At 72.6% G+C, this 107,678-nt stretch carries 116 protein-coding genes, 1 tRNA gene, 2 pseudogenes and 1 riboswitch (2 of these 120 running past the window's edge); of the genes and pseudogenes, 54 read left to right on the forward strand and 65 right to left on the reverse strand.

From position 1 onward, the window contains the following. Positions 1-204, reverse strand: the 5' portion of a protein-coding gene (locus ACP7TJ_RS14115) for a sacsin N-terminal ATP-binding-like domain-containing protein (protein ID WP_427763380.1). 2,952 nt of this gene lie to the left of the window's left edge; only the first 204 of its 3,156 coding nucleotides appear in the window; the start codon lies at positions 202-204; its stop codon lies beyond the left edge, outside the window. Positions 205-302: 98 nt separating this feature from the next. On the opposite strand from ACP7TJ_RS14115, the gene ACP7TJ_RS14120 reads away from it, so the two are divergent. After that, complete coding sequence (locus ACP7TJ_RS14120; protein WP_427763382.1) at positions 303-1,565, forward strand: SLC13 family permease; 1,263 nt, start codon at positions 303-305, stop codon at positions 1,563-1,565. A gap of 349 nt (positions 1,566-1,914) precedes the next feature. Next, on the forward strand, positions 1,915-2,589 hold the full coding sequence (locus ACP7TJ_RS14125; RefSeq protein ID WP_167743437.1) for a M23 family metallopeptidase: 675 nt from the start codon (positions 1,915-1,917) through the stop codon (positions 2,587-2,589). Positions 2,590-2,663: 74 nt separating this feature from the next. Here ACP7TJ_RS14125 and ACP7TJ_RS14130 read toward each other — a convergent pair whose 3' ends face one another. The 3 genes from ACP7TJ_RS14130 to ACP7TJ_RS14140 all read right to left on the reverse strand — a co-directional run bounded on the left by ACP7TJ_RS14130 (position 2,664) and on the right by ACP7TJ_RS14140 (position 4,210). After that, positions 2,664-2,849, reverse strand: coding sequence for a DUF397 domain-containing protein (locus tag ACP7TJ_RS14130; protein ID WP_093768704.1), 186 nt, complete (start codon positions 2,847-2,849; stop codon positions 2,664-2,666). Continuing rightward, positions 2,846-3,724 (reverse strand): helix-turn-helix domain-containing protein, encoded by an 879-nt coding sequence (locus tag ACP7TJ_RS14135; protein ID WP_093768703.1) that lies wholly within the window; start codon positions 3,722-3,724, stop codon positions 2,846-2,848. The genes ACP7TJ_RS14130 and ACP7TJ_RS14135 overlap by 4 nt, the downstream gene beginning before the upstream one ends. Positions 3,725-3,844: 120 nt before the next feature. After that, the gene (locus tag ACP7TJ_RS14140; protein WP_189911023.1) at positions 3,845-4,210 is read right to left on the reverse strand and encodes a VOC family protein; all 366 of its coding nucleotides are present in this window, start codon (positions 4,208-4,210) and stop codon (positions 3,845-3,847) included. Positions 4,211-4,305: 95 nt separating this feature from the next. On the opposite strand from ACP7TJ_RS14140, the gene ACP7TJ_RS14145 reads away from it, so the two are divergent. Together ACP7TJ_RS14145 and ACP7TJ_RS14150 are read left to right on the forward strand one after the other, a co-directional pair. Then, positions 4,306-5,304, forward strand: a complete 999-nt coding sequence (locus ACP7TJ_RS14145; RefSeq protein ID WP_427763385.1) for a helix-turn-helix transcriptional regulator — start codon at positions 4,306-4,308, stop codon at positions 5,302-5,304. A 105-nt stretch (positions 5,305-5,409) separates the two neighbouring features. Next, positions 5,410-5,766: a hypothetical protein gene (locus ACP7TJ_RS14150; RefSeq protein WP_427767360.1), complete on the forward strand. Its 357-nt coding sequence runs from the start codon at positions 5,410-5,412 to the stop codon at positions 5,764-5,766. Between the two features lie 80 nt (positions 5,767-5,846). Here ACP7TJ_RS14150 and ACP7TJ_RS14155 read toward each other — a convergent pair whose 3' ends face one another. Further along, a complete protein-coding gene (locus tag ACP7TJ_RS14155; RefSeq protein ID WP_367559746.1) occupies positions 5,847-6,773 on the reverse strand; it encodes a DUF3027 domain-containing protein in 927 nt (308 codons plus the stop codon). Between the two features lie 355 nt (positions 6,774-7,128). Between ACP7TJ_RS14155 and ACP7TJ_RS14160 the strand changes: the two genes are divergently transcribed. The 4 genes from ACP7TJ_RS14160 to ACP7TJ_RS14175 all read left to right on the forward strand — a co-directional run bounded on the left by ACP7TJ_RS14160 (position 7,129) and on the right by ACP7TJ_RS14175 (position 10,691). Continuing rightward, a complete protein-coding gene (locus ACP7TJ_RS14160) occupies positions 7,129-8,559 on the forward strand; it encodes an MFS transporter (protein WP_266398254.1) in 1,431 nt (476 codons plus the stop codon). Positions 8,560-8,620: 61 nt separating this feature from the next. Continuing rightward, entirely contained in the window at positions 8,621-9,124 is a 504-nt protein-coding gene (locus tag ACP7TJ_RS14165) for a DUF2771 domain-containing protein (RefSeq protein WP_208840525.1), read from the forward strand. 23 nt (positions 9,125-9,147) lie between these two features. Further along, entirely contained in the window at positions 9,148-9,837 is a 690-nt protein-coding gene (locus tag ACP7TJ_RS14170) for a futalosine hydrolase (protein WP_427763388.1), read from the forward strand. Then, on the forward strand, positions 9,834-10,691 hold the full coding sequence (locus tag ACP7TJ_RS14175) for a 1,4-dihydroxy-6-naphthoate synthase (RefSeq protein WP_093768698.1): 858 nt from the start codon (positions 9,834-9,836) through the stop codon (positions 10,689-10,691). Before ACP7TJ_RS14170 ends, ACP7TJ_RS14175 begins: the two co-directional genes overlap by 4 nt. A gap of 22 nt (positions 10,692-10,713) precedes the next feature. Here ACP7TJ_RS14175 and ACP7TJ_RS14180 read toward each other — a convergent pair whose 3' ends face one another. Next, positions 10,714-11,097: a cold-shock protein gene (locus ACP7TJ_RS14180; protein WP_033276148.1), complete on the reverse strand. Its 384-nt coding sequence runs from the start codon at positions 11,095-11,097 to the stop codon at positions 10,714-10,716. Positions 11,098-11,261: 164 nt separating this feature from the next. On the opposite strand from ACP7TJ_RS14180, the gene ACP7TJ_RS14185 reads away from it, so the two are divergent. Continuing rightward, on the forward strand, positions 11,262-11,537 hold the full coding sequence (locus ACP7TJ_RS14185; RefSeq protein ID WP_193460420.1) for a hypothetical protein: 276 nt from the start codon (positions 11,262-11,264) through the stop codon (positions 11,535-11,537). Here the strand turns inward: ACP7TJ_RS14185 and ACP7TJ_RS14190 are convergent. Together ACP7TJ_RS14190 and ACP7TJ_RS14195 are read right to left on the reverse strand one after the other, a co-directional pair. Then, positions 11,519-12,178, reverse strand: coding sequence for an HAD family hydrolase (locus ACP7TJ_RS14190; RefSeq protein ID WP_167743445.1), 660 nt, complete (start codon positions 12,176-12,178; stop codon positions 11,519-11,521). The two genes, ACP7TJ_RS14185 and ACP7TJ_RS14190, sit on opposite strands and share 19 nt — an antisense overlap. 357 nt (positions 12,179-12,535) lie before the next feature. Further along, on the reverse strand, positions 12,536-13,540 hold the full coding sequence (locus tag ACP7TJ_RS14195) for a hypothetical protein (protein WP_427763391.1): 1,005 nt from the start codon (positions 13,538-13,540) through the stop codon (positions 12,536-12,538). A gap of 117 nt (positions 13,541-13,657) precedes the next feature. Between ACP7TJ_RS14195 and ACP7TJ_RS14200 the strand changes: the two genes are divergently transcribed. Both ACP7TJ_RS14200 and ACP7TJ_RS14205 read left to right on the forward strand, forming a co-directional pair. Beyond that, positions 13,658-16,366, forward strand: a complete 2,709-nt coding sequence (locus tag ACP7TJ_RS14200) for a helicase-associated domain-containing protein (protein ID WP_376725736.1) — start codon at positions 13,658-13,660, stop codon at positions 16,364-16,366. Between the two features lie 108 nt (positions 16,367-16,474). Further along, positions 16,475-18,118: a DNA repair helicase XPB gene (locus ACP7TJ_RS14205; protein WP_401542238.1), complete on the forward strand. Its 1,644-nt coding sequence runs from the start codon at positions 16,475-16,477 to the stop codon at positions 18,116-18,118. Between the two features lie 19 nt (positions 18,119-18,137). Here the strand turns inward: ACP7TJ_RS14205 and ACP7TJ_RS14210 are convergent, their stop codons facing one another. From ACP7TJ_RS14210 to ACP7TJ_RS14225, 4 genes are all read right to left on the reverse strand, one after another. Next, positions 18,138-18,497, reverse strand: coding sequence for a hypothetical protein (locus tag ACP7TJ_RS14210; protein WP_167743448.1), 360 nt, complete (start codon positions 18,495-18,497; stop codon positions 18,138-18,140). A 72-nt stretch (positions 18,498-18,569) separates the two neighbouring features. Next, entirely contained in the window at positions 18,570-19,364 is a 795-nt protein-coding gene (locus ACP7TJ_RS14215; RefSeq protein ID WP_427763394.1) for an ABC transporter permease, read from the reverse strand. After that, positions 19,361-20,329: an ATP-binding cassette domain-containing protein gene (locus ACP7TJ_RS14220; protein ID WP_367423134.1), complete on the reverse strand. Its 969-nt coding sequence runs from the start codon at positions 20,327-20,329 to the stop codon at positions 19,361-19,363. The genes ACP7TJ_RS14215 and ACP7TJ_RS14220 overlap by 4 nt, the downstream gene beginning before the upstream one ends. A 28-nt stretch (positions 20,330-20,357) precedes the next feature. Beyond that, a complete protein-coding gene (locus tag ACP7TJ_RS14225) occupies positions 20,358-21,026 on the reverse strand; it encodes a DUF4097 family beta strand repeat-containing protein (protein ID WP_427763396.1) in 669 nt (222 codons plus the stop codon). 224 nt (positions 21,027-21,250) lie between these two features. On the opposite strand from ACP7TJ_RS14225, the gene ACP7TJ_RS14230 reads away from it, so the two are divergent. Further along, complete coding sequence (locus ACP7TJ_RS14230) at positions 21,251-21,982, forward strand: helix-turn-helix domain-containing protein (protein WP_093768689.1); 732 nt, start codon at positions 21,251-21,253, stop codon at positions 21,980-21,982. Here ACP7TJ_RS14230 and ACP7TJ_RS14235 read toward each other — a convergent pair. From ACP7TJ_RS14235 to ACP7TJ_RS14245, 3 genes and pseudogenes are all read right to left on the reverse strand, one after another. Beyond that, positions 21,979-22,131, reverse strand: coding sequence for a hypothetical protein (locus ACP7TJ_RS14235; RefSeq protein WP_093768688.1), 153 nt, complete (start codon positions 22,129-22,131; stop codon positions 21,979-21,981). The genes ACP7TJ_RS14230 and ACP7TJ_RS14235 overlap by 4 nt on opposite strands. A gap of 152 nt (positions 22,132-22,283) precedes the next feature. Continuing rightward, a complete protein-coding gene (locus ACP7TJ_RS14240) occupies positions 22,284-23,261 on the reverse strand; it encodes an alpha/beta hydrolase family protein (RefSeq protein ID WP_367471459.1) in 978 nt (325 codons plus the stop codon). Between the two features lie 32 nt (positions 23,262-23,293). Next, a pseudogene (locus ACP7TJ_RS14245) lies at positions 23,294-23,392 on the reverse strand (short-chain dehydrogenase); the annotation flags it as partial. Positions 23,393-23,536: 144 nt separating this feature from the next. Here ACP7TJ_RS14245 and ACP7TJ_RS14250 point away from each other — a divergent pair. Next, positions 23,537-24,433, forward strand: coding sequence for a helix-turn-helix transcriptional regulator (locus tag ACP7TJ_RS14250; RefSeq protein WP_427763398.1), 897 nt, complete (start codon positions 23,537-23,539; stop codon positions 24,431-24,433). Here ACP7TJ_RS14250 and ACP7TJ_RS14255 read toward each other — a convergent pair. Beyond that, on the reverse strand, positions 24,430-25,332 hold the full coding sequence (locus ACP7TJ_RS14255) for an aldo/keto reductase family oxidoreductase (protein ID WP_193460344.1): 903 nt from the start codon (positions 25,330-25,332) through the stop codon (positions 24,430-24,432). The two genes, ACP7TJ_RS14250 and ACP7TJ_RS14255, sit on opposite strands and share 4 nt — an antisense overlap. A gap of 102 nt (positions 25,333-25,434) precedes the next feature. On the opposite strand from ACP7TJ_RS14255, the gene ACP7TJ_RS14260 reads away from it, so the two are divergent. Together ACP7TJ_RS14260 and ACP7TJ_RS14265 are read left to right on the forward strand one after the other, a co-directional pair. Further along, the gene (locus ACP7TJ_RS14260; RefSeq protein WP_427763401.1) at positions 25,435-26,355 is read left to right on the forward strand and encodes a helix-turn-helix domain-containing protein; all 921 of its coding nucleotides are present in this window, start codon (positions 25,435-25,437) and stop codon (positions 26,353-26,355) included. A 110-nt stretch (positions 26,356-26,465) separates the two neighbouring features. Next, a complete protein-coding gene (locus tag ACP7TJ_RS14265) occupies positions 26,466-28,556 on the forward strand; it encodes a HelD family protein (protein WP_387792680.1) in 2,091 nt (696 codons plus the stop codon). A gap of 117 nt (positions 28,557-28,673) precedes the next feature. Here the strand turns inward: ACP7TJ_RS14265 and ACP7TJ_RS14270 are convergent, their stop codons facing one another. The 3 genes from ACP7TJ_RS14270 to ACP7TJ_RS14280 all read right to left on the reverse strand — a co-directional run bounded on the left by ACP7TJ_RS14270 (position 28,674) and on the right by ACP7TJ_RS14280 (position 31,111). After that, on the reverse strand, positions 28,674-29,363 hold the full coding sequence (locus ACP7TJ_RS14270; RefSeq protein WP_189911456.1) for a copper homeostasis protein CutC: 690 nt from the start codon (positions 29,361-29,363) through the stop codon (positions 28,674-28,676). A gap of 106 nt (positions 29,364-29,469) precedes the next feature. Beyond that, positions 29,470-30,147, reverse strand: a complete 678-nt coding sequence (locus ACP7TJ_RS14275) for a maleylpyruvate isomerase family mycothiol-dependent enzyme (RefSeq protein ID WP_093768683.1) — start codon at positions 30,145-30,147, stop codon at positions 29,470-29,472. Between the two features lie 82 nt (positions 30,148-30,229). Continuing rightward, complete coding sequence (locus ACP7TJ_RS14280; protein WP_370163777.1) at positions 30,230-31,111, reverse strand: alpha/beta hydrolase; 882 nt, start codon at positions 31,109-31,111, stop codon at positions 30,230-30,232. A 258-nt stretch (positions 31,112-31,369) separates the two neighbouring features. Between ACP7TJ_RS14280 and ACP7TJ_RS14285 the strand changes: the two genes are divergently transcribed. Further along, complete coding sequence (locus ACP7TJ_RS14285; protein ID WP_387792676.1) at positions 31,370-32,272, forward strand: virginiamycin B lyase family protein; 903 nt, start codon at positions 31,370-31,372, stop codon at positions 32,270-32,272. A gap of 70 nt (positions 32,273-32,342) precedes the next feature. Here the strand turns inward: ACP7TJ_RS14285 and ACP7TJ_RS14290 are convergent, their stop codons facing one another. Next, entirely contained in the window at positions 32,343-32,546 is a 204-nt protein-coding gene (locus ACP7TJ_RS14290) for a DUF397 domain-containing protein (RefSeq protein ID WP_370163779.1), read from the reverse strand. Further along, positions 32,543-33,388: a helix-turn-helix domain-containing protein gene (locus tag ACP7TJ_RS14295; RefSeq protein ID WP_193460349.1), complete on the reverse strand. Its 846-nt coding sequence runs from the start codon at positions 33,386-33,388 to the stop codon at positions 32,543-32,545. The genes ACP7TJ_RS14290 and ACP7TJ_RS14295 overlap by 4 nt, the downstream gene beginning before the upstream one ends. A gap of 108 nt (positions 33,389-33,496) precedes the next feature. Between ACP7TJ_RS14295 and ACP7TJ_RS14300 the strand changes: the two genes are divergently transcribed. Genes ACP7TJ_RS14300 through ACP7TJ_RS14310 form a run of 3 tightly spaced genes read left to right on the forward strand, consistent with a single transcriptional unit; the run spans position 33,497 to position 35,735 of the window. Then, entirely contained in the window at positions 33,497-33,964 is a 468-nt protein-coding gene (locus tag ACP7TJ_RS14300; RefSeq protein ID WP_427763405.1) for an ATP-binding protein, read from the forward strand. A gap of 31 nt (positions 33,965-33,995) precedes the next feature. Beyond that, positions 33,996-34,658: an HD domain-containing protein gene (locus ACP7TJ_RS14305; protein WP_367487467.1), complete on the forward strand. Its 663-nt coding sequence runs from the start codon at positions 33,996-33,998 to the stop codon at positions 34,656-34,658. Positions 34,659-34,691: 33 nt separating this feature from the next. Further along, on the forward strand, positions 34,692-35,735 hold the full coding sequence (locus tag ACP7TJ_RS14310) for a GNAT family N-acetyltransferase (RefSeq protein ID WP_367487607.1): 1,044 nt from the start codon (positions 34,692-34,694) through the stop codon (positions 35,733-35,735). Position 35,736: 1 nt separating this feature from the next. Here the strand turns inward: ACP7TJ_RS14310 and ACP7TJ_RS14315 are convergent, their stop codons facing one another. Together ACP7TJ_RS14315 and ACP7TJ_RS14320 are read right to left on the reverse strand one after the other, a co-directional pair. Beyond that, positions 35,737-36,018 carry a DUF4031 domain-containing protein gene (locus ACP7TJ_RS14315; RefSeq protein WP_093768675.1) on the reverse strand — a complete coding sequence of 94 codons (282 nt, stop codon included), beginning with the start codon at positions 36,016-36,018 and terminating at the stop codon, positions 35,737-35,739. Then, on the reverse strand, positions 36,015-36,407 hold the full coding sequence (locus tag ACP7TJ_RS14320) for a hypothetical protein (RefSeq protein WP_367487469.1): 393 nt from the start codon (positions 36,405-36,407) through the stop codon (positions 36,015-36,017). The genes ACP7TJ_RS14315 and ACP7TJ_RS14320 overlap by 4 nt, the downstream gene beginning before the upstream one ends. A 56-nt stretch (positions 36,408-36,463) precedes the next feature. Here ACP7TJ_RS14320 and ACP7TJ_RS14325 point away from each other — a divergent pair, with 56 nt between their 5' ends. The 3 genes from ACP7TJ_RS14325 (at position 36,464) to ACP7TJ_RS14335 (ending at position 39,038) form a co-directional block, all read left to right on the forward strand. After that, a complete protein-coding gene (locus tag ACP7TJ_RS14325) occupies positions 36,464-37,399 on the forward strand; it encodes a MurR/RpiR family transcriptional regulator (RefSeq protein ID WP_093768673.1) in 936 nt (311 codons plus the stop codon). Positions 37,400-37,484: 85 nt separating this feature from the next. Continuing rightward, positions 37,485-38,420, forward strand: coding sequence for an N-acetylmuramic acid 6-phosphate etherase (murQ, locus tag ACP7TJ_RS14330; RefSeq protein WP_367487471.1), 936 nt, complete (start codon positions 37,485-37,487; stop codon positions 38,418-38,420). A gap of 48 nt (positions 38,421-38,468) precedes the next feature. Then, on the forward strand, positions 38,469-39,038 hold the full coding sequence (locus ACP7TJ_RS14335; protein WP_093768671.1) for a hypothetical protein: 570 nt from the start codon (positions 38,469-38,471) through the stop codon (positions 39,036-39,038). A 78-nt stretch (positions 39,039-39,116) separates the two neighbouring features. Here the strand turns inward: ACP7TJ_RS14335 and ACP7TJ_RS14340 are convergent, their stop codons facing one another. The 5 genes from ACP7TJ_RS14340 to thrC form a co-directional block, all read right to left on the reverse strand. Next, complete coding sequence (locus ACP7TJ_RS14340; RefSeq protein ID WP_167743463.1) at positions 39,117-40,244, reverse strand: NADH:flavin oxidoreductase; 1,128 nt, start codon at positions 40,242-40,244, stop codon at positions 39,117-39,119. Between the two features lie 220 nt (positions 40,245-40,464). Next, entirely contained in the window at positions 40,465-42,087 is a 1,623-nt protein-coding gene (gene groL, locus ACP7TJ_RS14345; protein ID WP_093768669.1) for a chaperonin GroEL, read from the reverse strand. Positions 42,088-42,533: 446 nt separating this feature from the next. Next, positions 42,534-42,737, reverse strand: a complete 204-nt coding sequence (locus ACP7TJ_RS14350) for a cold-shock protein (RefSeq protein WP_004986573.1) — start codon at positions 42,735-42,737, stop codon at positions 42,534-42,536. A 430-nt stretch (positions 42,738-43,167) separates the two neighbouring features. Further along, positions 43,168-43,443, reverse strand: coding sequence for a ubiquitin-like small modifier protein 1 (locus tag ACP7TJ_RS14355; protein WP_093768668.1), 276 nt, complete (start codon positions 43,441-43,443; stop codon positions 43,168-43,170). A 64-nt stretch (positions 43,444-43,507) separates the two neighbouring features. After that, entirely contained in the window at positions 43,508-44,797 is a 1,290-nt protein-coding gene (gene thrC, locus ACP7TJ_RS14360; protein WP_093768667.1) for a threonine synthase, read from the reverse strand. Positions 44,798-44,814: 17 nt separating this feature from the next. Further along, a riboswitch (SAM riboswitch) is annotated at positions 44,815-44,962 on the reverse strand. Positions 44,963-45,098: 136 nt separating this feature from the next. Between thrC and ACP7TJ_RS14365 the strand changes: the two genes are divergently transcribed. The 3 genes from ACP7TJ_RS14365 (at position 45,099) to otsB (ending at position 48,389) form a co-directional block, all read left to right on the forward strand. Next, positions 45,099-46,067, forward strand: coding sequence for a glucosyl-3-phosphoglycerate synthase (locus ACP7TJ_RS14365; RefSeq protein ID WP_427763410.1), 969 nt, complete (start codon positions 45,099-45,101; stop codon positions 46,065-46,067). Between the two features lie 62 nt (positions 46,068-46,129). Next, complete coding sequence (locus ACP7TJ_RS14370; RefSeq protein WP_367487474.1) at positions 46,130-47,518, forward strand: alpha,alpha-trehalose-phosphate synthase (UDP-forming); 1,389 nt, start codon at positions 46,130-46,132, stop codon at positions 47,516-47,518. A gap of 10 nt (positions 47,519-47,528) precedes the next feature. Next, positions 47,529-48,389 (forward strand): trehalose-phosphatase, encoded by an 861-nt coding sequence (gene otsB, locus ACP7TJ_RS14375; protein WP_189911448.1) that lies wholly within the window; start codon positions 47,529-47,531, stop codon positions 48,387-48,389. Positions 48,390-48,500: 111 nt separating this feature from the next. Here otsB and ACP7TJ_RS14380 read toward each other — a convergent pair whose 3' ends face one another. Together ACP7TJ_RS14380 and ACP7TJ_RS14385 are read right to left on the reverse strand one after the other, a co-directional pair. Then, entirely contained in the window at positions 48,501-48,737 is a 237-nt protein-coding gene (locus ACP7TJ_RS14380; protein WP_093768663.1) for a DUF3263 domain-containing protein, read from the reverse strand. A 9-nt stretch (positions 48,738-48,746) separates the two neighbouring features. After that, positions 48,747-50,015, reverse strand: coding sequence for an extracellular solute-binding protein (locus tag ACP7TJ_RS14385; RefSeq protein WP_167743467.1), 1,269 nt, complete (start codon positions 50,013-50,015; stop codon positions 48,747-48,749). A gap of 115 nt (positions 50,016-50,130) precedes the next feature. Between ACP7TJ_RS14385 and ACP7TJ_RS14390 the strand changes: the two genes are divergently transcribed. The 3 genes from ACP7TJ_RS14390 to ACP7TJ_RS14400 all read left to right on the forward strand — a co-directional run bounded on the left by ACP7TJ_RS14390 (position 50,131) and on the right by ACP7TJ_RS14400 (position 53,312). Then, positions 50,131-51,096 carry an ROK family protein gene (locus tag ACP7TJ_RS14390; protein ID WP_376725719.1) on the forward strand — a complete coding sequence of 322 codons (966 nt, stop codon included), beginning with the start codon at positions 50,131-50,133 and terminating at the stop codon, positions 51,094-51,096. Continuing rightward, a complete protein-coding gene (gene nagA / locus ACP7TJ_RS14395) occupies positions 51,096-52,265 on the forward strand; it encodes an N-acetylglucosamine-6-phosphate deacetylase (RefSeq protein ID WP_380873505.1) in 1,170 nt (389 codons plus the stop codon). Before ACP7TJ_RS14390 ends, nagA begins: the two co-directional genes overlap by 1 nt. A 117-nt stretch (positions 52,266-52,382) precedes the next feature. After that, complete coding sequence (locus ACP7TJ_RS14400; RefSeq protein WP_367495888.1) at positions 52,383-53,312, forward strand: 1-phosphofructokinase family hexose kinase; 930 nt, start codon at positions 52,383-52,385, stop codon at positions 53,310-53,312. Between the two features lie 12 nt (positions 53,313-53,324). Here ACP7TJ_RS14400 and ACP7TJ_RS14405 read toward each other — a convergent pair whose 3' ends face one another. Beyond that, positions 53,325-54,245 (reverse strand): carbohydrate-binding protein, encoded by a 921-nt coding sequence (locus ACP7TJ_RS14405; RefSeq protein WP_093768658.1) that lies wholly within the window; start codon positions 54,243-54,245, stop codon positions 53,325-53,327. Positions 54,246-54,359: 114 nt separating this feature from the next. Continuing rightward, positions 54,360-56,048: a diguanylate cyclase CdgB gene (cdgB, locus tag ACP7TJ_RS14410; protein WP_093768657.1), complete on the reverse strand. Its 1,689-nt coding sequence runs from the start codon at positions 56,046-56,048 to the stop codon at positions 54,360-54,362. A 316-nt stretch (positions 56,049-56,364) separates the two neighbouring features. On the opposite strand from cdgB, the gene ACP7TJ_RS14415 reads away from it, so the two are divergent. Both ACP7TJ_RS14415 and ACP7TJ_RS14420 read left to right on the forward strand, forming a co-directional pair. Beyond that, complete coding sequence (locus tag ACP7TJ_RS14415) at positions 56,365-56,949, forward strand: flavin reductase family protein (protein WP_093768656.1); 585 nt, start codon at positions 56,365-56,367, stop codon at positions 56,947-56,949. Between the two features lie 54 nt (positions 56,950-57,003). After that, positions 57,004-57,471 carry a GNAT family N-acetyltransferase gene (locus tag ACP7TJ_RS14420; protein WP_189911443.1) on the forward strand — a complete coding sequence of 156 codons (468 nt, stop codon included), beginning with the start codon at positions 57,004-57,006 and terminating at the stop codon, positions 57,469-57,471. Between the two features lie 82 nt (positions 57,472-57,553). Here the strand turns inward: ACP7TJ_RS14420 and arfB are convergent, their stop codons facing one another. Continuing rightward, positions 57,554-57,979, reverse strand: a complete 426-nt coding sequence (arfB, locus tag ACP7TJ_RS14425; RefSeq protein WP_370163782.1) for an alternative ribosome rescue aminoacyl-tRNA hydrolase ArfB — start codon at positions 57,977-57,979, stop codon at positions 57,554-57,556. Positions 57,980-58,139: 160 nt separating this feature from the next. Between arfB and ACP7TJ_RS14430 the strand changes: the two genes are divergently transcribed. Together ACP7TJ_RS14430 and ACP7TJ_RS14435 are read left to right on the forward strand one after the other, a co-directional pair. Further along, positions 58,140-58,715: a TerD family protein gene (locus ACP7TJ_RS14430; protein WP_048459028.1), complete on the forward strand. Its 576-nt coding sequence runs from the start codon at positions 58,140-58,142 to the stop codon at positions 58,713-58,715. A gap of 97 nt (positions 58,716-58,812) precedes the next feature. Then, positions 58,813-59,343 carry a GNAT family N-acetyltransferase gene (locus ACP7TJ_RS14435; RefSeq protein ID WP_167743473.1) on the forward strand — a complete coding sequence of 177 codons (531 nt, stop codon included), beginning with the start codon at positions 58,813-58,815 and terminating at the stop codon, positions 59,341-59,343. Here the strand turns inward: ACP7TJ_RS14435 and ACP7TJ_RS14440 are convergent. Next, entirely contained in the window at positions 59,340-60,752 is a 1,413-nt protein-coding gene (locus tag ACP7TJ_RS14440; protein WP_427763416.1) for a M1 family metallopeptidase, read from the reverse strand. The two genes, ACP7TJ_RS14435 and ACP7TJ_RS14440, sit on opposite strands and share 4 nt — an antisense overlap. A gap of 50 nt (positions 60,753-60,802) precedes the next feature. Here ACP7TJ_RS14440 and ACP7TJ_RS14445 point away from each other — a divergent pair, with 50 nt between their 5' ends. Further along, complete coding sequence (locus tag ACP7TJ_RS14445; RefSeq protein ID WP_093768710.1) at positions 60,803-61,303, forward strand: hypothetical protein; 501 nt, start codon at positions 60,803-60,805, stop codon at positions 61,301-61,303. A 38-nt stretch (positions 61,304-61,341) separates the two neighbouring features. Here the strand turns inward: ACP7TJ_RS14445 and ACP7TJ_RS14450 are convergent, their stop codons facing one another. Together ACP7TJ_RS14450 and ACP7TJ_RS14455 are read right to left on the reverse strand one after the other, a co-directional pair. After that, entirely contained in the window at positions 61,342-62,166 is an 825-nt protein-coding gene (locus tag ACP7TJ_RS14450) for a tetratricopeptide repeat protein (protein WP_427763418.1), read from the reverse strand. A 68-nt stretch (positions 62,167-62,234) separates the two neighbouring features. Further along, positions 62,235-62,912, reverse strand: coding sequence for a pentapeptide repeat-containing protein (locus tag ACP7TJ_RS14455; protein WP_266398318.1), 678 nt, complete (start codon positions 62,910-62,912; stop codon positions 62,235-62,237). 152 nt (positions 62,913-63,064) lie between these two features. On the opposite strand from ACP7TJ_RS14455, the gene ACP7TJ_RS14460 reads away from it, so the two are divergent. The 3 genes from ACP7TJ_RS14460 to ACP7TJ_RS14470 are packed head-to-tail and all read left to right on the forward strand — an operon-like array spanning position 63,065 to position 66,211. Continuing rightward, entirely contained in the window at positions 63,065-64,222 is a 1,158-nt protein-coding gene (locus tag ACP7TJ_RS14460) for an FAD-dependent oxidoreductase (protein ID WP_193460365.1), read from the forward strand. 59 nt (positions 64,223-64,281) lie between these two features. Beyond that, positions 64,282-65,256: a zinc-binding dehydrogenase gene (locus tag ACP7TJ_RS14465; protein ID WP_427763420.1), complete on the forward strand. Its 975-nt coding sequence runs from the start codon at positions 64,282-64,284 to the stop codon at positions 65,254-65,256. A gap of 58 nt (positions 65,257-65,314) precedes the next feature. Further along, the gene (locus ACP7TJ_RS14470; RefSeq protein WP_370163784.1) at positions 65,315-66,211 is read left to right on the forward strand and encodes an aminoglycoside phosphotransferase family protein; all 897 of its coding nucleotides are present in this window, start codon (positions 65,315-65,317) and stop codon (positions 66,209-66,211) included. 52 nt (positions 66,212-66,263) lie between these two features. On the opposite strand, the gene ACP7TJ_RS14475 is transcribed toward ACP7TJ_RS14470, so the two are convergent. Beyond that, a tRNA-Thr gene (locus ACP7TJ_RS14475) sits at positions 66,264-66,337 on the reverse strand. A 70-nt stretch (positions 66,338-66,407) separates the two neighbouring features. Further along, the gene (locus ACP7TJ_RS14480) at positions 66,408-66,824 is read right to left on the reverse strand and encodes a DUF3224 domain-containing protein (protein WP_266398324.1); all 417 of its coding nucleotides are present in this window, start codon (positions 66,822-66,824) and stop codon (positions 66,408-66,410) included. A 102-nt stretch (positions 66,825-66,926) separates the two neighbouring features. Between ACP7TJ_RS14480 and ACP7TJ_RS14485 the strand changes: the two genes are divergently transcribed. From ACP7TJ_RS14485 to ACP7TJ_RS14500, 4 genes are all read left to right on the forward strand, one after another. Next, positions 66,927-67,931, forward strand: coding sequence for a helix-turn-helix transcriptional regulator (locus ACP7TJ_RS14485; RefSeq protein WP_176710900.1), 1,005 nt, complete (start codon positions 66,927-66,929; stop codon positions 67,929-67,931). A gap of 136 nt (positions 67,932-68,067) precedes the next feature. Next, on the forward strand, positions 68,068-69,156 hold the full coding sequence (locus tag ACP7TJ_RS14490; RefSeq protein WP_093768646.1) for an ABC transporter ATP-binding protein: 1,089 nt from the start codon (positions 68,068-68,070) through the stop codon (positions 69,154-69,156). A gap of 183 nt (positions 69,157-69,339) precedes the next feature. Beyond that, positions 69,340-69,795, forward strand: a complete 456-nt coding sequence (locus tag ACP7TJ_RS14495) for a hypothetical protein (RefSeq protein WP_093768645.1) — start codon at positions 69,340-69,342, stop codon at positions 69,793-69,795. Positions 69,796-70,445: 650 nt separating this feature from the next. Next, positions 70,446-71,177 (forward strand): nucleotidyltransferase family protein, encoded by a 732-nt coding sequence (locus tag ACP7TJ_RS14500; RefSeq protein WP_093768644.1) that lies wholly within the window; start codon positions 70,446-70,448, stop codon positions 71,175-71,177. A 76-nt stretch (positions 71,178-71,253) separates the two neighbouring features. On the opposite strand, the gene ACP7TJ_RS14505 is transcribed toward ACP7TJ_RS14500, so the two are convergent. The 6 genes from ACP7TJ_RS14505 to ACP7TJ_RS14530 form a co-directional block, all read right to left on the reverse strand. Beyond that, complete coding sequence (locus tag ACP7TJ_RS14505; RefSeq protein WP_427763423.1) at positions 71,254-72,915, reverse strand: DoxX family membrane protein; 1,662 nt, start codon at positions 72,913-72,915, stop codon at positions 71,254-71,256. 118 nt (positions 72,916-73,033) lie between these two features. Further along, positions 73,034-73,972 (reverse strand): 23S rRNA (guanosine(2251)-2'-O)-methyltransferase RlmB, encoded by a 939-nt coding sequence (gene rlmB / locus ACP7TJ_RS14510; RefSeq protein ID WP_093768642.1) that lies wholly within the window; start codon positions 73,970-73,972, stop codon positions 73,034-73,036. Between the two features lie 176 nt (positions 73,973-74,148). Beyond that, positions 74,149-75,549 carry a cysteine--tRNA ligase gene (gene cysS, locus ACP7TJ_RS14515; RefSeq protein ID WP_427763425.1) on the reverse strand — a complete coding sequence of 467 codons (1,401 nt, stop codon included), beginning with the start codon at positions 75,547-75,549 and terminating at the stop codon, positions 74,149-74,151. Between the two features lie 97 nt (positions 75,550-75,646). Beyond that, the gene (ispF, locus tag ACP7TJ_RS14520) at positions 75,647-76,141 is read right to left on the reverse strand and encodes a 2-C-methyl-D-erythritol 2,4-cyclodiphosphate synthase (protein WP_189911432.1); all 495 of its coding nucleotides are present in this window, start codon (positions 76,139-76,141) and stop codon (positions 75,647-75,649) included. Then, entirely contained in the window at positions 76,131-76,919 is a 789-nt protein-coding gene (gene ispD, locus ACP7TJ_RS14525; protein ID WP_093768639.1) for a 2-C-methyl-D-erythritol 4-phosphate cytidylyltransferase, read from the reverse strand. Before ispD ends, ispF begins: the two co-directional genes overlap by 11 nt. 352 nt (positions 76,920-77,271) lie before the next feature. Continuing rightward, positions 77,272-77,754 (reverse strand): CarD family transcriptional regulator, encoded by a 483-nt coding sequence (locus ACP7TJ_RS14530; RefSeq protein ID WP_003953493.1) that lies wholly within the window; start codon positions 77,752-77,754, stop codon positions 77,272-77,274. A gap of 677 nt (positions 77,755-78,431) precedes the next feature. Between ACP7TJ_RS14530 and ACP7TJ_RS14535 the strand changes: the two genes are divergently transcribed. Continuing rightward, a complete protein-coding gene (locus ACP7TJ_RS14535; RefSeq protein ID WP_167743486.1) occupies positions 78,432-79,127 on the forward strand; it encodes a copper chaperone PCu(A)C in 696 nt (231 codons plus the stop codon). Between the two features lie 75 nt (positions 79,128-79,202). Here ACP7TJ_RS14535 and ACP7TJ_RS14540 read toward each other — a convergent pair whose 3' ends face one another. Beyond that, positions 79,203-79,883, reverse strand: a complete 681-nt coding sequence (locus ACP7TJ_RS14540) for a response regulator transcription factor (RefSeq protein WP_093768637.1) — start codon at positions 79,881-79,883, stop codon at positions 79,203-79,205. Next, positions 79,880-81,166, reverse strand: a complete 1,287-nt coding sequence (locus ACP7TJ_RS14545) for a sensor histidine kinase (RefSeq protein WP_167743487.1) — start codon at positions 81,164-81,166, stop codon at positions 79,880-79,882. Before ACP7TJ_RS14545 ends, ACP7TJ_RS14540 begins: the two co-directional genes overlap by 4 nt. A gap of 218 nt (positions 81,167-81,384) precedes the next feature. Here ACP7TJ_RS14545 and phoU point away from each other — a divergent pair, with 218 nt between their 5' ends. After that, positions 81,385-82,086 carry a phosphate signaling complex protein PhoU gene (gene phoU / locus ACP7TJ_RS14550; protein WP_019523962.1) on the forward strand — a complete coding sequence of 234 codons (702 nt, stop codon included), beginning with the start codon at positions 81,385-81,387 and terminating at the stop codon, positions 82,084-82,086. Between the two features lie 175 nt (positions 82,087-82,261). After that, positions 82,262-82,417, forward strand: a complete 156-nt coding sequence (locus tag ACP7TJ_RS14555) for a hypothetical protein (RefSeq protein ID WP_167743488.1) — start codon at positions 82,262-82,264, stop codon at positions 82,415-82,417. 68 nt (positions 82,418-82,485) lie between these two features. Here the strand turns inward: ACP7TJ_RS14555 and ACP7TJ_RS14560 are convergent, their stop codons facing one another. Next, a complete protein-coding gene (locus ACP7TJ_RS14560; RefSeq protein WP_367471425.1) occupies positions 82,486-83,769 on the reverse strand; it encodes an MDR family MFS transporter in 1,284 nt (427 codons plus the stop codon). 176 nt (positions 83,770-83,945) lie between these two features. On the opposite strand from ACP7TJ_RS14560, the gene ACP7TJ_RS14565 reads away from it, so the two are divergent. Continuing rightward, positions 83,946-84,707 (forward strand): phosphoglyceromutase, encoded by a 762-nt coding sequence (locus tag ACP7TJ_RS14565; protein ID WP_427763430.1) that lies wholly within the window; start codon positions 83,946-83,948, stop codon positions 84,705-84,707. 192 nt (positions 84,708-84,899) lie between these two features. Here the strand turns inward: ACP7TJ_RS14565 and ACP7TJ_RS14570 are convergent. Together ACP7TJ_RS14570 and ACP7TJ_RS14575 are read right to left on the reverse strand one after the other, a co-directional pair. Continuing rightward, positions 84,900-85,208, reverse strand: a pseudogene (locus ACP7TJ_RS14570) (transposase); the annotation flags it as partial. Between the two features lie 12 nt (positions 85,209-85,220). After that, entirely contained in the window at positions 85,221-85,688 is a 468-nt protein-coding gene (locus ACP7TJ_RS14575; protein WP_266398360.1) for a hypothetical protein, read from the reverse strand. 135 nt (positions 85,689-85,823) lie between these two features. On the opposite strand from ACP7TJ_RS14575, the gene ACP7TJ_RS14580 reads away from it, so the two are divergent. The 3 genes from ACP7TJ_RS14580 (at position 85,824) to ACP7TJ_RS14590 (ending at position 87,659) form a co-directional block, all read left to right on the forward strand. Continuing rightward, positions 85,824-86,111, forward strand: coding sequence for an SCO4402 family protein (locus ACP7TJ_RS14580; protein WP_266398363.1), 288 nt, complete (start codon positions 85,824-85,826; stop codon positions 86,109-86,111). 286 nt (positions 86,112-86,397) lie between these two features. After that, complete coding sequence (locus tag ACP7TJ_RS14585; RefSeq protein ID WP_266398366.1) at positions 86,398-86,877, forward strand: hypothetical protein; 480 nt, start codon at positions 86,398-86,400, stop codon at positions 86,875-86,877. Between the two features lie 119 nt (positions 86,878-86,996). Continuing rightward, positions 86,997-87,659, forward strand: coding sequence for a hypothetical protein (locus tag ACP7TJ_RS14590; protein WP_266398368.1), 663 nt, complete (start codon positions 86,997-86,999; stop codon positions 87,657-87,659). A 203-nt stretch (positions 87,660-87,862) separates the two neighbouring features. On the opposite strand, the gene ACP7TJ_RS14595 is transcribed toward ACP7TJ_RS14590, so the two are convergent. From ACP7TJ_RS14595 to ACP7TJ_RS14620, 6 genes are all read right to left on the reverse strand, one after another. Next, the gene (locus tag ACP7TJ_RS14595) at positions 87,863-88,042 is read right to left on the reverse strand and encodes a hypothetical protein (RefSeq protein ID WP_167743492.1); all 180 of its coding nucleotides are present in this window, start codon (positions 88,040-88,042) and stop codon (positions 87,863-87,865) included. A gap of 66 nt (positions 88,043-88,108) precedes the next feature. Next, positions 88,109-89,581 carry a dihydrolipoyl dehydrogenase family protein gene (locus tag ACP7TJ_RS14600; protein WP_427763435.1) on the reverse strand — a complete coding sequence of 491 codons (1,473 nt, stop codon included), beginning with the start codon at positions 89,579-89,581 and terminating at the stop codon, positions 88,109-88,111. 89 nt (positions 89,582-89,670) lie between these two features. Further along, positions 89,671-90,144, reverse strand: coding sequence for a VOC family protein (locus ACP7TJ_RS14605; protein ID WP_427763437.1), 474 nt, complete (start codon positions 90,142-90,144; stop codon positions 89,671-89,673). A gap of 152 nt (positions 90,145-90,296) precedes the next feature. Beyond that, on the reverse strand, positions 90,297-91,226 hold the full coding sequence (locus ACP7TJ_RS14610) for an NAD(P)H-binding protein (protein ID WP_376725709.1): 930 nt from the start codon (positions 91,224-91,226) through the stop codon (positions 90,297-90,299). Positions 91,227-91,473: 247 nt separating this feature from the next. Next, the gene (locus ACP7TJ_RS14615) at positions 91,474-92,055 is read right to left on the reverse strand and encodes a CGNR zinc finger domain-containing protein (RefSeq protein ID WP_427763439.1); all 582 of its coding nucleotides are present in this window, start codon (positions 92,053-92,055) and stop codon (positions 91,474-91,476) included. A gap of 118 nt (positions 92,056-92,173) precedes the next feature. Beyond that, positions 92,174-93,226, reverse strand: a complete 1,053-nt coding sequence (locus ACP7TJ_RS14620) for an alpha/beta fold hydrolase (RefSeq protein WP_425823068.1) — start codon at positions 93,224-93,226, stop codon at positions 92,174-92,176. 404 nt (positions 93,227-93,630) lie between these two features. Between ACP7TJ_RS14620 and ACP7TJ_RS14625 the strand changes: the two genes are divergently transcribed. Then, positions 93,631-94,293 (forward strand): Type 1 glutamine amidotransferase-like domain-containing protein, encoded by a 663-nt coding sequence (locus ACP7TJ_RS14625; protein WP_427763441.1) that lies wholly within the window; start codon positions 93,631-93,633, stop codon positions 94,291-94,293. Positions 94,294-94,314: 21 nt separating this feature from the next. Here the strand turns inward: ACP7TJ_RS14625 and ACP7TJ_RS14630 are convergent, their stop codons facing one another. The 5 genes from ACP7TJ_RS14630 to ACP7TJ_RS14650 form a co-directional block, all read right to left on the reverse strand. Next, positions 94,315-94,821 (reverse strand): DUF5959 family protein, encoded by a 507-nt coding sequence (locus ACP7TJ_RS14630; protein ID WP_427763443.1) that lies wholly within the window; start codon positions 94,819-94,821, stop codon positions 94,315-94,317. Positions 94,822-94,900: 79 nt separating this feature from the next. Next, the gene (locus tag ACP7TJ_RS14635) at positions 94,901-95,353 is read right to left on the reverse strand and encodes a DUF4234 domain-containing protein (protein ID WP_228917715.1); all 453 of its coding nucleotides are present in this window, start codon (positions 95,351-95,353) and stop codon (positions 94,901-94,903) included. Positions 95,354-95,500: 147 nt separating this feature from the next. After that, on the reverse strand, positions 95,501-95,707 hold the full coding sequence (locus ACP7TJ_RS14640) for a hypothetical protein (RefSeq protein ID WP_093768625.1): 207 nt from the start codon (positions 95,705-95,707) through the stop codon (positions 95,501-95,503). A 191-nt stretch (positions 95,708-95,898) separates the two neighbouring features. Beyond that, positions 95,899-96,897 (reverse strand): type I glyceraldehyde-3-phosphate dehydrogenase, encoded by a 999-nt coding sequence (gene gap, locus ACP7TJ_RS14645; RefSeq protein WP_193460300.1) that lies wholly within the window; start codon positions 96,895-96,897, stop codon positions 95,899-95,901. Between the two features lie 98 nt (positions 96,898-96,995). Further along, entirely contained in the window at positions 96,996-97,952 is a 957-nt protein-coding gene (locus tag ACP7TJ_RS14650) for a GlxA family transcriptional regulator (RefSeq protein WP_376725705.1), read from the reverse strand. Between the two features lie 286 nt (positions 97,953-98,238). Here ACP7TJ_RS14650 and ACP7TJ_RS14655 point away from each other — a divergent pair, with 286 nt between their 5' ends. Beyond that, entirely contained in the window at positions 98,239-98,769 is a 531-nt protein-coding gene (locus ACP7TJ_RS14655; protein ID WP_225627097.1) for a hypothetical protein, read from the forward strand. Between the two features lie 42 nt (positions 98,770-98,811). After that, positions 98,812-99,270 (forward strand): DUF1653 domain-containing protein, encoded by a 459-nt coding sequence (locus ACP7TJ_RS14660; RefSeq protein ID WP_427763446.1) that lies wholly within the window; start codon positions 98,812-98,814, stop codon positions 99,268-99,270. Between the two features lie 131 nt (positions 99,271-99,401). On the opposite strand, the gene ACP7TJ_RS14665 is transcribed toward ACP7TJ_RS14660, so the two are convergent. Next, positions 99,402-99,824: a DUF2000 domain-containing protein gene (locus ACP7TJ_RS14665; RefSeq protein ID WP_093768618.1), complete on the reverse strand. Its 423-nt coding sequence runs from the start codon at positions 99,822-99,824 to the stop codon at positions 99,402-99,404. Positions 99,825-99,873: 49 nt separating this feature from the next. Here ACP7TJ_RS14665 and ACP7TJ_RS14670 point away from each other — a divergent pair, with 49 nt between their 5' ends. Further along, entirely contained in the window at positions 99,874-100,695 is an 822-nt protein-coding gene (locus ACP7TJ_RS14670; protein ID WP_093768617.1) for a helix-turn-helix transcriptional regulator, read from the forward strand. Here ACP7TJ_RS14670 and ACP7TJ_RS14675 read toward each other — a convergent pair. Both ACP7TJ_RS14675 and mshA read right to left on the reverse strand, forming a co-directional pair. Then, positions 100,652-101,173 (reverse strand): YbjN domain-containing protein, encoded by a 522-nt coding sequence (locus tag ACP7TJ_RS14675; RefSeq protein ID WP_093768616.1) that lies wholly within the window; start codon positions 101,171-101,173, stop codon positions 100,652-100,654. The two genes, ACP7TJ_RS14670 and ACP7TJ_RS14675, sit on opposite strands and share 44 nt — an antisense overlap. Next, on the reverse strand, positions 101,166-102,503 hold the full coding sequence (gene mshA / locus ACP7TJ_RS14680; protein WP_093768615.1) for a D-inositol-3-phosphate glycosyltransferase: 1,338 nt from the start codon (positions 102,501-102,503) through the stop codon (positions 101,166-101,168). Before mshA ends, ACP7TJ_RS14675 begins: the two co-directional genes overlap by 8 nt. 223 nt (positions 102,504-102,726) lie before the next feature. On the opposite strand from mshA, the gene ACP7TJ_RS14685 reads away from it, so the two are divergent. The 3 genes from ACP7TJ_RS14685 (at position 102,727) to ACP7TJ_RS14695 (ending at position 106,520) form a co-directional block, all read left to right on the forward strand. Beyond that, positions 102,727-103,548 carry a class I SAM-dependent methyltransferase gene (locus ACP7TJ_RS14685; RefSeq protein ID WP_427763449.1) on the forward strand — a complete coding sequence of 274 codons (822 nt, stop codon included), beginning with the start codon at positions 102,727-102,729 and terminating at the stop codon, positions 103,546-103,548. A 204-nt stretch (positions 103,549-103,752) separates the two neighbouring features. Next, positions 103,753-104,844, forward strand: a complete 1,092-nt coding sequence (locus tag ACP7TJ_RS14690; RefSeq protein WP_403432809.1) for a C40 family peptidase — start codon at positions 103,753-103,755, stop codon at positions 104,842-104,844. A gap of 332 nt (positions 104,845-105,176) precedes the next feature. After that, positions 105,177-106,520, forward strand: coding sequence for a PP2C family protein-serine/threonine phosphatase (locus ACP7TJ_RS14695; RefSeq protein ID WP_266547205.1), 1,344 nt, complete (start codon positions 105,177-105,179; stop codon positions 106,518-106,520). Between the two features lie 83 nt (positions 106,521-106,603). On the opposite strand, the gene ACP7TJ_RS14700 is transcribed toward ACP7TJ_RS14695, so the two are convergent. Further along, entirely contained in the window at positions 106,604-106,936 is a 333-nt protein-coding gene (locus ACP7TJ_RS14700; protein ID WP_176710897.1) for a DUF2516 family protein, read from the reverse strand. Positions 106,937-107,141: 205 nt separating this feature from the next. Then, positions 107,142-107,678: the 3' portion of a hypothetical protein gene (locus tag ACP7TJ_RS14705; RefSeq protein WP_093768611.1), read on the reverse strand. Its footprint extends 63 nt past the window's final position; only the last 537 of its 600 coding nucleotides appear in the window; its start codon lies off the right edge, out of view; the stop codon is at positions 107,142-107,144.

A 107,678-nucleotide genomic window follows, 5' to 3' on the forward strand; every position in this document is an offset into this window, starting at 1 on the left:
CCGGGCGGCGGCGTCGGCGGCGTTCTGCGCGAGCTCGACGACGAGCCGGTCCCGGTAGCCGCCGAGGACGAGGTCCTCCTCGGCGTTGGCGTCCTCGCGGAACCGGGCGGGGCTGGTGGCCCAGGCGTCCAGGACCCCACGCCGCAGACGCGCCGTACCGAACGGGTCGGCACCCTCGGCGGCGGGCCGCACGAACTTGCTCACGTTGACTCTCCTCATCGGGCCCTGATCGGCGTGAGGTCGAAGGTACCGCCCCGCGACACCACGGGGACGCGGTGTCCGGGACGCCGCCCACCACGTGGATGATCAGCACTGTGCTGCTCGAATCGCTGTCCGTCGCCGCGCTGGCCGTGGTGCTGGTGTGTGCCGTCGTCCGTCCCTTCCGCTGGCCGGAGGCGGCGTTCGCGGTGCCCGCCGCCGGGCTGGTGGTCGCGACGGGCGCGATCACCACGGAGGCCGTGCGGGAGGAGGCGGAGCGGCTCGGCCCGGTGATCGGTTTCCTCGCCGCCGTCCTGGTGCTCGCCAAGCTGTGCGACGAGGAGGGCCTCTTCCACGCGTGCGGCACCTGGATGGCCCGCTGGTCGCGCCACCGCCCGCGCAGGCTGCTGGGCGCGGTGTTCGCGCTCGCCTCGCTGATCACGGCCGTCCTCAGCCTGGACGCGACGGTGGTGCTGCTGACGCCGGTCGTGTTCGCGACCGCGACGCGCATGGGCGCACGCCCCGCCCCGCACGTGTACGCGGGCGCGCACCTGTCGAACACGGCGTCCCTGCTGCTGCCGGTGTCGAACCTGACCAACCTGCTCGCGTTCACCGCCACCGGCCTGACCTTCACCCGCTTCGCGCTGCTGATGCTGCTGCCGTGGCTGGCGGCGATCGCCGTGGAGTACGTGGTCTTCCGCCGCTTCTTCGCCGCCGACCTGTCGGCCGGACCGACCGCGCCGGACACGGCGGACGAGCCGGTGGAGATGCCGCTGTTCGCGCTGGTCACGGTGGCGGCCACGCTCGCCGGGTTCGCGGTGGCGTCCGCCGTCGGCGTCGACCCCGCGTGGGCGGCGGCGGCCGGGGCGGGAGTGATGGCGGTACGGGCCCTGACCCGCCGCCGCACCGGCGTCGTACGGCTGCTGCGCGCGGTGGACCTGCCGTTCCTGGCGTTCGTGCTGGCGCTGGGCGTGGTCGTCCGGGCGGTGCTGGACCAGGGCCTCGGCGACGCCCTGGACGCGGTCCTGCCCGACGGCTCCGGGCCGCTGTCCCTGCTGGCGGTCGCCGCGCTGGCGGCCCTGCTGGCCAACCTGATCAACAACCTGCCCGCCGTGCTGGCCCTGGTCCCGCTGGCCGCGCCGTCCGGCCCCGGCGCGGTCCTCGCGGTCCTGCTCGGCGTGAACATCGGCCCGAACCTCACGTACGCGGGCTCCCTCGCCACCCTGCTGTGGCGCCGCATCGTCCACCACCACGCGCACGAGGTGAGCCTGGTGCGCTTCACCCTCCTCGGGCTGGCCACGGTCCCGGCCGCGCTCCTGGCGTCCACGGCCGCCCTCTGGCTGTCGCTGGAACTGTTCGGCGCCTGAGCCCGGCCCCGCGGCCCCGATTGCGGAGACCCACGCCACATTCGCACAGGGCCCTCGGTGACATGCTCCACAGGGCCCGTCGGGTGTACTACCCGGAATAGTGAAGAAATGCCCGATTTGAAATCGGACATAAAGGGCGCAAGGCCGATCGATCGGCTTGAAATGGGGGTTTTGCCCCCTACGGAGGGCTCCGTCAAGAGACGTGCATCTCATGCCCTATGTACGACGTTTCGTCGTAGGTCACACCTTTGCGGCATTTGGCCGGGGGCGGTTACCAAGGAACAGCCATCACGGCACGGACCCCGTTCCGCCGATGGCATCCCCCCGCCCCCTCCCCCATGAGGTTTCGATGTTCGAGCGCGTCACGTCCCGTTTCCCCCGTATGACCGTCACCCGCACCCGCGCCGCCGTCCTGGCAGCCGGTCTGGGCTCCACGGCCGTCCTGGGAGCCGGGGTCGCGGTCGCCGCGTCCGGCACCTCCGCCGCGTCCGGCACCGCCACGGCGGTCCAGGCGCAGGCCGCCGCGCAGGCCGAGGCCGCGAAGACGCAGGCCGTGAAGGCCTCCGCGGTGAAGAAGGCGACCGAGGCCGCCAAGAAGTCCACCGCGTCCTGGGTCTCCCCGGTGAAGTCCTACAAGCTGTCGGCGAGCTTCGCGCAGAACGGCGGCATGTGGGCCTCCAAGCACTCCGGCCAGGACTACGCCGTCCCGACCGGCACCCCGGTCGTCGCCGCCCACGGCGGCACGGTCGTGAAGGCCGGCGGCAACGGCGCCGGCGACGGCCCGGCGTACGGCAACGCCGTCGTGATCAAGCACGGCAACAAGACGTACTCCCAGTACGCCCACCTGTCGTCCGTCAACGTGAAGGTCGGCCAGGTCGTCAAGACCGGCCAGAAGATCGCCCTGTCCGGCAACACCGGCAACTCCAGCGGTCCCCACCTGCACTTCGAGATCCGCACGACCCCGAACTACGGCTCCGCCGTCAACCCGGCGACCTTCCTGCGCGCCCACGGCGTCTCTCTCTGACGCCTGACCCCGCAACACACCCCGCACGCGCCCCCGAGGCCGGCTCCAGGCCGCCTCGGGGGTTCGTCGTGCGTTCAGCCCTGCTGCACGTAGGGAAGGAAACGCGCCCACGCGGCCGGGGCGAAGGCCAGCCGGGGGCCGGCGGTGTCCTTCGAGTCGCGGACGTGGACGGTACGGGGGGTGAGGGCGAGTTCGACGCAGGAGTTGCCGTCGTTGCCGCTGCTGTAGCTGCTCTTGAACCAGTTGAGCTCGCTGCTCATGTTTCTCCCAGCAGTTGTCCGATGAAGGTCAGCGTTTCGCGCGGAGACAGCGCTTGGGCTCGGATGGTTGCATACCGCAGTTCGAGAACACGCAGGTGTTTCAGCTCAGTTGTCGGCCGACCACAGAACGCGCCGTCGGAGCGGCCGACCGCTGTCCCGTCCGCGAACTTCAGCAGCTCGATCCTGCCGTCCATGCCGGAGTGCGACTCGCAGTCCAACGGCATGACTTGAAGCATCACGCTGTGCAGGCGCGCCACCTCCAACAGCCGCTCCAACTGCCGTCGTTGCACCATTCTGCCGCCGATGGGTCGCCTCAGCGCCGCCTCTTCGAGGACGAAGCTCAGCGCGGGCGCGGGCGAGCGGTCGAAGACCGACGCCCGGGCGACGCGCGCCGCGACCATGCGTTCGACCTCGTCCGGTGAGTACGGTGGCTGCATGGCCTCGAACAGGGCTTTCGCATGCTCGGGCGTCTGCAACAAGCCGTGGATGCTGTGGCTCTCGTAAATGCCGATCTCCACCGCCTGCGCCTCGAGCTTCGCCAGCGCGCGCACCTTCTTCGGATACCGGACCTTCTTCACGTCCTCCCACGCGGCCGACAGGAGGCCCCCTGCCTCCAGCACCTCGTCCGCCCGGTCCAGGAACTCCTGGCGCGGAATCCGCTTGCCGCTCTCGATCTTGTAGATCATGTCCTCGCCGTAGCCGACGGCCCGCCCGAAGTCGGGCACCCGCAGGCCGGCCGCCTCACGGCGCAGCTTGATCTGGCGGCCCACGGTCGTGATGACCGCGACGCCCCACTCGTCATCGGGATCGACCTCCCAGCCCGGCTCGTCCGCCTCGCCCTCGACCCGGCCCGACTCCGCCTCCACCGCCGTCATCCCGCACCTCTCCCTCGGAACCGTCCGTGACGCACACCGGCGTCCTACCGGCACCAACGGCGGATACGGCCCCGACGGCTACGGACGATCCCCGGACAGTGACCGGACACACGCGGTCCGTCAGCGGGAGAAGAAGTTGACGAGGTTGCCGTCGGGGTCGCGGAACAGCAGGGAGCGGTTGCCCCACGGCATGGTGGCGGGGCCGTTGACGACGTCGGTGAGGACGTCGGCCAGTGACTTGTGGACGCGGTCCACGTCGTCGACGAGGAACTCGACGATCGCGCTGTGGTTGTCCGCCGGGCGGGCGGAGCCGGGGGCGAACATCGGGACGGTGGCGGTGCCGGCGATCGCGAGGGTGGCGCCGTCGGTCCTCAGCTCGGCGAAATGCTCCGTGGCCCAGGTCGCGGACACGCCCAGGACGCGTTCGTAGAAGGCGACGAGGCGGGCCACGTCGGCGGTGATGACACGGACGGATGCGAACTGCATGGGGAGACTCCTCGGCCGTACGGATGGCGTGCTCGGCCGACCGTAGGAGCAATAGCGGACAGAACCCGCCCTGTATCCGCATTAGCTTGGTGCCCGTGCCCCGACCCGCCGCCCGTGTGCTGACCCTGCTGGAGCTGTTGCAGTCGGGCGGCACCCGCACGGTGGCCGAACTGGCCGACCGACTGGGTGTGGACGGACGCACCGTGCGGCGGTACGTGGGCCAGTTGACCGACCTGGACGTACCGGTGGAGTCGGTACGCGGACGCTACGGCGGGTACCGGCTGGGACCGGGCTACCGGGTGCCGCCGCTGATGTTCGGCGACGAGGAGGCGCTGGCGGTGCTGCTCGGCCTGGTCGCCGGGCGCGGGGCGGGGCTGACGGCGGCGCAGCGCACGGCGAACGAGACGGCGGCGGCGAAGATCCGGCGGGTGCTGCCCCGGCACCTGACCCGGCGACTGGATGCCCTGCTGGAGTCCCTGTCCTTCACGGAGGGGCCCGGGGAGTCCGCGAGCCCGGACGCGGGAGTGCTGCTCACCCTGGCCGACGCGGTGCACCACCACCGGCCGGTCTCGGTCCGCTACACCGACCGCGAGGGGCGGCACGGCGACCGCACCGTGCACCCGTACGGGATCGTGGTGCACGGGGACCGGTGGTACGTCACCGGCAGGGACGCGGACCGCGACGAGGACCGTACGTTCCGGCTCGACAGGATCGCCGGCGCGCGCTCCCTGCCCGGCTCGTTCGAGGCGCCTGAGGGTCCGGACCCGGCGGACCGCGTGGTGACGGGCTTCGCGACGGCCGCGTACCGGTACGAGGTGGCCCTGCGCGTGCAGGCGACGCCCGAGCATCTCCGCGCCCACCTGCCCGCGACGGTCGCCACCCTGGAGGACACCGAGCCGGGGTGGCTGCGGGTGGAGGTGCGCGCGGAACGCCTGGACTGGCTGCCGCCCGTCCTGGCCGCCCTGGACCGCCCGTTCGTCATCGACCACCCGGCCGAACTCCGCGCCCTGATGCGCGACTTCGCCGCCCGCCTCACGGCGTACGCCCATCGGACCGGCCCGACCACCGCTGAGCCACCGGAACCCGGGACTTGATGCTCCGGTGCCGTCGGCGCCCTACCAAGCAAGAACTTGGGGGAAATCACCCCACCAAGCCCCACCCCTCCCGCCCGAGGCCCGTGATCACTCGGGCGGGTGAACATCCGCCGCTCAACTGGATTTTCGAAACCCGACACCTCACCGGTTCCCCGCCCTGAACAGACCCCCGACGCCCTGCGGGCCGCCCTCGCCGTCGTCGACCCGAAGCGCCTGCCTGAGATGCGGCGGACGAAGGACGAGGCCTTCGCCAAGGCCGTGGAGTGGCAGTCCCTCAGCCCGGTACGGAGCTGGGTACTGGCCTGGGCACGGGACATCGAGATCGCCCGCCGTCCCGACCTCGCCGCCCGTCACGCCCGCGCCAGGAGCAACCTGGAACACGAGGACGCGGCGACCGCCAGGGAAGCTCTGCGGGAGCTGAGCGCCGTCCTCGACGAGGCGATGAAGGCAGTTCGCGCTTGAGCTGAAGCCCTGATCGCGGACGGGTGACCGGCGGAGCCGCCTCGGCGGCGCCCCCCGATCAGTGCCGCCCCCGGGCGGCGCTACGAGTGCCCCAGGTCCGCCGACGACGCGTCCTCCGAGGCCGGGACCGAGCCGGAGTCGGGGGACGGGCGGAGGGGGAAGGGGTCGACGCGGGTCTCGTCGATGACCGGCGGGGCCGGCTGCGGGGGCTTCGGCATGACCGCGGCCTCCGAGTGGCCGCCGCAGCCGTAGGCGAGGGAGACGACCCGGCCGTCGGCCGGGGAGAACTCGTTGGCGCACACGCCGAACGCCTGGCCCAGCGAGCCGCCGATCGGGGCGAGGAAGCCGCAGGACATGCAGGAGGCGGGGGCCGCCTGGGCCATCGGGGTCTTCGGGCCGAACGCCTCCTCCCAGCGGTCGGCGGCGGCGTGCAGGCCGTAGCGGGACAGGACGCGGGCGCGGCGCATGCCCAGTTCCTCGGCGACCGCGGCGATCGAGCCGCGGGACGGGGTGACGGTCTGCTCGGCCGGGCTGCTGCCGGTGACCGCGGCGTCCTCGTCCTCCGCGCGGTCCGCCAGGTCCTCGGTGAGCGCCGAGTTCGGCGGCGGCTCCTCCGCGCCGGTGTAGCCGGGCTCCAGGCGCAGGTCGTCGGCCTCGGTGGGCAGCAGGTCGCCGGGGCCGAGGTCGCCGGGGCGCAGCCGCTCGCTCCACGGCACCCACTCGGGTGCGAGGACGGCGTCGGGGCCGGGCAGCAGGACGACCTCGTCCACCGTGACGATCTTGGCGCGGGAGGCGCGGGCGACGGTGACGGCCCACCGCCAGCCGCGGTAGCCGAGCTCGCGGCACCCGAAGAAGTGCGTGACGACGCGGTCGCCCTCGGAGACCAGCCCCTCGTGCTCGCCCAGGACCCCGGGCGCGGCGGCCTCCTCGGCTGCGGCGCGGGCGAGGTCGACGGCCTCGGCGCACAGACGGTCGGGGGTGCGGCTTCGCGTTGTCGCTGCGCTCACAGGTATCGCTTCTCTCCTACGCCGTCTCACGAGTGCGCCACTCCCAGCGCGGGGGGCGGACGGAGCGGACCGGGGGACCGCGTCGACGTCCGCGCCGCAACGTGCTCGGGCGCGCCCACCATCCATTCTGCGGGATGGCTGAGATACGCACGCTACCTGCTCGCGTGCGCTGGGCCTACACCGACGGTTGTTACGGAACGGCGCGCGCCGGTTTGTCGGGCGGCGCGGGCGGTGGCCGGCGGGCGGCGGCGGGCGTCCGGCCGCGCCCCGGCGCGTTCGGCCGTACAGCGGCACCGAAGACCCCGTCCCCGGTGTTACGGCACTACGCACCGCCATCTCGGGGCACTATGACGTCGTGGCTACCGCGAGGACACCCCAGGGCGCCACCGGTACCGGTGGGCCCGCGGGGGGCAAGGGACGCGGCCGGCGCCTCGGCTCGGTCCGGGCGGGCGGCCGTCTTCGTGCGTTCGGCCGGGCGCTGCACTTCCCGGTGACCAGAACCGCTCGCGGCATCCGCAAGGTGACCCACGCCCACGGCGCGGGCGAGTCCGGCCTCGGCAAGCTGATCGAACTGCACGGGGTGAACGGCGCGGGCGACGTGATGATCACGGTCGCGCTGGCCTCCACCGTGTTCTTCTCCGTCCCCACCGACGAGGCGCGCGGGCGCGTCGCCCTGTACCTGGCCATCACGATGGCGCCGTTCACGCTGCTCGCCCCGGTCGTCGGCCCGCTCCTCGACAAGCTGCCGCACGGCCGCAGGGCTGCCATGGCGGGCGCGATGCTCGCGCGTGCGCTGCTCGCGCTGGTGCTGTCCGGCGCGGTGGTCAGCGGCGGCCTGGAGCTGTATCCGGCGGCGCTGGGCGTCCTGGTGGCGTCCAAGGCGTACGGGGTGGTCAGAAGCGCCGTCGTGCCGCGGCTGCTGCCGCCCGCCTTCTCCCTGGTGAAGGCGAACTCACGGGTGACCCTCGGCGGGCTGCTCGCCACCGGCATCGCCGCGCCGATCGGCGCGGGGCTCCAGCAGATCGGGCCGCGCTGGCCGCTGTACGGGGCGTTCGTGCTGTTCGTGACGGGGATGCTGCTGTCGTTCCGGCTGCCGCCGAAGGTGGACTCCGCCAAGGGCGAGGCCGTGGCGCTGCTCGCCGCCGACGAGCAGCATCTGCACGGCCCGCACCGCAAGGCGGAGAAGCCGGGGCTGCGCACGGTCGGCCCGGCGGTCACCCACGCGCTGGCCGCCAACGCCTCCATCCGCTGCCTCACCGGCTTCCTCATCTTCTTCCTGGCGTTCCTGCTGCGCGAGCACCCGATGACCGGTCAGAGCGCGGCGGTGTCGCTGGGCATCGTCGGGGTGGCGGCGGGCGCGGGCAACGCGCTGGGCACGGCGGTCGGCGCGGGGCTGCGGTCCCGTGCGCCGGAGATCATCATCGTGACGGTGGTGGCGGTGGTGCTGGGGGCCGCGATCACGGCGGCGGTGTTCTTCGGCGCGGTGCTGGTGGCGTGTCTCGCGGCGGTCGCCGGGTTCGCGCAGGCGCTGGCCAAGCTGTCGCTGGACGCGCTGATCCAGCGGGACGTGCCGGAACGGGTGCGGACGTCCGCGTTCGCCCGGTCGGAGACGCTGCTCCAGATGGCGTGGGTGCTGGGCGGCGCGATCGGCATCGCGATGCCGCTGATCGGCTCGCTGGGGCTCGCGGTGGGCGCGGCGATCGTCGGCGCGGGCTGGCTGACGACCGTCCGCGGGCTGCTCCGTTCGGCCCGTCAGGGGCACGCGGGACGCCCGCGAGTGGCGTAACGCGGGGCCACGCCGTACCCCACGTGGCAGGCGGGGCACACGTGCCCGATAGCCTTCGCCCATGACCACGTTGCCCCGCGGCGCAGCCGCCACGACACACCGCGCTGTGCGACGCCGCCGTGCCGTCGCCGCCGCCGGCGCCGTATCCGCAGGACTGCTCGTCCTGTCCGCCTGCGACAAGCCCACGGCGATCTCCACCATCACGGTGGGCGGCGACTCGGTGAGCTCCGAGGCCACCTGCGGGGGCGAGGGCAAGGCCCTGACCACCGAGGCCCTCAACAAGTGCCTCCAGGACAAGGGCATCGACGAGATCAAGGTCGACCCCACGGAGAGCGTGCGCTTCGGCGTCGACCCGGAGATCGCCGACAACAGCTGGACGATCCTGCTGAACGGCCAGCCGCTCGTCGACCCCATCAAGAAGACCTACCGGTCCATCCCGGGCGAGGTGTTCTTCAACACCCAGTACGGCGCCCAGGGCGACTCGACCCTGGTGTCGATCAAGGAGGGCGGCGAGAACGAGGCCACCGGTCTGTGGTCCTTCCGGCTGAAGAAGGACGAGGACTGATCACGTCCCTCGCACGCGTTCTCGTGGCCACCGCGGTCCCCGCCGAGCGGGACGCGGTGGCCGAGGCGTTCCCGGGGCCGGTGCGGGAGCGGGAGCTGCCCGGCGCGGTCGTGCACCGTGTCGCCGGCGGGCCCGACCTGCTCGCCGCCGGCGTCGGCCCGGCGCTCGCCGCCGCGTCCACGGCCGCCGCGCTGACCGCCGCCGCCCTGGACGGCCGCCCCTACGGGCTCGTCGTCTGTGCGGGGATCGGCGGCGGCTTCGCGCCGGACGCGCCCCTCGGATCCCTCGTCGTCGCCGACGCGATCACCGCGGCCGATCTGGGCGCCGAGACGGCCGAGGGGTTCCTGCCGGTCACCGAGCTCGGCTTCGGCACCGTCACCCACCGCCCGCCCGCGTCCCTGGCCGAGGCGGCCGCCGCCGCGTCCGGGGCGCGCACCGGCACCGTCCTCACCGTGTCCACGGTGACCGGCACCGCCGCCCGCGCGGACGCCCTGCGCGCCCGCCATCCCCGTGCCCTCGCCGAGGGCATGGAGGGCTTCGGCGTCGCCGAGGCAGCCGCCGCGCACGGCGTTCCCGTGCTGGAGGTGCGGGCGGTGTCGAACCCCGTCGGCCCGCGCGACCGCGCCGCCTGGCGCATCGGCGACGCCCTGGCCGCCCTCACCAAGGGCTTCGGGAAGCTCGCACCCGTACTGGAGAGTTGGAACACGGCATGACCACTGTGGAGCAGCAGCGGCTGCGCATCGCCTACTCACCCTGCCCGAACGACACCTTCGTCTTCGACGCCCTCGCCCACGGCCGCGTGCCGGGCGCGCCCGCCCTGGACGTCACCTTCGCCGACATCGACCTCACGAACGGCATGGCCGAGCGCGGCGAGCTGGACGTGCTGAAGGTGTCGTACGCGGTGCTGCCGTACGTCCTGGACGAGTACGCGCTGCTGCCCTGCGGGGGCGCGCTGGGGCGGGGCTGCGGGCCGCTGGTGCTGACCCGGGAGGCGGGCGTGGACCTCACGGGGCGCACGGTCGCGGTGCCGAGCGAGAAGTCGACCGCGTATCTGCTGTTCCGGCTGTGGGCGGCGGACGTCGTCCCCGGCGGAGTGGGCGAGATCGTGGTGATGCCGTTCCACGAGATCATGCCCGCCGTGCGGGACGGGAAGGTCGACGCCGGTCTCGTCATCCACGAGGCGCGCTTCACGTACCGGAACTACGGGCTGCACAAGCTCGCCGACATGGGCGAGCACTGGGAGGACACCACCGGGCTGCCGATCCCGCTGGGCGCGATCCTCGCCCGGCGCGCGCTCGGCGAGGAGACGCTGACCCGGCTCGCGGACGCGATCCGCGCGTCCGTGCGGGCGGCCTGGGACGACCCGGAGGCCTCCCGCCCGTACGTGATGGAGCACGCCCAGGAGATGGACCCGGCCGTCGCCGACCAGCACATCGGGCTGTACGTCAACGAGTTCACCGCCGACCTCGGCGAGAGCGGCTACGCGGCCGTCCGCGGGCTGCTCACGCGCGCGGCGGCCGAGGGGCTGGTGCCGCCCCTCGGCCCGGACGCGCTGCGGTTCCCGTGACGGGCGGCCGGCCGCCGTCGGACTAGACGTCGAGCTGGTCGGCGACCGCGCGGAGCAGTCCGGCGATCTTCTTGCCGGCCGCGCGGTCGGGGTAGCGGCCCCGCTCCAGCGACGGCGTGATGTTCTCCAGCAGCGTCGTGAGGTCCTGGACGATCGAGGCCAGCTCGTCGGGCTTCTTGCGCTGGGCGGCCGCGACCGACGGGGCCGGATCCAGGATGGTCAGGGACAGGGCCTGGTCGCCGCGCTGCCCGGCGACCACGCCGAACTCCACGCGCTGGCCCGGCTTCAGGGCCTCGACTCCGGCGGGGAGGACCGAGGAATGCACGAAGACGTCGCCGCCGTCGTCACGGGAGAGAAAGCCGAAGCCCTTCTCACTGTTGAACCACTTGACCTTGCCGGTGGGCACCGTCTGTCCTCGTCCTCGTACTCGTCGGGAAAACTGCTTCTGAAAACGGCTCTGGATAGCACTCGGGCGGGCCGATGACCCGCCGGTACCAAGGCTAATGGTCTTCGAGCCGGTGACAAGACGTCACCGCGTCGTTCCCTCGCGCAGGGAACTACCCTGGTCCGGTGCGTGACAAAACCCAAGCGAATTCCGCCGCGCCCGGTGACGGCCTGGTCCGTGCCGGCGCCCTCGTCTTCTTCGTCGGCGCTGTGGCCACTCTGGTCACGGTCGCCCCGCTGTTCCTGGGCACGACGCCCTTTCCGACGTACATGTTCGGATTGAGCATGCTCATGGGCGTCGGATTCGCCGTCGCGGCTGCGGGCGTACTGCGTTCCGCCGCCGCGGGACGGCGGCGGGCCCGGGCCTCTCGTGCGGTTTCCGGTCAGTTGTCCGAGCAGTAGTCCGAAAACCAGCGGGGGAATTCCGTCAGATCGGTGAGGACGGCGTCCGCGCCGGCCTCCCGGAGTTCCGCCGCGTCGCACGGTCCGGTGGCGACGGCGACCGACATCGCGCCCGCGGTGCGCGCGCCGCGCACGTCGCCGGTGTGGTCGCCGACGTACACGGACGCCGCGTGCTCGCGCAGCGCCAGCGCCTTCTGCTCGGCCCACAGGTCGCCGATCACCGCGTCCGGCTCGATGCCGAGGTGCGCCAGGTGCAGTTTGGCGTTGGGCTCGTACTTCGCGGTGACCACGATCGCCCTCCCGCCCCGCTCCCGCACGGCGGCGATCGCGTCCCGCGCGCCGGGCAGGGCGAGCGTCGACGTGATCGCGTACTCGGGGTACATCGCCCGGTACAGCTCCGCCATCTCCTCCACGCGCTCCGCCGGGAACCAGTTCACCAGCTCCTCCACGAGCGGCGGCCCCAGCCGGCTGACGGCCAGATCGGCATCGACGTAGGTCCCGGTCCGCTCGGCCAGCGCCAGATAGCAGGCCCGGATCCCCGGCCGGGAGTCGATGAGCGTCATGTCGAGGTCGAACCCGACGGTGGGCGGAACGGTCCTGCCGGACGGGGCGGGCTGAGCGGGCGGGGTCACGTTGGCCATGCGCGCCATTGTGCGCCACGCCTCTCCGGGCCCGGCCCGCCGACCGGCATCGCGACCGGCGCGCGGCGGCACCCCCGCAGTGCCGGGTGCGGGCGGTCCGTGGCTGGTCGCGCAGTTCCCCGCGCCCCTGAAAGGTGCCTCCGCCACGGCCGCCGAAAACACCCCACCTCACCGCGCAGCGGCACCCCTACAGCGCCGGGTGCAGGCGGTCCGTGGCTGGTCGCGCAGTTCCCCGCGCCCCTGAAGGGTGCTTCCGCCACGGCCGCCGAAAGCACCCCTGGGGCGGCACGGGTGGGCGCGGGCGGCGCCCTGTCAGTGCCAGGTGCGCGGACGCCCCCCGGGGTCCGGTGACACCGCTCATCGCTTGCGCTGGGAGCGCCAGACCAGGAACAGCGCCGACGTGACCGCCGCCGCGCGGATCACCCACGGCCATGTCTCCGTGAGCGCCGCGTTCATCTGCGCCTCGGCGACGGGCTCGCCCCAGCGCCCCGCCGCACGGCCCCAGAGCCAGACGATGCCGCCGAGGACGGACAGGCCCGGGAGGACCATCACCGCCGCCTTGACCTCCGCCGGGGTGAGCCGACGCGAGGCGTACGCGATGAGCCACCCGAGGATCAGCGCGAACCAGTTCCCCAGCACCGCCCCCGCGACCAGCGACGCCGCGGCGACCAGCAGCAGCGGGTTGCTCCAGCGCCGGGACGGCAGCCGCGGCAGGCGGCGGCGGGCGGGGGCCGCGGCCTCCTCCGTCACCTCGGCCGCCTCGGCCGCCTCCGCCGCCTCAGGCGCCTGCTCTTCCTTCGTCACCGGCCGCTTGAGCAGTTCGGGAATCTCCACCCCGCCCACGAACCCCGGCACCTCGTCCCCCACGCCGAACGGACCGCTGTCCACCCGCCACCAGTCAGGCCGGCTCCCGCCGTCGCCGAGTTCGTCGAGCCCGGCCCGGTGCGGCGGCGACGGCACGTCGGCCGGGGCGGCAGGCGGGGACGCGGGCGTGGAGGGGCGCGGGCGGGGGACGACCTTCCGCAGCATGCCGCCCACGGAGCCGGCCGGCTTCGCGCCCCGCTCCGGCTCCCGTTGGACAGGGACCGCCGTCGCCTGCTCCGGCCTCGACGCGCCCGGCGCGGAGCCGGACGTCGGGTCCTCCGCCCCGGCGACCACCTCGGTCGGCGTCCCGATACGGGCGATGATGCGGCGGACGGCCGCGGGCGAGTCCACCACGGCCTTGGCACGACGCCGGTCGATCTCGTCGCGCAACTCCGCGACCAGCCGCATCCGCGCCGCCGACGGCAACTGCCGTTGCTGCGCCACGTCGCCGACGCGGCTCAGATACTCGTAGACGACCTGGTCGCTCTCGATACCCACGAAGTCCCCTCCGGGACGGATGCGTCGGGACACCGTCGCCCGACGGTACCGCGAGTGCGGCGACCCGACCCAACTCCCGGCACGCCACGGACGTACCCAGCCGCTAACGTGAGGCGGATGAGCACCGAGGAGAACCCCGCGGCGGCCCCCCGATCCCTCGCCGAGGCGCTCCGGGGGCGGGACGACGCGTCCCTGGCCGCGCTCCTGCGCAGCCGGCCGGATCTCATCACGCCCGTGCCCACGGACCTGACCCAGCTCGCCACCCGCGCGGGCACCCGCGCCTCGGTGGTGCGCGCGCTGGACCGGCTCGACCGGTTCACGCTGCAGACCGCGCAGGCGCTGGCGGTGGCGCCGGACCCGGCGACGTACCAGGAGCTGCTCGGGCTGATGGCGGGCGACGACGGCGACCCGGTGGTGTCCGCCGCGCTGCCGCACGCCCTCGGCACGCTCCGCGAACAGGCCCTGGTGTGGGGCGGCGACGACCGGCTGCGCCTGGTCCGCACCGCCCGCGAGCTGCTGGCGCCGTCGCCGCAGCACCCGTCGCCGACCGGTCTCGGCCCGACCGTGCGGGAGGCGGCCGCGGGGATGTCGCCGGGTCGTATCCAGGAGATCGTGGCGACGGCCGGGCTGCCGTCGACGCACGACTCCGTCTCGGCGCTGGCCGCGCTGACCGGCCTCTTCGACGACGCGGAGCGGATGTCCGCGCTGCTCGACCAGGCGCCGAGCGAGTCCCTGGAGGTGCTGGAGCGGCTGGTGTGGGGTCCGCCGTACGGGCAGGTCACCGCCGATCCGGCGCCCCGGCTGCGCTGGCTGCTCGACCGGGGGCTGCTGCTGCCGACGGCGCCCGGCACGGTCGTCCTGCCCCGCGAGGTGGCGCTGCGGCTGCGCGCCGGGCGGGCGCACCGGACGACGGAGCCGGTGCCGCCGCCCGTGGAGGCGACCGCCGTGCACCGGCCGCAGATGGTGGACGCGACGGCGGCCGGGCAGGCGTACACGGCGCTGGCGACCGTCGAGGAGCTGCTGAAGGACTGGCACGAGGGCGGGCCCGCGGTGCTGCGGGCCGGCGGGCTGAGCGTGCGGGACCTCAAACGGACCGCCGTGGCGCTGGACGTGCCCGAGCCGGTGGCCGCGTTCTGGGTCGAACTGGCCTACGCGGCCGGGCTGCTGGCGTCCGACGGGGGTGCGGGTGCCTCCCACGCCCTCACGTCGGCGGGGGACGACGAGCGGTACGCGGCGACCCCGGCGTACGACGAGTGGCTGGAGCGGCCCCCCGGCGAGCGGTGGGCGCGGCTGGCCACGGCGTGGCTGGCGGCGACCCGGACGCCGGGGCTGGTCGGGGAGCGGGACGCGAAGGACCGCACGCTGTCCGCGCTCGGCGCGGGCCTGGACCGCTCGGCCGCCCCGGAGGTACGGCACCGGGTGCTGGCCCTGCTGGCGGGGCTCCCGGAGGGCGCCGCGCCGGACACCGGGTCGCTGCTGGCGCGCCTGCGCTGGGAGCGGCCCCCGCGCGCGGACCGCACCGGGGCCGGCGCGCCTTCCCCGTACGCCCGCCGGACGCCGGCGCGGCCCGCCGAGGGGGCGCGGGGCGCCGCGGCCCGCGCGGGGGCGGGCGGGTCCGGGGCGCCGGCGTACCCGGCCGGCGGCGGGAGCGGGGACGAGGACCTGCGGTCGCGGCTGGCCCGCTGGACGCTGGCGGAGGCCGAGATGCTCGGCGTCACCGGACGCGGCGCGCTCTCCTCGCACGGGCGGGCGCTGATCGGCGCGCCGCCCGCGCCCCGCCACACGGCCGCGGACACCGAGCCGACGGGGCCGGGCGACAAGCTGCCCGTGCACCACCGGCAGGTGCCGCCGCCGCCTGCCCTCTCCCCCGCCGAGCAGGCGACCGCCGCCGCGGCCGCCGCCCGGCTGCTCGAACCCCTGCTGCCCGAGCCGCTGGACCATGTGCTGCTCCAGGCCGACCTGACGGCGGTCGCGCCCGGCCCGCTGGAGCGGCCGCTCGCCGACATGCTGGGCGTGCTGGCGGACGTGGAGTCGAAGGGCGGGGCGACCGTCTACCGGTTCACGCCCGGCTCGGTACGGCGCGCCCTGGACGCCGGGCAGTCCGCCGCCGACCTGCACGCCTTCCTCGCCGCGCACTCCCGTACGCCGGTGCCGCAGCCGCTGACGTACCTGATCGACGACGTGGCCCGCCGGCACGGGCATCTTCGGGTGGGCGCCGCGTCGTCCTACGTGCGCTGCGACGACGACGCGGTGCTGAACGAGATCCTCGCCGACAAGCGCGCCGCCGGGCTGGGCCTGCGCCGGCTCGCCCCGACGGTGCTGGCCGCGCGGACCGACCCGACGTCCCTGCTGGAGGGGCTGCGCGCGATGGGGTTCGCGCCGGCCGCCGAGTCCGCGGAGGGCGACGTGCTGATCGCCCGCGCGGACGCGTACCGCACGCCCCCGCGCACGCCCCCCGAGCCGGTGCCGGACGGGCCGCCCGTCCCGGACGACACGCTGCTCGCGGCCGCGATCCGCGCCGTCCGCGCGGGCGACCTCGCCTCCACCGCACCCCGCAAGCCGGTCGGCGGCGAGGCGGCGGGCACGGCGCCGGGCGAACTGCCCCGCACCACCGCCGCCGACACCCTGGCCGCCCTCCAGGCCGCCGTCCTCACCAACGACACCCTGTGGATCGGCTACGTCAACGCCGAGGGCGCCGCCAGCCAGCGCGTCATCGACCCGATCCGGGTCGAGGGCGGGTTTGTGACGGCCTACGATCACACTGCCGACGAGGTGCGGACGTATCCGCTGCATCGGATCACGGGGGTGGCGGAACTGGCGGACTGATCCGCCGGGTGCGTACGTGCGGGGAGACGGCGTGGAATGCGATCAGGCAAACTGGACGTTTGGCCGTGCAGTGCCCGTGCCGAGCCCGTCGCAGAAAGGCAGCCGCGCGTGAATGGTCCGCTCATCGTCCAGTCCGACAAGACCCTGCTCCTCGAGGTCGACCACGAGCAGGCCGACGACTGCCGTCGCGTCATCGCGCCGTTCGCCGAACTGGAGCGGGCCCCCGAGCACATCCACACCTACCGGGTGACCCCGCTCGGCCTGTGGAACGCCCGGGCGGCGGGCCACGACGCCGAGCAGGTCGTCGACGCGCTGGTGCAGTACAGCCGCTACCCGGTGCCGCACGCGCTGCTCGTCGACATCGCCGAGACCATGGACCGCTACGGCCGGCTCAGCCTGGTCAAGCACCCGGCGCACGGCCTCGTCCTCACCACCACCGACCGCCCGGTCCTGGAGGAGGTGCTGCGCTCCAAGCGCGTCGCCCCCCTCGTCGGCACCCGCATCGACCCGGACACGGTCCAGGTCCACCCCTCCGAGCGCGGCCAGATCAAGCAGACCCTGCTGAAGCTGGGCTGGCCCGCCGAGGACCTCGCCGGGTACGTCGACGGCGAGGCGCACCCGATCGAGCTGGACGAGGACGGCTGGGCGCTGCGCCCGTACCAGAAGCAGGCCGTGGAGAACTTCTGGCACGGCGGCTCCGGCGTGGTCGTCCTCCCCTGCGGCGCCGGCAAGACGCTGGTCGGCGCGGGCGCGATGGCGCAGGCGAAGTCGACGACCCTGATCCTCGTCACCAACACCGTCTCGGCCCGCCAGTGGAAGCACGAACTGGTGCGGCGGACGTCGCTCACCGAGGACGAGATCGGCGAGTACAGCGGCACGAAGAAGGAGATCCGCCCCGTCACCATCGCCACCTACCAGGTGCTGACGACGAAGCGGAAGGGCATCTACCCCCACCTGGAGCTGTTCGACTCCCGCGACTGGGGCCTGATCCTCTACGACGAGGTGCATCTGCTGCCCGCGCCCGTCTTCAAGTTCACCGCCGACCTCCAGGCCCGCCGCCGGCTCGGCCTGACGGCGACCCTGGTACGCGAGGACGGCCGTGAGTCGGACGTCTTCTCGCTCATCGGCCCGAAGCGGTTCGACGCCCCGTGGAAGGAGATCGAGGCGCAGGGCTACATCGCGCCCGCCGACTGCGTCGAGGTCCGCGTCAACCTCACCGACTCCGAGCGGCTGGCGTACGCGACGGCCGAGCAGGAGGAGAAGTACCGCTTCTGCTCGACGACCGCCACCAAGCAGCGGGTCACGGAGGCGATCGTCCGCCGCTTCGCGGGCCAGCAGATCCTCGTCATCGGCCAGTACATCGACCAGCTCGACGAGCTCGGCGAGCACCTGGACGCCCCGGTCATCAAGGGCGAGACGTCCAACGCCCAGCGGGAGAAGCTGTTCGAGGCGTTCCGGCAGGGCGAGCTGAGCGTGCTGGTGGTGTCGAAGGTCGCGAACTTCTCCATCGACCTGCCGGAGGCGACGGTCGCCATCCAGGTGTCCGGCACCTTCGGCTCCCGCCAGGAGGAGGCGCAGCGTCTGGGCCGTGTGCTGCGGCCGAAGGCGGACGGCCACCAGGCGCACTTCTACTCCGTGGTCGCCCGCGACACCATCGACCAGGACTTCGCGGCGCACCGCCAGCGGTTCCTGGCCGAGCAGGGTTACGCCTACCGGATCGTCGACGCGGACGAGCTGCTCGCGGGGAGCTGAGGGCCTTCCTGCGCGGTCGTCACCCTTCGGGCAGGTTGAACACCAGCGCGATCACGGTCAGCCAGGGCAGCAGTGACAGCCCCGCCAGCCAGACCCGCGGCACCGCCCAGCGACGGGTCCGGGGCAGCAGCCACGCGGCGGCACAGGCGGCCACCCCGAGCAGCCCGCCGAGGAACAGGGTGCCGTGGATGACGTCCAGGGCGGTCGTCAGCGCCGGCGAGCAGTCGTCGGGGCCGCAGCTGTCCGTCGCCATGACGGACAACGCCCCGAACAGCAGCGCGAGCGGGGCGAGCATCACGCCGAGCACGGTGGCGATCGCCGGCGCCACGTACGCGCGGGGGTCCCGCCCGGTCCGGGGCGGCGAGCTGTTCCGGTTCATACGGCCAGTGAAGCGGCCCCGGTGCGACGGGCGCACCGGGGCCGCTACTCACCTGGGCGGGTGTACGGGTACTCACTTCGGGTCGCGGGCGAACGAGGCCGTCGACCAGACGTAGCCGAGTACCACGAGCGCCACGCACCAGGCCACGGCCAGCCACCCGTTGTGCCCGATCTCGCTGCCGAGCAGCAGCCCGCGCAGGGTCTCGATGGCCGGCGTGAAGGGCTGGTACTCGGCGACGGGCCGGAACCACCCCGGCATCCCGTCCACCGGGACGAACGCGCTGGACAGCAGGGGCAGCAGGATCAGCGGGGTCGCGTTGTTGCTGGCGGCCTCCGCGTTGGGGGCGCCGAGCCCCATGCCGACCGCGATCCAGGTGAGCGCCGTGGCGAACAGCACCAGCAGGCCGAAGGCGGCCAGCCACTCCAGTGCCGTGGCGTCCGTCGAGCGGAAGCCGATCGCCACGGCGACCGCGCCCACGACGACCACGCTGAGGACGGCCTTCAGCACGCTGCCGACCACGTGTCCGACGAGCACCGAGCCGCGGGGGATGGCCATCGTGCGGAAGCGGGCCACGATCCCCTCGGTCATGTCCATCGACACGGACACGGCGGTGCCGATGGCGGTGGAGCCGACGGTCATCAGCAGCAGCCCGGGCACCAGGTAGGCGACGTAGGCGGACCGGCCGCCGCCGCCCAGCCCCGCGCTCATCACGTCGCCGAAGACGTACACGAAGAGCAGGAGCAGCATGACCGGCGTGAGCAGCAGGTTGAGGGTGAGGGACGGGTAGCGCCGGGCGTGCAGCAGGTTGCGGCGCACCATGGTGGACGAGTCGCGCAGAGCGAGGGAGAAGGTCTGCGGGGCGCTCATCGGACGGTCTCCTTCGAGGGGGCGGTCGACGGGGCGGGGATGCCGGCGCCTTCGGTCAGGGCGAAGAAGACGTCGTCGAGGTCGGGGGTGTGCACGGTCAGCTCGTCCGCCTCCACACCGGCGGAGTCGAGCCGGTCCAGCACGGCGCGCAGTTCGCGCTGGCTGCCGCCGCTGGGGATGGACAGGGTCAGCGCCGCGTCGTCCGGGGCGGCCCCGGACAGGACGGCGGCGGCCGACCGGTAGCCGGCCGGGTCGGTGAAGCGGAGCCGTACATGCCCGCCGGGGACGATCCGCTTCAGCTCCTCCGCGGTGCCTTCGGCGGCGATCCGGCCGTCGTGCAGCACGGCGATGCGGTGCGCGAGCTGGTCGGCCTCCTCCAGGTACTGGGTGGTGAGGAAGACGGTCACCCCACCGTCGACCAGCTCGCGGATGATGCCCCACATGGTGTGACGGGAGCGGGGGTCGAGCCCGGTGGTCGGCTCGTCCAGGAAGATGATCCGCGGACCTCCGACCAGGGTCATGGCGATGTCGAGCCGGCGCTTCATGCCGCCCGAGTACGTGGACGCGGGCTTCTTCGCCGCGTCCGCGAGGTCGAACCGCTCCAGCAGCTCGGCGGCGACCCGCCGGCCCTCCTGGCGGGACAGGTGGTGCAGATCCGCCATCAGCAGCATGTTCTCCTCGCCGGTGATCAGGCCGTCGACGGCGGAGAACTGGCCGGTGACGCCGATCGCGGCCCGCACGGCCTGCGGGTCGGCGGCGAGGTCGTGCCCGCCGACCCGCAGGTCGCCCGCGTCCGCGCCGACGAGCGTGGAGAGGATCTTGACGACCGTGGTCTTGCCCGCGCCGTTCGGCCCGAGCAGGGAGAAGATCGTGCCGTCCTCGACGGCGAGGTCGACGCCGTCGAGGACGGTCTTGTCGCCGTACGCCTTGCGCAGCCCGTTCGCCGCGATGGCCAAGCCGGTCATGGGTGTCTCCTTCTGAGGCGGTGGGCGGTCACAGGCTGCGGGCGGTGATGTCGCCGTAGGCGGTGGTCGCGTGGACGGTGAGGCCGGCGGCGGCGCCGTCGGTGTTCATGAGCGTGTTGTGGACCCGGCCGTATCCGGTGCCGGCGTCCAGGGAGGCGGAGACCCCGCGGGCGGCGCCGACGGCGATGTCGCCGTGCTCGGTGCGCAGGGTGACCCTGCCGCGCAGGGCTTCGGTGACGAGGATGTCGCCCTTCTGGGTGCTGATCTCGGCGGGGCCGCCCAGGCGGCCGACCGAGACGTCGCCGGCGAGGACGGTGAGGCGGGCGCTCGCGGCCTCGTCGAGCTCGACCGTGCCCTGCGCGCCCTCGATGACGACGTCGCCGAGCCGGCCTTCGCCCCGCAGCTCCGCGCCGGCGGCCTTCGCCTCGACGCGGGAGCCGGCGGGCAGCCGGACGGTGATGTCGACGGATCCGGACGGGCCGAGAAGCTGGTTCTTCGCCTGCGGGCCGTCGATCCTGAGGACTCCACCGTCGTACGCGACCCGGGTCTGCTCCGCCGCCTTCGTGTCGCGGCTCTTCGCGGTGTCGGCGGGGAGGACTTCGACCACGGTGTCGGTCCGGTCCGCGGCGACGAACCGGATGCGGCCGGCGGCGACGTCGAGGGCGACGGAGATGGGGGCGGGGGTGTCGAAATGCATCGTGCGCTCCTTCGGGGCCGTTGTTTCTGACACCGGAAACGCTACGTTGCATTCACACCGCTGGCAACATACTTGTTGCATATAAGCGGTATCGGCACAGCTCACAGCACTTAAATCGTTGCAACGTTCTGCGATTTAACGCAACAGAGAGGTCTTCATTCGTTGCAACTAAAGGAAGGTGAACGCTATGCTCGCCCCACCACGGACCACGAAGGAGACCCCCGTTGCCAGGAGGCAGGCTCACCCAGCAGGAGCGCCAGCAGATCGCGTCGGGGCTGGCCGACGGGCTGGCGTACGCGGAGATCGCGCGGCGTCTGGACCGTCCCACCTCGACGGTCACGCGGGAGGTCATGCGCAACGGCGGCCCCACCGCCTACCGTCCTGAGCTGGCCCAGCGCGCGACCGAGCAGCGCGCCCACCGGCGCAGGCGAAGCGCGCGGCGGGCGAAGGCGGCGCCGGACGCGTACGGGCGTGACCCGGAGGCGGTACGGGAGTACGAGGAGACGCTCACGACGGTCTTCATCGCCTCGGGCACGCCCCGGATGATGGCCAGGGTCATGGCCTGTCTCACCCTCAGCGACTCCGGCAGCCTCACCGCCGCCGAACTGGCGGAGCGGCTCGAGGTCAGCCCGGCGTCGGTGTCGAAGGCGATCGCGTTCCTGGAGAGCCAGGACCTGGTGCGCCGGTTCCGCGAGGAGGGGGGCCGCCGGGAGCGCTACGGCTTCGACGAGGACATCTGGTACCAGTCGATGATGGCCAGCGCCCGGTCCACCGCGCAGGTCGCGGCGACCTCACGGGAGGGCGTGGACGTCATGGGGCCCGGCACGCCGGTCGCCACGCGGCTGGAGAACGCGGCGCGGTTCCTCGACTTCGTCTCCGAGACCATGATCCGGGCGGCGGAGGAGGCACGGGACGTGCTGTTCGCGAAACCCGAGGAGAGCAAGGACGAGGGTTAGCGGCGGCGGACGCCGGCCTCCGGGCCGTACTCGCCGAGGAGGATCACGTCGAAGGCCGCGCCGAGGAACACCTTCACGGCGCGCAGGGCGTCCCCGACGCGATGCGGCCGGGCCGGCGGACTGGTGGGGTGGACGGTGGCTGCGCTCATGCGTCCATGGTGGTCCCGCGGCCCCGCTACGGGCATCGGCCCACAGGACCGAACCGCGGGGCCGCCGCGTACACCTGCGGAACGAGCCGTCCCTCTCAGGCAGGACGGGGTCACCCCTAGGGGTCATGGCGGGCGGCCGTCCGAGCTCGTCCCTACTTCATGTACCTGTCGAACCAGTCCAGCATCTGCGTCGGGTTCTGCTGGAAGTAGGTGTAGCCGTCCCAGCGTCGCGTCGTTCCCTCGATCCAGAACAGCTTCTTCTCGGCGACCGGGATGTTGTCGTACATGGCCTGGATGTCGTCGGGCCATGTGTACAGATCGTCGCGCACCTGGTACAGGAACGTCGGCACATTCACGTTCTTCGCCCACGGCACCGGTGACAGTTCCGCCAGCCTGAAGCTGATGTGCAGCCTGATGAGCTCGTCCAGGTCGTCGATGTGGCGGGCGGGAATTCCGAGTCGCTCCAGCGCCCGTGACAGTGCGACGCCGGGGGACAGCGGCTGCGGAGAGACCATGCAGCGGACCCCTTCGAACACCTCGGGACGCCTCGTCATGGCGAACATGGTGGAGTTGCCCCCTACGCACCGGCTGAACAGACCGATCGTCATGTCCTTGGTGTCGGGGCGGCTGCGGACGTAGTTCAGTGAGCCGACGACGTCCCGCGACTCGAACCGCCCGACGGTGAAGACGCCACCGTTGGCCGCGCCGCTGTGACCGAAGTTGCGCAGATCGTAGGCGAGCACGTGGTAACCGGCATCGTGCAGGATCTTGTAGTCCGGCACGAAGTTCACCTCGAAGTCGTTGCCGGTCGCGGCACCGAGCGACTTCCACGGCTCCAGGTGCGACGGAAGCCCGGCACGGCTGAACCAGCGCGGATGGTTCGCGATGATGATCCTGTCGGAGCCGGGGGCCGGAATGAACCAGCCTTCCAGCGGCACCCCGTCCTCGGACGGGAAGCTCACGTCCTCGTACTCCAAGCCCTGCTCGGCCGGCGTATGCAGGATCGGCGAGCGCAACGACTGGCGGAACGAATCGGCGATGGTCCGCAGGGTCTTCGCGATCTGCTCGGGCTTCATGCCCTGAGGGACCTCGGCGGCCGCCTCCGTGGCTGTCTGCGGTGACTTCGACATGTTTCCTCCTACAAGGGGGAGTTCTCGTGCTCTCAATTCCGTGCTCCGCCGTCGACACGCAGGACGGTGCCGGTCAGACAGGAGGAGCGGTGGCTGAGGCGCCAGGCGGCGACCTCGGCGATCTCCGGCGGGACGCCCGGTGGAGTCGGTGGACGTGGTGGTCGATGCCGTCGTACATGCGTTGCCATGGCACCCAGCGTGCGTCCGCCCCCAAGGCCCAGCCAGGCACCAGCGGTACCTGGCTGGGCTCCCGCCACCGGCGGCACACTGGGAATATGGACCGACAGGAAATGGCGGCGTTCCTCCGCAGCAGGCGCGAGCGGATCTCTCCCGCCGATGCGGGGCTGCCGCGCGGACCGCGCCGCCGCACCCCGGGACTGCGCCGCGAGGAGGTCGCGCAGCTGGCGTTCATCTCGACGGAGTACTACACACGGCTCGAGCAGGCCCGCGCCCCGCGCCCGTCGCACGAGGTGCTGACCGGTCTGGCCCGTGCCCTGCGCCTCACGGACGCCGAACGCGACCATTTGCACCACCTCGCCGGCGCACCGCCGCTGCCCCCGGCCGGGCCCTCGCGCGAGGTACGGCAGAGCATCCGGGACCTGCTACGGCGACTGCCGCAGGCCGCGGCCACCGTGACGTCCGCGACGTCCGAAGTGATCGCGTGGAACGACCTGGCGGCGGCTCTGATGGAGGACTTCTCCGCGTTGCCGCGACACGACCGCAACCTGGTGCGCCGCGTCTTCCTCGGACCGCACACGCACGGTCAGCGGCTGTACGGGGTGTCGGACGCGAACGAGTTCGCCGTCCAGGCCACTCAGCGGCTGCGCGCCGCTGCCGCCCGCTACCCCGACGACCCGGAGACAGCGGAGCTCGTGGGCGAACTCCTCGCGAGAAGCGAGGAGTTCGCCCGGCTGTGGGACTCCCACGACGTCTCGGCCGATTCCGCCCTCTCCAAAACCTTCCAGCACCCGGTGGTCGGTCCGGTCACCGTCAACTGCGACGTACTGGACATCACCGACCGTGACCAGCAGGTCGTCATCTACACCGCGGAACCCGGCTCGCCCTCGGCGGAGGCACTCCAGCTGCTGTCGGTCATCGGCCCCCGGCACACGACAGGACCCGCGCGTCCTGCCAGGCGGCCCTCACCATCGCCTCAATCCTGTTCGACCTAGGGGGTGACGCCCGGGGTGGCGCCGATCGTGTCGAGGGCGGCCAGGTCCTCCTCGGTCAGGGTGAGGCCCGCACCGGCGACGTTCTCCCGCAGGTGCGCCACCGACGACGTGCCGGGGATCAGCAGGATGTTCGGCGAGCGGTGCAGCAGCCAGGCGAGGGCCACCGCCATCGGCCGCACGCCGTGCCGGTCCGCCACCGCCGACAGCGTGGCCGACTGCAGCGGCGTGAACCCGCCGAGCGGGAAGTACGGCACGTACGCGATGCCCTGGCCGGCGAGCCGGTCGACGAGGGCGTCGTCCTGGCGGTGGGCGAGGTTGTAGAGGTTCTGGACGCAGACGAACGGGGCGATGGTCTCCGCCTCGGCGATCTGCTCGGAGGTCGCGTTGCTGAGGCCGAGGTGCCGGATCAGGCCCTGCTGCTGGAGCTCGACGAGCGCCTCGTACGCCGCCGCCAGTGAGCCCGGCCGCGGTCCCGTGGCGTCGCCGAGGCGCAGGTTGACCAGGTCGAGGGTGTCGACGCCCAGGGTCTCCAGGTTGTCGTGCACGGCGCGGCGCAGGTCGTCGGGTTCGCGGGCCGGGGGCCAGCCGCCGTCGGCGTCCCGGCGCGCGCCGACCTTCGTGACGATGTGCAGGGTGTCCGGGTAGGGGTGCAGGGCCTCGCGGATCAGCCGGTTGGTGACGTGCGGGCCGTAGGCGTCGGCGGTGTCGATGTGGGTGATGCCGAGGCGTACGGCCTCGCGCAGCACGGCGAGGGCGCCCTCGCGGTCGGCCGGCGGGCCCATCACTCCGGGCCCCGCGAGCTGCATGGCGCCGTACCCGAAGCGGGTGACGGTCAGGTCGCCCAGCGTCCAGGTGCCGCCGGGCAGGGTGGGTGTGGTGGTCGTCCGAGGTGTGGTCATGTGCCCACCGTCCGCCGTGGGCGGCGGTCCGCCCAGTTCCCCGCCGATCCTGGGAGTGACAGGGCCAGGGACGGACGGCCCCGCCCGCTTACGCTGGAACGCATGTCTGAGGAGAACCGGCTCGGCGACTACCTCCGCGCGCGCCGGGAGCTGGTGACGCCGGACGACCTGGGGCTGCCGTCCCACGGTGTGCGCCGCGTGCCCGGGCTGCGCCGCGAGGAGGTCGCGCTGCTCGCCGGCATCAGCTCCGACTACTACCTGCGGCTCGAGCAGGGCCGCGACCGCAATCCGTCGGCGCAGGTGCTCGACGCGCTGGCCCGGGTGCTGCTGCTCGACGACACCGCCACGGCGTACCTCCACCAGCTCGCCGCGCCCCGGCCGCGCGCCCGCCGCCGGCCGTCGCGGCGGCCCGCCGTCCCGCCGGCCACGGCGCAGCTGCTGGAGTCGATCGGGCTGCCGGCGTTCGTGACGGACCGGGCCCTCGACGTGATCGCGGTGAACCCGCTGGGCGCGGCGCTGGTGCCGACCGTGCGGGTGGGCGAGAACCGGCTGCGGTCGTTCTTCCTCGACCCCGCCGAGCGGGATCTGCACACGGACTGGTCCGCCACGGCCGCGCAGTGCGTCGCCGTGTTCCGGCGGCGGCTGGGGACCGACGTGGACGACCCGCGGGTCGTCCGGCTGGTGGGCGAACTGTCGCTGGCGAGCGCGGAGTTCCGGAAGGTGTGGGCCCGGCACGATGTGCGTCCGGTCGTGGACAAGCCGATCCGGATGAACCACCCGCAGGTCGGGGAGCTGAGCCTCACCCTGTCCAAGCTGGACGTCGACGGCCCGCACGGGCTGGCGCTCGCGGCGTACCACGCGGCGCCGGGCAGCGAGGATGCGGAGCGGCTGGCGCTGCTGGCGTCCCTGACGACGGGGCCGGCGCGGCGGGGGGCGGGGTCGGCACGGCAGCGGACGTCCGGCGCGGACCGCCGTCCGGAGCGCGCGGAAAACCGTTTGGACCGCCCCCGCCCCACGGCCTAGAATCTCCGCTCTCTTCCCGCCTCCCCCACGGAGCGCCGCCGTCCGGACGGAAACCGGCCGGCATTCCTTCCTCGCGGCACACCCGCAGCAGGTCCCTCGGAGGCACCCCCTTGTCCGCGTCCACGCCCGTAGACGAGCCCGTGAACGATCCCGTGGACGGTCCCGCCGCCCCGGCCGGCGACCCCCTCGCCCGTGAACGCTCCCACCTCACCGCGTCCCGCGCCGCCCTGCGCGCCATGCGGGAGGACGTGGAAGCGCTCGACATCCGCGACGTCACGGCCAACTGGGTGAACGCGGAGGTGCTTCAGCACCAGATCGAGGAGCGGATCAAGGCGCTGGCCGACCTCAGCGACACCCCGCTGTTCTTCGGCCGCCTCGACTATCTGCACGCGCCGGGCGCGGAGCGGGCGGAGGGCGCGCAAGGAGAACGCTTCTACATCGGGCGCCGGCATGTGCACGACGCGGACGGCGACCCGATGGTGATCGACTGGCGTGCCCCGGTGTCGCAGCCGTTCTACCGGGCGTCCAAGAAGGACCCGATGGACGTCGGACTGCGCCGGCGCTTCGGCTACACCGGCGGCGACCTCACCGCGTACGAGGACGAGCACCTCTCCGACCCGGCCGAGGCGGCGACCACCAGCAAGCTGCTCCAGCAGGAGATCGAGCGCCCGCGCGTCGGCCCCATGCGCGACATCGTCGCGACGATCCAGCCCGAGCAGGACGAGATCGTACGGTCGGGGCTCTCGGGCAGCGTGTGCGTGCAGGGCGGCCCCGGCACCGGAAAGACGGCCGTCGGTCTGCACCGGGTCGCGTACCTCCTCTACGCCCACCGCGAGCGGCTGGCCCGCACGGGCACCCTGGTCGTCGGGCCGAACCGCTCCTTCCTGCACTACATCGAGCAGGTGCTCCCGGCCCTGGGTGAACTCGCCGTCGCCCAGGCCACGGTGGACGACCTGGTGGCGCACGTGGAGGTCCGCGGGAATGACGACGCGACGGCGGCGACGGTCAAGGGCGACGCGCGCATGGCGGAGGTGCTGCGGCGGGCCCTGTACTCCCACGTGACCATGCCGACGGAACCGGTCGTGGTGGTGCGCGGCTCCCGCCGGTGGCGCGTCCCTGCGTACGAACTCGAGGAGCTGGTAGGGCAGTTGCTCGACCGGGACATCCGCTACGGCGCCGCCCGCGAGGCGCTGCCGCAGCGGATCGCGCACGCGGTGCTGGTGCAGATGGAGCGGGCGGGCGAGGCGCCGGACGACCGGGTGCAGGACGCGGTGGCGCGCAACGCGGCGGTGAAGGCGGCCGTCAAGGCGGTGTGGCCGGCCGTGGACCCGGCGAAGCTGGTGCTGCGGCTGCTGAGCGACGCGGAGTTCCTGGCGGAACACGCGGAGGGGCTGCTCGACGAGCAGGAGCAGAAGGCGATCCTCTGGGCGAAGCCGGCCCGCTCGGTGAAGTCGGCGAAGTGGTCGGCGGCGGACACGGTGCTGATCGACGAGGCGGCGGACCTGATCCGGCGCACGCCGTCGCTCGGCCATGTCGTCCTCGACGAGGCGCAGGACCTCTCCCCCATGCAGTACCGGGCGGTGGGCCGCCGCTGCACGACCGGCTCGGCGACCGTCCTCGGCGACCTGGCGCAGGGCACCACGCCGTGGGCGACGCGCAGTTGGGAGGAGGCCCTGTCCCACCTGGGCAAGCCGGACGCGGTGGTGGAGGAGCTGACGGCGGGTTTCCGTGTCCCCACGGACGTCATCACGTACGCCTCCCGCCTCCTCCCGCACATCGCCCCGGGCCTCACCCCGGTCGCGTCGATCCGCGAGAACCCGGGCTTCTTCGAGGTACGCCGCTCCTCCGGCCCGGCGGACGTGATCGCCGCGTGCCGCGAACTGCTCACCCGCGAAGGCTCGGTGGGCCTGATCGCGGCGGACCCCCGCATCCCGGAACTGACCGACGCCCTCGCCTCGGCGGGCCTCCCCCACGTGGCCCCCGGCGAGGAGACGACGGAGTCGACCCGCCTCACCCTGGTCCCGGCCTCCCTGGCGAAGGGCCTGGAATACGACTACGTCCTCCTGGACGAACCCCAGGCGGTCGTCGACGCCGAACCCGACGAACGCACAGGCCTCCGCCGCCTGTACGTCACGCTGACGCGAGCGGTGTCGGGCCTGATCATCACGCACTCGGCACCACTGCCGGGGCAGTTGACGTAACCGCCCGACTCCCGCATCCCGTGGGCAGGCGTGCCGCTGGGGCGATGGGGGAGGGTGGGCGCGGACGGCACCCCGCTGACGCCGGGCTGCGCAACCCCCGCCCGGCGTCAGAGGGCCTCACTCCCCCAGGACACCCCGCCACCGGGCCACAGCAGCCGCCGACACCGGACCGGCCCACCCGTCCGGGCGGGCCGCGCCGCCGATGTGGAAGGCGTCCACGCCCGCGTCCAGCAGGGCCGGCACATGCTCGAGGCGCAGGCCGCCGCCCACCAGCAGCTGCTGGTCGTGCCCCGGCTCGCCCCGCCGCCCCGCCTCCGCGCACAGCACCGGCAGGCCCGTGTCCACCCCCTCCGCCGCGCCCGCGGTCAGGTAGGTGTCCAGGCCGGGGAGATCCGCGAGCTGCTTGCGCAGGGCGTCGCGGTCCGCCGCGTGGTCGATCGCGCGGTGGAACGTCCACCGGCAGCCCTCCAGCTCGGCCGCGACCCGTTCCACGGCCGCCAGGTCCACCTGGCCGTCCGCGTCGAGGAAGCCGAGGACGAACTCCTCCGCCCCTGCCTCGCGCATCTCGCGCGCCGCGGCGACCAGCCGTTCCACCGCGCCCGCCGCGAAGCCGTCCGCGAGCCGGAGCATGACCCGGACCGGGATGCCCACGGCCGCGCGGACCGCCGTCACCGTCGCCGCCGCCGGGGTCAGCCCGTCCGCCGCCATGTCGGTGACCAGTTCGAGGCGGTCCGCACCTCCCGCCTGGGCGGCGACGGCGTCCTCGACGTCGAGGGCGATCACCTCCAGGACTGCACGCTTGCTCATGGGGCCCCATTCGTCGGCTCGGACGGCTCCTACAGGTCTAGTCCAATCCAGACTACGCCTGGCCCTCGGCCCGGACCTCTCCCACCCGCCGCTCAGCCGGCGATGGTCAGCCGAAGATGTTCAGCTCCGCCGCCTCCACCCCGGCCAGCTCGTACGGCACCCCGTCCACCGGGCGACCCGCGTACAGCCGCATCAGCGTGGGCCCGTCGCCGATGAAGCGCGCCGGGGGCCGCTCCCCGGACGCGTCGCCCAGCCGTACCGGCTCGTCCGCGTCGTCCAGGTCGGCGTGCAGCGGCACATGCCCCCGCGCGCCGGTGACCTGCGCCAGCAGGGCGAGTGCGAACGGCAGGCCAGCGCCCGCGTACGCCCCCGGCTCCCCGAGCGCGTCGCGCACGTCCCCGGCGTGCACCCACTCGCCGAGCGCCACCCCGTCCAGCACCCCGCCCGCCTTCGCGATGACCGGCCCGGCCTCGGTCATGCCGTGGTCCAGTTCGTCGAGGATCCGCGCGGTGGTCCAGCCGGCCCGCTCGTCGATGTCCCGCTGGTTGCTCGCGGGCGAGAACACGTCCTTCTCGTACCGGCTCTCCACCACCCGCGACAGCGCCGCCGAGCAGTGCGCCAGCACGTCCCGCACCGTCCAGCCCGGACACGCCGTCACCGGCAGCGCGAAGTCGCCGTCGCCGCGCGCCCGCAGCAGCGGGAGCAGCGCGTCGCGCTCGACGCTCAGCAGCCGTCCCGGCAGCTCGGGGTCCCGTACCTCGTGCACATCCGCAGGAGTCGTCATGCCGTCCACGCTAGGGCCTGCGCCGCCGCCGGGACGGAAATCGCTCGGGAACGGCCGCGGGAGTCACCCCCGGCCGAGGACGTCACGACCGGGCGGACGGAGCGGTGCGTTCCGCGAGTTCGCCCAGGAGACGGGCCGCCGACGCCGGGGCGACCAGCCACTTCAGGTGGCTGCCCGGGAGGGTGTGGACGTCGTAGGGGTTGTCCGGCGTCAGCTCGTCGCCCTCGCGGATCAGCCGGTCCTGCAGCGCGAGCGGCATGCTCGCGTCGTCGGCCAGGCGGACGTAGGTCTTCGGGATCCTGCCCCATGTCGCGGCCTGCGCCCGGTCGGCGGAGGTGCCGACGTCCAGGTTCTCGTCGGGCTGGAAGGTGTTCAGGAAGGTCAGGAACTCCTCGTCCGTGCCATCGGCGAGGAAGGCCGCCTTGAACGCCGCCAGGGCGGCCGGGTCCGCGGTGCGGAAGTTGACGCGGAGCAGGCCGAGTTCGGCGGGGTTCCCGGCCGCGGCCAGGGCCAGAGAGGCGGCGTCGACCCCGGCCATCTCCGGCTCGGCGTAGTAGTCGCCCACGTCGAGCGCGACCGGGCACCAGGCGGCGACGTAGACGATGCTGTCGATCAGGTCGGGCCGCGCGTTGGCCGCGGCGGTGGCCGTGATGCCGCCCCGGCTGTGCGCGACGAGGATCACCGGGCCGTTCCGCCTGGCCCGCTCCAGGACCCCGATCAGGTGCGCGGCGTTGTCGGCGAGCGTGACCCCCTTGATCGCGCCGGGCGCGCCGGCGAGCCCTTCGAGGTCCTGCGGCGCCTGGTAGGCGCGGGTGTAGGTGGCCTCGAAGCCGTGGCCTGGCAGGTCGACGGCGACCGAACGGTGCCCGAGGAGGCCGAGTTCGGCCTGGAGTGGCGCGAAGGAGAAGGAGTTGGCGAAGGCTCCGTGGACCAGGACGAACGTCGGTTGCACCTGGTTGCTCACTACGTCCGGTCTCCTTCGGTTCGGGGGCCCGCGCGGCGCGCCCCGGCGAGGAGCCGGCCAGGAAGGTGCGCGGGCGGCGGTTCGTGCTCCGGCGGTCACCCTACTCAGCGGAAGATCGTCGGCACCAGGCGTTGTCGGCCCTTCCGTTCGGGGACGAAAAGCGGTTGCGCCGGGCGCCTCACCCGGTCAGGGTGCCGTGGTGATCCGCGCGGCGGTTCTCGGGGACCGGCGTGCGCGACCGTCCCGCAAGGAGTTGATGTGCCCTCCGTCCACACCCTGCCCGTCAAGGAGTTCCGTGTCACGGACGACAAGGCCGGGCCGTACGGCATCACGGCCGGCCCCGACGGCGCGCTCTGGCTCACCCTGGTGCACCGCGGCAGCGTCGCCCGCCTCACCCTCGACGGCGCCTTCCAGGAGTACGCCCTGGACGCGCCCGACTGCCGTCCCACGGTCATCGCGCCCGGCCCGGACGGCGCACTGTGGTTCACCCGCCTCCAGGACCACCGGATCGGCCGCGTCACCGTCGACGGCGAGGTGACGTCCTTCGCGCTGCCGTCCTCCGGCGGCGGGCCGTACGGCATCACGGCGGGTCCGGACGGCGCGCTGTGGTTCACGGAGACGACCGGTGACCGCATCGGCCGCATCAGCGTCGACGGGGAGGTCACGGAGTTCGCCCTCCCGGTCGCGGGCGGCTTCCCCTCCGCGATCACGACGGGTCCGGACGGTGCGCTGTGGTTCACCCTGAACGGCGCGAACGCGATCGGCCGCCTCACCCCTGACGGTGACACCGCCGTGCACCCCCTGCCCACCGAGGCCGCGGGGCCGGTCGGCATCGCGGCGGACGGCACGGCGCTGTGGTTCGCGGAGATCTCGGCGGGCCGGATCGGCAGGATCTCGGTGGACGGCCGGATCACGGAGTTCCCCCTCCCCGACCGCTCGGCCGGCCCGCACGCGGTCGTCGCCGCGGCCGACGGCGAGTGCTGGTTCACGCAGTGGGGCACGGGCCGCGTCGGCCGTGTCACGGAGGACGGCGAGATCACCGAGTACGCCCTTCCTGACCCCTCCTCCGAGCCCCACGGCATCACCGTGGGCCCGGACGGCGCGCTGTGGACGGCCCTGGAGACGGGCGGGGTGGCGCAGGTGGAGCGGTCATTGCCGTGACGGGGTCCGTCGCGGAGCCGCCCCCGAAGGAGCGGCCCCGGGACCTGGTTGTGGTGACGTCGGTTGTCGGTCAGTGATCGTGACGCGCGTGCGCGACGAAGGCGGACCAGGCGGCGGGGGGCACCGTGACGGTGCCCCGGCCGGTGTCCTTGGAGTCGCGGACGTGGACGGAGGTGAGGGAGGTGGCGACCTCCACGCAATCACCCCCGGCTCCGCCGCTGTAACGGGACTTGAACCAGGTCAGCGCCTGGTCTTCGGACTGCTCGGTCGTCATGAGTCTCCTTGCAGCAGCTGCTCGATGCGGCGCAGGGACTCCGCCGGGGTCAGCGCCTGGGCCCGGATGATTCCATACCGCGCCGCGATGCCCCGGACGATTTCCCTGTCGGTGATCACCCGACCGCTTCCCTGGCTCTCCAAGTAGGCCACCGGCTCCCCTCCTTCCGGCACCATCAATGTGAACGGACCGTCCACACAGGCGTGGTCGGTCGCGTCGGTCGGCATCACCTGAATCTCTACGTTCGGGTTCCGGCCGGTGCGGAGCAAGTGCTCGATTTGGCCGCGCAGCACGCCCGTTCCGCCGATGGGCCGTTGCAGCACCGCCTCCTCCAGGACGAAGCTCAGCACAGGCGCGGGCGCGCGGGTGAAGAGCTTGTGCCGTGCGAGCCGGGCGGACACCATCTGCTCGATCTCCGCCTCGGTCCGGCGAGGGCGCCACACTGTGAACATCGTCCGGGCATAGGCCTCGGTCTGCAGCATCCCGGGAACGATCAGCGGCGCGTACTGGTGGAACTCGATCGCCGTCTCCTCGATGCGCGCGGCGTCCCGGAAGAAGGCGGGATAGCGCGTGAGGGCCACGGCCTGCTTCATGGCGACCAGGACGCCGTCCGCCCGGAGCAGCGAGTCGAGCTTCTCGATGGTGTCCGGCCGGGGAATGCGCCGGCCCTGCTCGATCGCGGCGATCTGCGCCTCGCTGTACCCGACGAGCGGGGCGAGGGCGGACTGGGTCAGTCCGGCGCGCTCACGGAAGAGCTTGATCTGTCTGCCGAAGCAGCGCAGTAGTTCGTCGGCGGAGTCCCGGCCGTTCGCCGCGACCGCCTGCTCCGGAAGCTGCACCATGAGCCACCTCTGTCCTGCCCCGACAGGCACGTCGTGCGCCCCTACAGCGGCGCTGTGTGGGGACGTTGTCGCTGGTCAACGTACGGGCGTCACACGAGGCTCACCCTCATGACGACCGAGATTCCCCCCTTCGAGCGCACCGCCGACCGCACCCCCTCCGGCGAGGAGTCCTTCTCCCTCTGCTTCACCTCAACCCCCCGGGGCGCCCGCCTCGCCAGGCGTCTCGCCTCGCACCGGCTGGACGCCTGGGGCTTCCCCTACGCGTCCGAGGTGAACGACACCGTGACGCTCGTCGTGGCGGAGCTGGCCGCGAACGCGGTGACCCACGGCCGGGTGCCGGGCCGCGGCGTCCGGCTGGCCCTGGCGATGAGCGCCGCCCGTGACCTCGTCCGCGTCGAGGTCACCGACACCCGGGAGGACCGGCCGCCCGCGGACGCGCCCCGCCTGCCCCTCGGCCCGGAGGCGGAGACCGGGCGCGGTCTGTGGCTGGTGTCGCAGCTCGCGAGCCGGGTGTGCGTCGTGCCGCGTACGGACGGCGGACCCGGGAAGACCGTGCGGGCGGAGCTGCGGCTGTGACGTCGGGGTGCGCACCGGAAACAATGGGCGCATGGCCGACACCCAAGACCTCCGTGCCCGTTTCGTCCGCGCCCTCGAAGGGGTCCGGGGATCATCCGGGGGTCCGGATCCCGTGCCGTACGCGGAGAATCTGATCGCGCGCTGGCAGGAGCCGCAGCGGCACTATCACACGCTCACCCACCTCACGACCGTCCTCGACCGCGTCGACGAGCTGGCGGAGCACGCCGAGGACCCCGACGTCGTACGGCTCGCCGTGTGGTTCCACGACGCCGTGTACCTGCCGGACCGGTCGGAGAACGAGGAGCGGTCCGCCCGGCTCGCCGAGCGCGCGCTGCCGGAGGCCGGGGTGTCCGCGGCGAAGACCGAGGAGGTCGCCCGCCTCGTGCGGCTCACCGTCACGCACGACCCCGCCGACGACGACCGGAACGGCCAGGTGCTGTGCGACGCCGACCTGGCGATCCTCGCCGCCGCGCCGTCGGTATACGCCGCCTACACCGCCGCCGTCCGCGAGGAGTACCACTTCGTGCCGAACGACGCCTTCCGCGAGGGCCGCGCCGACGTCCTGCGCCAACTCCTCGGGCTGCGCCGCCTGTTCCGCACCCCGTACGGGCAGGAGCACTGGGAGGCCACCGCCCGTTACAACCTGCGCGGCGAGCTGGAAATGCTGTCGACCCCGCCCCCGCCCTCCGCCTAGCCTCCCGTCATGCACGCATCCGGAGCGGAACAGGTGGAGGAGGCCGTCGCGCACAGCGTGGCGGCCCTGGGGGCGGTCACCGACCGCGACTGGACGGGGGTTCGGGCGGGACGGCTGGAGTGGAACTGCCGCGAGACGGCGGCGCACGTCGCGAGTGATCTGATCGCGTACGCGGGGCAGCTCGCGGGACGGGCCCAGGGCGCGTACGTGCCCTTCGACATCGCGCTGGACGACGGCACCGACAACGCCGGCGTCCTCCACGTCATCACCACCACCGGCGCCCTCCTCGCCGCCGCCGTCCGCACCACCCCCCGCTCCGTGCGCGCCTTCCACCCGTACCCGTTCCGGCACGCGGGCCGCGAGGGGTTCGCCGCGATGGGCGTCGCCGAGGTGCTGCTGCACACGCACGACATGGCCGAGGGGCTCGGCGTCGCGTACGAACCGCCCGCCGAGCTCGGCGAGTTCGTGCTGACGCGGATCTTCCCGCGCGTCAAACCGGGGCCGGCGCCCTGGCCGACGCTGCTGTGGGCGACCGGCCGCGGCGAGCTGCCGGGGCGGGAGCCGGTCACCGCCTGGCGGTGGTGCAACAACCCGGTGCTGCGCTCCGAGCGGCTCGACCTGGAGGGCGTCACCCCGGCGGCCGCCGCGAGCCTGTCCGTCGCGGGTGACGGCGGTTTCACCTGGGCGGGAGGCGCGCCCGCCGAGGGCACCCGCGTGGGCGCGGGGATCGGGGTCAAGCAGTACGAGGAGGGCGCGTTCGTCCCCGAGTGGGGCATGTACGTGCTGGTCCGCCGGGAGGACGACCGCGCGGTGGGCGCGATGGGCTTCCACGGCCCGCCCGGCGCCGACGGCCGGGTGGAGATCGGCTACGACCTCGTCGTGGAGGCCCGCGGGAACGGCTACGCGACCGAGGCGCTGCGCACCCTGTCGGCGTGGGCGCTCGGCCAGGACGCCGTGCACACCGTGGTGGCCGTCGTCGAGGAGACGAACGTGCCGTCGCAGAAGGTCGTGACCCGCGCCGGTTTCACCGAGGTGTCCCGGCAGGAGGGCCACATCACCTACGAGCTGCGCGCCTGACCTACACCTGACGGCCGGTCCGGCCGGCCCCCTTGCGCCGCCGCAGCCCCGCCGCGTGCAGCAGCCGCACCACCTCGCGGCTGCTGACCTCGACCGCGCCCGCGCGCACCGCGTCCGCGTACCGGTGCGCCGGGATGTCGTAGTGGTCGCGTTCGAAGGCGCGGCGGGGCACGCCCAGGCCGGCGGCGAAGAGATGCAGCTCGGCGTAGGAGACGTCGCTCACCAGGTGGGACCACAGGCGGCCGTGACCCGGCCAGGTGGGCGGGTCGATGTACACGGTCACGCCGGGGGGTCCGCTTCGCCCAGTGCGCCGACCGCCGCGACCTTCACGCCCGCCTTGTGGCACACCCAGTGCGGGTCGGGGCCCAGCTCCGGTTCGACCTCCAGCGCGTGCGGGTCGCCGCTGCCGCACACCGGGCACAGCGGCCAGCGTCCGTAGCGCTCCAGCAGGGCGTCCTGCACGTCCTGCGCGACCAGACCGGCCAGGAAGCCGGCGCCCTCCGGCCACTGCTCGACCCACCAGCGGCGGTGCGTGACGGAGTCCTCCACGAGGGACACCACGTCCGCCTCGGCGACCCCGCGCGTGACGAGGTCGGCCAGCACGAGGGCGCGCGCCGCGTGCAACGCTTGTTCCAGGGGCGGAGGGGGGCCGGGTTCGCGCTGGGGGTCCATGTCCCCATTGTGCGCACTCTTGACCAGGAGCCCGGGACGAAAATATCTTTCATTTCGTGACCCATGACGTGAAGGAAATTTTCGGGAGCGGCGGCGCCTCACCCGCTCCGCCCGCGCCCGCCGCCCTCGCGGCCAAGGTGCGCACGCTGGCCCCGTCGATGACGCGCTCCATGCAGCGCGTCGCCGAGGCCGTCGCCGCCGACCCGGCCGGCTGCGCGGCGCTCACGGTCACCGGCCTCGCCGAGCTGACCGGCACCAGCGAGGCCACCGTCGTCCGCACGGCCCGCCTGCTCGGCTACCCGGGCTACCGCGACCTGCGGCTCGCCCTGGCCGGCCTGGCCGCGCAGCAGCAGTCCGGGCGCGCCCCCGCGATCACCACCGACATCGCCGTGGACGACCCCATCGCCGACGTCGTCGCCAAGCTCGCCTACGACGAGCAGCAGACCCTCGCCGACACCGCCGCCGGGCTGGACACCGTCCAGCTCGCCGCCGCCGTGACCGCCCTCGCGGGCGCCCGCCGCACCGATGTGTACGGCGTCGGCGCGTCGGGGCTGGTCGCCCAGGATCTCACCCAGAAGCTGCTGCGCATAGGCTTGATGGCGCACGCCCACAGCGACCCGCACCTCGCCGTGACCAACGCCGTGCAGCTGCGCTCCGGGGACGTGGCGATCGCCATCACCCACTCCGGCACCACCGGCGACGTCATCGAGCCGCTCCGGGTGGCCTTCGAGCACGGCGCCACGACGGTCGCGGTCACCGGCCGCCCCGACAGCCCCGTCACGCAGTACGCCGACCACGTCCTGACCACCTCCACGGCCCGCGAGAGCGAGCTGCGCCCGGCCGCGATGTCCTCCCGTACGGGTCAACTGCTGGTCGTGGACTGCCTGTTCGTGGGGGTCGCGCAGCGCACCTACGACGCCGCCGCGCCCGCCCTCTCGGCGTCGTACGAGGCGCTGGCGCACCGGCACCGGGCGACCCGCAAGGGCCCGTAAGGGGGCCCTCCCGCGCCCTGGTCGCATGCGCGCCCCCGCCGTACCCCCCTCCGAGCCGCCGGCCCCGACCGAAAGAACACCGCCCATGACCTCCGCCTCCCGCGACCGCGATCTGCGCTCCCAGCTCGAGACCCTGACCACCGAGGCGTTCCGGCCGGAACTGGCGGACGTCGACCGGCTGCCGACGGCGGAGATCGCGCGGCTGATGAACGCCGAGGACGCCACGGTCGCGGGCGCCGTGGCCGAGCAGGTGCCGGCGATCGCCGCCGCGGTCGACGCCGTGGCGGAGCGGATGGCGCGCGGCGGGCGGCTGGTCTACGCGGGCGCGGGCACGGCGGGGCGGCTGGGCGTGCTGGACGCCTCCGAGTGCCCGCCCACCTTCAACACCGACCCGGCGCGGGTCGTCGGCCTGATCGCCGGCGGCCCGGACGCCATGGTCACCTCGGTCGAGGGCGCCGAGGACTCCCCCGAGCTCGCCGAGGCCGACCTGGAGGCGCTGGGCCTCACCCCCGACGACACGGTGGTCGGCGTCTCCGCCTCCGGCCGCACCCCGTACGCAATCGGCGCGGTCACGTACGCCCGGAAGCACGGGGCGCTCACCGTGGGACTGTCGTGCAACCGGGGCAGCGCGCTGGCGGCGGCGGCCGAGCACGGCATCGAGGTGGTCGTGGGCCCGGAGTTCCTCACCGGCTCCACCCGCCTCAAGGCCGGCACGGCGCAGAAGCTCGTGCTGAACATGCTGTCGACGATCACGATGATCCGGCTGGGCAAGACGTACGGGAACCTGATGGTCGACGTGCGCGCCTCCAACGAGAAGCTGCGCGCCCGCTCCCGCCGGATCGTCGCCCAGGTGACGGGCGCCGGCGACGACGCCGTGGAGCGCGCCCTGGCCGCCACGGACGGCGAGGTCAAGCACGCGATCCTGGTGCTGCTGGCCGGGGTGGACGGGCCGACGGCGGCCCGCTTGCTGGACGAGGCCGACGGGCATCTGCGGGCGGCGCTGGCGGCCGCGGGGAGCTGACCGTCCGGGCTGGGATACTGGAGCGGTCCCCCACCCGGAGAATCCACCATGAACCACGCACAGCTCACCGCCCTCGGCCGGGCGCTGCGTGTGCTCGGTGAGCACGGCGAGGCGCTCTCCGCCGACACCCCGGACGCCCGTCTGCACGAGGTGCGCAACGACCTGCGGCGGGCGCTGGACCTGCTGGAGGACACCGTGACCACGGCGCCGCCCAGCACCCGCTGCGCCGAGCATCCCACCGGACCGGTCGACGAGAGCGCCCCGGACCTGTGCCTGCTCTGCGAGACCCGGCGCCGCGCCGCCCGCCGCGCCGAGTTCAACGGCCCGGCCCCGCAGGCCCGCCCCGCCGGTCCCGCCCCCTCCCGCTACGGGGTGCGCGGCGACCGCCCGCAGCCGCAGCAGCGCTGGCTGCCGGAGATGTGGAACGGCCAGGCGTGGCAGCTGTGCGGCACCCCGCGCCGCGACCGCCGCGAGGCGGAACTGTTCGTCAAGGCCCAGCTGCGCTCCCCCCGTCCGGCGATGGCCTACCGCGTCGTCCACGAGTTCACCGACTACGAGGTCCTGCGGGTGTGGGGCACCCCGGTCCGCGTGGACATCGAACCCATGGGCAACCTCTGAGACCCGCGAGCCTCCCGGCGGAAAGGCGCGGCGTCCCCGCCGGAGGGGCGCCGCGCCAGGCCCCGGACCGGGCCGGACTCAGCTCAGCGACGTCAGCGACGCCGCGTCGTACGACGTGAGGTCGCCGAAGCGGCCGGCCAGGACCTTGGCCGCCCACTCCGGGTCCTGGAGGACCGCGCGGCCCACCGCGACCATGTCGAACTCGTCGCGCTCCAGGCGGTCCAGGAGGTCGTCGATGCCCCGCAGCGCGGCGCCCTCGCCCAGGAAGGCGCGGCCGAACTCGCCGTCCAGGCCGACCGAACCGACGGTGATCGCGGGGCGGCCGGTCAGCTTGCGGGCCCAGCCGGCCAGGTTGAGGTCGGAGCCGTCGAACTCGGGGAGCCAGTAGCGGCGCGTGGACGCGTGGAAGGCGTCGACGCCGGCCGTGGCGAGCGGGGTGAGGATCGCCTCCAGCTCCTGCGGGGTCTCGGCGAGCCGGGCGTCGTAGTGGTCGGCCTTCCACTGCGAGAAGCGGAACACGACCGGGAAGCCGGGCGACACGGCCGCGCGCACGGCCTGCACGATCTCCACGGCGAACCGGGTGCGGGCGACCGGGTCGCCGCCGTAGGCGTCGGTGCGGCGGTTGGTGCCCGCCCACAGGAACTGGTCGATGAGGTAGCCGTGGGCGCCGTGCAGTTCCACGCCGTCGAAGCCGATGCGCTCGGCGTCGGCCGCCCCCTTCGCGAACGCAGCCACGACGTCGTCGATGTCGGCCTGCGTCATGGCCCTGCCGCCCTCGGCGCCGTCCAGGCGCAGCCCCGACGGTCCGACCGCCGGCGCCTCCGGGAAGGGCGGCTTCCCCTGCTCGCGGACCATGCCGACGTGCCACAGCTGCGGCACGATGCGGCCCCCGGCGGCGTGCACCGCCTCCGCGACCTTCGCCCAGCCGGCCAGTTGCTCCTCCCCGTGGAACCGCGGGACGCGGTCGCTGATGCCGGCGGACGGGTGGTCGACGTACGTGCCCTCGGTGACGATCAGCCCGACCCCGGCGGCGGCCCGGCGGGCGTAGTACGACGCGACGTCCTCCCCCGGCACCCCGCCCGGCGAGAACTGGCGGGTCATGGGCGCCATGACGATGCGGTTGGGCACGGTCAGCCCGTTGAGGGCGACCGGCCGGGCCAGGATCTCGGCGGCACGTCCGGTGGTCGCGGAGGCGGCGACGGTCATGAGGAGGACTCCTTGCGGATACTCGACGGTATGTGTACGTGCATACAACGCACCCTTCGTCGAACCCGCGTGAGGCGGTGAGCATTCCCGCCTCCCGCCCGTCCGCGTCCGTGACACCGGTCACCCCCTGCGGCGCCCGGACACGCCGGAGGGCGGCACCCCCTGTGCGGGGAGTGCCGCCCTCCGGACCTCGGACGGGTCCGAACCTGACGGATCAGGCTCAGAAGTCCATGTCACCGCCCGGCATGCCGCCGCCGGCCGGGGCCGCGGCCTTCTCCGGCTTGTCGGCGATGACGGCCTCGGTGGTGAGGAACAGCGCGGCGATCGACGCGGCGTTCTGCAGCGCGGAGCGCGTCACCTTGGCCGGGTCGATGATGCCTTCGGCGATCATGTCGACGTACTCGCCGGTCGCGGCGTTCAGGCCGTGGCCGACCGTGAGGTTGCGGACCTTCTCCACGACGACGCCGCCCTCGAGACCACCGTTGACGGCGATCTGCTTCAGCGGGGCCTCCAGGGCGAGCTTCACGGCGTTGGCGCCGGTCGCCTCGTCACCCTCGAGCTCCAGCTTCTCGAACACCTGGGAGGCCTGCAGCAGGGCCACGCCACCACCGGCGACGATGCCCTCCTCGACGGCCGCCTTGGCGTTGCGCACGGCGTCCTCGATGCGGTGCTTGCGCTCCTTGAGCTCCACCTCGGTGGCGGCGCCGGCCTTGATGACCGCGACACCGCCGGCGAGCTTCGCCAGGCGCTCCTGCAGCTTCTCGCGGTCGTAGTCCGAGTCGCTGTTCTCGATCTCGGCGCGGATCTGGTTCACCCGGCCCTGGACCTGGTCGGCGGAGCCGGCGCCGTCCACGATGGTGGTCTCGTCCTTGGTGATGACCACCTTGCGGGCCTTGCCCAGCAGGTCGAGGGTGGCGTTCTCCAGCTTGAGGCCGACCTCCTCGGAGATGACCTCGCCGCCCGTGAGGATGGCGATGTCGCCGAGCATGGCCTTGCGGCGGTCGCCGAAGCCCGGGGCCTTGACGGCGACGGACTTGAAGGTGCCGCGGATCTTGTTGACGACCAGGGTCGACAGGGCCTCGCCCTCGACGTCCTCGGCGATGATCAGCAGCGGCTTGCCCGACTGCATGACCTTCTCCAGGAGCGGGAGCAGGTCCTTGACGTTGGAGATCTTGGAGTTCGCGATCAGGATGTACGGGTCGTCGAGGACGGCCTCCATACGCTCCATGTCGGTGGCGAAGTACGCCGAGATGTAGCCCTTGTCGAAGCGCATACCCTCGGTGAGCTCCAGCTCCAGACCGAAGGTCTGGGACTCCTCGACGGTGATGACGCCTTCCTTGCCGACCTTGTCCATGGCCTCGGCGATGAGCTCGCCGATCTGGGTGTCGGCGGCGGAGATGGAGGCCGTGGAGGCGATCTGCTCCTTGGTCTCCACGTCCTTCGCCTGCTCCAGGAGGGCGGCGGAGACGGCCTCGACGGCCTTCTCGATACCGCGCTTCAGGGCCATCGGGTTGGCGCCGGCGGCGACGTTGCGCAGGCCCTCCTTGACCAGGGCCTGGGCGAGAACGGTCGCCGTGGTCGTACCGTCACCGGCGACGTCGTCCGTCTTCTTGGCGACTTCCTTGACCAGCTCGGCGCCGATCTTCTCGTACGGGTCCTCGAGCTCGATCTCCTTGGCGATGGAGACACCATCGTTGGTGATCGTGGGGGCGCCCCACTTCTTCTCGAGGACGACGTTGCGGCCCTTGGGGCCGAGCGTCACCTTCACGGCGTCCGCGAGCTGGTTCATGCCGCGCTCGAGGCCGCGCCGCGCCTCCTCGTCGAACGCGATGATCTTGGCCATGTGAAGTGGTCCCTCCAGGACTGGGGGTGATTCCTTCGGACCGCGCCCGCGCCCGCGACGGACGGCTCGCCTGCCGTGTGGTTCCTTGCCCCACCCGACCTGGCGGGCCTCACCGACCCGGTCCTTCGTTGTCACTCTCACCTTCAGAGTGCTAACGCCAATGATTAGCACTCGACCCCCGAGAGTGCAAGGCGCGCTCGCGGAGGGACTCCACCGAAGGCGGGCGCGCAGCAGCCTTTCGGCCCAGGCGCCCCAAGGGCTCGGGGCCGCTCTCAGCCGCGCGCGAACACGGCGCGCGCGGCGCACGCGCCTGTCACGCCTCTGGCGGGCTTCGAGCGCCGCCCCAGCGCGCGGCCCCGGCGTTCCGGGCATGACGAAGGGCCCGCACCCCGGAAGGTGCGGGCCCTGTCGCCGGCAGAAGATGTCGCGTGCTGCTGGTAGCGCGTTCAGGCGGTGACGCGAACCATGTCGGCCTGCGGGCCCTTCTGACCCTGCGAGATCTCGAACTCGACCCGCTGGCCCTCTTCAAGGGTGCGGTAGCCGTCCATCTGGATCGCGCTGTAGTGGACGAAAACATCCGCACCACCGTCGACCGCGATGAAGCCGTACCCCTTCTCCGCGTTGAACCACTTGACGGTGCCCTGAGCCATGCCTAACTCCCCTATTACTGGCCCTTGCACAGATCCACACTTCGCGGACCCGGGTCAGACCTCACCCCCCAACGGTTGGGGGCGTGCGCCGGAACGCGTCGACCGCGGCTGAATGTATCTGTCCAACTGCCGTCTGCAACAGGTCAATCGGACGAGAAATCTGGACGCCGCCGGTCCGGAATGTGGCAAGAATTCGCCAGAATTCAGGGCAAGTCGGGCCGGGCAAAGGAGACAAAAGCCGCGAAAGGAGCCCGCACTTTGGCTACATCCAGTCGGGTCTGCGGCAGGAATTCAGGGTTCTCGATCAACGGATCGGGAGCGCGTTCCCCAACTCTACCGCGCTCAATCCCATGGAATTGCCCCCTCCGCTTCTCTCACGGAGGGGGCAATGGCATAAACGCTCGGTAACGGTCATTACCGAAGGTAATGATCAGCCTCCGGCGACCGCCGGGATGATCGACACGCCGGCGCCCTCGGGGGTGGCCGTCTCCAGACCCTGCTCGAAGCGCACGTCGTCGTCGTTGACGTAGACGTTGACGAAGCGGCGCAGCTTGCCCTGGTCGTCCAGGACGCGGGCGGCGATGCCGGTGTGGTTCTTCTCCAGGTCCTGGATGACCTCGCCGAGGGTGGCGCCCTCGGCGAGGACCTCGGCCTTGCCGCCGGTGTAGGTGCGCAGGATGGTGGGGATGCGGACGGTGACGCTCACTTGAAACCTCCGGTCAGGATGAATAGCCAGGGGGCGCGGGGCTGTGGTCGGTGTGCGGCCGGCGCTAGACGAGCCCGGCCTCACGGAACGACTCCAGGCTGGGCCGGATGGTCGCCGTGAGCCCGGTCCCCGCCACCGCGTCCAGCGTCTTGAGCCCGTCCCCGGTGTTCAGCACGACCGTGGTGAGGGACGGATCGAGGACGCCGTCCTCGATCAGCTTCTTCGTCACGCCGACCGTGACACCGCCCGCGGTCTCCGCGAAGATCCCCTCGGTGCGCGCCAGCAGCTTGATCGCGTCGACCACCTGCGCGTCGGTGACGTCCTCCACCGCGCCGCCGGTGCGCCGGGCGATGTCCAGCACGTAGGGGCCGTCCGCCGGGTTGCCGATGGCCAGCGACTTGGCGATGGTGTCCGGCTTCTGCGGGCGGACCACGTCGTGCCCGGCCTTGAAGGCGGTGGACACCGGCGAGCACCCCTCGGCCTGGGCGCCGAAGATCTTGTACGGCCGGTCCTCGACGAGCCCGAGCCTGATCAGCTCCTGCAGCCCCTTGTCGATCTTCGTGAGCTGCGAGCCGGAGGCGATCGGGACGACCAGCTGGTCGGGCAGGCGCCAGCCGAGCTGCTCGCAGATCTCGTACGCGAGGGTCTTGGAGCCCTCGGCGTAGTACGGCCGCAGGTTGACGTTGACGAAGCCCCAGCCCTCGCCGGCCGGGTCGCCGATCAGCTCGGAGCAGAAGCGGTTCACGTCGTCGTAGTTGCCCTCGATGCCGACGAGCTCGCCGCCGTAGACGGCGGCCATGACGATCTTGCCCTGCTCCAGGTCGTGCGGGATGAACACGCAGGAGCGGAGGCCGGCCCGGGCCGCGGCGGCGCCGACCGCGCCGGCCAGGTTGCCGGTGGAGGAGCAGGAGAGCGTGGTGAAGCCGAAGGCGCGCGCGGCCTCCAGGGCCTGGGCGACGACCCGGTCCTTGAAGGAGTGCGTGGGGTTGCCGGAGTCGTCCTTGACGTAGAGGCCGCCGGTGACGCCCAGTTCGCGGGCGAGGTTGTCGGCCTGGACGAGCTTGGTCCAGCCCGGGTTCAGGTTGGGCTTGGTCGCCACGTCCGCGGGGACGGGCAGCAGCGGCGCGTAACGCCAGATGTTCGCGGGACCCGCCTCGATGCGCTTGCGGAGCTCTTCGGTGTCGTGACCGGAGAAGTCGTAGGCGATCTCCAGCGGGCCGAAACACTCCTCGCAGGCGAAGACCGGGCCGAGGGGCACACGGTGGCCGCACTCGCGGCAGGACAGCGCGGCGGCGGGACCCAGGTCGACGGAGTTCGCGGTGTCGGTGGTGCTTGCAACAGTCTGCACAGCCATGGAGGCGAGGCCCTTTCTCCTCATCTTCCTCACGACGCACTTCGCCGTGAGACGGATTTGGCACCTTCCCTAGCCGGGAGCCTCGCCACGTCCGCGTGACAGGAACCGACTGGAGGGTTGCCGGGGCTTCATCGGGCCGTGTCCCTCTGCCCCTCTGGATGAGCGGTGTTCAGTTGTGCGCCGCGCGACCCCGAGATGCAGGGCCCGTCGGCGTTGTTCAAGACTGTAACCGAAGGCCCGGACGGCGGAGAGCGCCGTCCGAACCCCGAGATGGATCACCGGCCAGTGAGGAGCCCGGACCGTGCTGGAAGAAGTCGAGCGCTGGCTGATCGAGCGCTCCTGGTCGGTGGCCGACCGTCCCCTGCACCGGATCCTGGCGGCGAAACGGGCCTCGGGGCAGACGGTGAGCGTGGTGCTGCCCGCGCTCGACGAGGAGGCCACCGTCGGGGAGATCGTCTCCGTCATCCGGCACGACCTGGTGCTCCAGGTGCCGCTGGTCGACGAGGTGGTGGTGATCGACTCGGGCTCCACGGACCGCACCTCCGAGGTGGCCGCGGCGGCGGGCGCGACCGTGGTGCACCGGGACGCGATCCTGCCCCGCATACCGGCCGTGCCCGGCAAGGGCGAGGTGCTGTGGCGGTCGCTGCTGGTCACCCGCGGCGACATCGTGTGCTTCGTCGACGCCGATCTGAGGGACTTCTCCTCCGACTTCGTCACCGGCATCGTCGGCCCGCTGCTCACCGAGCCCGGCCTCCAGCTCGTCAAGGCCATGTACGACCGGCCGATGACCCTGGCCGACGGGAGCACCACCGGCGCGGGGGCCGGGCAGGGCGGCCGGGTCACGGAGCTGATGGCCCGCCCGCTGCTCAACATGCACTGGCCGCAGCTCGCCGGGTTCGTGCAGCCGCTGGGCGGCGAGTACGCGGCCCGCCGGAGCCTCCTCGAACAGCTCCCGTTCCCCGTCGGGTACGGCGTCGAGCTGGGCATGCTGGTCGACGCCCTGCACCTGGTGGGCCTGGACGCGCTGGCCCAGGTGGACGTCGGCGTGCGCAAGCACCGGCACCAGGACGGGCAGGCGCTCGGCCGGATGGCCGCCGCGATCTACCGCACCGCGCAGCTGCGGCTGGCCCGCGCGCATCTGCTGCGGCCGTCGCTGACCCAGTTCGAGCGCACCGGGGACGCCTTCGAGCCCCGCACGTACTCGGTGGACACCGAGGAGCGGCCGCCGATGACGGACATCGCGGAGTACCAGGCCCGCCGGGTGGCCTGACGCCGGCCGGTGTGACGCACCACCACGTTTGAGGCCCGGGGGGCCGGGCTAGGTTGAGGCGTATGGCTTCAAGCTTCGGTGCAGCTCAGGTGCTGGTCGCCTCCAACCGGGGGCCGGTGTCGTACGCGGTGGCGGACGACGGTTCGCTGAGGAGCAAACGGGGCGGCGGGGGACTGGTCTCCGGCCTCTCGGCCATCGGCCCCGACTCGGGCGCCCTGTGGGTGTGCTCGGCGCTGTCCGACGGCGACCGCGAGGCCGTGCGGCGCGGCGTCGGCGAGGACGGCGTGCGGATGCTGGACATCCCGGCGGACGTGCACGCGGACGCGTACAACGGCGTCGCGAACTCGGTGCTGTGGTTCGTCCACCACATGCTGTACCAGACGCCGCTGGAGCCCGCCTTCGACGCGGAGTTCCGCCGCCAGTGGGCCTCCTACGAGACGTACAACCGCGCGTTCGCCCGGGCGCTGGCCGAGGAGGCGGCCGAGGGCGCGGCCGTCCTGGTGCAGGACTACCACCTGACCCTGGTCCCGGGCATGCTCCGCGAACTGCGCCCCGACCTGCGCATCGGGCACTTCTCGCACACGCCGTGGGCGCCGCCCGAGTACTTCGCGATGCTGCCCGACGACATCGCGCGGCAGGTGCTGCGCGGGATGCTCGGCGCCGACCGGCTCGGCTTCCTCACCCACCGCTGGGCGGACGCGTTCACCGCGTGCTGCGAGCGGTTCGCCGGCGGGCTCGGCGGCACGCGGATCGGGGTGCACGGCCTGGGCGCCGACGCGGACTTCCTGCGCGCCCGCTCGCACGAGGCGGACGTCGACGAGCGGATGGCCGCCCTGCGCGAGGAGATCGGCGAGGGCCGCAGGACCATCGTCCGCGTCGACCGCACCGAGCTGTCCAAGAACATCGTGCGCGGCCTGCTGGCGTACCGGCAGCTGCTGGAGGACCGGCCCGAGTGGCGCGAGCGCGTGGTGCACCTCGCCTTCGCCTACCCGTCCCGGCAGGACCTCGCCGTCTACCGCGACTACACGGCCGAGGTGCAGCGGCTCGCCCAGGAGATCAACGAGCAGTACGGCACCCCGGGCTGGCGCCCGGTCGTCCTCCATGTGAGGGACGACTTCGCCCGCTCGCTCGCCGCGTACCGGCTGGCCGACGTGGCCCTGGTCAACCCCATCCGCGACGGCATGAACCTGGTCGCCAAGGAGGTCCCGGTGGTCTCCGACGCGGGCTGCGCCCTGGTGCTGTCCCGCGAGGCGGGCGCCCACGAGGAACTGGGCGAGGACGCGATCACCGTCAACCCGTACGACGTCGTCCAGACGGCGGAGGCGCTGCACGAGGCGCTGTCGATGCGCCCGGAGGACCGCACGGAACGCTGCAAGCGCCTGGCCGCGGCGGCGACGGCACTGCCGCCGGCACGGTGGTTCCTGGACCAGCTGGAGGCGCTGCGTGGATAGGTTGGGGCGCATGGCCAGTCAGACGGACTCCACGGACCCCGGCGACCTGCCGACGCCCGCCACGCAGGCCGGGCGGGACGGACTCGACGCGCTCCTGGCCCGCCCGGGCAAGGCGCTGATCGGGCTCGACTTCGACGGCACGCTCGCGCCGATCGTGCCCGACCCGGAGCAGGCCCGCGCCCATCCGGACGCGGTGCCCGCGCTCGCCGCGCTCGCCCCGAAGGTCGCGGCGGTGGCCGTCGTCACCGGCCGGCCGCCCGGCGTCGCCGTGCGCCACGGCGGCTTCGCGGGCGTGCCCGGTCTCGAGCACCTGGTGGTGCTCGGCCACTACGGCGCCGAGCGGTGGGACGCGGTCACCGGTTCCGTCACCGCGCCCGCCCCGCACCCCGGCGTCGCCGCCGCCCGCGCGGAGCTGCCCGGGCTGCTGGACCGGGTGGGGGCGTGGCAGGGCACGTGGATCGAGGAGAAGGGGCGGGCGGTCGCCGTCCACACCCGTAGGGCGTCCGACCCGCAGGCCGCGTTCGAGGCGTTGCGCGAGCCGCTGGCGGACCTCGCGACACGGCACGGTCTTGTCGTGGAGCCGGGGCGGATGGTGCTGGAGTTGCGTCCGCCGGGGATGGACAAGGGGGTCGCGCTGCTGGAGTACGCGCGGGAGATCGGGGCGGGGTCGGTGCTGTACGCCGGGGACGACCTGGGCGATCTGGCGGCGTTCACGGCGGTGGACAAGCTGCGGGCGTCCGGGACGCCGGGGGTGCTGGTGTGCAGCGGCAGCGAGGAGGTCGCGGAACTCCGGGACCGAGCCGACCTGGTGGTCGACGGGCCGTCGGGGGTGGTGCACTTGCTGCGCACGCTGGCGGACCGGCTCGCCTGACGAGGGTTCCTCGCCACCGCCGGACGGGCTGATGTCAGCCCGTCCGGCGTCTGAGGACGAGGCCCGCCAGGGCCGATGAGGGGGGTCCGGGGGCGCAGCCCCCGGGGACGGTCACCGCTCCCCGCGCCGCGCCTCCCGTACCCGCCGCAGGCGGTTCACCGTCACGGGATCGTGGGCCAACGCCCGCGGATCATCAAGGAGGGCGTTGAGCAACTGGTAGTACCGCACCGGCACCAGCCCCAGCTCCTCGCGGATCACCCGCTCCTTCGCCCCCGGCGACACGACCCCCCGCCGCTCCAGCGCGAGCACCGCCCGCTCGAGCCGCCCCAGCTCCTCGCCCTCACCCATGCCGGCAGGCTACTCCGCGCTCTCCGCCCGCACGGCCGCGGCCTGCAGCTCGCCCAGCACGCCCGCGGGGCTGCCTCCCGGCTCCACGGCCCGGCCGATCTTCTGCTTGATCGCCGCGTTCACCGCGGCCCACGACGTCTTCCCCACCGGGTACAGCTCCGACAGCGGCAACTGGTCGAGGAACGGCTTGAGTTCCTTGTCCTGGCCCGACGCCGCCATCGCCCGCGACGCGGAGTTGGTGACCGGCAGCAGGTCGTACTCGCGGGAGAAGTCCAGCACGTTCTCCTCGCTGTAGACGAAGTCGAGGAAGTCCCCGATCTCGTCGCGGTGCCCGTTCTTCTCGAACGCCATCATCCAGTCGGCGACGCCGAGCGCGGACGGCGTCTCGCCCTCGGCGCCGGGGATCGGCACCATGCCGTACGTCACGCCCTTCTTCCGGGCCATCTCCATCAGCGAGGGGTGCCCGTTGAGCATGCCGACGTCGCCCGCGGCGAACGCCTCGAACGCCTTCGCGCGGTCGAGCTCGCCGGGCGCGACGGGCCCGGTGAGTCCCTTGCCGACCAGCTCGTCCCGCAGCCAGCTGACCGTCTCGACGTTCTCCGTGGAGTCGATGCCGTAGGTGCCGCCGATGTCGGTGTAGCCGCCACCGCCGCTCAGCAGCCACTGGAGGGTCTCGGCCTGCGCCTCCTCCGGGCCGAGGGGCAGCGCGTACGGGAACTTCACCCCGTCCGCCTTGAGCGCCTCGGCGCACTCGACCAGTTCGTCCCAGGTCTCGGGCGGGGTGAGCCCGGCCTCGGCGAACAGCGCCTTGTTGTAGAACAGCAGCCGTGTGGAGGCGGCGAAGGGCATGCCGTACTGCACGCTGTTGACCTCGCCGGCGCCGGAGAGCTGCGAGAGGAAGTCCGCCTGGACGGGGATGGAGAGCAGGTCGCCGGCGCGGTAGAGCAGGCCCTGGGAGGCGTAGTCGGCGTACGCGCCGATCTGCGCCATGTCCGGCGGGTCGCCCGCGTCGACCATCTCCTTGACCTTGCGGTCGACGTCGTTCCAGGAGTACACGCTGACGTCGATGTGCACGTCGGGGTGGTCGGACTCGTACCGCTCCACCAGGTCGGCCCAGTACTTCTTGCTGCTGTCGGCCGCGCCGTTGCCGTAGTCGGCGGCGACCAGCGTGAGGGTCACGTCGGAGGATGCGCCGTCGGCCCCGCATCCGCTCAGGACCGCTGCCAGTCCCAGCGCGGACACCGCCGCGATCGCCCTTGTCCTGACCCGCCGTCGCACGTGCTCTCCCCTGATCCGGCGCTATGCGCCATCCGTGGTTCCGATAATCGGATCAAGGTCTACACCACGTGAGTGGACTAGACCTCTTGCGGGTCCACGGGTCACACTGTTCCCCGTGAAACATGTCATCGCCCTCGACGTGGGCGGCACCGGGATGAAGGCCGCCCTGGTCGGGGCGGACGGCGAGCTGCTGCACCAGGCCCGCCGCCCCACCGGCCGCGAGCGCGGCCCGGACGCCGTGGTCGAGGGCATCCTCGGCTTCGCGGCCGAGCTCCACGCCCACGGCGCCCGCGCCCACGGCGAACCGGCCTCGGCCGCCGGCGTCGCCGTCCCCGGCATCGTCGACGAGGCGGAGGGCGTCGCCGCCTACGCCGCCAACCTCGGCTGGCGGGACGTCCCGCTGCGCGCCCTGCTCGCCGAGCGGCTCGGCGGCGTCCCCGTGGCCCTCGGCCACGACGTGCGCACCGGCGGTCTCGCCGAGGGCCGTCTCGGCGCCGGGCGCGGCGCCGACCGTTTCCTGTTCGTCCCCCTCGGCACCGGCATCGCGGGCGCCATCGGCATCGACGGCAAGGTCGAGGCGGGCGCGCACGGCTTCGCGGGCGAGATCGGCCACATCGTCGTACGGCCCGGCGGCGCGGAGTGCCCGTGCGGTCAGCGCGGCTGTCTGGAGCGGTTCGCGTCCGCGTCGGCCGTGAGCCGGGCGTGGGCCGAGGCGAGCGGCGACCCGGACGCGGACGCGGCGGACTGCGCCCAGGCCGTTGCCTCGGGCGACGAGCGGGCCGTGCGGGTGTGGCAGGAGGCGGTGGACGCGCTCGCCGACGGGCTGGTCACCGCGCTCACCCTGCTGGACCCGCGCACGGTGATCATCGGTGGCGGGCTCGCCGAGGCGGGGGAAACCTTGTTCACACCGCTGCGGGAGGCCATCCGGCGGCGGGTCACCTTCCAGAAGCTGCCGTCCCTGGTCCCCGCGACCCTCGGGGACACCGCAGGGTGCCTGGGCGCGGGCCTTCTCGCCTGGGACCTGCTCAAGACCACCGACCCCTCGGTCGGGACCACTGACCCCTCGGAGGTAACCACCTGATGGCCCCCACCAAGGTTCTCACCGGTGCCCGGGTGGTCCTGCCCACCGGGACCGTGGACGGCGGAAGCGTGACCGTCGAGGGCACGCGCATCGCGTCCACGGCCCCCGGCGCGTCCCCGTCCCCTGTGGAGGGCGCGGCCCAGACGGTCGACCTGCGCGGCCACTGGCTGGTCCCCGGCTTCGTCGACATCCACAACCACGGCGGCGGCGGGGTGTCCTTCGCCGGCGGCACCGCCGAGGACGTCCTCCAGGGCGTCCGCACCCATCTGCGCCACGGCACCACCACCGTGGTGGCCTCCGCCGTCACCGGCGACCTGGACTTCCTCGCCCGGCACGCGGGGATGCTGGCGGAGCTGGCCCAGCAGGGCGACATCGCCGGCATCCACTTCGAGGGGCCGTTCATCTCCCCGTGCCGCAAGGGCGCGCACGACGAGAGCCTGCTGCGCGACCCCGACCCGGCGGAGGTCCGCAAGCTGATCGACGCGGCCCACGGCCACGCCCGGATGATGACGCTGGCCACCGAACTCCCCGGCGGCCTGGACTCCGTACGGCTGCTCGTCGAGCACGGCGTGATCGCCGCCGTCGGCCACACGGACGCCACCTACGAGCAGACGGTGGCCGCCGTCGACGCGGGCGCGACCGTCGCCACCCACCTGTTCAACGCGATGCCGCCGCTCGGCCACCGCGCCCCCGGCCCGATCGCCGCGCTGCTGGAGGACGAGCGGGTCACCGTCGAGCTGATCAACGACGGCACGCATCTGCATCCGGCGGCGCTGCAGCTCGCGTTCCACCACGCGGGCCGTGACCGGGTCGCCTTCATCACCGACGCGATGGACGCGGCCGGCTTCGGCGACGGCCGCTACATGCTCGGCCCGATGGAGGTCGAGGTCGCGGACGGCGTGGCCCGGCTGGTGGAGGGCGGCTCGATCGCCGGCTCCACGCTCACCCTGGACCGCGCCTTCAAGCGGGCGGCGACGGTGGACGGGCTGCCCGTCGAGGACGTCGTCGCGGCGGTCTCCGCCAACCCGGCGCGGCTGCTCGGCCTGGACGACCGCGTCGGCTCGCTGGAGCCCGGCAAGGACGCCGACCTGGTCGTCCTGGACGACGCCTTCGAGCTGGTGGGCGTGATGCGCAAGGGGGAATGGGCGGTCGCTCCCCAACTGGCCTGATCCGTCCCCGGGACCGGTTCACGGTGGCCGGTCCCGGGGGTGGGCCGACCGCCTTCCTTTTGGCATGATCGTGACCCCGGGGCCACGGAAGGCAGGCAAGAGGGGGAGGTCGGCCCGGTGATTCTCACAGTCACGCTGAACACCGCTCTCGACATCACCTATCGCGTCCCGTCCCTGCGGGCGGGAGCCTCCCACCGGGTCTCCGAGGTGCTGGAGCGCCCCGGCGGCAAGGGCGTCAACGTGGCCCGCGTGCTGGCCGCGCTCGGCCACGAGGTGACCGTCACGGGCTTCTCGGGCGGCCCCACGGGACGCGTCCTGCGCGACCGCCTCGCCGAAGTGCCGCGCCTCACCGACGCCTTGGTCCCGGTCTCCGGCGCCACCCGCCGCACGGTGACCCTCGTCGACGGCCGCACCGGCGCCACGACCCATCTGGGCGAGCCCGGCCCGGACATCACCCACGCCGAGTGGTCCGCCTTCCAGGAGGTCTACGAGGACCTGCTGGCGTCCGCCTCCGCGGTGGCCCTGTGCGGCAGCCTGCCCCCGGGCGTCCCGGTCGGCGCGTACGCGCATCTCGTCCGCACGGCGCGCGCGGCACAGGTCCCGGTGCTGCTCGACACGAGCGGGGCGGCGCTGCGCCGCGGTGTGGCGGGCCGGCCCGACTTCCTCAAGCCCAACGCCGAGGAGCTGGCCGAACTCACCGGCTCCCACGAGCCGTTGCGCGCCACCCAGGACGCCCGCCGCCGGGGCGCCGGCACGGTGATCGCGTCCCTCGGCGCGGACGGCCTGCTCGCCGTGACCCCGGAGGGCCGCTGGCGCGCCACCCCTCCGGCCGCCCTGACCGGCAACCCCACGGGCGCGGGCGACGCGGCCGTCGCGGGCCTGCTGTCCGCCCTGGTGGAACACCGCCCCTGGCCGGAACGCCTGATCCGCGCCACGGCCCTCTCCGCGGCCACGGTCCTCTCCCCCACGGCCGGCGACTTCGACCGCGCGGCCTACGACCGCTTCCTGACGACGGTCACGGTCACGGGCGTGGCCACGGCGGCGTGAGGGACCCCTCGGCTACTCCGGGTTGGCGAGCCAGAACTGGTCGAGGACGGCGTTGCACTTGTTGCCCTCGGCGCAGACCAGCTCGATGGTGTTGGTGCCGTCGTTGAGGTTCACGTTGGCCCAGGTCTCCTTCCAGCCCTTCTCCCAGTCGCCCTTGGGAGTGTTGCCGAAGTTCTGCATGTTCAGCGGACGGCTCTCGGGCTTGCCGTTGACCACGATGGTCGCGTCGGCGTCCTCTCCGGGGATGCCGTACTGGACGTAGAAGCGGTAGCTGCCGGCCTTGACCCCGTTGACGGTCCAGGTGACCTTCGAGCCGACCTGGTTGAAGCCGGTGACGTAGACGCCGCCGTCGGCCTTCGCGCCCTTGAACTCCGACGCGAGGGTCGCGCCGCCGTCGAGGCGGAGCGCCTTCGCGTCCACGGTCGGCAGCTTCACCTCGTCCTTGTCCTTGTCCTCCTCCGAGGAGGAGGGGCTCGGCTCGCCGGTCTCCTGGGTGGCCGTCGGGGACGGACCCGCCTCGTTGCCGCCCTTGTCGTCGTCGTCACCGCTGATCATGGCGATGCCGATGCCGATCACGACCGCCGCGACCACGGCGATCGCGCCGATGAGCAGCCCCTTGGTGTTCGGGCCGCCGCCGCGGCCGCCGCGGGAGGGCTGGGGGGTGCGCGCGGTGGGCGCGCCGCCGGGCAGCGTCTCGGGGGCGGCGTAGTGCGCGCTGGGCTGGCCGAAGGCGCCCTGCTGGGGCGGCGCCTGGGGGGCGGGCCCCTGCTGGCCGTACTGGCGGGAACCGACCGGCCGCACCCGGTTCACCGAGTTCGGGTAGCCGTAACCCCCGGACGGCGGCTGGGCTCCGTTGGCCTGCCCGTCGGCGTACAGATAACCGAACGGGTCGTCGTCCTCGGGCGTGCTCGCGCCGTTGTTGCCGGGCGTCATCCCCTGTGCTCCTAGCTGCGGATCGGGTGCGTGCGTATGCGGAGAAGCCGAGCCTACCCGGTTCCTCTGACCCGAAAGGGTGACCTGGACCGCATCAACGCGCCGACCTGCGGATCATCCTGCACGCCTGTGCTGTTTGGGACGAGATCGTTTCTCGACGTACATCCGCTCGTCAGCTGACTTCAGCACTTCGTCGGCCGTCATGCCGCAGTGGGCCCATCCGATGCCGAAGCTGGCGCCGACCCGCACGGCCCGCCCCTCGGCCCGGATGGGCTGGATGATCTCGTTGCGCAGCCGTACGGCGAGGTCCTGCGCGTCGGCCCGGCCGAGCCCGTCGGCGAGGATGACGAATTCGTCACCCCCGAGCCGGGCCACGGTGTCACCGTCCCGCACGCCGTTGCTGAGCCGCCGGGCGACCTCGATGAGGACCGCGTCGCCCGCGTTGTGCCCGAACCGGTCGTTGATCGACTTGAAACCGTCGAGGTCGCAGAAGAGCACCGCGAGCCCCTTGGTGCCGTCGTCGGCGCCCGCGGCGGGCGCGACGGTGTGCACATGGTGGTCGTAGCCGTCGTACGTGTCGCTGCCGGGCGGGAAGTCGAAGTCGTGGCCGCGGTCGAAGACGGGCGGGCCGAAGGCGGCGTCGTGGGAGTCGAAGGACTCGTAGGGCTCCATGGGGTCCACGGCCGTCGGCAGGGCGCTCTGCGGCTGCTGGCTGCACAGCCGGGCGGACAGCCGGGAGCGCAGCTCGGCGGAGTTCGGCAGGCCGGTGAGCGAGTCGTGGGAGGCGCGGTGGGCGAGCTGGAGCTCGCGGCGCTTGCGCTCCTCGATGTCCTCGACGTGGGTGAGCAGGAAACGCGGCCCGTCGGCGGCGTCGGCGACCACCGAGTTGCGCAGGGAGACCCACACATAGGTGCCGTCGCGGCGGCACAGCCGCAGCTCCGCCCGGCCGCCCTCGGCGGAGGTGCGCAGCAGGGTGCCTATGTCCTCGGGGTGGACCAGGTCGGAGAAGGAGTAGCGGCGCATCGCGGAGGCGGGCCGGCCGAGCAGCCGGCACAGGGCGTCGTTGGTGCGCAGGATCCGGCCGTGCTGCTCGCCGCCCATCTCGGCGATGGCCATGCCGGAGGGGGCGTACTCGAAGGCCTGCCGGAAGCTCTCCTCGCTGGCCCGCAGCGCCTGCTGCTCGCGCTCCAGGCGGACCAGGGCGCGCTGCATGTTGGAGCGCAGCCGGGCGTTGCTGATCGCGATGGCGGCCTGGAAGGCGTACATCTGGAGGGCCTCGCGGCCCCAGGCGCCGGGCCGGCGGCCGTTGCGCGGGCGGTCGACGGAGAGCACGCCGACCAGTTCGCCGGAGGTGCCGCCGCCCTGCGGTCCGGGCGCGTACATGGGGGCGAAGAGCCGGTCGGAGGGGTGCCACTCGTCCTCGAAGCGGGGAGCGGGCCCGTCGGTGTACCACTGCGGGACGTCGTCGTCGTCGAGGACCCAGCCCTCGGTGTGCGGTATGAACACCAGGTCGCCCCAGCGCTCGCCCATGGTGAGCCGGCGGTCCCAGGACGCGCGGGAGCCGACCCGGCCGGTGATGAGGGCCTCCGCCGCCGCGTTCCCGGACAGGGCGGCGACCACGAGATCACCGTCGGGGCGTACGAGATTGACGCAGGCCAGCTCGTACCCGAGGGCGCCCACGACGCCGTCGGCGACCGTCTGCAACGTGTCCGCCAGACTGCGCGCCGTGTTCATGTCGGCCATGGCGCGGTGGAGTTGTCGCAGCGATGCCAGACGGACGTAGGGTTCCGACTCGGTCTCCATCCTCGCCCTCCCCCCGAGACCTCGCAGCACATCAAGGGTCATCATCGGCGTATCGTCGCAGCAGCTTCCCCGCCACTGAATCACAGCGCGCTGCTCACTCGGTACACAGGGTCAACAATTCTTGCCCCTTGTGACTCAAGTCACAGCTAAACGTGAACAATTGCGTGGTCTGCGCACGGTATCCCGGCCCATTTCCGCGACACGGATTGTGTGGCGATTGTGCGTGAATTGTGCCCGGATCAGCCGCTGGTCCTAGGTCCCGGTTCGGGCCACGGCCCGATGCGGTCTCCGTGCGGCGGAGATTAGCGTTTTGGATGTGCTGAACACTCCCGCCGCCCCGGCCCCGATCACCGTTCCGCCCGCCGCCCTGCATGCTGAGGGGGTGAGCAACGACGAGTTCCGTGCCGCCATGTCCCGTCTGGCCGCCGGTGTGGTCCTGGTGACCGCCGTGGAGCCGCCGCTGGACCCGGACGACCCGGGGGCGCCGGCCGGTGAGGACGTCGGCATGACCGCGACCGCGTTCCTGTCCGTCTCCCTGGACCCGCCGCTGGTGCTGGTCAGCCTGCGCACCGGCTCCCGCATGGACGAGCTGCTGGAGGAGCAGCCGCTGTGGGCGGTGTCCGTGCTGTCCGAGAGCCAGCGCACCATCGCGGGCCGCTTCTCGATGAAGGGCCGGCTCAGCGACCGTTTGCTCTTCGCGGACATTCCCCACCGGCGCGGCGAGTACACCGGGGCCCCTTTGGTCGGCGGCGCGCTGGCGACCCTGGAATGCCGCACCGAACAACGCGTGACGGCCGGCGACCACACCCTGGTGATCGGCCGCGTGATGACGGCCGCCGTGCCGAGCACGGAAGGCGGCCCGCTCACCTATTTCCGGGGCCGTTACCGCCAGTTGGGCTGAGCACCCCCCGAAATTCCTTTTACCGCACTCTCATTGCCCGCCTACCCTCCCCGCATGACGACCGCCAGGGCACCGCGCCTCGAAAAGATCACACCGGCGAACCTCGAGGCCGCCCTCGCCCTGCGGGTCCGGCCGGAACAGGAATACGCCGTCGACCCGGTGGCCCACTCCCTCGCGGAGGCGTACGTCCGCCCCGGCAAGGCGTGGCCCCGCGTGATCGTCGACGACGGCCGCGTGGTCGGCTTCGTGATGGCGTTCCTGGACATCGACTGGCGCGACGACGGCACCGACGTCCGCTCCGGCCTGTGGCGCCTCAACATCGCGGCGGACGAACAGGGCAAGGGCTACGGCCGCTTCGCGGTGAACGCGGTGGCGGAGGAACTACGCCGCCGCGGCACGAAGACCCTCCACGTCACCTGGCACCCCGGCGAGCACGGCCCGGAGGACTTCTACCTCACCCTGGGCTTCGAGAAGACGGACGAGAGGGTCAACGAGGAACACGTAGGAGCCCTGCGTCTGTAAGACGCCGAAGGGGCGCGGGGAACTGCGCGAACAACCCCCACCCACCCGCAGGTGAAGAACAAGGGCGTAGCCCACCCCCGTCTCACCAGTCCCGCGCGGAGCGCCCCCGCTTGGTCTCCGACCGCCGCTTCTTCTCCCTGAGCCGCCGCTCGTTGATCCCCCGAGGCACCCGGGTGGGCCGCCGCGGCTTGGGCGGAGGCGCCGTGGCCTCCGCGAGCACCGCCGCCAGCCGCACCGCCGCCGCCTCCCGGTTGCGCCACTGCGACCGGTGCTCGGACGCCCGCACCGTGATCACCCCGTCGGTCAGCCGCCCCGCGAGCCGCTCCAGCGCCCGCCGCTTCCACACCTCGGGCAGCGCCTCGGTCCTGGCGAGGTCGAACCGCAGCTCGACCTGGGTGTCGCTGGTGTTGACGTGCTGCCCGCCCGGCCCGGACGACCGCGAGAAACGCCACAGGAGCTCGGCCTCGGGCAGGGAGACGGAGCCGCGTACGACAAGGGGACCGGACATGACATACAGGTTCCCGCGCCCGCACCGGTCACGTCACCCGAATATCCGTACCCGGGTAAAGAAAGTAAAGAGACCCGGAACCTCGCGCACCCCCTCCGGCGTTCAAGGTGGTAGCTGTAGCTTCATAGCCGTACGCAAACGAGGGAAGGGACTCCCAACAATGGCTGTAAGCCTGTCCAAGGGTGGCAACGTCTCGCTCACCAAGGAGGCTCCGGGCCTGACCGCCGTCACCGTGGGCCTCGGCTGGGACGTCCGCACCACCACGGGAACGGACTTCGACCTCGACGCGTCGGCGATCGCGGTCAACACGCAGGGCAAGGTCTACTCGGACGCCCACTTCGTGTTCTTCAACAACAAGCAGACCCCGGACAACACCATCGTCCACACCGGTGACAACCGCACCGGTGAGGGCGAGGGCGACGACGAGGCGATCAACGTCAACCTGGCGGCCCTTCCGGCCGACATCGACAAGATCGTCTTCCCGGTCTCGATCTACGACGCCGAGAACCGCAGCCAGAACTTCGGCCAGGTGCGCAACGCGTACATCCGGATCGTCAACCAGGCCGGCGGCGCCGAGATCGCCCGTTACGACCTGTCGGAGGACGCCGCGACCGAGACCGCGATGGTCTTCGGCGAGCTGTACCGCAACGGCGCGGAGTGGAAGTTCCGCGCGGTCGGCCAGGGCTACGCCTCGGGCCTCGTGGGCATCGCCCAGGACTTCGGCGTGAACGTCTGACGGACGCACCGCCACCGGTCCGACGGAGCCCCCGCCCGCGTTCGCCGGGCGGGGGCTCCGCCGCGCCCGGCCGAAGGCCGCGCGCTACGTTACCCCCGTGTTCCTCGACCCGCTGCGTCTCTCCCCGGACGGCGACCTCCCCGGCCCCGTGCTGACCGAGGTCACCGCCCTGTACGCCTCCAACCACGCCTTCCACGCCCTCAGCGGCGACTTCCCGGACCCGTACGACATCCGGCCCGAGCAGGTCGCGGCCGCGCTCGCCCGGGAGCTGTCCGACCCGCACACGGAGGTCCTGCTGGCCCGCGGCGAGGGCCTTCTCGTCGGCATCGCCGTCACGCTCTCCGCGCACCCCGACCCCGCCGACCCCGACCCGTGGATCGGCCTGCTGATGGTGGACGCGAGCCTGCACGGCCGGGGTCACGGCCGCCGTCTCGCCGGACTCGTCGAGGACCGCCTGCGCGCCGCCGGGCACACCGCGGTACGGCTCGCCGTGCTGGAGGACAACGCCCAGGGCCTCGCCTTCTGGACCGCCCTCGGCTACACGGAGATCGACCGCCGCCGCGACCGTGACCTCGGCCGCCCGTGCCGGGTCCTGCGCAAGTCCCTCACCGGCCCGGACCCCGCCTAGGAAGCGGTCGCCGGCCGCCCCTCCCCGTACAGCCACTCCTCCCAGACGCGGGAGAAGTCCTTCCCCGGCACCGTCTTCTCGACGTACGCGGTGAAGTCGTCCGTGCTCGCGTTGGCGTGCCGGTACGTCGCCGCCCAGCCGCGCAGCAGCCGGCCGAAGGCCTCGTCGCCGGCCGTCCTGCGGACCATGTGGAGCACCATCGCGCCGCGCCAGTACACGGGCGTGGCGGAGATGTGCGCCGCGTCCGGCGGGTCGGCGGGCGGGAAGGACCAGAGCGCCACGTTGGTCCCCGCGTCCGGGAAGTACGAGCCGGCGTACAGGCGGTCGAAGGTCTGCTGCGCGCTGCCGCCGCCGTGGTCCTCCTCCCACAGCCACTGCGCGTAGGTGGCGAACCCCTCGTTGAGCCACATGTCCCGCCAGGTCCGCGGGGTGACGGAGTCGCCGTACCACTGGTGGGCGATCTCGTGGACCAGCAGCGCCGTGTCGGGGGCGCCCGGGAAGACGGGGCGGTTCTGGGTCTCCAGGGCGTACCCGGCGTCCCCGGGGCGCTCGACGACCGCACCGGCGGAGGAGAAGGGGTACGGACCGAACCGCCGCTCCGCCCACTCCACGACCTCCGGGAGCAGCTTCACCGTCGCGCGGCTCGCGGCCGCCTGCTCCGGGTCGACGGCGGTGAACAGCGGCAGCCCGCCGGCCGTCTCCCCGCGGTGGACGTCGTAGCGGCCGATCGCGACCGTCGCCAGGTAGCTCGCCATGGGCTCGGGGGTGTGCCAGCGGTATGTGGTGCGGCCGTCCTTGGTCTCCTCCCCGGCCGGTTCGCCGTTGGAGACCGCCCGCAGGCCCTCGGGCACGGTGACGGAGAGGGTGTAGGCGGCCTTGTCGGAGGGGTGGTGGTTGCCCGGGAACCAGGCCATGGAGCCGACCGGCTGGCCCAGGGCGAGCGCCCCGTCCGCGGTGCGCAGCCAGCCCTCCTGGGAGCCGTCGGGGTCGGTGACCGTCCGGGGGCGCCCCGAGTAGCGGACGACGACCCGGACGTGCGCGCCCCGGTCGAGGGCGCGGCGCGGCCGGACGGTCAGCTCCTGGCCCTCGCGGCCGAACCGGGCGCGGGCGCCGTCGACGGTGACGGCGTCCACGTCGAGACCCTGGAGGTCGAGGTTCAGCGCGGTGAGGTCCTCGGTGACGCGGGCGTCGATCGTCGCGGTGCCGGTGAGGCGTCGGCCGGCGGGGTCGTAGGCGAGGGCGAGGTCGTAGTGGGTGACGTCGTAGCCGCCGTTGCCCGCCTTCGGGAAGTACGGGTCGCCCGCGCCGTCGTCACCGGCGCCCTCGGCGCCGGAGCCGGGCCCGCACGCGGCGAGCGCCACCGCGAGCAGGGCGGCGGCTCCGCGGCTCAGGGGGCGGGGGGTGCGCACGCCGGGATCCTATGGCGGCGGGGGCGCCGGAGCGTGACACCATCACCCACGTGCTCGACATCGGTTACGCCCTCTCCAACCGCTTCCCCGACCCCCCGCAGACCGACTACCGCCGCGCGGACGTCCACGCCCTGCGGCACGACCTGTTCTGCGGGGACGTCTATCTCGCCGACACCCGGTCGGACCGCGAGATCTCCACGGCCTGGGGATGGGTGCCGGTGCTCGACTTCGCGTGGGCGCTGTGCGACATCGCCGAGCGCGTCGACCGGGACCCGGCGGGCTCCCGGGCCTCCCGGCCCCAGCACGCCGAGCTGGACTTCACCGAGTCCACCGACCGGCTGCTGTTCGAGCGGCGCTTCGGCTGGGTGGACATCGAGGCGGAGTGGCTGCCGGCCTCCGAGCCGCCGCTGACCTTCTCCCACGCCGAACTGCGCCGCGAGGCCCGCGACTTCCTGCACGACCTGCTGGCCGACCTGATCGACCTGCACGACGACCTCGGCGAGAACCCGGCGATCTGGACCCTCCAGTCCCGCTTCCCCCGCGTGAGCTGACGGCCCCTCACGACCCCTGCGCGGCCGGCCACCGGCGGTCAGGCGTCGATGCGTCCGATCAGCTCCCGGGCCTCCGCGGTGCGTCGGTGGTCCGGGCCGAGGACGGCCAGACAGGCGTCGTGACCGGCCACCGCCCGCGCCCGCGCCTCGTCGCGACGGCCCAGCCCGAGCAGCGCGGTGGCCATGGCCAGATCGACGGCGCCCGTCTCCGGGCGCTGCTCCACGGCGGGCAGACCGCGGTGCAGCCGCTGGGCGCGCTCCGCCTCGGCGAGCGCCTCCTCGTGCCGGTCCTGACCACTGAGACTGCGGGCCAGATTGAGCCGCAGGACGAGGGAGAACCGCTCCGGCAGGTGAGGGGCGGCGAGTGCCTCACGGGCGAGCGCCTCGGCCTCCGGGTGGCGTCTTAGCGCGATGAGGGCGAAGACCTGTCCGTTGCGGGCGGCCGTCGCCACCTGTGCCGCCTCCGGCTCCGTACGGCGCGCCGCGGCCGGCACGACGGCCGCGCACTCCGCCTCGCACTCGGCGTGCCGGCCGAGCGAGGTCAGCACCTGGGCGCGGTCCGACCGCGCCTTCAGCGTCTGCGGATGCCCGTCCCCGAAGACCCTGGCAAACATCGGCAGCGCCTGGTCGTAGAGGGAGAGGGCCTCGGCATGACGCCCCTGCGCGCTCACCGCGACCGCGGCGATGTCGAGCGCCAGGGGCGCCCATGTGTCGTTACGTCGCCGGGCCCGGGACGCGGCCACGTCCCGGGCCTCCCTCTCCGCGTCGGCGTAGCGCCCGGCCCGGAACATGGCGACCGCCTGAGCCAGAGGGGATCGGACCGACGACACGTCGGGACGGCCACGCGGCCGGAAGATTCTCATGCGCGGAGCATACGGACGACACGCACGCCTGTTCGACGATCGTCCGAACCGGGCGCCGCCCCGTGCGCTCACCCCTCCACGGTGATCCCCAGCTCCCCCGCCAGCGACGGCGCCAGGTCCAGCAGCTGAGCCGTGCTGATCACCGCTCCGGACAGGCGGTCCACCCCGCGTGCGATCTCCAGCGAGGACGCCTGCCGGAGGTCCACGTCCTTCAGCACGGCGCCGGACAGGTCCACACCCTTCACAGTGCAGTCGGCGAACTCCACGCGCTCCAGACGGGCCCCGGCGAAGTCCGGCTCCACCAGCACGCAGCCCTCGAAGACGACGTCCTTGAGCACGGCCGCGCGCAGATTCAGGAAGTCGATCTTCCCGCCCCGGACCCGCACCCGCTCCAGCGCCGCCCCGTGCAGCTGCGTCCCGCCGAGCCGGGCGTCGGTCAGCTCGACGTCCCGCAGGGTCGCGCCCGCCAGGTCCGTGCCCACGCCCCGCACCCCGTCGAGCACCGAGTCCAGCAGCCGCGCCCTGGGCAGCCGCGTCTCGTCCAGCGCGCACTCCCGCAGCGCGCAGTCCATGAAACGCGCGCCCGCCCCGTCCTGCCCGGCGAGGTCCGCGCCGGAGAACTCCAGCCCGTCGTAGTCCCCGTCCGGCTCCAGACCCCTCCCCTCGAACGCCTCCAGCGGGGGCAGCCGCAGCTCCGGCCGCCGCGCCGCCCGCACACCCGGTCTCCCTGCCGCTCCACGCACCATGACGCCCATGCTGCACCCCGCCTCTGACATCCCGTGCGGCCTGCGGAAACGCCCCGCATGTCACATTCCGGCGGCGCCCGACGTCCTGGTTGTGCACCGCCGGACAGCGTCTCCGGCGCCCGACCGAGCCCGACCGAGGGAGAAGCCCAGTCATGCACCGCATCACCGTCGTCGGCGGCGGATTCGCCGGACTCACCGCGGCCGTCTCCGCCGCCGAGGCGGGCGCCAAGGTCACCCTGTACGAGGCCCACCACACCCTGGGCGGCCGCGCCCGCACCGCCGACGCCCCCTACCGCACCAACGAAGGCCCGCACGCCCTCTACAGCGGCGGACCGCACTGGACCTGGCTGCGCGAACGGGGCTTGCTCGGCCCGCTCGCCCCGCTGCCGCTGCGGGAGGCGGCCCGGCTGCGGCTGCGCCACCGGGGCGCCCTGCGCCGCACCCCGCCGCCCGCGATGCTGAAGCTGCTGCGCCCCGGCCTGCGGGCGCCCGTCGACGCCGACTTCCTCACCTGGGCCACCGGCGTCGCCGGCGCGGAGGGCGCGCGGGCCGCCGCGCACTACTCTGCGGTCGCGCTGTTCCACCACGACCCCGGCTCACTGTCCGCCGCGTTCGTGCACGAGCGGCTGCGCCGGGCCACGAAGCTGCCGCCGGAGGCGCACTACCCGCGGGGCGGATGGGGCGCGCTGATCGACCGGATGGCCGCCCACGCCTGGAACCTGGGCGTGCGGGTCGAGACCCTGTCCCGTGTCGAGTCCCTGCCCACCGGCGCCCCGGTGGTCGTCGCCACCTCCCTGGAGTCCGCCCGCCGCCTGCTCGGCGACCCCTCGCTGACCTGGCCGAGCGGCCGGACCGTCCTGGTCGACCTGGCGCTGCGCACCCGGCGCGGCGACCCGTTCGTGGTGTCCGACCTCGACGCGCCCGGCTGGCTGGAGCGGTTCACCGCGCAGGACCGCACCCTCGCCCCGGCCGGCGAGCAGCTGATCCAGAGTCAGATCCCGGTCGCGCCGGGCGCGTCGAAGGCCGAGGGCGCCGCCCGCGCGGACGAGCTGCTGGACCTGGGCTTCCCCGGCTGGCGGGAGCGGCTCACCTGGCGGCGCGAGGCGCTGGCGGACGGCCGCACCGGCGCCGTCGACCCGCCCGGCGCCACCTGGCGCGACCGGCCCGCCGTGGACCGCGGGGACGGGGTCTACCTGGCCGGGGACCGGGTCGCCGCGCCGGGCGTGCTGTCGGAGGTGTCCTTCACCAGCGCCCTGACGGCCGTCTCCCTCGCCCTCGGCCGGGACGCACTTGACCTCAAGCGCGCTTGAGGTCGCACGGTGGCTGCCGGGGCGCGCACGGCGCCCCCGACAGCCCCAGGGGGAGCGCCATGCACGCCGTCCGACTGCACGCCTTCGGCCCCGCCGAGAACCTCGTGTACGAGCAGGTCGAGGACCCGGTGCCGGGCCCCGGCCAGGTCCGGGTCGCCGTCCGGGCGGCCGGGGTCCACCTCCTCGACACCGCCCTGCGCGAGGGTCTGCGCGGCCCCGCCCCGGCCGTCGCCGAGCTGCCGACGATCCCCGGCCGTGAGATCGCCGGGGTGGTCGACGCGCTCGGCCTGAACACCCCCGCCGACTGGCTCGGCAAGCGGGTCGTCGCCCACCTCGGCTTCGCCCCCGGCGGCTACGCGGAACTGGCCGTCGCCGACGCCGGACGGCTGCACGAGATCCCGGACCGCCTCGACTTCGCCGAGGCGGTCGCCATGATCGGCACGGGCCGTACGGCGATGGGGATCGTGCAGTTCGCCGAGCCCGGCCCCGGCGACGTGGTCGCCGTCCCGGCCGCGGCGGGCGGCATCGGCACCCTCCTCGTGCAGTACGCCCGGAACGCGGGCGCGACCGTGATCGGGCTCGCCGGGGGCCCCGCGAAGACCGCCCTGGCCACACAGTCCGGCGCAGGCCTCGCCGTCGACTACACCGACCCCGGCTGGCCCCGGCGGCTGGAGGAGTACCGGGGCAAGCTCACCGTCGTGTACGACGGCGTGGGCGGGGACGTCGCCCGCACCCTGGTCGGCCTGCTCGCGCCGGGCGGGCGGCACGTGGTGTTCGGCTGGACGTCGCAGGGCATCGGCAGCGACCGCCCGTACCTCGTCGACGGCGTCTCGGTCAGCGTCCTCGGCCCCGAGATGCTCCGCCGGGCCGGCGGCGACGACCCGATGCGGACGCTGGAGCTGCGCTCCCTCGCCGAGGCCGCCGCGGGCCGGCTCACCCCCGCCGTGCGGCGCTTCCCCCTGTCCCGGGCCGCCGACGCCCACCGGGCCCTGGAGAACCGGGGGACGACCGGCAAGGTCGTCCTGGAGCCCTGACCACCCGTGCGGGGGCGCCCCGGAAATCGGGCGCGCCCCGCCCCCGTAGCCCACTACCGTGCGAGGCGTGATCGACATCCCCGCGGAACTCACCGAGGCCCAGATCAAGTTCAACAAGGAGGCCGGCCGGGCCTTCATCGCCGCCCTCCCGGACCTCGCCGCCGGCTTCCTGGACCGCTGGGAGCTGCGCCTCGCCGGGGCGCCCATGCACGGCGTCAGCGCCCTGGTCCTCCCGGTCGACCGGGCCGACGGCACCCCGGCGGTGCTCAAGCTCCAGCTCCGCGACCACGAGAGCGAGGGCGAGCCGGTCGCCCTGCGCCTGTGGAACGGCGACGGGGCGGTCCGCCTGCTCGACCACGACGAGCCGACCGGCACCATGCTGCTGGAGCGCCTGGACTCCTCCCGGATGCTCGCCCACCAGCCGGACGTCCACGAGGGCGTCCTGGTGATCGCGCGCCTCCTGGCCCACCTCCACGCCACCCCGGCTCCCCCGGGGATGCGCCGCCTCGGCGACATCGCCGCGTCCATGCTGGAGCGCACGCCCGCCACGCTGGAGCGCATCCCCGACCCCGAGGCCCGCCGTCTGGTCGCCGACTGCGCGGCCGCCGTGCGCGAGGTCGCGGACGAGCCGGGCGACCGGCTGCTCCACTGGGACCTGCACGACGAGAACGTCCTCGCCGCGGACCGCGCGCCCTGGCTCGCCATCGACCCCAAGCCGCTCGCCGGCGACCCCGGCTTCGACCTGTGGCCCGCCCTCGCCAACAATTTCGACCCCGGCGACGTCCTGTGGCGCTTCGACGCGATGACCGAGGTGCTCGGCCTGGACCGGGCGCGGGCCCGGGCGTGGACGTACGGGCGGACGCTGCAGAACTGCCTGTGGGAGACCGAGGAAGGCCGACCGCTGGACGAGGCGGACCTGGAGATCGCCCGCCGCCTGCGCGGCCGTACGGCGTGACGGAGGGCATGAAGAACCCGGGCCGGAGAGGGACCGGCCCGGGCGTTGCCGGAGCCCCCTGTCGGATTCGAACCGACGACCTGCTGTTTACAAGACAGCTGCTCTGACCATCTGAGCTAAGGAGGCGGCGCGCGCGGCGCGCGCGAAGCGCGGTCCACTGTACACAGTGCCGGTTTCGCCGAGCCACGCACTTGATTCAGGCGCGCCCCGCCTCGTACGCGAAGGTGTACGGCACCTTCGACTCGCCGTGCCGGTAGGTGAAGCCGCCCGTGCCGCGCAGCCCGGCCAGCTCCCCGGTGCCCGAGCCCTCGACCACCTCGAACGTGCAGTGCACGGTGCCGTCGCTGTCGAAACGGCCGCGCTCCTCCAGTACGAAGGCGCCGGCGCGGCCGTCGACCCGGCCGGTGACGAGCTCCATCCCGGCGAAGGTGCCCGTGGCGGCGGTGTCGTAGGCGATGGCGTAGTCGCAGACGGTGGACTCGGCCTCGATGCCTCCGGAGAAGGCGTTGACGACGGTGGCGTGCGCGAGCCGGGGGAAGGCGTCCTCCGGCGAGACGGGGCTCTCCTTCCAGTCGGCGAAGGTGAAGTGGCCGGCGGTCTCGGTGACGGGCATGTCGGGTCCCTTCCAGGGTCGTCTGGCGCTGTGCCTCCCACCTTTCCGGCCGTACCTGACACCTTCTGTCAGGTACGGCGCCGCGGACCGAGAATGGGCCGCATGCGCGCCGACCGGCTCCTCACCCTGCTCCTCCTGCTGCAGAACCGCGGCCGGATGACCGCGCCCCAACTCGCCGCCGAACTGGAGGTGTCGGTGCGCACCGTCTACCGGGACGTCGAGGCGCTCGGCGCCTCCGGGGTGCCGGTGCGCACCGAGCGCGGACCGCAGGGCGGCTTCCGTCTGGTGGAGGGCTACCGGACGCGGCTCACCGGGCTGACCGACGCGGAGGCCGGTTCGCTGGTGCTGGCGGGGCTGCCGGGGCCGGCCGGGGAGCTGGGGCTCGGGGCGGTCCTGGCGAGCGCCCAGCTCAAGGTGGAGGCGGCTCTGCCGGAGGGGCTGGCGGAGCAGGCGCGGCGGGTGCGCGAGCGGTTCCACCTGGACGCGCCGGCCTGGTTCCGGGACGCCGATCCGGTGCCGTACCTGGCGGTGGTCGCGCGGGCGGTGTGGGAGCGGCGGGTGCTGCGGACCCGCTACGCGCGCTGGCGCGGCGAGGTGCGGCGGGAGGTGCGTCCGCTGGGGCTCGTGCTGAAGGGCGGCATCTGGTACCTGATCGGGCTCGCGGACGACGCGGTGCGCACCTACCGCGTCTCGCGGTTCCAGGAGGTGGAGGAGACCGGCGAGGACTTCGCCCGGCCCGCCGGGTTCGACCTGGCCGCCTACTGGACTCAGGCCTCGCGGCGGCTGGAGGCGGCGCTGCGGCAGGGCACGGCCCGGCTGCGGCTGTCGCCGCGCGGGCGGAAGCTGCTGCCGATGCAGTTCGGGGCGGCCGGCGCGCGGGCGCTGGCGGAGGCCGGGCCGCCGGACGCGGACGGCTGGGTGGAGGTGGAACTGCCGGTGGAGTCGGAGGCGGTGGCCACCGGCGATCTGCTGCGCCTCGGGGTGGAGGCGGAGGTGCTGGGCCCGCCGGGACTGCGGCGGGCGGTCGCCGAGGCGGTGGCGGTCCTGGCCGACCGATACGAACAGGATCGAAAGTTTCCGCGAAATTCACCGCCTGGAACCTGCTGACAAGCAGGTGAACGCCAGGTACCGTCCTGAGCCAGTTCACTCGTGTGGACCACACCACTACGGAACACCCGTCGTGGCATCACCTTCCTACTCGGATCGTCCGGCACGTTCCTGCCGGTAGAAGGGGACCATTCACATGGCCACTGTCACGTTCGACAAGGCGACCCGGATCTACCCGGGTTCGACCAAGCCCGCCGTCGACGCCCTGGACATCGAGATCGCGGACGGCGAGTTCCTCGTCCTGGTCGGCCCGTCCGGTTGCGGCAAGTCCACCTCGCTCCGCATGCTCGCGGGGCTCGAGGACGTCAACGGCGGCGCCATCCGCATCGGCGACCGCGACGTCACGCATCTGCCGCCGAAGGACCGGGACATCGCCATGGTGTTCCAGAACTACGCGCTCTACCCGCACATGACGGTCGCCGACAACATGGGCTTCGCGCTCAAGATCGCCGGCGTCAACAAGGCGGAGATCCGCAAGAAGGTGGAGGAGGCCGCGAAGATCCTCGACCTCACCGAGTACCTGGACCGCAAGCCGAAGGCGCTCTCCGGCGGTCAGCGCCAGCGTGTGGCGATGGGCCGCGCCATCGTGCGTGAGCCGCAGGTGTTCCTCATGGACGAGCCGCTGTCCAACCTGGACGCCAAGCTCCGTGTGTCCACCCGTACGCAGATCGCCTCGCTCCAGCGCCGCCTGGGCATCACCACCGTCTACGTCACCCACGACCAGGTCGAGGCCCTCACCATGGGCGACCGCGTCGCGGTCCTCAAGGACGGTCTGCTCCAGCAGGTCGACACCCCGCGCAACATGTACGACAGGCCCGCGAACCTCTTCGTCGCCGGCTTCATCGGCTCCCCGGCCATGAACCTGGTCGAGGTCCCGGTCGCCGACGGCGGTGTGAAGTTCGGCAACTCCGTGGTGCCGGTGCAGCGTGACGCGCTCTCCGCCACCAGCGACAAGACCGTCACCGTGGGCGTCCGCCCCGAGCACTTCGACGTCGCCGGCGCCGACTCCGCCCAGGGCGTCGCGGTCACCGTGAACGTCGTGGAGGAGCTGGGCTCCGACGCCTTCGTCTACGGCACCGCGCAGATCGGCGGCGAGGCGAAGGACCTGGTGGTCCGCGTCGGCGGCCGTGAGGTCCCGGAGAAGGGCAGCACGCTGCACGTCGTGCCCCGCTCCGGCGAGACCCACGTGTTCTCCACGTCGACGGGTGCGCGCCTGTCCGACTGAGCGAGTTGACGCCGAGGGGCCCCGCAGCGAGCTGCGGGGCCCCTCGCGTTGTCGACAAATACCCCGACAATCCAGGCAATTTACCCCAACTCGTCAACACGCGGCGCGGAAGTCGGCGTTCCTCGTCCCCCGTAACGGTGACGGAATGTTTCACCTCGGCTACCGGACGCTACCCTCACACGCGTGACGCACTCCATTCACCCTCAGACGCGACGCGGCCGGGGCCCCGCCCGCCGGATCGGCCGCTCCCTCGCCCTCGTCCTGCCCGTCGTCCTGGTGCTCTCCGGGACCCTCGCGGTCGCGCGGGTCAACTGGTCGGGGAACCCGCAGAGTCCGGTGCTCACCGCCGCGGACACGTCCGCCGCCGGCGCCTCGTCGCGGGCCGCCGCCCGCGCTCCTCAGGACGTCCTGCGGGACCAGCTCCTGATGGAGCTCCAGAAGAAGGACCCGGGCGCCGCCCTGACCCAGCTCCAGCAGGCGGTGAACGACCGCCCGTCCCTCGCCGAGCACTGCGCCTCCATCGCCCGCTCCCTCGGCAAGGCCGCCGTCCGCGTCTACGGCCCCACCAAGGCCCAGTCCTACGCCCGCCCGGTCTGCGACACGTCGTTCGCGTCGGGAGTGGTGGCCGCGAACGGCTGACGCGCCCGAGCAGTCCGGTCCGCGGCCGGCCCCCGACCCCGTTCCCCGGCCGCCCCCGGCCCCCGCGACCACACCGCGCCAGCCACCACCAACCCACGGCCGCCCGCACCCCACCCGGCCGCGAGGCCGCGAGGCCGCGAGGCCGCGAGGCCGCGAGGCCGCGGTAACGGCCCGATACGCCCTGAGGGCACGCCGATCGGGCACCGAGGCCGCACTCCCCCGCCCCGCATCAGCGGCACCGGTCCACAGCTCTGCGACCGTCCGGCCGAACGCAGACAACAGGCCCGCCGCCACACCCCGTGGCGGCGCGGCCCCTGCCCGGCACCACGCCCAGCGACCGCTGACCCTCACCGCTCGGGCGCGACGTAACGTCCCCTGCCCAGCCACGGGAGCCCCCTCGTGTCAGCGACAGACAGCGGCGCTCGCCCGGCCGTCGGCGCGACGGCCGAGCACCGCGGCCCCGCGCAGCAGCCGCACCCCTCCCACGCCACGTGGCGGCCTGTCGTAGCCGGCGCGTGCGCCGACCCGACCGACGGGTGACGGCCCGTCGGCACGACGCCCGGCTCGGACGCCGGGGCGAGCCCGGACAACACCGCCCCCGCCCCGGGACCGCCCATGGCCCGCGGCCCCCGGCCGCGTAAAGTGCGGGCATGACCGATCCGCGTGCCGTGTCCCGTCCCACGCAAGCCGTAGTCCTGGCCGGCGGCCAGGGCTCCCGGCTCCGTCCGTACACCGACGACCGGCCCAAGCCGATGGTCGAGATCCCCGGCACGGGAACCCCGATCATCGGCCACCAGCTGACCTGGCTCGCCGAGGAGGGCGTGACCGACGTCGTCGTCTCCTGCGGCCATCTCGCCGAGGTGCTGCAGAAGTGGCTGGAGAGCACCGACCTGCCCGTCTCCGTCACCACCGTCGTCGAGCCGGAACCCCTCGGCCGCGGCGGCGGACTGAAGTACGCCGCCGCCCGTCTGCCGCACCCGGACCGGCCCTGGTTCGCCACCAACGGCGACATCTGGACCCGCTTCTCGCTGCGTGACATGGCCGACTTCCACACCGAGCGGGACGCCGTCGCCACCGTCGCGCTGGCCCGCCCGCGCCTGCCGTGGGGCGCGGTCCGCACCGACGGGTTCGGTCTGATCACCGACTTCATCGAGGCCCCGCCGTCCACCTTCGAGATCAACGCGGGCGTCTACGTCTTCTCCCCCGAGTTCGCCGGCCTGCTCCCGGAGCGCGGCGACCACGAGCGCACCACGTTCCCGCACCTCGCGCGCGAGCGCCGGCTCGCCGGGTTCACGATCCCGCAGGGCTCCTACTGGCGGGCCATCGACACCGCCAAGGACCTCACCGAGGCCGCCAAGGAGCTTGCCTCCCAGGGTCGTTGAGGCACCACGGCCACAAAGGGCGGGGTCCCGTACGCGAGCGCGTACGGGACCCCGCCGTCGTGTCCTCGGGCATCCGCTACCCCAGCAGGCCGCCCACCAGGCCGGGCCGGTCCGAGGAACCCCCGTCGTCGCCGCCGGGCGTGCCGCCCCCGCTGCCGCCGGAGCCGTCGCCGCCGCCCGAGGTCGGGCCCGCGGTGGTGCTCGGCGCCTGGCCCTCGGGGGAGGACTGCTGCGGCGGGGCCTGCCCGGTGCTGCCCTGGGTCTGGGTGGGCGCCCCCGTGACGGCGCCCGCGCCCTGGGTGGCGCCGGGGGTGCTGCTGGTCCCGGCGGACGGGCCGGCCGATCCGGACGTGGCGCCCTGCGTGGGCGAGCCGGACGCGGACGGCGCCCCCTCCTCCCCCTTCTCCTTCCGCTCACCGGACTCCTCCGGCAGCGGGGACCCCGGCAGGTTGTTGCGCGGCGCCTCGCCGGGGCCGGGCACGACCACCCGGTCCGCGTCGCGGACGGCCCCGCCGAGCAGAGCGCCCACGAGCATGCTGGACCCGCACACCACGAACGTGACGAGCGCCCCGCGGCGCAGCACGTAGCGCCGCAGGTCCCAGATGTCGGCGCGCGGTCCGAGCCGCCGCCAGGCCCGGCCCGCGAGGCTGCCGTCGACGGAGTAGACGGGCGCGCCCGCGATGACCAGCGGCGACCAGACGGCGAGGTAGATGATGTCGGGCGTCTCGTAGACGGGGGCGCTCTTCCAGCTCACGCTGACCAGCAGCGCCGCCGACATCATCGCCCCGATGCCCGCGGCCACGCGCTGCCAGCAGCCGAGGACGGTGAGGACACCGACGACGACCTGGGCGAAGGCGATGGCGAGCCCGGCGCCGACGGGGTGGGCCAGCGCGAACTGCCGCAGCGGCTCGGCGACGTCCCACGGGTGCAGGCTGTGCAGCCACGTGACCATGGATCCGCGCGGCCCGCCGTCGAGGTACAGCGGGTCGCACAGCTTGCTCATCCCGGCGTAGACGGAGATCCCGCCGAGGAAGACGCGCAGCGGGAGCAGCACCACGCCCAGGTTCATCCGGCGCCCGGGGTAGTACGCGTGGCGCGCCGGGTCGTCGCTGTGCCGCCGAGCGCGCCGGCCGCCGTCGAGGCGCTCCTCGATCTCGTACGCGGGCTCGTACGCGTCCTCGTCGAGGGACGTGTGGTCGTCCTCGTCGTACGCGCTGCCGACGGTGCGCATCGGGGGCAGCAGCGGCCCGTCGGAGTGGCCGCGCTGGGCGCCGACGAACGGGCTCTCCAGCGGCTGGGTGTCGTCGTCGTACCCGCCGTACCCGCCGCCCGGCTGCGGGACGACCCGGGTGTTCCCGGAGTCGGTGAGCGGCTCGTCGGCGTGGCGCAGGCCCCCGTGCCGTACGGCCTGGAGGAGGCGGTGGGCGCCGGTGTCGTCGGGGGCGGACCTGCCGCTCCACACGACGGGACGGCGGCGCGGGGCGGCCGGTCCCGCGCCCACGGTGGTGACGACGGGGATCCGCGCGGTGTCCTCGCCGGCACTCGGATGCCGTGCGATCCGCGGCGACCGGACGCGTCGCGCCGGGCCGACGAGCTGCACGCGGAAGCTGGCGTGGTTGACGATGACCTGGGCCGGATCGCTCGGCACCTTCACCATGCTCAGCGCGGGAGCGTCGTCGAGTCCCGACGAGCGGGCCCCCGTGGGTGTGCGGGGTGGTGTTCTGGTGTCCACACTCATCTAACCGAGTGACAAGGCGTTAGGACACTGCCTTGACCGGCCAGATGTGTCCGGACCGCGTCAAGCCGGTCCGGACCGTCCGGAATCCACCGAGTGGGTGACAATGTCGCACACCCGTTCAGCTACGGCGGCGTGCCGCCTCGTACAGCACGATGCCCGCCGCCACACCGGCGTTGAGCGACTCGGCGCCGCCCGGCATGGGGATCCGCACCCGCACGTCGCAGGTCTCGCCGACCAGCCGGGACAGTCCCTTGCCCTCGCTGCCGACGACGATGGCGACCGGTCCGTCCAGCGCCTCGAGGTCGCCCAGCTCGGCCTCCCCGTCGGCGGCCAGGCCGACGACGATGACGCCGGCCTTCTTGTACGCCTCCAGCGCCCGGGTCAGGTTGGTGGCGCGGGCGACGGGCGTCCGCGCGGCGGTGCCCGCGGACGTCTTCCACGCGCCGGCGGTCATCCCGGCCGCCCGCCGCTCCGGCACGAGCACGCCGTGCCCGCCGAACGCGGAGACGGAGCGGACGACCGCGCCGAGGTTACGCGGGTCGGTGACGCCGTCCAGGGCGACGATCAGCGGGTCCTGGCCCTCGTCGTGCGCGGCGGCGACCAGGTCCTCGGGGTGCGCGTACTCGTACGGCGGGACCTGGAGGACCAGGCCCTGGTGGTTGAGGCCGTTGGTCATGCGGTCCAGCTCGGGGCGGGGCGCCTCCATGAGGTTGATCCCGCCGCGCTCGGCCGCGAGCTGCAGCGCCTCGCGCACCCGCTCGTCGTTGTCGATGAACTGCTGGACGTACAGCGTGGAGGCGGGCACGCCCTCGCGCAGCGCCTCGACGACCGGGTTGCGGCCGACGACCAGCTCGGAGGCGGACCGGCCGCCGCGCCGCTGGGTGGTGCGGCCCTGGGCGCGCCGGGTCTTCGCCTGGGCGGCGCGCTGCTTGGCGTGCCCCTTGCGCATCTCGGCGGGCGGGGTCGGGCCCTTGCCTTCCAGGCCCCGGCGTCGCTGGCCGCCACTGCCGACCTGCGCGCCCTTCTTGCCGGACATGCGGCGGTTGTTCGCGGCCATGAGGTATCCGTCTCCGTGAAGTCGTGGGGGGTGCGCCCACCTGGGTGGGCGCTCCCGTGTGCGTAGCTGTGCCTGTGCAGTGTGCCGCCCGGCGGCCCGGACGGCACACTCGATCTTGCGCGCGGCCGGGACCGGGAGGCCCCGGGCCGGGTCCGCGGCCGGTCCGCGGCGGTGCCTCAGCGGGGGCCGAGGCTCCAGCGCGGGCCCTGCGGGCTGTCCTCGATGACCAGCCCGGACTGGTTGAGCTGGTCGCGGATGGCGTCCGCGGTGGGCCAGTCCTTGCGGGCCCGGGCGGCCTCGCGCTGGTCGAGGACCATGCGGACCAGGGTGTCGACGACGCCGTGCAGGTCGTCCCCGCGGTCGCCGTCGCCGGCCCAGTGCGGGTCCAGCGGGTCGAGGCCGAGCACGCCGAGCATCGCGCGGACCTCGGCGAGGCGGGCGACCGCCTCCTCCTTGTCGTCGGCGGCCAGCGCGCTGTTGCCCTGCCGGACGGCGGTGTGCACGACGGCGAGCGCCTGCGGGACGCCCAGGTCGTCGTCCATCGCCTCGGCGAACGCGGGCGGCACCTCGGCGGCGGGCTCGACGACGCCGCCGGCCTTCTCCACCACGCGCTGCACGAAGCCCTCGATCCGCGCGAACGCGGACTCGGCCTCGCGCAGGGCCTCCTCGCTGTACTCGATCATCGACCGGTAGTGCGGGGCGCCCAGGTAGTAGCGGAGCACGATGGGCCGCCAGTGCTTGACCATCTCGCTGACCAGCACCGAGTTGCCGAGCGACTTGGACATCTTCTCGCCGCTCATGGTGACCCAGGCGTTGTGCACCCAGTACCGGGCGAACTCGTCGCCGTAGGCCTTGGCCTGGGCGATCTCGTTCTCGTGGTGCGGGAAGATCAGGTCCAGGCCGCCGCCGTGGATGTCGAAGGCGGTGCCGAGGTACTTGTGCGCCATCGCCGAGCACTCCAGGTGCCAGCCCGGGCGCCCGCGGCCCCACGGCGTCTCCCAGCTCGGCTCGCCCGGCTTGGCCGCCTTCCACATCGCGAAGTCGCGCGGGTCCCGCTTGCCGGTCTCGCCGTCCCCGGACGGCTGGAGCAGGTTGTCCAGCTCCTGGTTGGACAGCTGGAGGTAGTCCGGGAACGAGGTGACGGCGAAGTACACGTTGCCGTCGGCCTCGTAGGCGTGCCCGCGCTCGATCAGGCCGCGCATCATCTCGACCATCTCGGTGATGTGGCCGGTGGCGCGCGGCTCGTAGGTCGGGGGCAGGCAGCCGAGGGCGCGGTAACCGTCGTCGAAGGCGCGCTCGTTCTCGTACCCGATGGACCACCAGGGGCGGCCCTGGTCGGCGGACTTGGCGATGATCTTGTCGTCGATGTCCGTGACGTTGCGGACGAACGTCACGTCCAGGCCGCGGTACTCGAACCAGCGGCGCATGATGTCGAAGTTCAGCCCCGAGCGGATGTGGCCGATGTGGGGTGCCGCCTGCACGGTGGCACCACACAGGTAGATCGAGACGCAACCCTGCCGGAGCGGGGAGAAGTCACGGATCTGCCGGGCGCTGGTGTCGTACAGGCGAATAGTCACGACACCAGGGTAGTAGGCGCGGGGGTGTGCGGTGCGCCTCCGGCGGTTTCGCGGTCACATGTCACGTACGGGCCCGGTGGGACCGCGCCCACGCGGCTCACCCTTGTCGGATCACCAGGGCCGTCGCCACCGCCATCAGGCCCTCGTCGCGGCCCGGAAAGCCCAGGCCGTCCGTGGTGGCGCCGGAGACCGAGACCGGGGCGCCCGCCGCCTCGGAGAGGATCTTCTGGGCCTCCTCACGGCGTCTGCCGATCTTGGGGCGGGGGCCGACGACCTGGACGGCGATGTTGCCGATGCGGAAGCCGGCCTCGCGGACGATGCGCGCGGCCTCGGTGAGAAGGGTGACGCCGGAGGCGCCGGACCACTCGGGGCGGCCGGTGCCGAAGTGCTGCCCCAGGTCGCCGAGGCCGGCGGCGGAGAACAGGGCGTTGCAGGCGGCGTGCGCGACGACGTCCGCGTCGGAGTGCCCGGCGAGCCCGGGGCCCTCCCCCTCCCACTTCAGGCCGGCGCACCACAGCTCGCGGCCGTCCTCGAAGGCGTGGATGTCGGTGCCGATGCCGACCTGCGGCAGGGGGTACGTCTCAGAAGCCATCGTTGAGCCTCCTGCGCGCCAGGACCGCCTCGGCGAGGACCAGGTCGAGGGGGCGGGTGACCTTGAAGGCCTCCTCGTGCCCGGGGACGGTGACGACGGTGAGGCCGAGCTGCTCGACCATGCTCGCGTCGTCGGTGACGTCGTCGGTCACGGTCGCGTGGGCGCGGACCAGGGTGGCCCGGTCGAAGCCCTGCGGGGTCTGCACCGCGCGCAGCCTGGAGCGGTCGGGGGTGGCGACCACCGGCTCCGGCTCGCCGGGCGTGGCGGCCGGCTCGACCTGCTTGACGGTGTCGGCGAGCGGCAGCGCGGGGACGACGGCGGGCGCGCCGTCGCGTACGGCCTCGACGACCGCGTCGACGGTGTCCACCGGGACCAGCGGGCGGGCCGCGTCGTGCACCAGGACGATGTCGTAGCCCTCGGGCAGCGCGTCCAGGCCGAGTTTCACGGACTCCTGGCGGCTCTCGCCGCCGGGGACGACGAGGACGTCGGTGTTCCCCCAGCTGCCCCCGGGCAGCGCGTGCGTGTCGAGCAGCGACTTGACCTCGCCGGCGCCGTCGGGCGGCGCCACCACGACGACCAGGGAGACGGCGCGGGATTCGGCCATCGCGCGCACCGCGTGGACGAGCATGGGCGTGCCGCCGAGCGCGCGCAGCGCCTTGGGGGCGCCGGGGCCGAGCCGCACACCCCGGCCCGCGGCCGGGATGACGGCCGCTGTCCGGACCGCCGGACGGCCGGGTGCGGGGGTCGGCGAGGACGGCGGGAGCGGATCGTCAGACATCGGTTCCTGTCAGGTTTGTGGGCTCGGCCTACGTGGGTATGGCCTGGGCGTGCCCCCGCTCCGGAGCGGGGGAAGTGCCGGGCGTTCCGCCTTGACCAGCCCCTTCCGTGACTCTGGTCGAGCCGACCGCCCGGGCCCGGCACGCCAGGGGTGGGGACGTGAGTGATGACACATTCCCCGTCTCGGCGCAAGTGCAGCCTACGGATGGTGTCCGGGTACGAACATGCCGCAGCGCCCGGCGACGTCCAGGACGTCATCGGGCACCGCGGCATTTCGATGCGCTGAGTGCTCTGAGTGCTGCTCCGACAGCCGGCTGACGGCACGCGACGGGCGGAGCCACGACTCGGAGAACTCAGGAGGCGAGAACCTCGTCGAGCAGGGCCTCGGCCTTGTCCTCGTTGGTGTTCTCGGCGAGGGCCAGCTCGCTGACCAGGATCTGACGCGCCTTCGCGAGCATGCGCTTCTCACCGGCGGAGAGACCGCGCTCACGCTCCCGGCGCCACAGGTCACGCACGACTTCCGCGACCTTGATGACATCGCCCGAGGCGAGCTTCTCGAGATTTGCCTTGTACCGACGGGACCAGTTCGTGGGCTCCTCGGCGTACGGCGCGCGCAGCACCTCGAAGACCCGGTCCAGCCCGTCCTGACCGACCACATCACGCACGCCGACGAACTCCGCATTGTCCGCTGGCACACGTACCGTCAGGTCACCCTGGGCGACCTTCAGCACCAAGTAGGTCTTGTCCACGCCTTTGATCTGGCGAGTTTCGATTGCCTCGATCAGCGCGGCCCCGTGATGGGGATAGACCACGGTGTCGCCAACCTTGAACGTCATGTGACAGGTACCCCTTCCGTGGCTATCCAGGGTAACACGGATACGGCGTCTTCTGAATGGCGTTTTCGCAGGTCAGGGCCATTCTCGGGGCTTGACAACAGCAACAGGAACGTGCTTCGGACGGCTAGCGGAAGCAGGTATTCGCAGGTCGGAGCGGCTCTCCGGGGCAGGCGAAACGCGCACGTCACACCCTTCCGGAACCCCACACGAGCGGTCGAACAGCCCCAAATGTCCGGTTCCAGATGCGCGACTTCCGCTACTCCGTTCGGTGAGCCGAGCCGGTTCCGGCCGAATCCGGAATTGATCACACGGTGTGAGGATCAGCAGCGGGTGATCAATTACCGGGATCCCCCCTCATTCCTTCACCGAAATGCGCGCCCGCGTGAATGAAGGGGCGCTCCGGGCAGAAGTGGCGGATGTTTACCCGCGAGTCACTTGTGGTCCGTGTGACCCCTGAGGCGAACGGCGGACAGCTCGCGGGACGACGCGGACCGGTCGCCGGGTGATCGGGTGACATCCTCCGTCCGGGCACGCCCCACGGCCACGACCCGGGTAGGCGTGGGGAGGGTCGGGTGCAGCAGCCCGCGGGAGGCTCGGTAACCTGAGGCCGCTGACAGACACTTAGGGCGGCTTTACCCGGTCGCCACAAACGCTCAAGTCAAGGAGTTGCCGCCGCCGTGAGCAGCAGCCTTCGACGCGGCGCCCTCGCCGCCGCCGCCATCGCGTTCTCGATCGCCGCGCTCTCCGCGTGCGCGGCCGGCAACAACGCCCAGACCCTGCAGATCCAGCCGGACAACGCCGCGACGACGGTCGGCGACATCCAGGTGCAGAACGCCACCGTCATCACGCAGCCCGACCTGGAGTCGACCGGCCCCGCCGTCATCTCCGCCACCCTGTTCAACTCGGGCGACAAGGACCAGACCCTGGAGTCGGTCACCGTCCCCGGCACCGGCAAGACCGCCGAGCTGTCCCCCGCCGAGGGCGGCGACCTGGTCGTCCCGGCCGGCGGCAGCCTGATCCTCGGCGGCGAGGGCAACGCCTCCGCCGTGCTGCCCAGCAGCCGCGAGGCCGTCCAGGACGGCAACGCCCAGAAGATCACCTTCACCTTCAGCGAGACCGGCGACGTGAGCCTGCGGGCCATCGTCTTCCCGGCCGAGCACTTCTTCGAGAGCTGGGGCCCGAGCGAGGCCCCCGCCGCGGGCGCCACCACGTCCCCGTCGGCGGACGCCTCCGGCAAGCCGGCCGACGAGGCCACGGGCGAGGGCGAGGGCGAGCCGTCGGGCGAGGAGACCTCCGGCGGCGAGTCCACCGGCGCCCCCTCGGGCACCCCGTCCGACGCGGCCTCCGCCAGCCAGGACGCGGCCGGCAGCTGACCGGCCGTCCACGCACCGCACGCGAAGGGCGGGACCCCACCGGGGTCCCGCCCTTCGCGTCGTCCGGCCCGCGGCCTACGGCTCGAACTTGTAGCCCAGCCCGCGCACGGTCACCAGATAGCGGGGCGCGCCCGGGTCCGGCTCGATCTTGGCGCGCAGGCGCTTCACGTGGACGTCGAGGGTCTTGGTGTCCCCCACGTAGTCCGCGCCCCACACCCGGTCGATGAGCTGCATCCGGGTCAGCACCCGGCCCGCGTTGCGCAGCAGCATCTCCAGCAGGTCGAACTCCTTCAGCGGCAGGTCGATCTTGGTGCCGCCGACGGTCACCACGTGCCGGTCGACGTCCATCCGCACCGGGCCCGCCTCCAGGGCCGCCGGGGCGGTCTCCTCGGGCTCCCCGCGCCGGCGCAGCACCGCGCGGATCCGCGCCACCAGCTCACGCGAGGAGAACGGCTTGGTGACGTAGTCGTCGGCGCCTATCTCCAGACCGACCACCTTGTCGATCTCGCTGTCCTTGGCGGTCACCATGATCACGGGAACGTTGGAGCGGCCGCGCAGCTGACGGCACACCTCGGTGCCCGGCAACCCGGGCAGCATCAGGTCGAGAAGGACGAGGTCGGCGCCGTTGCGCTCGAACTCGTCGAGTCCGTCGGGCCCGGTGGTCGCCACGGCGACCTCGAAGCCCTCCTTGCGGAGCATGTACGACAGGGCGTCGGAGAAGGACTCCTCGTCCTCGACGACGAGCACTCGGGTCACGGAAGGACCTCCGGGGAGGGAAGCGTTGCGTACGCGGATGGATCGGACGAGTGGGGGGAGGGGTGGGACGTCTCTCCGGCCTCACCGTCGAGGCCCTCGGAGTCTTCCCGCTCGGACGGCCGGCGACCGTGGGCCGGGCGGGCCTCGGGCAGCCGCAGGGTGAAGGTGGAGCCCTGGCCCTCGGCGCTCCACACCGTGACCTCCCCGCCGTGCGAGGCGGCCACGTGTTTCACGATCGCGAGGCCCAGCCCCGTGCCGCCGGTGGCACGGGAGCGGGCGGGGTCGACGCGGTAGAAGCGCTCGAAGATGCGCTCCTTGTCCTTGTCGGAGATGCCGATGCCCTGGTCGGTCACGGCGATCTCGATCAGGTCCCCGCCGGGCTGCGCGACCGAACGGACCGCGATGCCCACGCGGGTGCGGGCGGGCGAGTAGTTGACCGCGTTCTCGACCAGGTTGCCGAGTGCGGCGGCGAGCTGTCCACGGTTGCCCCAGACCCGCAGGCCCTCGGCGCCCGCGGCGGCCATGGTGATCTCCTTGGTGCCCGCCTGGTGCCGGCACCGGTCGACGGCCTCGGCGACCAGTTCCCCGACCGGGACCGGCTCGGCGTCCTCCAGCGGGTCGTCGTTCTGCACGCGGGAGAGGTCGATCAGCTCCTGCACCAGGTTGGTCAGCCGGGTCGCCTCGATCTGCATGCGCCCCGCGAACCGCTGCACGGCCTCGGGGTCGTCGGAGGCGTCCATCACGGCCTCGGACAGCAGGGACAGCGCCCCGACGGGGGTCTTGAGCTCATGGCTGACGTTGGCGACGAAGTCGCGCCGCACGGCCTCGATGCGGCGGGCCTCGGTGAGGTCCTCCACCAGCAGCAGCACCAGCCGGGAGCCGAGCGGCGCCACCCGCGCGGACACCGCGAGGGCCTCGCCGCGTCCGGTCCCCCGGCGGGGGAGGTCCAGCTCCACCTGCCGTATCTCGCCGTCCCGCCGGGTGTCCCGGGCCATCTTCAGCATCGGCTCCACGGCGAGCTTGCCGCCGCGGACCAGTCCGAGGGCGTACGCGGCCGAGCTGGCCTTCACCACGCCGTCGTTCTCGTCGAGGACCACGGCGGACGAGCGCAGTACGGAGAGCACGGTGTCGACACCGGGCGGGAGCACGGCGTCGGTGTGCAGCGAGGTGCGTGTGGGGCGCCGCTGCTCGCGTTCACTGACGCGGAACGCCAGCATGGCGATGACGCCGGTGAGCACTCCGGCGATCGCAGCCGCTGCGGCGACCGCCGCGTTCACGTCCATGCGTCCAGGTTAGGCATGGGGCGAGCGCTGCCCACAGCGGTCGGCGGGCGACCTCGGACACTCGTCGCCCAGAGTTCACCTACAGGCCAGGACCGGTTCACGCGAGGTGACGGAACCGGACGCGTGAGGGACGGAACGTGGGAGCGTGGGTGGGACCCAGGCCCCGGAGAGTCCGGACCGGGACAGCCCGGAGTAGAGACGCACGAGAGGAATTTCCGATGCGGGACGCGTACCACGAGGAACTGGATTCGATCGGCGACGGTCTGGTGGAGATGGCCCGGCTGGTCGGATCGGCGATCGGGCGCGCCACGACCGCCATCCTCGACGCCGATCTGAAGCTCGCGGAGAGCGTGATCGAGGCCGACCAGAAGGTCGACGAGCTGCAGCACGACCTGGAGGCGCGGGCCATCGCCCTGCTGGCCCGGCAGCAGCCGGTGGCGACCGACCTGCGGATCGTCGTCACCTCGCTGCGGATGTCCGCGGACCTGGAGCGCTCCGGCGACCTCGCCCAGCACGTGGCGAAGCTGGCCCGGCTGCGCTACCCGGAGCGCGGCGTGCCGCGGGACCTGCACGCCACGATCCTGGAGATGGGCCAGCTCGCCCAGCGCCTGATGGCGAAGGCGGCCGAGGTGATCATCACCAAGGACGTGGACCTGGCGCTCCAGCTGGAGCAGGACGACGACGCGATGGACCTGCTCCACCGCACCCTCTTCCAGCACCTGATGGACGACCGCTGGAAGCACGGCATCGAGACGGCGGTGGACGTCACCCTGCTGGGCCGCTACTACGAGCGGTTCGCGGACCACGCGGTGTCGGTGGCCAAGCGGGTGGTGTACCTGGTCACGGGTGAGCACGCGGACGAGATCCAGGCGGACCTCCAGCCGGAGATCGCTCCGGTGCAGGGGGTGGAGGGCAGCTGAGGCCTCCGGTACGGCGTACCGGGTCCGTACGGCGTACCGGGTCCGTACGGCGTGCGGGGGTTGGCCGGAGGCGCGGGTGAGCTTCCGCCGCCCCCGATGCGCCGTTGATGCGCCCGGCCGGCCGGGCGTGCAATGGGGAGCAAGTGTGCGCAGGCCCCAGCCCGAGGAGGGACCCATGGCCGAATCTCCCGGCACGACGCCCGACCCCACGCAGGAGCGCGAGACCGAGCAACCCGCCGAGGTCAGGAGCCTCACCCTGATCGCCGCCTGCGGCTGCGGTTCGGGCTGCGGCTGCGGCTGCCAGTCGGGCAGCCCGTGCCAGTGCGGGTGAGGTGACGCACGTACGGAGGCCCCGCTCACCGGTGACGGCGAGCGGGGCCTCCGGCGTGCGGGCGCGGCCTAGGCGGTCTGCTCGGCGGGCTGTGCGGACCGGGGGGCCGGCTTCACGGGCTCGGTGCCGGCACCGGTGCCCGCGTCCTCCGGCAGCCGCCGCATGAGCAGCCCGTACCCGAGGGCGGCCACCGTGCCGACGACGGCGCAGGTCCCCCACAGCCAGGCGGCGCCCCAGCGGTCGATGACGAAGCCGGACAGCAGCGGGGCGACGAGGGCGGCGACCGCCCAGGACGAGGTGTAGACGCCCTGGTAGCGCCCGCGTCCGTGCACCGGGGAGAGCCGTACGACCAGACCGGTCTGGACGGGCGCGTTGACGATCTCGGCGAGCGTCCACACGCAGACGGTGAGGGCGAAGACGCCGACCGACCCGGCGAAGGCGGTGAGTCCGAAGCCGTACCCGGCGAGCAGCGAGGAGACGACGAGCATCCGGCGCGGGTCGCGGTGCTCGATCAGCCGTGTGACGGGCAGCTGGAGGACGACGATCAGGACGCCGTTGACGGCGATGGCCATGCCGAAGTCGGCGGGCGTGAAGCCGGCCTCGCCCATGGCGACCGGGAGTCCCAGGTAGCCCTGCTGGAAGACGACGGCGACGAGGAAGGACAGTCCGACGACGCCCATGAAGCGGCCGTCGCGCAGCACGGTGCCGAGGGAGACGGAGTCCTCCTGCGTCCCGCCGGGTCCGGCGGGCTGCTGCTCGGGGCGGGACTCGGGCAGCTTGACGAAGACGAGCACGGCGCAGACGAGCGTCATCCCGGCCTCGATGAGGAAGCCGGCGAGGTAGCTGACCTCGGCGATGAACCCGGCGCCCACGGAGGAGATCGCGAAGCCGAGGTTGATGGCCCAGTAGTTGAGCGAGAAGGCCCGGATACGGTCCTCCGGCCGCACGATGTCCGCCATCATCGCCTGCACGGCGGGCCGGGAGGCGCTGGAGGCCATGCCGACGAGGAAGGCGACCGCCGCGATGGCGACGGGGTCGTGGACGAAGCCGAGCAGGGCGACGGACAGCGCGGTCGCGGTCTGGGCGACGAGCAGGGTGGGCCGCCGCCCGAGCCGGTCGGTCATGACGCCGGCGCCGAGGGAGGAGATCACCCCGCCGAGCCCGTGGAGCGCGACGACGAGACCGGCGTACGAGGCGGAGTAGCCGCGGTCGAGGGTGAGATAGAGCGCCATGAACGTGGCGACGAAGGCGCCGAGCCGGTTGACCAGGGTGCTGGTCCACAGCCACCAGAAGGCGCGGGGAAGCCCTGAGACGGACTCGCTCAGGGCACGTCTGACTCCGGTGACTGACATGGGTGGCCCCCCTGGCGCCCGGGCCCGGCCCGGGATGACGTGTAAGTGTCTGAAGCAGCGAGCACAACTTACGAAGCCGAACCTGCCGGAGGCCACTCAATTAACAGATCCCGTCAACCGTCCGCCAGGCGGGCAGGGCGCGCGGGCCGTGCGGGGCGTCGATTACGCTCGGGCACATGGCCGACGCACCGTACAAGCTGATCCTCCTCCGCCACGGCGAGAGCGAGTGGAACGAGAAGAACCTGTTCACCGGCTGGGTGGACGTCAACCTCACCGCGAAGGGCGAGAAGGAGGCGACGCGCGGCGGCGAGCTGCTCAAGGAAGCCGGCCTGCTGCCCGACGTGCTCCACACCTCGCTCCAGAAGCGCGCGATCCGCACGGCCCAGCTCGCGCTGGAGGCCGCGGACCGCCTGTGGATCCCGGTCAGCCGCAGCTGGCGCCTGAACGAGCGTCACTACGGCGCCCTCCAGGGCAAGGACAAGGCGCAGACGCTCGCGGAGTTCGGCGAGGAGCAGTTCATGCTGTGGCGCCGCTCCTACGACACCCCGCCGCCGGCGCTCGACCGCGACGCCGAGTACTCCCAGTTCTCCGACCCGCGCTACGCGACCCTCCCGCCGGAGCTGCGTCCGCAGACGGAGTGCCTGAAGGACGTCGTCGTCCGCATGCTGCCCTACTGGTTCGACTCGGTCGTCCCGGACCTCCTGTCCGGCCGCACGGTCCTGATCGCCGCCCACGGCAACAGCCTCCGCGCGCTGGTCAAGCACCTGGACGGCATCTCGGACGCCGACATCGCGGGCCTCAACATCCCGACGGGCATCCCCCTGGCCTACGAACTCGACGCCGACTTCAAGCCGGTCACCCCGGGCGGCACGTACCTCGACCCGGACGCGGCGGCTGCGGCGATCGAGGCTGTGAAGAACCAGGGCAAGAAGAAGTAGGCGCACGCGAGTGAGCCCCCTTCCATTCGGGAGGGGGCTTGCCTCATGCTCTGGGCCGTCTCTGGGCCGTCAGCTCGTTGATCGGGCCGTGCTCAGTGTTGAACCGACCCGACGGGCAGTCCTGGGACGAGGCCCTGGAGGCGATGGCGGACGCAGCCGAGGACAGCGAGCCGATCCCCACCCACCTCCTCGGCGCGACCAGTCCAGCTCGCCTCGGGCACCAAGCTCGTCGAACACCACACGGTGGAGCTTGGCCCACACCCGCGCCTTCGACCACTCGCCGAACCGTCGGTGGGCCGTTGCCCCTGACAACCCGAAGGACGCTGTCGGCAGCTGCTGCCACGTGCAGCCCGACGTGGCCACGAACACGATCGCCGCCAGATCCTCCCGGTCGCCACGCCGACGCCGACCCCCGCCCTGAGGCCGCGACGGCGCCTCCGGCACCACCCGCTGAAAAAGCTCCCACAGCTCATCCGGCACCAGCCGCTCAACAATCCCCACGACCTGTCGCGCCTACGACCCGCTCGAGCAGATGGTTCCAGTCCAGATCGCCTGGAGGTCACGGCAGACAATGGCGAGAGTGCCCTCCCAGCAGGCGATCTCATGGCTGCAGCCGTCCCTGTGCGGCAGGATCTCGTCGAGAATCACTGTCCCGAGGTCCGTTCCCCGCTCCTCGTTGACGGGATCGATGACGAAGTCGGACACCCCCGCGTAGCGGATCAGCAGATCCTGGTCGTGCTTCCAGCAGTTGTGCAGGAACTCGACCTCCATCTCCTCGCCGCCGGCACCCCGGACGGCCCGAAGCGTCAGGTCCTTCACGCATCGCCTGCTGCGGAAGTCGTAGTGGTCCGTGTCCGTGGCGAAGGCCCGGGCGCCTGGCGGCAAGTCACCGGAGATCGAGGGAAGATGGCTCAGGTAGCGAGCCGGGTCCAAGGCCCCTGACAGGTCGCCGACCTGAGCATCGAGATTGACGTATTCCATCGACCTTCACCCCCGCTCATGAGTTCCCACTGGCCGACGAATCGTCGCACAGACTCGCCAAATGAGATGACGCCTAAGGGGGTGCTCCTGAAAACGCCAGCGCCTTCTGAAGGTGTGGTCACTCAGCTCAGGCTCGTGAGCGCAGAAACCGAAGTCGTGGCGAATCATCGTGTCCACGTCGTACCGGTGGTCTTGGCTCTGGCCAATCCACCGTGGCAGCGGGACGTGTGGCTCGACCCTTCAAAGTTCGAGAACATCGACCACGTCTTCCACACGCTCTTCGATGACTTCTGTGACGCCGACGAGCCCAAGCGGTTTCTCGGCATCAGCTTGAGAACGGAGGAAGAGGTAACCCTCATGCGAGCCCTCGGCATCGTGCTCAACGCTGCCGACCGCGGAGGCACCCAACGACACCGACACTGAGTACCTTCAGGCATCCGCCTGGCCCGAAGTCGTAGCCATCGCCGGACGCCTCGCTCAGGTCATGGTTTCGAACGACCTGCGCTTGCTGAGCTGTGGGCAGCATGCGTGAGTGTCACTGCGTGACAACGCGACGAACAACGGCGGACGATCGCGCACGTCTTCGGACCATCAGCTCAGGTGAGAGGCGTCCCAATGCTTCGAAACCAAGTGGTCGCTTCTGTAAGGAAGCCGATGCCGGATCGGCAGTCATGTGGCCAAGAAGCCTCGTTGCTCTCACAATGAGTGCATGGACCGGTTGCAGCACAGCACTTGGCAGTATGTGGCGGAGGTACTCTTACCCGCAGAACTCCCGATGCTTGCTGCTCATGCGCTCGTCGACGGGCATGATTCCCCCGCCTTGCGCGAACTGGCCGGCCTGCCACGCAGGAGTGACGAAACCGAGATCCGCGAACTGTATGTCCAGGCCCTGGACGAACTCGGCATACCCCTTCCCGATGAAGAGACAGCCGGCCGTCGGCTCCTCGTGAGCCTGGCGGTCGGTCTCGCGAATGCTGAGCTGAGTGCCAAGGAAGTGGTCGACCGGCTGTCGATGACGGTCGCAGCCCGCACCCCGGAGGAGACACAGTTCCTCTCCATCGCAGCGGACTACAGCGAGTGGATGAGCGCGGACGAACTCCCGGGATGGGAGAGCGGTCTCAGGACTGCGGCCCACTCGTTGACCGTCTCCATCGATGAACGCGCTCGTGCCAGACCCGTGCCATCATGACGCGGATCGACAGCAGGTCAACGGGACTATGTAACCCGTGGAACCCACGCTTCCCACGAGCTGAGGGCCCGGCCGCACGACTGTGTCATGGGCCGTAGAGTCATCGCGGAGGAGGGAAGATGTCGTCGCTGGCGATCACGTGGACGCCGAACCATCACGGCTGGGCCTTCGTCGAAGTGGCTGACGATCACGGCGAGGCACAGGCCATCGCCTCATACATCACTGACGCTCCCGAGCAGTTCCTCTACGCCGTTACCCGGCTCGTCCTCGGTGACGAAGACACACGGGCCGAGTTCGAGGGAGAGCCGCAGGTGTACCGGTGGTTCTTCCACAGAGACGGGACTGTGGTCGATGTCCGTCTGGTCTTGGCCGACGACGCCCGAGCCCCGGACAGCTCCGGGACGGTTCTCTGGTCTGGCCGCCACACCGTCACGGCATTCGCACGGTCGGCCGTCCGGGCCTTCGACCGGATCGATTACGAGCAGGGCGAAGAGTCCTACGAGGCCCAGTGGGGCCGACCGTTTCCCCGAGCCGAGCTCGAAGCTCTGCGAACCGCGATGCGGGCGCATCAGAGCGCCACTGCGGCCGAGGACACCGCCCCCGGAGGCGTCCCGATGAGCGGAAGCCTGGGCCGTCGCCCGGCCGTCCGAGGTCGCTCGACAGTGGCCGATGACGACCAACGACGAGCACCAGGCGCACCACCTGACCGCCCTGGCCGGCAAGAACCCAGCTCATCAAGGCCCCGGCAAGACCCACGGCAGGAAGTAACCGCCCGCGAGTGAGCCCCCTTCCTTTTGGGAGGGGGCTTTTCTCATGCCCTGGCCGTCAGGTGCGGGACGACCGGCGGCTAGAACACACCCAGGAAGCAGCCGACGGCGAGCACTCCGGCGGTCGTGATCGATGTCAGACGGACGATTGTCCTGTGATGGAGCATCAGGGGCCTTTCGTGACGTGGGCGGGCGCGACGGACGGCCGGCGCCGGGACTCAGATGCCGCCCATGCGTATGAGCCACCAGTCCGGGGTGACGGCGACGCCGGCCACGGCAGGGGGTGACGCGGGCCGCTCGCCCACGGTGTCCTCGAGCCGGATTCGCTCGGGGAGTTGCGAGAAGCGCAGTGTGCGCCGCGTGTCCGCCGCGTTCTCGGGCTCGCCCACCTGGTCCATGTGCTTGCTCCTTGTCCGGGGACTGCCGAGTGACGGTCCGGAATGACGAGTATGAGACGCCTGGCGTCACCTGTCAAACAGGTGACGCCAGTTTTCCAGAAGACGCAGCCACACCTCGCCGAGGGTGGGAAAGGCGGGTACGGCGTGCCAGAGCCGTTCGACCGGGATCTCCCCGGCGACCGCGAAGGTCGCCGAGTGGACGAGTTCGGCCACGCCGGGGCCCGCGAACGTGACGCCTACGACGGTGCCGCGGGCCGGGTCCACCAGCATCCGTGCCCGGCCGCGGTAGTCCTCGCCGTACTGGTGTGCTCCGGCGACGCCCGTCATGTCGTGGTCGACGACGTCGACCCGGCGGCCGGTGCGCTCGGCCTCCGCGGTGGTGAGGCCGACCGAGGCGACCTCGGGCACCCCGAAGACGACCTGGGGTACGGCCGCGGTGTCGGCCGTACCGGCGTGGGCGCCCCACGGCGCGTCATCGACCGGCCGTCCTCCCGCCCGGGCCGCTATGACGGCGCCGGCGATGCGGGCCTGGTACTTGCCCTGGTGGGTGAGCAGTGCCCGTCCGTTGACGTCACCGACGGCGTAGAGCCAGCCGTCCGGTACGGCTGTGACCCGGTAGGTGTCGTCCACGGCGAGCCGGTCTCCCGGGACCAGCCCAACGGTGTCGAGCCCCAGGTCCCTGGTCCGAGGGGTCCGGCCGGTGGCGAACAGGATCTCGTCGGCGGTCAGTTCCTCACCGGTGCTCAGGGTGATCCGCACGGGGCCCTGGCTCCCGGTCCCGTCGTCCCGGCGCAGGGACTCCACGGCCGTTCCGAAACGGATGTCGACGCCCGCCTCGCGCAGACCGCCTTCGACCATCTCGCCCACGAACGGCTCCATCCGTCCGAGGAGGTGGTCCTCGACCACCAGCAGGGTCACCTCCGCCCCGAGGGCCTGCCAGGCGGTGGCCATCTCGACGGCGACGACACCGCCCCCGACCACGGCCAGCGATCCGGGGACCCGTCGGGCGCTCGTGGCCTCGCGGCTGGTCCAGGGACGGACCCGGTCGAGCCCCGGCACGGGCGGCAGGGACGGGACGCTGCCGGTGCCGAGGACCACGGCGTGCCGTGCGGCGAGCCGCACGGTGTCGCCCTCCGGGGTCGTCACCGTGACGCGCCGGGGGCCGTCGAGCCGGCCGTGACCCCGGACGAGGTCCACGGAGACCGAGTCCAGCCAGTCGGCCTGGCCGTCGTCCTTCCAGTGGAAGGCCATCGCGTCCCGGTGGGCGAGGACGGCGTCGACGTCCAGCGGACCCGCCACCGCTCGGCGCAGGCCGGGGACACGCAGCGCGTCGGCGCGCGCGACGACCGGGCGCAGCAGCGCCTTGCTCGGTTCACACGCCCAGTAGGAACACTCCCCGCCGAGCAGTTCGCGCTCGACGATCACGGCGGTCAGGCCGGCGGAGCGGACCCGTTCGGCCACGTTCTCGCCGACGGGGCCCCCGCCGACGACGACCACGTCGTACTCACGGACGCGGTCGCCCGTCGTTGCTTCGTTCATCACTGTTTCCTGAGGTCGTGGCGGTGGTGCGGGTCTGTGCCCGCCGTGGGGCGGCGGCCGGTGCCGGCCGCCGCCCCGCACGGACTCCCCTAGCGGCCGGGGAGGCGTTCGGTGATCTCCTGCAGTACCCAGCCGTTGCCGTCGGGGTCGCTGAAGGTGGCGTAGGAGGCGTAGGAGAGCCCTTCGGGGTGGCGGCCCGGCAGGCGCCGCTGGGCGGGCAGGTCGTGGGTGGCGGTGCCGCCGGCGTGGCCGTGGAAGAGCACGCCCCCGCCGTCGTGGAAGACCTCGCTGACCGCTATGCCGCGCTCCAGGAGTCCGGTCCGGGCCGCCTCGATGTCGGTGACGATCAGGTAGAGGCCCTGGGCGGATCCGGGCTCGGCGGTGGTCAGTCCCTCGCCGAACATGATCGACGCCTCGGAGCCCGGGGGCGTGAGGTGCACGGCGCGCCATCCCTCGACAGGGGCCTTGTCCACGTCGAGGCGGAAGCCCGCCCGCTCGTAGAAGGCCTTGGCCCGGTCGACATCGGAGACGGGCAGGACGACGAGTTCCAGCTTCAGGTTCATGGGGTGATGCATCCACTTCGGGAAGGGTGACCGGAGCGCCGAGGGCGTCACCGGTTGGGATGGTGACGAGGATGCGGCATGCGTCGTCACCTGTCAAACGGGTGACGCATCAGGTGACGCGCTCGGCCGAGGTGGACGGCGGGGTGGCGACCTCAGCCGAGGCGGTCGGCGGGCTGGGGACCGAGGTACTGGTCCCGGCGGGCGGCCACGAACTCCTCGACGGTCTGGGCCGGTACGCCCGTCACCCGCTCGACGTCGCCGGTTGCCCGGTCGTACCGGTTCTCGCGGTGCAGCCGGCACATGGTGACGATGTGATCCTCGACATGCGCGGGCAGTCCGGCCCGGGAAAGGACCTCCTCCCGCCACCGTTCCAGGGGCACGTCCGCGTAGACGACGGACCGGCCGAGCGCCCGCGCGTAGGCCCCGGCCATCTCCGTCATGTCCATCACCCGCGGGCCGGTCAGCTCGTAGACGTGGTCGAGGTGTCCGCGCCGGCCGGTCAGCAGGGCGGCGACGACCCGGGCGACGTCGGCGACGGCGACGGGGGACGTGCGTCCGTCACCGAAGGGGAGGGCGAGTGTTCCGTCGTCCCTGATCGACCTGGCGGCGAGCATGGTGAAGAGCGGGTTGTCCAGGAACGACGTGGGCCGGACATGCACCACGGGCAGACCGGACCAGTCGAGCACCTGCTCGGCGAGCCAGTGCAGGCGCTGCTGGTGGGACTCGTCGGTGCTGGTGGCCGTCATCTGCGACACCGTCATCTGGGACATGCCGACCAGAACGTCCAGGCCGCCGTACTCCCGGGCCACGGTCGCCACGACCGTCGCGGCCAGCAGGTGATCGCGCGAGACCGGCATGGCGAAGTACATGCGGTCGACGTCCCGCAGGCCGGCGGCGACGGTCTCGGGCCGGGTGAGATCGCCGAGGACCACCTCCGCACCGAGCCGGCGGAGCATCGCCGCCCGGTCGTCGTCGCGCCGGACCAGGACACGTACGGGTACGTCGTCCGCGCGGAGGTGTTCGATCACCGCGCGGCCCACGCCGCCTGCGCCGGTGACGAGGACGGACTGACGAGAAGGCATGATCGGCCTCCCTCCGGCCCGGCCGGCCCGCCGCGCACCCCTCGGCATCCGTCCGGTGCCGGAGGCCGCCCGGCGCACGGCGCGGTTCCGGCGGACCCGGTCTCGAGGATGTGACCAGCTTGGCACAGGCCGCTCGGCCCTTCACCCGCGAGCAGCGGTGGCGCGGCGCCGGGAGCGCCGCCTCAGCGGCGGCCAGGGCCGACAGCCCCACGCACAGGACGGGACAGGCCGGGGACTGCGGGCCCGCCTACGCCGAGCGCGGGCCGGACCGGCGTGCGGCGAGCAGCCCGTTCGCCCGCTTCCGGGCGCGGTAGGCGGCAGCCTTGATCTTGTTTCCGCAGGGGTCCATGGCGCACCACTCGCGGCGCGCGCCGCGGGACCGGTCGACGAAGATCTGCGAGCACTCGGGGTTGCCGCACTCCTTGAGCAGCGGCACGTCCGGACCGCTCAGCGTCAGGACGACGTCCCGGGCGACGTACGCGAGTCCTTGCTCGACGGTGGCTTCCACCTGCCGTCCGCCGGGGGTGAGCTGGGGCACCGGGGTGGACTTGCGCGCGTACTCGTTCACCAGCGCCAGCGCCTCCCGGTCGTAGTCCTCGCCCGCCATGGCGGCGCGGACCAGCTGTTGGACCGCCTCCCGGAGCGTCAGCGCCTCGCGCAGGTCGGCGGGTCCGGCCGGAACGTCGTCCACGGTGATGCCCGCCTCGCGGAACCATGCTCCGAGGCTCGCCGGGGAGTCGAGGTCCTCCCGCGGTTCGGTGCGGTGCCGGAAGCGCAACGTGCCGGGGAAATCGAGTGCCGGGGTGCCGCCGGGGAACGCATGCCTCATGTCACCAGTCTGATCGGTGACGGAACAGAAGGCAAAACCCGCGCACGTCGCGGTGGCGTGCCGCGTGGACCGGCGTCCTACGGAGCCGGTCCACGCGGCCACAGGACGGTCCCGGCGCCTACTTCCCGGCCGGCAGCGGCGAGGCGTCGGCGCCGCCGGTGCGCAGGAACTCCGTCAGGGCGGTGAGCAGCGCGTCCGGGGCCTGCTCGGCGAGCCAGTGGCCGGCGTCGGGGATGACCGTGCCACGCACATCCGTGGCGACGCCCTTGAACGAGTCGGCCACCGCCGGACCCCAGCTGTCCGCGCCGCCGATGCCCAGCACCGGCATGGTCAGCTTCGTCTTCGCGCGCTTCTCGTTCTGCGCGAGGGTGTCGTCCCAGGCCCGGTAGAAGCCGAAGCTCCCCGTCAGACTCTCCGGATCGGACAGGAGGCGGACGTAGTAGTCCATGGCCTCCTCGGACACGCCACCGCCCTGCACGGCGAACTCGTAGCCGTAGAAGACGTCCTCCTTGCCCGTGACGAGCTGCTCGACGAGCGGGTCGTCGACTCGGTTGAAGGGGATGTGCCACAACTTGTTGTTGAGGGGTTCGGGGACGAACAGCGGGGGCGGGGGAACGACACCCGGAGGTCCGGGCACCTCGGCGAAGGCCACCCGCTCGACCCGCTCGGGGAAGTCGGCGGCCAGCGCGTAGGCGATGATCATGCCTGTGTCGTGACCGACCAGGGAGAACCGCTCATGACCGAGCTCGTCCATGAGGGCGGCCAGGTCCTTGGCGAGGGTGGCGGTGTCATATCCGGTGCGCGGCTTCCCGGTCAGGCCGATACCCCGCTGGTCGGGGGCGATCACCGTGAAGTGGCGGGCCAGTTGCGGCATCACCAGCCGCCACGCGTACCAGTTCTCGGGCCAGCCGTGCACCAGCAGCAGAGGGGGACCCTCGCCGCCGACGACCACATGCTGGCGCAGGCCGTTGGCCTCGACGTAGCGGTCGCTGAACGTCCGCCTGAAGTCCTCGGACAGCCCCGGTGAGTTCGTGACGGTACCGAGTGTCTTCGGGGAGGGGTGCACCGCGACGGCGGCGGACGGGGCGGCTGAGGCGTCACCCGCGGAAGGGCCGCCCCCGCGCAGGGAGGCGTCGGCGGTCGTCAGAGCCCACCCGCCGACGAGTGACATGGCCGCGACGGTGGCTATCAGCCCGCCGATCACGGACCGTCGCCAACGTCTGCGTCCGCCCGATGGCGGGGGTTCCGGAGTTTCGTCGGAGGGAGGACTTGCTGGAGCGTTGCTCACGTTCTTCTCCTTTCGCGGAGCGAACGTAGCATCGGCCCCAATTACCGGCATGTCGCTGTTTTTTGTGGATTGACGGGCACAGCGCGGGACGAGGGATGTACGGCCCGCCGCGGCCCCTGACCAGGGGCGGGTGAGGTTGCGCCGATGGAGTGAGGCACCGGCCACCGCACCACCCGCGCCGACGGGCGCACGGAGGAGGCCGGACGCCGTCGGGACCGCGATGAGTTCCGGCACGCTCCGGAGTCCTCAGGTGCGTCCACCTTCCGCGCGCATCCTCTGGAGGCACCTTGAAGCTCTTGCTCACGTCGGGCGGCGTCACGAACCCGAGCATCCGCTCGGCGCTGGTGCGGCTTCTGGGCAAGCCGATCGACGAGTGTCACGCCCTCTGCGTCCCGACGGCACAGTGGGGGCATCCGATGTGCGGTCCGACGTCGGTGCGGGGCTTCGCGGCGGCCGAGCCCCTGTGGCGGCACCTGTCGGGACTGGGGTGGGCGTCGCTCGGGGTCCTCGAACTCACCGCCCTGCCCAGCATCGGCGCGGAGCGGTGGGTGCCCTGGGTCCAGGACGCCGACGTACTTCTGGTGGACGGCGGCGACGCGACGTACCTGTGCCACTGGATGCGGGAATCCGGGCTGGCGGATCTGCTGCCGTCGCTGCACGACACGGTCTGGGTGGGCGTGAGTGCCGGAAGCATGGTGATGACGCCGCGGATCGGGGCGTACTTCGTCGAGTGGCCGTCCGCACCGGACGACCGCACCCTGGGAGTCGTCGACTTCTCGGTCTTCCCGCACCTGGACGCGTTCCCGCAGAACACCATGGCCGACGCGGAGCGCTGGGCCGCCGGCATCGGCGTCCCGGCCTACGCCATCGACGAGCAGACGGCCGTCCAGGTCGTCGACGGCGCCGTCGAGGTCATCTCCGAGGGGCGATGGAAGAAGTTCGGGCCCTAGCCGCCCGGCAAGGGGCCCGGCTCAGCCGGTCGCCTCCGGTTCCGCCGCCGGACGGCCATGCCGCCACTCGTACGCACCGGGTGACGTCTCGACCACCTCCTGGGGGTACGCCTCGCGTACCCGGGCGAGACGACTTCGCTGGCCGGCGGTCCAGGTCGGCGACAGAGCCGTCAGGGGGACGGTGACGGTGACTCCTGTTGCCGGTTCGTCGTGAACGGAGACCCGAAGGGCGCCGTTCTCCGGGGAGTTGAACGCCAAGGACGGGGTTCTGCCGGAGTCGAGCCACCTGGCGGATTCGCCCTCTTCCAGGCGCGCCAAGGTCTCCTCCCAGTCCTCCAGGTCCTCGGGGAGGAGGGTCACCGGGAAGGACGCGCCGTGGGCTTCGCCGGTCGTCACGACGATCTCGGCGTCGAGGAAGTCGTGGCCGGTCAGGATGCCGGGTTGGGCGCGGCCCAGGATGCGTACCGAGATGCTCCGGCCGCTGCCGTCGGCCAGGTGGATCAGGTTGAGCATGACTTCTTCCCTCATGGGCCGCCCCGTCAGGTGAGGCACCACCGCCCACGGCGTCCGGGAGGGGCGGATGCCGTGGGCGGTGGAGAGGGTGGGGTCAGGCCGCCAGGGGGACCTGGGTGCCCGGGGTCGCGCCCGGGTGGGCCTCGACGACGCGGTTGAGTTCGCGCTGCATGTACCAGACGTTGAGGCCGAAGACGAAGGCCAGCCAGGTGCTCGCGGCGGGGCTGCACGTCACCGGGAGACCGGCCGCGCGCTGCGCGTCGGCGATGGCCTTGCCGGTGTTGTGGAACGAGACGAGCGGGGCGATCAGGGTCCAGCTCAGGAAGAGCAGCACCAGCAGGCTGCCCGCGGGGCTGAGGTTCTGACGGCGGTCGTACTCGTTCAGCTCCTTGTGGATCTTGTAGTACCAGACCAGCTGGTAGATGCCGAGCGTGATGATCGGAAGACCCAGCCACACGGCGACGGGGCCGCGACGCTTCATGGCCAGTCCGGACAGGGGCGCCACGGCGCTCGGACCGGGCTCGGTGGTGGGCTGCGTGTCGGCCATGGCGGCGCTCCAGGTGCTGATGCTGAGTGAGAACTGCTGATCTCGGGCCGCGCCAGCATGGCAAGAAGCGAAGGCGGCGTGAAGATCTGTGATGGTTTCATGAACGCTTTTGTCATGCCATCGTGATCAACTTCCGCCCGGCGGAGGTCAGACGCGCGTGCGCCGCGCGCGGAGGTGGCGGGTGCCGAGGGCCGTGAGGGCGGCAAGGGTGACGAGGCCGGTGGCCAGGTTCACCAGGAGGGGCGCCTGGGCGACGGACGCGACGAGGTTGGCCACGCCGCTCACGGCCACGAGGGCCCACAGGGCCGTGTGGGCCGCGGAGTTGTCGGACGCCTTGGGGTGGGTGGTCGTCATAGTGCCTGCTCCTAAGGGGAGTTCGGACGTCGGTTCCGTGGACTCCACGCTAGGCAGCGGGGGGTTCGGCGTCGCCCCGGTCAGCACCCCTGTTCGCGGTACAGCAGGCTGTACCCGACCGCCTCACGCCGACGCGGGCGTGCCCCTCGCCCGGCAGAGCCGTCGGCGAGGGGCACGTACGCGGCAGAGGCTCAGCCCCGGGCCAGCAGCTCCAGCGTGTCGATCACCCGGTTGGAGAAACCCCACTCGTTGTCGTACCAGGCGACCACCTTGATGTGGCGGCCGTCGACGCGGGTGAGGGCCGAGTCGAAGATGGACGACGCCGGGTTGCCGGTGATGTCGGACGACACCAGCGGGTCCTCCGAGTACTCGAGGACGCCGGCCAGCGGGCCCTCCGCGGCCGCGCGGTAAGCGGCCAGCACCTCGTCGCGCGTCACGTCACGGGAGACCGTGGTGTTCAGCTCGACGATGGAGCCCACCGGCACCGGCACGCGGATCGAGTCGCCGGACAGCTTGCCGTCGAGGTTCGGCAGCACCAGGCCGATCGCCTTCGCGGCGCCGGTCGTGGTCGGCACGATGTTGACGCCGGCGGCGCGGGCGCGGCGCGGGTCGCGGTGCGGGCCGTCCTGGAGGTTCTGCTCCTGCGTGTAGGCGTGCACGGTCGTCATGAACCCGTGCTCGATGCCGGCCAGGTCGTCGAGGACGGCGGCCAGCGGCGCGAGGGCGTTGGTGGTGCAGGACGCGTTGGAGACGATCGTGTGCAGCTCCGCGTCGTACACGTCGGTGTTCACGCCGTACGCCAGCGTCACGTCCGCGCCGTCCGAGGGCGCGCTGACCAGTACCTTCCGCGCACCCGCGTCGAGGTGGGCGCGGGCGGCCTTGGCCGAGGTGAAGCGGCCGGTGGCCTCCAGCACGATGTCGACGCCCAGCTCGGCCCACGGCAGCTGCGCCGGTTCGCGCTCGGCCAACACCTTGATCCGGCGGCCGTCCACGACGAGGGTGTCGCCGTCGACGCTCACCGGGCGTCCGAGGCGGCCCGCGGTGCTGTCGAAGGCGAGCAGCCGGGCGAGGGCGGCCGGCTCGGTCAGGTCGTTGACGGCGACGACCTCCAGGGCGGTGTCCCGCTCCAGCAGGGCGCGCAGCACGTTGCGTCCGATGCGGCCGAATCCGTTGATGGCGATGCGAGTCATGAGTGGTGTCCCTTCCTCTCGTCACCCAGGCTCGCGCGCCGTCGGCGCCGCTGACAGTGGCGGGATCGCCATGGTTCACAAGGATCCTGCCAACGCGCCTACTCGCCGCGCGTGAACGTGCGCCGGTACTCGCTCGGCGTCGTGCCGAGAATCTGCTGGAAGTGCAGCCGCAGATTGGCTCCGGTGCCGAGACCGGTGTCGGCGGCGATCTGCTCGACGCTGCGCTGCGAGCGTTCCAGCAGCTCACGGGCCAGGTCGACGCGGGCCCGCATCACCCACTGCATCGGCGTGTATCCGGTCTCCTCCACGAACCGCCGGGAGAACGTCCGCGGCGACACCCCTGCCTGCCGCGCCAGCACCTCCAGGGTGAGCGGCTCGCCCAGCCGGTGCAGCGCCCACTCCCGGGTCGCCGCGAACCGCTCGCCCAGCGGCTCGGGCACGCTGCGCGGCACGTACTGGGCCTGGCCCCCGCTGCGGTACGGCGCCGCGACCAGACGCCGGGCCGCGTGGTTGGACGCGGCCACGCCGAGGTCGCCGCGCAGGATGTGCAGGCACAGATCGATGCCGGAGGCGGCGCCCGCCGAGGTGAGCACGCTGCCCTCGTCGACGAACAGCACGTTCTCGTCGACCCTGACGCGGGGATGCCGGGCCTTGAGGGCGCGTGTGTAGTGCCAGTGCGTGGTGGCGCGCCGTCCGTCCAGCAGGCCGGTGGCGGCCAGCGCGAACGCGCCCGTCGAGATCGCGGCGAGCCGCGCGCCCCGCTCGTGCGCGGCGATCAGCGCGTCGACGACGGCCTGCGGCGGATCCTCACGGTCCGGGAACCGGTACCCGGGCACGAAGACGATGTCGGCCCACTCCAGCGCGTCGAGGCCGTGCGAGACGGCGTACGCGAGACCGTCCCCGCCGGTCACCAGGCCGGGCGCCGCCCCGCACACCCGCACCTCGTACGGCATGCTCGCGCGGGTCGTGAAGACCTGCGCGGGGATCCCGACGTCGAGCGGCTTCGCGCCCTCGAGCACCAGGACGGCGACACGATGCAGACGGGGGGCGGGCACGGAGGAAAGCGTACGCGGAGGCGCCCGAGCCCCTCCCCCTTCACCAGTGCCGAAACGGTTACTCGAGCCCAGTCCGGCCACTCAAGGCACCGCTACCAGCGGGTAGGAAGTCCGGCGCCCGTCGGGCGGACGACTTTTGGAGCAAGTCGCCGTCGGCGCGATCCGGCAGAAGCTCCACGCCAAGACCTGCCCATCCCGCCGAGGGATACCAGAAAACGTGATCTTGAGCCAGGATGGGGAAACCTCGTAAATCGCGGCACAGCACGAACTAGGGCGTCAAAATAGAATGAGTGACTACATCTTCCTGGCACTGGGGATACCGGCCGGCATCGCATCCAATATCTTATACCAATACTTACGCTCCTTCGTTTCCCGTCGCTTCGACCCCATTGAAATGAAAGGGATCTGGGGTGAATACATGAGCGAACCGGGTGAACGTCAGTGCAGCATCGGTGAGATTCGATACGACCTACGGCGATCGATGTGGGTGTTCGATGGGACGAACTATCATAACGATGGGCGTCCATTCTGCCACTGGGTCACACTTGCCAGCTACTTCGACAAAACGAAGAGGGAATTCTACTACACCTTCTCCAATACGCTCGCAGAGACGGGACAGACGGGATACATTGGATTCGGTGTACTTCGCTTCCGTCGCCACGAAGGAAAATGGGTTCCAGACAGAGGATTTTTCATCTCCGGAAATGAAGGTGAGAGCTACAGGTCGCACTCCGTGGTACGCCTCGATCGCATACCAACCACACCCCAGGAAACTCAGGCTGTTTTCCGTACGCGACTGGGACTGCCGGAAACGTGAATCATCGACGATGACTGAACCGCACAGCGAAACGGGCACAGCATGAACGACATCGATGACCAGTGGCTCACCATCGACTACACCAATCACCGGGGCGAGAGGGGCGTACGCACAGTAAGGCCATACCGTGTCTGGTTCGGGCAAACCTCATGGCACCCTGAGGAAGAATGGCTGTTGGAAGCCTACGACCGAGACCGGCAAGCAGTCAGAAACTTCAGCCTGCGATGGATTCACGACTGGGACGCACACGAGTGCAGCGAAGCAGACACCCGCGTAACGAAAGGAATCTACCGACACTTCAAGGGCCAGTTGTGCGAAGTTCTGGCTACGCTGCAGCACAGCGAGAGCGGTGAAGAAATGGTGGCCTACCGTGCACTCCATGGCACATTCGGCCTGTGGGTACGACCTCGCGCCATGTTTGTGTCCCACGTCCGTGGGCCCGAAGGAGATCTTGTGCAACGCTTCCAATTCATCAGCGCATCACCCAAGAATGTCGACTGAATTCGATCCGCACGGTAGGGTGGCACAGGCACTGCAAGACGTTTCTGGCAGGGATCTCCGAATGTGCTGATGAACATGCCCTGCTCTCTGCGTCGGCACTTCAGGGCATGCTTCGAGATGAGTGTGTCGCGTCACGGATGCATCCGCGCCCCCTTCAGCACCTTGTCCACCGCGTTGCGCGGCCCGTGGACGGCGAGGCCGACCAGGTCCAGGTCGGTGGTGCGGACGGCGCGGACGGCCGCGCGGTTGGCGTCGTCGTGGCCGGTGGCGAAGAGGTCGGAGGTGAAGACCGCGCGGGGCAGGGCGCGGGAGAGGGCCCGCTCGTGGGCCGCCCTCAGGACCTCCTTGGCGCCCTGGAAGACCAGCACCGGCTGGCGGAACATCGGCAGGTACGGCACGCCGTCCGCGTCCTCGTACGGCTGCCCGATCAGTTCGGGTACCTGGGTGCCCAGGCCGCTGACCAGGAACGCGGTGACGTTGAGGCGCTGCCAGGGCTCCAGGTCCTCACGCAGCAGGACGGCGATCTTCGTGTCGAAACGGGTGCTCGTGCTCATGCCCTGAGACTGCCGACCGGGGCCGCCCCGCGTCTTGTACGTTGTTTGCATGCCCGCCCCGGCAGCTCCGCCACCGGCAAGCGTCTCCGCCTGGCGGCCCTCCGTCCCCGGCGTCGTCGAGGTGTTCCACGCCCGGTTCACCGCGTACGCCTACCCGATGCACGTCCACGACGCCTGGACACTGCTGATCGTCGACTCCGGCGCCGTGCGGTACGACCTGGACCGGCACGAGCACGGCACCCCGGACGACACCGTGACCCTGCTGCCGCCGCACGTCCCGCACAACGGCGAGCCCGCCACGGCCGAGGGCTTCCGCAAGCGGGTGCTGTACCTGGACTCCAGCCGGCTCGGCGACGACCTCATCGGTGCCGCCGTGGACCGTCCCGACCTGCGCGATCCCCTGCTGCGCCGGCGCGTCGGGCAGGTGCACTCCGCGCTGGTGCGGCCGGGGGACGAGCTGGAGGCGGAGAGCCGGCTGTCGCTGGTCGGGGAGCGGCTGCGGGAGCATCTGCGGTCGCGGGAGCCGGCCGCGCCCCGCCGCCCCGACCCCGTACTCGCCCGGCGGCTGCGGGAGTTGCTCGACGCGCGGGTGGCCGACGGGCTCACGCTGGCGGCGGCGGGCGCCGAGCTGTCCGCCCATCCCGCCCATCTGGTACGGGCGTTCAGCACCGCGTACGGCATCCCGCCGCATCAGTACCTGATGTCCCGGCGGGTCGGGCGGGCGCGGCGGCTGCTGCTGGAGGGGTGGCCGCCGAGCGCCGTCGCGGCCGCCGCCGGCTTCTACGACCAGGCCCACCTCACCCGGCACTTCCGCCGGCTGGTGGGGGTCACTCCGGGACGCTACCGGGCGACGGGCGCAGCAGGTGGGTGAAGGCGTCCAGGTTGCGGGTGGACTCGCCGCGTGAGACGCGCCAGGCGTACTCCTTGCGGATCGCGGAGGCGAAGCCCAGCTCCAGCAGGGTGTTGAAGCTGCCGTCGGCGGCCTCCAGGACCTGTCCGAGCAGCCGGTCCAGCTCCTCCGGGGTGATGGCGGGCAGCGGCAGGCGGCCGGTGACGTAGATGTCGCCGAGCGGGTCGACGGCGTAACTCACGCCGAACAGCTTGAGGTTGCGCTCCAGGAGCCAGCGGTGGACGCCGGCCTCGTTCTCGTCGGGGTGGCGGATGACGAAGGCGTTGAGGGACAGGGTGTGCCGACCGACGATCAGGGAGACCGTCGTGGACAGCTTGCGGGTGCCGGGGAGTTTCACCACGTAGTTCCCGGGGGCCGGGCTCTCCCACTCCAGCTCGGCGTCCTTCAGCACGCCCTCGACGATCTGTGCCGCCCGCTGCTCCGCTTCCGTGTCAGCCATGGTGGGAGCGTACGTGACGGCGGTGGGCGTGGGTCGCGGCCGTGTACACGTCGGCCGTGGCGGCGGCCGCGGTGTCCCAGCCGAAGGACTGGGCGTGCCGGGCGGCGGCCTCGCCCATCCGGGCGGCGAGCTCCGGCCGGTCGGCGAAGTCCCGTAGGACGCGCGCGTACGCGGCCGGGTCGTGGCCCTGGATCAGGAAGCCGGTCTCGCCGTCGCGCACGGCGACCGGGAGGCCGCCGACCGCCGCGGCGAGCACCGGGGTGCCGGACGCCTGCGCCTCTATGGCGACCAGCCCGAACGACTCGCTGTACGACGGCATGACCAGCACGGACGCGGCGCGGAACCAGTCCGCGAGCTCCTCCTGCCCGACCGGCGGATGGAAGTGGACGACGTCGGCGATGCCGAGCCGGGCGGCGAGCTTCTGCAGCCCCTCCGGCTTGGCGAGGCCGCTGCCGCTGGGGCCGCCGACGACGGGCACGCACATACGGGAGCGCAGCTCGGGGCGGTCGGCGAGCAGCACGGCGACCGCGCGCAGCAGCACGTCGGGGGCCTTCAGGGGCTGGATGCGGCCGGCGAAGAGCGGGATCAGCGCGTCCCCCGGCAGGCCCAGGCGGGCGCGGGCGGCGGCGCGGCCGTCGGCGGGGCGGAAGCGGCCGAGGTTCACGCCGGGGTGGACGACGGCGACCTTGGCGGGGTCGGCGGCGTAGTGGTGGACGAGCTCGCCGGCCTCTTCGGAGGTGTTGGCGATCAGCCGGTCCGCGGCGGCGACGATCTGGGTCTCGCCGATCACGCGCGCGGCGGGCTCGGGGGTGTCGCCGTCGGCGAGGTTGGCGTTCTTGACCTTGGCCATGGTGTGCATGGCGTGCACCAGGGGGACGCCCCAGCGCTGGGCGGCCAGCCAGCCGACGTGGCCGGAGAGCCAGTAGTGGGAGTGGACCAGGTCGTAGTGGCCGGGGCGGTGTCCGGCCCAGGCCTGCATCACGCCGTGGGTGAAGGCGCAGAGCTGGGCGGGCAGGTCCTCCTTGGCGAGTCCCTCGTAGGGGCCCGCGTCGACGTGCCGGACGAGGACGCCGGGCGCGAGCTCGACGACGGGCGGGAGGGCGGCCGTGGTGGCCCGGGTGAAGATCTCCACCTCGATGTTGATCGCGGCGAGGCGCTGGGCCAGCTCCACGATGTAGACGTTCATGCCGCCCGCGTCGCCGGTGCCCGGCTGGTGCAGCGGCGAGGTGTGCACGGAGAGCATCGCCACGCGGCGGGGCCTGCGGTGCAGCCGGAGCCGCGGCGGTGCGGCGGGGGAGCGCCGCCCGAGCCTCGCGATGTACTGGCTCACGTGGCGTTCCTCCTCGCTGCGGGCACGGCTGGGAGAGGGCGGCGTGCGGCCCTCGGCGGCGTCAACATCGGAACGTTGCGTTCCCATTTCCGCGCGGTGCCGTCGACGGTGTTTTTTGCCGAATCATTGCCTTGTCTAGCTCAACCGTTCGACTGCGCGTTGCGTGCCCGTGGCGGCGCACGCGCCGCGATCCGGCGGCGGGTACCCCCGTACCCTCGTCCTCATGACACCGCGTCCCGCCTCCGCCCCCGTGGGCACGGTGACGCGCGGCACCACCAACCCCAACCGGCTGCGCCGCATGGACCGCTGGATCGCGGCCGCGCACGGCGCCGAGCTGCGCCGCGCCGCCGACCCCCTCGCCGTCGACCTCGGCTACGGCGCGGCACCCTGGACCGCGCTCGAACTGCTGCGCCGGCTGCGCACCGCGGCGCCCCGCACCCGGGTGGCGGGCGTGGAGATCGACCCGGCCCGGGTCGCCTCGGCACGGCCGTACGAGCGGGAGGGGCTGGTGTTCCTGCGCGGCGGCTTCGAGATCCCGGTCGCGGGCAGCCCGGTCCTGGTCCGCGCGGCGAACGTGCTGCGCCAGTACGACGAGGAGGAGGTCGCCGGCGTCTGGCGGCGGCTGTGCGCGCGGCTCGCCCCGGCCGACCCGGCGGCCGGCTCGCGCGGCGGGCTGCTGGTCGAGGGGACCTGCGACGAGATCGGACGCCGGCACGTATGGGTCGCGCTCGGCCCCGAGGGGCCGCGCACGGTCACCTTCGCGACCCGGCTCGGCTCCCTGGACCGCCCCTCCGACCTGGCGGAACGCCTGCCCAAGGCGCTCATCCACCGCAACGTCCCCGGCGAGCCGGTGCACGCCTTCCTGCGCGACTTCGACCGCGCCTGGGCGGCCGCCGCGCCCTACGCCTCGTACGGCGCGCGCCAGCGCTGGATCCGGGCCGTGCGGGAGCTCACGGCCGACTGGCCGGTGACGGACGGCCCGGCGCGGTGGCGGCAGGGGGAAGTCACCGTGCGGTGGGGGGCGTTGGCGCCGCGCGGGTGGTGACACCCCCACAGGCCCGGCTCCGCACCGGCCGACCGGGAACGATCTCCCCCGGCCGTTCGTCCCACCGGGCGGGATGACGGTCGTACAGGGACCAGCGACACGGAAGGGGTGTTGTCCACACCCTCTGTCGTTTCTCGCTCCGGCATGGCAGCATCCCCCCGGCAGCGAAAAGTTACTGACGATTAACCAGACGGGGGTGCACGCATGGGGGCAGGCAAGCGCGGAGTGCTGACGGCGGCCGTGACCGTGGTCTGCGCGGTCACCGTACTGGCCGTGCCCGGCACGGCGTTCGCGGCGCCCACTCCCCCACCGGACCCGGGCGCGACGGCGAGTGTCACCGTGGTCACCAGCGACGCGGAGCTCGAGGCCGTCCGCAAGAAGCTCGACACGCTCTACCGCGCGGCCGCCAAGGCCACCGACGAGTACAACGCGGCCGAGGAGAAGGCCCGGCAGCAGACCGCGCAGGTCGTCCTGCTGGCGAGGAAGATCGTCGAGGGCCGGGAGAGGCTGGCCGACCTGAAGGACCGGGCCGGCGCCGCCGCGGCCGCGCAGTACCGGGGCGGAGGGCTGCCGCCCGAGGCGCACCTGGTGCTGAGCGACGACCCGCAGGAGTTCCTCGACGGTGCAGGCCGGGTCCGCCAGGGCCAGCACGCGACCAAGGGCCTGATCGGGGAAATGACCCGCACCCAGCAGGACTTGGAGCAGTACACCGAGGACGCGCGGGAGCAGATGCGGAAGCTGGAGGCGGGCCGCAAGGTCAAGGCCGCCGCCCAGAAGCGCATCGAGAAGCAGATCGAGGCGGCCGAGAAGCTGGAGGCCGAGCTCGAGCAGGAGGAGAAGGAGCGGCTGGCCCGGCTGGAGCGGCGGGCCGCCGCCCGCGCCCAGGCCACCTGGCTGAGCTCCGGCGTGCTCGACGAGCTCACCTCGAGGGCGACCGCGCAGGGCCGCGAGGCCGTGGCGTACGCCACGGCGCAGATCGGCAAGCCCTACCAGTGGGGCGCCGAGGGGCCGAACTCGTTCGACTGCTCAGGGCTCACCTCCCAGGCGTGGCTGGCCGCGGGGAAGACCATCCCGCGCACGTCGCAGATGCAGTGGCAGCAGCTCGAGCGCGTCGACGTCGAGGACATGCGGCCCGGCGACCTCATCATCTACTGGGCCGACGCCAGCCACGTCGGGATGTACGTGGGCGACGGGGTCATGGTCCACGCGCCCCGTCCCGGACGGACCGTGACGCTCGCCGGGGCCGGTTCGATGCCGATCCTGGGCGTCGTACGGCCCGATCCGGCCGCGGAGTGACGCCCGGGGCGGTGTCGGCGGCCCCAACGGCCCGGTGACACGGGCCACGTGACCCATCACACGTGGATCTCGTGGCCAACGCCCCGTGGACGTGACGTTCGTCATCCCCACAGCATTTCCGGCCTGTCCAACTGCGGTAGCAAACGCGGCATATGACAGCGGCCGTTGGCCGGGCAGCGTGGTTTCCACCATTCCGCTGCGGCGCGGTCACCCGCTATGGTCCCCGTTCGAAGGGGCATCCCCTGCCCGCTCACGCCAGACGCACGCGGAGGGCAGGGCCGAGATCCGTCGCCCCCGCCATGCCCTCGGGGGGAGGGAAGGAACCCGGAACAATGCCCGCATCCGTACCGCGGCAGAGAGCGATCCCGGCCGCGGAAGGCGGTCAGGGGCCGGTCGCCGCACCGAACGAGTCCGCACAGGAGTCGCCCGAGAACCGGACGGCGGCCGCCGGCGCGGCCGCTCCGTCCGACACCCGGCCGGCGAAGACCGCGACCACCACGACACCCGCACAGCTCACCCTGCTGCTCATCGAGAACGACCCGGGCAGCACGCCGATCGTGCCCGACCTGCTCGACCAGGCCGGGCGGCCGATTCGCATCCGCACCGCCCGCAACCTCACCGAGGCCGAGCGGCTGCTGACCGACGACGTCCACTGCATCCTGCTGGACCTGGCGCTGCCCGCGCCCGGCAGGGCGGACGACGGCGACGAGCTGGCCGTCCTCCGGCACGTCCTGGAGCTGGCGCCCCGGCACGCCGTCCTCGCCCTCACCGGCGCGGACGACACCGAGCGCGGCGCCGAGGCCGTACGGGTCGGCGCGCAGGACTACCTGGTCCGCGACGAGCTGGACGGGCGGCTGCTGAGCCGCGCCATCCGCTACGCGGTGGAGCGCAAGCGGTCCGACTCCGCGGAGCGGCGGCTCGCCGAGGGCCGGCTGCGCGCCCAGGAGAACCGCCGGCTCGAGCGCGGCCTGCTGCCGACGCCGCTGCTGGACGGCTCCCCGCTGCGGTTCGCCGCCCGCTACCGGCCCGGCCGCTCGCGCGCCCTGCTGGGCGGCGACTTCTACGACGTGGTCCGCACGCCCGACGGGACCGTGCACGCCATGATCGGCGACGTCTGCGGGCACGGCCCGGACGAGGCGGCGCTCGGCGTGGAGCTGCGCATCGCCTGGCGGGCGCTGACCCTGGCCGGGCTGTGCGGGGACCAGCTGCTGAGCACGCTGCAGCAGGTGCTGGAGCACGAGCGGCCGGACGACGAGATCTTCGCGACGCTGTGCACGGTGGACATCGCGCCGGACGGCCGCCGGGCCGGGCTCTGCCTGGCCGGCCACCCGTCGCCGCTGCTGGCCCGCCCCGGCATGCCGGCGCGGCTGCTGCCGTACGAGAACAACGGCCCGGCGCTCGGGCTGCTGCCGGGCGCCCGCTGGCCGCGGATGCAGGTGGAGCTGGGCGCCGAGTGGAGCCTGATGCTCTACACCGACGGCCTGATCGAGGGCCGGGTCGGCGACACCGGGGAGCGGCTGGGCCAGGACGGCATGGTGGAGATGATCCGCCGCCGCCTCGCCGAGGGCCTGACCGGCGAGGAACTGCTCCGCACGGCGGTGAACGAGGTCCGGGACCTCAACGGCGGCGAACTGACGGACGACGTGGCGGTCCTGCTCCTGGACCGCACGCGCTGACCGACGCCCGGTGCGGGCCGTCCTGGGCCGTTCGCGCAGTTCCCCGCGCCCCTGAAGGGGCGCGGTCACCGCGGCGCCTTCGGTCAGCGGCCGCCGTTGTACGGCCCGTACGGGCCGTCGCTGCTGGAGCCCCTACGGGCCCGGCCGCCGCCGGGGAGGGACCTCAGGGCCGGGCGGACGTCGACCATGTACACGATGGTCGCGATCAGGCCGATGATCGGCAGGAACGACAGGATGTTGAAGATCAGGCTCACCACGAAGGCGAGACCCAGGATGATCAGCCAGAACGGCTTGGTCTTCTTGTCCGCCGCGCGGTAGGCGTCCTCACGGCGCGTGGCGGCGTCGATCAGCGCGAAGCCGGTGAACACGATCAAAGCCAGGTTCAGCAGCCACAAGAAGTTAGTGAAGCCCTGCATCAGCACTACGTCCACCACCCGTAATCGGCTCGTCCACCGCGCCGTCGTCCTTGCCGCGCCGCCGACGGGCGCCACGTCGTCTTCCCGCCGTCACCGTACCCGCATCCGCCGGTCGGCTATCCGATGAACGGGCCGGGCACCGCGTAAGTGCCCGGCCCGTACCGTTGCGTCCCTGTCCGTCCCGCTCAACGCGGGCCGGCGCCGCTCACTTCGCGGGCGGCGTCGTCTTCTTCGCCGGGGCCTTACGGGGCGCCGGGGCCTTCTTCGCGGCGGCGGCGGGCTTCTTCGCCTCGGCCGGCTCGTCCTCGGCCGGCTCGGTCACGACCGGGGCGGCCGCGGGCTTCGGCTCGGCCGGCGGCTCGACGGCCACCGCGATGTCCTCGATGCCCTCGGCGGCCTCGCCGCGCCAGGTCTTCACGGCCTGCTCACCGTGCTCGGCGAGCTTCTCGTAGGTCTCGCGGGCCTTGACCGCGTACTCGGCGGCGACGCCCACGCTGCGCAGCGCCAGGTCCTGGGCGGTCTCGCCGAGCTTCTTCAGGTCGGTGTCGATCGTCCCGAACAGCTCGTTGGCCTTGGTCTGCAAGGTCTCCTGCGTCTCGCGGACCCGGACGGTCACCCGCTCCTGGACGGCCTTGGGGTCGGTGTTGCGCACGGCCTCGATGCGGGCCGGGGCCTCGGTGCGCAGCTGCTCCACCAGGGCCGGCACCTTCTTGGCCTGCTGCAGCGCCAGATCGGCGGTGCC

It is taken from the genome of Streptomyces sp. DSM 41931 (assembly GCF_050271085.1).
Classification (GTDB): Bacteria; Actinomycetota; Actinomycetes; order Streptomycetales; family Streptomycetaceae; genus Streptomyces; species Streptomyces albogriseolus.

Bases quoted from the DNA above. Each gene is read 5' to 3' on its own strand.
- ACP7TJ_RS14120 (WP_427763382.1), top strand. From the start codon at position 303: ATGATCAGCACTGTGCTGCTCGAATCGCTGTCCGTCGCCGCGCTGGCC.
- ACP7TJ_RS14125 (WP_167743437.1), top strand. From the start codon at position 1,915: ATGTTCGAGCGCGTCACGTCCCGTTTCCCCCGTATGACCGTCACCCGC.
- ACP7TJ_RS14130 (WP_093768704.1), bottom strand. From the start codon at position 2,849: ATGAGCAGCGAGCTCAACTGGTTCAAGAGCAGCTACAGCAGCGGCAAC.
- ACP7TJ_RS14135 (WP_093768703.1), bottom strand. From the start codon at position 3,724: ATGACGGCGGTGGAGGCGGAGTCGGGCCGGGTCGAGGGCGAGGCGGAC.
- ACP7TJ_RS14140 (WP_189911023.1), bottom strand. From the start codon at position 4,210: ATGCAGTTCGCATCCGTCCGTGTCATCACCGCCGACGTGGCCCGCCTC.
- ACP7TJ_RS14165 (WP_208840525.1), top strand. From the start codon at position 8,621: ATGACCACGTTGCCCCGCGGCGCAGCCGCCACGACACACCGCGCTGTG.
- ACP7TJ_RS14175 (WP_093768698.1), top strand. From the start codon at position 9,834: ATGACCACTGTGGAGCAGCAGCGGCTGCGCATCGCCTACTCACCCTGC.
- ACP7TJ_RS14190 (WP_167743445.1), bottom strand. From the start codon at position 12,178: ATGGCCAACGTGACCCCGCCCGCTCAGCCCGCCCCGTCCGGCAGGACC.
- ACP7TJ_RS14200 (WP_376725736.1), top strand. From the start codon at position 13,658: ATGAGCACCGAGGAGAACCCCGCGGCGGCCCCCCGATCCCTCGCCGAG.
- ACP7TJ_RS14210 (WP_167743448.1), bottom strand. From the start codon at position 18,497: ATGAACCGGAACAGCTCGCCGCCCCGGACCGGGCGGGACCCCCGCGCG.
- ACP7TJ_RS14215 (WP_427763394.1), bottom strand. From the start codon at position 19,364: ATGAGCGCCCCGCAGACCTTCTCCCTCGCTCTGCGCGACTCGTCCACC.
- ACP7TJ_RS14220 (WP_367423134.1), bottom strand. From the start codon at position 20,329: ATGACCGGCTTGGCCATCGCGGCGAACGGGCTGCGCAAGGCGTACGGC.
- ACP7TJ_RS14225 (WP_427763396.1), bottom strand. From the start codon at position 21,026: ATGCATTTCGACACCCCCGCCCCCATCTCCGTCGCCCTCGACGTCGCC.
- ACP7TJ_RS14235 (WP_093768688.1), bottom strand. From the start codon at position 22,131: ATGAGCGCAGCCACCGTCCACCCCACCAGTCCGCCGGCCCGGCCGCAT.
- ACP7TJ_RS14240 (WP_367471459.1), bottom strand. From the start codon at position 23,261: ATGTCGAAGTCACCGCAGACAGCCACGGAGGCGGCCGCCGAGGTCCCT.
- ACP7TJ_RS14250 (WP_427763398.1), top strand. From the start codon at position 23,537: ATGGACCGACAGGAAATGGCGGCGTTCCTCCGCAGCAGGCGCGAGCGG.
- ACP7TJ_RS14255 (WP_193460344.1), bottom strand. From the start codon at position 25,332: ATGACCACACCTCGGACGACCACCACACCCACCCTGCCCGGCGGCACC.
- ACP7TJ_RS14260 (WP_427763401.1), top strand. From the start codon at position 25,435: ATGTCTGAGGAGAACCGGCTCGGCGACTACCTCCGCGCGCGCCGGGAG.
- ACP7TJ_RS14270 (WP_189911456.1), bottom strand. From the start codon at position 29,363: ATGAGCAAGCGTGCAGTCCTGGAGGTGATCGCCCTCGACGTCGAGGAC.
- ACP7TJ_RS14275 (WP_093768683.1), bottom strand. From the start codon at position 30,147: ATGACGACTCCTGCGGATGTGCACGAGGTACGGGACCCCGAGCTGCCG.
- ACP7TJ_RS14290 (WP_370163779.1), bottom strand. From the start codon at position 32,546: ATGACGACCGAGCAGTCCGAAGACCAGGCGCTGACCTGGTTCAAGTCC.
- ACP7TJ_RS14295 (WP_193460349.1), bottom strand. From the start codon at position 33,388: ATGGTGCAGCTTCCGGAGCAGGCGGTCGCGGCGAACGGCCGGGACTCC.
- ACP7TJ_RS14300 (WP_427763405.1), top strand. From the start codon at position 33,497: ATGACGACCGAGATTCCCCCCTTCGAGCGCACCGCCGACCGCACCCCC.
- ACP7TJ_RS14305 (WP_367487467.1), top strand. From the start codon at position 33,996: ATGGCCGACACCCAAGACCTCCGTGCCCGTTTCGTCCGCGCCCTCGAA.
- ACP7TJ_RS14320 (WP_367487469.1), bottom strand. From the start codon at position 36,407: ATGGACCCCCAGCGCGAACCCGGCCCCCCTCCGCCCCTGGAACAAGCG.
- murQ (WP_367487471.1), top strand. From the start codon at position 37,485: ATGACCTCCGCCTCCCGCGACCGCGATCTGCGCTCCCAGCTCGAGACC.
- ACP7TJ_RS14335 (WP_093768671.1), top strand. From the start codon at position 38,469: ATGAACCACGCACAGCTCACCGCCCTCGGCCGGGCGCTGCGTGTGCTC.
- ACP7TJ_RS14340 (WP_167743463.1), bottom strand. From the start codon at position 40,244: ATGACCGTCGCCGCCTCCGCGACCACCGGACGTGCCGCCGAGATCCTG.
- groL (WP_093768669.1), bottom strand. From the start codon at position 42,087: ATGGCCAAGATCATCGCGTTCGACGAGGAGGCGCGGCGCGGCCTCGAG.
- ACP7TJ_RS14350 (WP_004986573.1), bottom strand. From the start codon at position 42,737: ATGGCTCAGGGCACCGTCAAGTGGTTCAACGCGGAGAAGGGGTACGGC.
- thrC (WP_093768667.1), bottom strand. From the start codon at position 44,797: ATGGCTGTGCAGACTGTTGCAAGCACCACCGACACCGCGAACTCCGTC.
- ACP7TJ_RS14370 (WP_367487474.1), top strand. From the start codon at position 46,130: ATGGCTTCAAGCTTCGGTGCAGCTCAGGTGCTGGTCGCCTCCAACCGG.
- otsB (WP_189911448.1), top strand. From the start codon at position 47,529: ATGGCCAGTCAGACGGACTCCACGGACCCCGGCGACCTGCCGACGCCC.
- ACP7TJ_RS14380 (WP_093768663.1), bottom strand. From the start codon at position 48,737: ATGGGTGAGGGCGAGGAGCTGGGGCGGCTCGAGCGGGCGGTGCTCGCG.
- nagA (WP_380873505.1), top strand. From the start codon at position 51,096: ATGGCCCCCACCAAGGTTCTCACCGGTGCCCGGGTGGTCCTGCCCACC.
- ACP7TJ_RS14405 (WP_093768658.1), bottom strand. From the start codon at position 54,245: ATGACGCCCGGCAACAACGGCGCGAGCACGCCCGAGGACGACGACCCG.
- cdgB (WP_093768657.1), bottom strand. From the start codon at position 56,048: ATGGAGACCGAGTCGGAACCCTACGTCCGTCTGGCATCGCTGCGACAA.
- ACP7TJ_RS14420 (WP_189911443.1), top strand. From the start codon at position 57,004: ATGACGACCGCCAGGGCACCGCGCCTCGAAAAGATCACACCGGCGAAC.
- arfB (WP_370163782.1), bottom strand. From the start codon at position 57,979: ATGTCCGGTCCCCTTGTCGTACGCGGCTCCGTCTCCCTGCCCGAGGCC.
- ACP7TJ_RS14430 (WP_048459028.1), top strand. From the start codon at position 58,140: ATGGCTGTAAGCCTGTCCAAGGGTGGCAACGTCTCGCTCACCAAGGAG.
- ACP7TJ_RS14450 (WP_427763418.1), bottom strand. From the start codon at position 62,166: ATGAGAATCTTCCGGCCGCGTGGCCGTCCCGACGTGTCGTCGGTCCGA.
- ACP7TJ_RS14455 (WP_266398318.1), bottom strand. From the start codon at position 62,912: ATGGTGCGTGGAGCGGCAGGGAGACCGGGTGTGCGGGCGGCGCGGCGG.
- ACP7TJ_RS14460 (WP_193460365.1), top strand. From the start codon at position 63,065: ATGCACCGCATCACCGTCGTCGGCGGCGGATTCGCCGGACTCACCGCG.
- ACP7TJ_RS14465 (WP_427763420.1), top strand. From the start codon at position 64,282: ATGCACGCCGTCCGACTGCACGCCTTCGGCCCCGCCGAGAACCTCGTG.
- ACP7TJ_RS14480 (WP_266398324.1), bottom strand. From the start codon at position 66,824: ATGCCCGTCACCGAGACCGCCGGCCACTTCACCTTCGCCGACTGGAAG.
- ACP7TJ_RS14485 (WP_176710900.1), top strand. From the start codon at position 66,927: ATGCGCGCCGACCGGCTCCTCACCCTGCTCCTCCTGCTGCAGAACCGC.
- ACP7TJ_RS14490 (WP_093768646.1), top strand. From the start codon at position 68,068: ATGGCCACTGTCACGTTCGACAAGGCGACCCGGATCTACCCGGGTTCG.
- ACP7TJ_RS14500 (WP_093768644.1), top strand. From the start codon at position 70,446: ATGACCGATCCGCGTGCCGTGTCCCGTCCCACGCAAGCCGTAGTCCTG.
- ACP7TJ_RS14505 (WP_427763423.1), bottom strand. From the start codon at position 72,915: ATGAGTGTGGACACCAGAACACCACCCCGCACACCCACGGGGGCCCGC.
- rlmB (WP_093768642.1), bottom strand. From the start codon at position 73,972: ATGGCCGCGAACAACCGCCGCATGTCCGGCAAGAAGGGCGCGCAGGTC.
- ispF (WP_189911432.1), bottom strand. From the start codon at position 76,141: ATGGCTTCTGAGACGTACCCCCTGCCGCAGGTCGGCATCGGCACCGAC.
- ispD (WP_093768639.1), bottom strand. From the start codon at position 76,919: ATGTCTGACGATCCGCTCCCGCCGTCCTCGCCGACCCCCGCACCCGGC.
- ACP7TJ_RS14530 (WP_003953493.1), bottom strand. From the start codon at position 77,754: ATGACGTTCAAGGTTGGCGACACCGTGGTCTATCCCCATCACGGGGCC.
- ACP7TJ_RS14545 (WP_167743487.1), bottom strand. From the start codon at position 81,166: ATGGACGTGAACGCGGCGGTCGCCGCAGCGGCTGCGATCGCCGGAGTG.
- phoU (WP_019523962.1), top strand. From the start codon at position 81,385: ATGCGGGACGCGTACCACGAGGAACTGGATTCGATCGGCGACGGTCTG.
- ACP7TJ_RS14555 (WP_167743488.1), top strand. From the start codon at position 82,262: ATGGCCGAATCTCCCGGCACGACGCCCGACCCCACGCAGGAGCGCGAG.
- ACP7TJ_RS14560 (WP_367471425.1), bottom strand. From the start codon at position 83,769: ATGTCAGTCACCGGAGTCAGACGTGCCCTGAGCGAGTCCGTCTCAGGG.
- ACP7TJ_RS14565 (WP_427763430.1), top strand. From the start codon at position 83,946: ATGGCCGACGCACCGTACAAGCTGATCCTCCTCCGCCACGGCGAGAGC.
- ACP7TJ_RS14575 (WP_266398360.1), bottom strand. From the start codon at position 85,688: ATGGAATACGTCAATCTCGATGCTCAGGTCGGCGACCTGTCAGGGGCC.
- ACP7TJ_RS14585 (WP_266398366.1), top strand. From the start codon at position 86,398: ATGGACCGGTTGCAGCACAGCACTTGGCAGTATGTGGCGGAGGTACTC.
- ACP7TJ_RS14590 (WP_266398368.1), top strand. From the start codon at position 86,997: ATGTCGTCGCTGGCGATCACGTGGACGCCGAACCATCACGGCTGGGCC.
- ACP7TJ_RS14595 (WP_167743492.1), bottom strand. From the start codon at position 88,042: ATGGACCAGGTGGGCGAGCCCGAGAACGCGGCGGACACGCGGCGCACA.
- ACP7TJ_RS14600 (WP_427763435.1), bottom strand. From the start codon at position 89,581: ATGAACGAAGCAACGACGGGCGACCGCGTCCGTGAGTACGACGTGGTC.
- ACP7TJ_RS14605 (WP_427763437.1), bottom strand. From the start codon at position 90,144: ATGAACCTGAAGCTGGAACTCGTCGTCCTGCCCGTCTCCGATGTCGAC.
- ACP7TJ_RS14610 (WP_376725709.1), bottom strand. From the start codon at position 91,226: ATGCCTTCTCGTCAGTCCGTCCTCGTCACCGGCGCAGGCGGCGTGGGC.
- ACP7TJ_RS14615 (WP_427763439.1), bottom strand. From the start codon at position 92,055: ATGAGGCATGCGTTCCCCGGCGGCACCCCGGCACTCGATTTCCCCGGC.
- ACP7TJ_RS14620 (WP_425823068.1), bottom strand. From the start codon at position 93,226: ATGTCACTCGTCGGCGGGTGGGCTCTGACGACCGCCGACGCCTCCCTG.
- ACP7TJ_RS14630 (WP_427763443.1), bottom strand. From the start codon at position 94,821: ATGAGGGAAGAAGTCATGCTCAACCTGATCCACCTGGCCGACGGCAGC.
- ACP7TJ_RS14635 (WP_228917715.1), bottom strand. From the start codon at position 95,353: ATGGCCGACACGCAGCCCACCACCGAGCCCGGTCCGAGCGCCGTGGCG.
- ACP7TJ_RS14640 (WP_093768625.1), bottom strand. From the start codon at position 95,707: ATGACGACCACCCACCCCAAGGCGTCCGACAACTCCGCGGCCCACACG.
- gap (WP_193460300.1), bottom strand. From the start codon at position 96,897: ATGACTCGCATCGCCATCAACGGATTCGGCCGCATCGGACGCAACGTG.
- ACP7TJ_RS14655 (WP_225627097.1), top strand. From the start codon at position 98,239: ATGAGTGACTACATCTTCCTGGCACTGGGGATACCGGCCGGCATCGCA.
- ACP7TJ_RS14660 (WP_427763446.1), top strand. From the start codon at position 98,812: ATGAACGACATCGATGACCAGTGGCTCACCATCGACTACACCAATCAC.
- ACP7TJ_RS14665 (WP_093768618.1), bottom strand. From the start codon at position 99,824: ATGAGCACGAGCACCCGTTTCGACACGAAGATCGCCGTCCTGCTGCGT.
- ACP7TJ_RS14670 (WP_093768617.1), top strand. From the start codon at position 99,874: ATGCCCGCCCCGGCAGCTCCGCCACCGGCAAGCGTCTCCGCCTGGCGG.
- ACP7TJ_RS14675 (WP_093768616.1), bottom strand. From the start codon at position 101,173: ATGGCTGACACGGAAGCGGAGCAGCGGGCGGCACAGATCGTCGAGGGC.
- ACP7TJ_RS14685 (WP_427763449.1), top strand. From the start codon at position 102,727: ATGACACCGCGTCCCGCCTCCGCCCCCGTGGGCACGGTGACGCGCGGC.
- ACP7TJ_RS14690 (WP_403432809.1), top strand. From the start codon at position 103,753: ATGGGGGCAGGCAAGCGCGGAGTGCTGACGGCGGCCGTGACCGTGGTC.
- ACP7TJ_RS14695 (WP_266547205.1), top strand. From the start codon at position 105,177: ATGCCCGCATCCGTACCGCGGCAGAGAGCGATCCCGGCCGCGGAAGGC.
- ACP7TJ_RS14700 (WP_176710897.1), bottom strand. From the start codon at position 106,936: ATGCAGGGCTTCACTAACTTCTTGTGGCTGCTGAACCTGGCTTTGATC.